The 111,899-nt window shown below is 62.5% G+C and carries 108 protein-coding genes (1 of these 108 running past the window's edge); 61 read left to right on the top strand and 47 right to left on the bottom strand.

The window, feature by feature from the left end:
* The 4 genes from Q9295_RS08960 to Q9295_RS08945 all read right to left on the bottom strand — a co-directional run.
* A protein-coding gene (locus Q9295_RS08960; protein WP_306680200.1) for an esterase-like activity of phytase family protein crosses the window boundary here: on the bottom strand, positions 1-30 show its 5' end (the start). The gene continues 861 nt to the left of window position 1, outside the view; the window shows 30 of its 891 coding nt (coding positions 1-30); the start codon lies at positions 28-30; its stop codon lies off the left edge, out of view.
* Between the two features lie 14 nt (positions 31-44).
* Positions 45-950 carry a penicillin-insensitive murein endopeptidase gene (gene mepA / locus Q9295_RS08955; protein ID WP_373457447.1) on the bottom strand — a complete coding sequence of 302 codons (906 nt, stop codon included), beginning with the start codon at positions 948-950 and terminating at the stop codon, positions 45-47.
* On the bottom strand, positions 950-2,320 hold the full coding sequence (locus Q9295_RS08950) for an MFS transporter (protein ID WP_306680198.1): 1,371 nt from the start codon (positions 2,318-2,320) through the stop codon (positions 950-952). The genes mepA and Q9295_RS08950 overlap by 1 nt, the downstream gene beginning before the upstream one ends.
* 153 nt (positions 2,321-2,473) lie before the next feature.
* A complete protein-coding gene (locus tag Q9295_RS08945) occupies positions 2,474-3,007 on the bottom strand; it encodes an acyl-CoA thioesterase (protein WP_306680197.1) in 534 nt (177 codons plus the stop codon).
* A gap of 153 nt (positions 3,008-3,160) precedes the next feature.
* On the opposite strand from Q9295_RS08945, the gene Q9295_RS08940 reads away from it, so the two are divergent.
* Genes Q9295_RS08940 through yaaA form a run of 3 tightly spaced genes read left to right on the top strand, consistent with a single transcriptional unit; the run spans position 3,161 to position 6,256 of the window.
* On the top strand, positions 3,161-3,439 hold the full coding sequence (locus tag Q9295_RS08940; RefSeq protein ID WP_306680196.1) for a YggT family protein: 279 nt from the start codon (positions 3,161-3,163) through the stop codon (positions 3,437-3,439).
* A gap of 3 nt (positions 3,440-3,442) precedes the next feature.
* Positions 3,443-5,482: a DNA helicase RecQ gene (gene recQ / locus Q9295_RS08935; RefSeq protein WP_306680195.1), complete on the top strand. Its 2,040-nt coding sequence runs from the start codon at positions 3,443-3,445 to the stop codon at positions 5,480-5,482.
* Positions 5,483-6,256 carry a peroxide stress protein YaaA gene (gene yaaA, locus Q9295_RS08930; RefSeq protein ID WP_306680194.1) on the top strand — a complete coding sequence of 258 codons (774 nt, stop codon included), beginning with the start codon at positions 5,483-5,485 and terminating at the stop codon, positions 6,254-6,256.
* 4 nt (positions 6,257-6,260) lie between these two features.
* Here the strand turns inward: yaaA and Q9295_RS08925 are convergent, their stop codons facing one another.
* Positions 6,261-8,810, bottom strand: coding sequence for a response regulator (locus Q9295_RS08925; RefSeq protein WP_306680193.1), 2,550 nt, complete (start codon positions 8,808-8,810; stop codon positions 6,261-6,263).
* Positions 8,811-8,992: 182 nt separating this feature from the next.
* On the opposite strand from Q9295_RS08925, the gene Q9295_RS08920 reads away from it, so the two are divergent.
* Both Q9295_RS08920 and pbpC read left to right on the top strand, forming a co-directional pair.
* Complete coding sequence (locus Q9295_RS08920; RefSeq protein ID WP_306680192.1) at positions 8,993-14,443, top strand: alpha-2-macroglobulin family protein; 5,451 nt, start codon at positions 8,993-8,995, stop codon at positions 14,441-14,443.
* A 1-nt stretch (position 14,444) separates the two neighbouring features.
* Positions 14,445-16,484: a penicillin-binding protein 1C gene (gene pbpC / locus Q9295_RS08915; RefSeq protein WP_306680191.1), complete on the top strand. Its 2,040-nt coding sequence runs from the start codon at positions 14,445-14,447 to the stop codon at positions 16,482-16,484.
* 74 nt (positions 16,485-16,558) lie between these two features.
* Here pbpC and Q9295_RS08910 read toward each other — a convergent pair whose 3' ends face one another.
* Genes Q9295_RS08910 through Q9295_RS08900 form a run of 3 tightly spaced genes read right to left on the bottom strand, consistent with a single transcriptional unit; the run spans position 16,559 to position 18,770 of the window.
* On the bottom strand, positions 16,559-17,728 hold the full coding sequence (locus Q9295_RS08910; RefSeq protein ID WP_306680190.1) for an acetyl-CoA C-acyltransferase family protein: 1,170 nt from the start codon (positions 17,726-17,728) through the stop codon (positions 16,559-16,561).
* Positions 17,725-18,348: a maleylacetoacetate isomerase gene (gene maiA, locus Q9295_RS08905; protein WP_306680189.1), complete on the bottom strand. Its 624-nt coding sequence runs from the start codon at positions 18,346-18,348 to the stop codon at positions 17,725-17,727. Before maiA ends, Q9295_RS08910 begins: the two co-directional genes overlap by 4 nt.
* Positions 18,345-18,770, bottom strand: a complete 426-nt coding sequence (locus Q9295_RS08900) for a MarR family winged helix-turn-helix transcriptional regulator (protein ID WP_306680188.1) — start codon at positions 18,768-18,770, stop codon at positions 18,345-18,347. The genes maiA and Q9295_RS08900 overlap by 4 nt, the downstream gene beginning before the upstream one ends.
* Positions 18,771-18,884: 114 nt before the next feature.
* Here Q9295_RS08900 and Q9295_RS08895 point away from each other — a divergent pair, with 114 nt between their 5' ends.
* The 3 genes from Q9295_RS08895 (at position 18,885) to fahA (ending at position 22,795) form a co-directional block, all read left to right on the top strand.
* Complete coding sequence (locus Q9295_RS08895) at positions 18,885-19,991, top strand: MFS transporter (protein WP_306680187.1); 1,107 nt, start codon at positions 18,885-18,887, stop codon at positions 19,989-19,991.
* A 110-nt stretch (positions 19,992-20,101) separates the two neighbouring features.
* Positions 20,102-21,463: a homogentisate 1,2-dioxygenase gene (gene hmgA, locus Q9295_RS08890; protein WP_373457443.1), complete on the top strand. Its 1,362-nt coding sequence runs from the start codon at positions 20,102-20,104 to the stop codon at positions 21,461-21,463.
* Between the two features lie 72 nt (positions 21,464-21,535).
* The gene (gene fahA / locus Q9295_RS08885) at positions 21,536-22,795 is read left to right on the top strand and encodes a fumarylacetoacetase (RefSeq protein WP_306680186.1); all 1,260 of its coding nucleotides are present in this window, start codon (positions 21,536-21,538) and stop codon (positions 22,793-22,795) included.
* A gap of 14 nt (positions 22,796-22,809) precedes the next feature.
* Here the strand turns inward: fahA and Q9295_RS08880 are convergent, their stop codons facing one another.
* The gene (locus Q9295_RS08880; RefSeq protein WP_306680185.1) at positions 22,810-23,370 is read right to left on the bottom strand and encodes a DUF2585 domain-containing protein; all 561 of its coding nucleotides are present in this window, start codon (positions 23,368-23,370) and stop codon (positions 22,810-22,812) included.
* An 87-nt stretch (positions 23,371-23,457) separates the two neighbouring features.
* Between Q9295_RS08880 and Q9295_RS08875 the strand changes: the two genes are divergently transcribed.
* The 3 genes from Q9295_RS08875 to Q9295_RS08865 all read left to right on the top strand — a co-directional run bounded on the left by Q9295_RS08875 (position 23,458) and on the right by Q9295_RS08865 (position 26,239).
* Complete coding sequence (locus Q9295_RS08875) at positions 23,458-24,408, top strand: MBL fold metallo-hydrolase (protein WP_306680183.1); 951 nt, start codon at positions 23,458-23,460, stop codon at positions 24,406-24,408.
* 92 nt (positions 24,409-24,500) lie between these two features.
* The gene (locus tag Q9295_RS08870) at positions 24,501-26,048 is read left to right on the top strand and encodes an FAD-dependent monooxygenase (protein ID WP_306680182.1); all 1,548 of its coding nucleotides are present in this window, start codon (positions 24,501-24,503) and stop codon (positions 26,046-26,048) included.
* Entirely contained in the window at positions 26,045-26,239 is a 195-nt protein-coding gene (locus tag Q9295_RS08865) for a DUF2783 domain-containing protein (RefSeq protein WP_306680181.1), read from the top strand. Before Q9295_RS08870 ends, Q9295_RS08865 begins: the two co-directional genes overlap by 4 nt.
* A 46-nt stretch (positions 26,240-26,285) precedes the next feature.
* On the opposite strand, the gene Q9295_RS08860 is transcribed toward Q9295_RS08865, so the two are convergent.
* From Q9295_RS08860 to Q9295_RS08850, 3 genes are all read right to left on the bottom strand, one after another.
* Positions 26,286-27,056, bottom strand: a complete 771-nt coding sequence (locus Q9295_RS08860; RefSeq protein ID WP_306680180.1) for a metallophosphoesterase family protein — start codon at positions 27,054-27,056, stop codon at positions 26,286-26,288.
* 155 nt (positions 27,057-27,211) lie between these two features.
* Positions 27,212-28,807 (bottom strand): phosphoglycerate dehydrogenase, encoded by a 1,596-nt coding sequence (gene serA / locus Q9295_RS08855; RefSeq protein WP_306680179.1) that lies wholly within the window; start codon positions 28,805-28,807, stop codon positions 27,212-27,214.
* Positions 28,808-28,868: 61 nt separating this feature from the next.
* A complete protein-coding gene (locus Q9295_RS08850) occupies positions 28,869-30,020 on the bottom strand; it encodes a phosphoserine transaminase (RefSeq protein WP_306680178.1) in 1,152 nt (383 codons plus the stop codon).
* 195 nt (positions 30,021-30,215) lie between these two features.
* On the opposite strand from Q9295_RS08850, the gene serB reads away from it, so the two are divergent.
* Together serB and Q9295_RS08840 are read left to right on the top strand one after the other, a co-directional pair.
* Positions 30,216-31,091 (top strand): phosphoserine phosphatase SerB, encoded by an 876-nt coding sequence (serB, locus tag Q9295_RS08845; protein WP_306680177.1) that lies wholly within the window; start codon positions 30,216-30,218, stop codon positions 31,089-31,091.
* Between the two features lie 42 nt (positions 31,092-31,133).
* Entirely contained in the window at positions 31,134-31,895 is a 762-nt protein-coding gene (locus Q9295_RS08840; RefSeq protein ID WP_306680176.1) for a TSUP family transporter, read from the top strand.
* 98 nt (positions 31,896-31,993) lie between these two features.
* On the opposite strand, the gene zapE is transcribed toward Q9295_RS08840, so the two are convergent.
* Positions 31,994-33,085: a cell division protein ZapE gene (gene zapE, locus Q9295_RS08835; protein WP_306680175.1), complete on the bottom strand. Its 1,092-nt coding sequence runs from the start codon at positions 33,083-33,085 to the stop codon at positions 31,994-31,996.
* Positions 33,086-33,288: 203 nt separating this feature from the next.
* Here zapE and Q9295_RS08830 point away from each other — a divergent pair, with 203 nt between their 5' ends.
* Positions 33,289-35,211, top strand: coding sequence for a methyl-accepting chemotaxis protein (locus Q9295_RS08830; protein WP_306680174.1), 1,923 nt, complete (start codon positions 33,289-33,291; stop codon positions 35,209-35,211).
* Positions 35,212-35,402: 191 nt separating this feature from the next.
* On the opposite strand, the gene Q9295_RS08825 is transcribed toward Q9295_RS08830, so the two are convergent.
* Positions 35,403-36,437 (bottom strand): glycosyltransferase family 2 protein, encoded by a 1,035-nt coding sequence (locus tag Q9295_RS08825; protein WP_306680173.1) that lies wholly within the window; start codon positions 36,435-36,437, stop codon positions 35,403-35,405.
* A 195-nt stretch (positions 36,438-36,632) separates the two neighbouring features.
* Here Q9295_RS08825 and Q9295_RS08820 point away from each other — a divergent pair, with 195 nt between their 5' ends.
* The gene (locus tag Q9295_RS08820; protein ID WP_306680172.1) at positions 36,633-37,136 is read left to right on the top strand and encodes a flavin reductase family protein; all 504 of its coding nucleotides are present in this window, start codon (positions 36,633-36,635) and stop codon (positions 37,134-37,136) included.
* 5 nt (positions 37,137-37,141) lie between these two features.
* Here the strand turns inward: Q9295_RS08820 and Q9295_RS08815 are convergent, their stop codons facing one another.
* The 3 genes from Q9295_RS08815 to Q9295_RS08805 form a co-directional block, all read right to left on the bottom strand.
* The gene (locus Q9295_RS08815; RefSeq protein WP_306680171.1) at positions 37,142-38,356 is read right to left on the bottom strand and encodes a winged helix-turn-helix domain-containing protein; all 1,215 of its coding nucleotides are present in this window, start codon (positions 38,354-38,356) and stop codon (positions 37,142-37,144) included.
* A gap of 97 nt (positions 38,357-38,453) precedes the next feature.
* Entirely contained in the window at positions 38,454-39,668 is a 1,215-nt protein-coding gene (rlmN, locus tag Q9295_RS08810; protein ID WP_306680170.1) for a dual-specificity RNA methyltransferase RlmN, read from the bottom strand.
* 121 nt (positions 39,669-39,789) lie between these two features.
* On the bottom strand, positions 39,790-40,317 hold the full coding sequence (locus tag Q9295_RS08805; protein WP_306680169.1) for an invasion associated locus B family protein: 528 nt from the start codon (positions 40,315-40,317) through the stop codon (positions 39,790-39,792).
* Between the two features lie 174 nt (positions 40,318-40,491).
* On the opposite strand from Q9295_RS08805, the gene Q9295_RS08800 reads away from it, so the two are divergent.
* Complete coding sequence (locus Q9295_RS08800) at positions 40,492-41,496, top strand: asparaginase (protein ID WP_306680168.1); 1,005 nt, start codon at positions 40,492-40,494, stop codon at positions 41,494-41,496.
* Positions 41,497-41,567: 71 nt separating this feature from the next.
* Positions 41,568-41,906, top strand: coding sequence for a DUF2794 domain-containing protein (locus tag Q9295_RS08795; RefSeq protein WP_373457442.1), 339 nt, complete (start codon positions 41,568-41,570; stop codon positions 41,904-41,906).
* Positions 41,907-41,966: 60 nt separating this feature from the next.
* Here Q9295_RS08795 and Q9295_RS08790 read toward each other — a convergent pair whose 3' ends face one another.
* From Q9295_RS08790 to Q9295_RS08780, 3 genes are all read right to left on the bottom strand, one after another.
* Entirely contained in the window at positions 41,967-42,785 is an 819-nt protein-coding gene (locus Q9295_RS08790) for a C40 family peptidase (RefSeq protein WP_306680166.1), read from the bottom strand.
* Positions 42,786-44,180, bottom strand: a complete 1,395-nt coding sequence (locus Q9295_RS08785) for a leucyl aminopeptidase family protein (RefSeq protein WP_306680165.1) — start codon at positions 44,178-44,180, stop codon at positions 42,786-42,788.
* A 296-nt stretch (positions 44,181-44,476) separates the two neighbouring features.
* Positions 44,477-44,857 carry a hypothetical protein gene (locus tag Q9295_RS08780; RefSeq protein WP_306680164.1) on the bottom strand — a complete coding sequence of 127 codons (381 nt, stop codon included), beginning with the start codon at positions 44,855-44,857 and terminating at the stop codon, positions 44,477-44,479.
* Between the two features lie 152 nt (positions 44,858-45,009).
* On the opposite strand from Q9295_RS08780, the gene Q9295_RS08775 reads away from it, so the two are divergent.
* Positions 45,010-45,657 carry a carbonic anhydrase gene (locus tag Q9295_RS08775; protein WP_306680163.1) on the top strand — a complete coding sequence of 216 codons (648 nt, stop codon included), beginning with the start codon at positions 45,010-45,012 and terminating at the stop codon, positions 45,655-45,657.
* Between the two features lie 100 nt (positions 45,658-45,757).
* Here Q9295_RS08775 and mnmC2 read toward each other — a convergent pair whose 3' ends face one another.
* A complete protein-coding gene (gene mnmC2, locus Q9295_RS08770; RefSeq protein ID WP_306680162.1) occupies positions 45,758-46,438 on the bottom strand; it encodes a tRNA (5-methylaminomethyl-2-thiouridine)(34)-methyltransferase MnmC2 in 681 nt (226 codons plus the stop codon).
* A 44-nt stretch (positions 46,439-46,482) separates the two neighbouring features.
* Between mnmC2 and Q9295_RS08765 the strand changes: the two genes are divergently transcribed.
* The 7 genes from Q9295_RS08765 to Q9295_RS08735 all read left to right on the top strand — a co-directional run bounded on the left by Q9295_RS08765 (position 46,483) and on the right by Q9295_RS08735 (position 54,143).
* Entirely contained in the window at positions 46,483-47,532 is a 1,050-nt protein-coding gene (locus tag Q9295_RS08765) for an NAD(P)/FAD-dependent oxidoreductase (protein WP_306680161.1), read from the top strand.
* Positions 47,533-47,631: 99 nt separating this feature from the next.
* Positions 47,632-48,519, top strand: coding sequence for a 2-dehydro-3-deoxygalactonokinase (locus Q9295_RS08760; protein WP_306680160.1), 888 nt, complete (start codon positions 47,632-47,634; stop codon positions 48,517-48,519).
* Positions 48,520-48,818: 299 nt separating this feature from the next.
* Positions 48,819-50,069 (top strand): MFS transporter, encoded by a 1,251-nt coding sequence (locus Q9295_RS08755; protein ID WP_306680159.1) that lies wholly within the window; start codon positions 48,819-48,821, stop codon positions 50,067-50,069.
* A gap of 75 nt (positions 50,070-50,144) precedes the next feature.
* Positions 50,145-51,317 carry an MFS transporter gene (locus Q9295_RS08750; RefSeq protein ID WP_306680158.1) on the top strand — a complete coding sequence of 391 codons (1,173 nt, stop codon included), beginning with the start codon at positions 50,145-50,147 and terminating at the stop codon, positions 51,315-51,317.
* A 95-nt stretch (positions 51,318-51,412) separates the two neighbouring features.
* Positions 51,413-52,435 (top strand): aspartate-semialdehyde dehydrogenase, encoded by a 1,023-nt coding sequence (locus Q9295_RS08745; RefSeq protein WP_306680157.1) that lies wholly within the window; start codon positions 51,413-51,415, stop codon positions 52,433-52,435.
* A gap of 165 nt (positions 52,436-52,600) precedes the next feature.
* Positions 52,601-53,026, top strand: coding sequence for a MarR family winged helix-turn-helix transcriptional regulator (locus Q9295_RS08740; protein ID WP_306680156.1), 426 nt, complete (start codon positions 52,601-52,603; stop codon positions 53,024-53,026).
* A gap of 1 nt (position 53,027) precedes the next feature.
* A complete protein-coding gene (locus tag Q9295_RS08735; protein WP_306680155.1) occupies positions 53,028-54,143 on the top strand; it encodes an FUSC family protein in 1,116 nt (371 codons plus the stop codon).
* Positions 54,144-54,145: 2 nt separating this feature from the next.
* Here Q9295_RS08735 and Q9295_RS08730 read toward each other — a convergent pair whose 3' ends face one another.
* On the bottom strand, positions 54,146-54,781 hold the full coding sequence (locus Q9295_RS08730) for a LysE family translocator (protein ID WP_306680154.1): 636 nt from the start codon (positions 54,779-54,781) through the stop codon (positions 54,146-54,148).
* A 130-nt stretch (positions 54,782-54,911) separates the two neighbouring features.
* Here Q9295_RS08730 and Q9295_RS08725 point away from each other — a divergent pair, with 130 nt between their 5' ends.
* From Q9295_RS08725 to Q9295_RS08700, 6 genes are all read left to right on the top strand, one after another.
* Positions 54,912-55,790, top strand: a complete 879-nt coding sequence (locus Q9295_RS08725; RefSeq protein WP_306680153.1) for a DMT family transporter — start codon at positions 54,912-54,914, stop codon at positions 55,788-55,790.
* A 26-nt stretch (positions 55,791-55,816) separates the two neighbouring features.
* On the top strand, positions 55,817-56,722 hold the full coding sequence (locus Q9295_RS08720; protein ID WP_306680304.1) for a DMT family transporter: 906 nt from the start codon (positions 55,817-55,819) through the stop codon (positions 56,720-56,722).
* 82 nt (positions 56,723-56,804) lie between these two features.
* The gene (gpmI, locus tag Q9295_RS08715; RefSeq protein ID WP_306680152.1) at positions 56,805-58,328 is read left to right on the top strand and encodes a 2,3-bisphosphoglycerate-independent phosphoglycerate mutase; all 1,524 of its coding nucleotides are present in this window, start codon (positions 56,805-56,807) and stop codon (positions 58,326-58,328) included.
* A complete protein-coding gene (locus Q9295_RS08710; RefSeq protein ID WP_306680151.1) occupies positions 58,325-59,485 on the top strand; it encodes a murein hydrolase activator EnvC family protein in 1,161 nt (386 codons plus the stop codon). Before gpmI ends, Q9295_RS08710 begins: the two co-directional genes overlap by 4 nt.
* A 6-nt stretch (positions 59,486-59,491) precedes the next feature.
* Positions 59,492-60,844 (top strand): S41 family peptidase, encoded by a 1,353-nt coding sequence (locus tag Q9295_RS08705; RefSeq protein WP_306680150.1) that lies wholly within the window; start codon positions 59,492-59,494, stop codon positions 60,842-60,844.
* Positions 60,845-60,849: 5 nt separating this feature from the next.
* Complete coding sequence (locus tag Q9295_RS08700; RefSeq protein ID WP_306680303.1) at positions 60,850-61,347, top strand: RNA pyrophosphohydrolase; 498 nt, start codon at positions 60,850-60,852, stop codon at positions 61,345-61,347.
* Between the two features lie 137 nt (positions 61,348-61,484).
* Here the strand turns inward: Q9295_RS08700 and Q9295_RS08695 are convergent, their stop codons facing one another.
* From Q9295_RS08695 to Q9295_RS08685, 3 genes are all read right to left on the bottom strand, one after another.
* Positions 61,485-62,021, bottom strand: coding sequence for an NADPH-dependent FMN reductase (locus Q9295_RS08695; protein ID WP_306680149.1), 537 nt, complete (start codon positions 62,019-62,021; stop codon positions 61,485-61,487).
* A gap of 71 nt (positions 62,022-62,092) precedes the next feature.
* Positions 62,093-62,806, bottom strand: a complete 714-nt coding sequence (locus Q9295_RS08690) for an LrgB family protein (RefSeq protein ID WP_306680148.1) — start codon at positions 62,804-62,806, stop codon at positions 62,093-62,095.
* A complete protein-coding gene (locus Q9295_RS08685; RefSeq protein ID WP_306680147.1) occupies positions 62,799-63,146 on the bottom strand; it encodes a CidA/LrgA family protein in 348 nt (115 codons plus the stop codon). The genes Q9295_RS08690 and Q9295_RS08685 overlap by 8 nt, the downstream gene beginning before the upstream one ends.
* A 433-nt stretch (positions 63,147-63,579) precedes the next feature.
* Between Q9295_RS08685 and smc the strand changes: the two genes are divergently transcribed.
* On the top strand, positions 63,580-67,035 hold the full coding sequence (smc, locus tag Q9295_RS08680; protein WP_306680146.1) for a chromosome segregation protein SMC: 3,456 nt from the start codon (positions 63,580-63,582) through the stop codon (positions 67,033-67,035).
* Between the two features lie 361 nt (positions 67,036-67,396).
* Here smc and Q9295_RS08675 read toward each other — a convergent pair whose 3' ends face one another.
* Both Q9295_RS08675 and cbiB read right to left on the bottom strand, forming a co-directional pair.
* The gene (locus tag Q9295_RS08675; RefSeq protein WP_306680145.1) at positions 67,397-68,392 is read right to left on the bottom strand and encodes a glycosyltransferase family 2 protein; all 996 of its coding nucleotides are present in this window, start codon (positions 68,390-68,392) and stop codon (positions 67,397-67,399) included.
* A gap of 5 nt (positions 68,393-68,397) precedes the next feature.
* Positions 68,398-69,342: an adenosylcobinamide-phosphate synthase CbiB gene (gene cbiB, locus Q9295_RS08670; RefSeq protein ID WP_306680144.1), complete on the bottom strand. Its 945-nt coding sequence runs from the start codon at positions 69,340-69,342 to the stop codon at positions 68,398-68,400.
* A 191-nt stretch (positions 69,343-69,533) separates the two neighbouring features.
* On the opposite strand from cbiB, the gene Q9295_RS08665 reads away from it, so the two are divergent.
* Positions 69,534-69,887, top strand: a complete 354-nt coding sequence (locus Q9295_RS08665) for a hypothetical protein (RefSeq protein ID WP_306680143.1) — start codon at positions 69,534-69,536, stop codon at positions 69,885-69,887.
* 43 nt (positions 69,888-69,930) lie between these two features.
* Here Q9295_RS08665 and Q9295_RS08660 read toward each other — a convergent pair whose 3' ends face one another.
* Positions 69,931-70,467: a L,D-transpeptidase family protein gene (locus tag Q9295_RS08660; protein ID WP_306680142.1), complete on the bottom strand. Its 537-nt coding sequence runs from the start codon at positions 70,465-70,467 to the stop codon at positions 69,931-69,933.
* Between the two features lie 81 nt (positions 70,468-70,548).
* Positions 70,549-71,718: a MalY/PatB family protein gene (locus Q9295_RS08655; RefSeq protein ID WP_306680141.1), complete on the bottom strand. Its 1,170-nt coding sequence runs from the start codon at positions 71,716-71,718 to the stop codon at positions 70,549-70,551.
* 124 nt (positions 71,719-71,842) lie between these two features.
* On the opposite strand from Q9295_RS08655, the gene def (Q9295_RS08650) reads away from it, so the two are divergent.
* Positions 71,843-72,406 carry a peptide deformylase gene (gene def, locus Q9295_RS08650; RefSeq protein ID WP_306680140.1) on the top strand — a complete coding sequence of 188 codons (564 nt, stop codon included), beginning with the start codon at positions 71,843-71,845 and terminating at the stop codon, positions 72,404-72,406.
* 6 nt (positions 72,407-72,412) lie between these two features.
* On the opposite strand, the gene Q9295_RS08645 is transcribed toward def (Q9295_RS08650), so the two are convergent.
* On the bottom strand, positions 72,413-72,826 hold the full coding sequence (locus tag Q9295_RS08645) for a phospholipase D-like domain-containing protein (protein ID WP_306680139.1): 414 nt from the start codon (positions 72,824-72,826) through the stop codon (positions 72,413-72,415).
* An 80-nt stretch (positions 72,827-72,906) separates the two neighbouring features.
* Here Q9295_RS08645 and def (Q9295_RS08640) point away from each other — a divergent pair, with 80 nt between their 5' ends.
* From def (Q9295_RS08640) to fmt, 3 genes are read left to right on the top strand one after another with little or no spacing between them, the layout of a single operon-like run.
* Complete coding sequence (def, locus tag Q9295_RS08640; RefSeq protein ID WP_306680138.1) at positions 72,907-73,419, top strand: peptide deformylase; 513 nt, start codon at positions 72,907-72,909, stop codon at positions 73,417-73,419.
* Positions 73,419-73,919, top strand: coding sequence for a peptide deformylase (gene def, locus Q9295_RS08635; protein WP_306680137.1), 501 nt, complete (start codon positions 73,419-73,421; stop codon positions 73,917-73,919). Before def (Q9295_RS08640) ends, def (Q9295_RS08635) begins: the two co-directional genes overlap by 1 nt.
* 24 nt (positions 73,920-73,943) lie before the next feature.
* Entirely contained in the window at positions 73,944-74,837 is an 894-nt protein-coding gene (gene fmt / locus Q9295_RS08630; RefSeq protein WP_306680136.1) for a methionyl-tRNA formyltransferase, read from the top strand.
* A gap of 4 nt (positions 74,838-74,841) precedes the next feature.
* Here the strand turns inward: fmt and Q9295_RS08625 are convergent, their stop codons facing one another.
* From Q9295_RS08625 to Q9295_RS08600, 6 genes are all read right to left on the bottom strand, one after another.
* The gene (locus Q9295_RS08625) at positions 74,842-75,492 is read right to left on the bottom strand and encodes a trimeric intracellular cation channel family protein (protein ID WP_306680135.1); all 651 of its coding nucleotides are present in this window, start codon (positions 75,490-75,492) and stop codon (positions 74,842-74,844) included.
* On the bottom strand, positions 75,489-75,953 hold the full coding sequence (gene rnhA / locus Q9295_RS08620) for a ribonuclease HI (RefSeq protein WP_306680134.1): 465 nt from the start codon (positions 75,951-75,953) through the stop codon (positions 75,489-75,491). The genes Q9295_RS08625 and rnhA overlap by 4 nt, the downstream gene beginning before the upstream one ends.
* A 72-nt stretch (positions 75,954-76,025) precedes the next feature.
* A complete protein-coding gene (locus Q9295_RS08615) occupies positions 76,026-76,514 on the bottom strand; it encodes a hypothetical protein (protein ID WP_306680133.1) in 489 nt (162 codons plus the stop codon).
* Positions 76,514-77,473, bottom strand: coding sequence for a 4-hydroxy-3-methylbut-2-enyl diphosphate reductase (gene ispH, locus Q9295_RS08610; protein WP_306680132.1), 960 nt, complete (start codon positions 77,471-77,473; stop codon positions 76,514-76,516). The genes Q9295_RS08615 and ispH overlap by 1 nt, the downstream gene beginning before the upstream one ends.
* A 70-nt stretch (positions 77,474-77,543) precedes the next feature.
* Positions 77,544-77,966 carry a YqaA family protein gene (locus Q9295_RS08605; protein WP_306680131.1) on the bottom strand — a complete coding sequence of 141 codons (423 nt, stop codon included), beginning with the start codon at positions 77,964-77,966 and terminating at the stop codon, positions 77,544-77,546.
* A 70-nt stretch (positions 77,967-78,036) separates the two neighbouring features.
* A complete protein-coding gene (locus tag Q9295_RS08600) occupies positions 78,037-78,609 on the bottom strand; it encodes a LabA-like NYN domain-containing protein (protein WP_306680130.1) in 573 nt (190 codons plus the stop codon).
* Between the two features lie 150 nt (positions 78,610-78,759).
* Between Q9295_RS08600 and folK the strand changes: the two genes are divergently transcribed.
* The 13 genes from folK to Q9295_RS08535 all read left to right on the top strand — a co-directional run bounded on the left by folK (position 78,760) and on the right by Q9295_RS08535 (position 89,609).
* Entirely contained in the window at positions 78,760-79,329 is a 570-nt protein-coding gene (gene folK / locus Q9295_RS08595; protein WP_306680129.1) for a 2-amino-4-hydroxy-6-hydroxymethyldihydropteridine diphosphokinase, read from the top strand.
* Between the two features lie 130 nt (positions 79,330-79,459).
* The gene (rpoZ, locus tag Q9295_RS08590; protein ID WP_306680128.1) at positions 79,460-79,813 is read left to right on the top strand and encodes a DNA-directed RNA polymerase subunit omega; all 354 of its coding nucleotides are present in this window, start codon (positions 79,460-79,462) and stop codon (positions 79,811-79,813) included.
* Positions 79,814-79,854: 41 nt separating this feature from the next.
* Positions 79,855-81,972, top strand: coding sequence for a RelA/SpoT family protein (locus tag Q9295_RS08585; RefSeq protein ID WP_306680127.1), 2,118 nt, complete (start codon positions 79,855-79,857; stop codon positions 81,970-81,972).
* 32 nt (positions 81,973-82,004) lie between these two features.
* Positions 82,005-82,751 (top strand): DUF2062 domain-containing protein, encoded by a 747-nt coding sequence (locus tag Q9295_RS08580; RefSeq protein WP_306680126.1) that lies wholly within the window; start codon positions 82,005-82,007, stop codon positions 82,749-82,751.
* A 54-nt stretch (positions 82,752-82,805) separates the two neighbouring features.
* The gene (locus tag Q9295_RS08575) at positions 82,806-83,573 is read left to right on the top strand and encodes a pyridoxine 5'-phosphate synthase (RefSeq protein WP_306680302.1); all 768 of its coding nucleotides are present in this window, start codon (positions 82,806-82,808) and stop codon (positions 83,571-83,573) included.
* On the top strand, positions 83,570-84,013 hold the full coding sequence (acpS, locus tag Q9295_RS08570; RefSeq protein WP_306680125.1) for a holo-ACP synthase: 444 nt from the start codon (positions 83,570-83,572) through the stop codon (positions 84,011-84,013). Before Q9295_RS08575 ends, acpS begins: the two co-directional genes overlap by 4 nt.
* Before the next feature lie 51 nt (positions 84,014-84,064).
* Positions 84,065-84,853, top strand: a complete 789-nt coding sequence (lepB, locus tag Q9295_RS08565) for a signal peptidase I (protein ID WP_306680124.1) — start codon at positions 84,065-84,067, stop codon at positions 84,851-84,853.
* Positions 84,853-85,545 carry a ribonuclease III gene (gene rnc / locus Q9295_RS08560; RefSeq protein WP_306680123.1) on the top strand — a complete coding sequence of 231 codons (693 nt, stop codon included), beginning with the start codon at positions 84,853-84,855 and terminating at the stop codon, positions 85,543-85,545. Before lepB ends, rnc begins: the two co-directional genes overlap by 1 nt.
* Before the next feature lie 155 nt (positions 85,546-85,700).
* Positions 85,701-86,618 carry a GTPase Era gene (gene era / locus Q9295_RS08555; RefSeq protein WP_306680122.1) on the top strand — a complete coding sequence of 306 codons (918 nt, stop codon included), beginning with the start codon at positions 85,701-85,703 and terminating at the stop codon, positions 86,616-86,618.
* Positions 86,619-86,622: 4 nt separating this feature from the next.
* Positions 86,623-86,961, top strand: coding sequence for a DUF1491 family protein (locus Q9295_RS08550; RefSeq protein WP_306680121.1), 339 nt, complete (start codon positions 86,623-86,625; stop codon positions 86,959-86,961).
* A 110-nt stretch (positions 86,962-87,071) separates the two neighbouring features.
* Entirely contained in the window at positions 87,072-87,422 is a 351-nt protein-coding gene (locus tag Q9295_RS08545; RefSeq protein ID WP_306680120.1) for a hypothetical protein, read from the top strand.
* Between the two features lie 143 nt (positions 87,423-87,565).
* A complete protein-coding gene (gene recO / locus Q9295_RS08540; protein WP_306680119.1) occupies positions 87,566-88,291 on the top strand; it encodes a DNA repair protein RecO in 726 nt (241 codons plus the stop codon).
* Between the two features lie 70 nt (positions 88,292-88,361).
* The gene (locus Q9295_RS08535) at positions 88,362-89,609 is read left to right on the top strand and encodes an MFS transporter (RefSeq protein ID WP_306680118.1); all 1,248 of its coding nucleotides are present in this window, start codon (positions 88,362-88,364) and stop codon (positions 89,607-89,609) included.
* Between the two features lie 38 nt (positions 89,610-89,647).
* Here Q9295_RS08535 and Q9295_RS08530 read toward each other — a convergent pair whose 3' ends face one another.
* Positions 89,648-91,312, bottom strand: a complete 1,665-nt coding sequence (locus Q9295_RS08530; protein ID WP_306680117.1) for an acyl-CoA dehydrogenase family protein — start codon at positions 91,310-91,312, stop codon at positions 89,648-89,650.
* Positions 91,313-91,455: 143 nt separating this feature from the next.
* The gene (locus Q9295_RS08525) at positions 91,456-92,028 is read right to left on the bottom strand and encodes a DUF3859 domain-containing protein (RefSeq protein WP_306680116.1); all 573 of its coding nucleotides are present in this window, start codon (positions 92,026-92,028) and stop codon (positions 91,456-91,458) included.
* A 60-nt stretch (positions 92,029-92,088) separates the two neighbouring features.
* On the opposite strand from Q9295_RS08525, the gene Q9295_RS08520 reads away from it, so the two are divergent.
* Positions 92,089-92,856 carry a sulfite exporter TauE/SafE family protein gene (locus Q9295_RS08520; protein WP_306680115.1) on the top strand — a complete coding sequence of 256 codons (768 nt, stop codon included), beginning with the start codon at positions 92,089-92,091 and terminating at the stop codon, positions 92,854-92,856.
* A gap of 174 nt (positions 92,857-93,030) precedes the next feature.
* Here Q9295_RS08520 and Q9295_RS08515 read toward each other — a convergent pair whose 3' ends face one another.
* Positions 93,031-94,629 carry a phosphoenolpyruvate carboxykinase gene (locus Q9295_RS08515; RefSeq protein WP_306680114.1) on the bottom strand — a complete coding sequence of 533 codons (1,599 nt, stop codon included), beginning with the start codon at positions 94,627-94,629 and terminating at the stop codon, positions 93,031-93,033.
* A 347-nt stretch (positions 94,630-94,976) separates the two neighbouring features.
* Between Q9295_RS08515 and Q9295_RS08510 the strand changes: the two genes are divergently transcribed.
* Genes Q9295_RS08510 through Q9295_RS08480 form a run of 7 tightly spaced genes read left to right on the top strand, consistent with a single transcriptional unit; the run spans position 94,977 to position 100,433 of the window.
* Positions 94,977-95,678, top strand: a complete 702-nt coding sequence (locus Q9295_RS08510; RefSeq protein WP_306680113.1) for a response regulator transcription factor — start codon at positions 94,977-94,979, stop codon at positions 95,676-95,678.
* 36 nt (positions 95,679-95,714) lie between these two features.
* On the top strand, positions 95,715-97,412 hold the full coding sequence (locus tag Q9295_RS08505) for a sensor histidine kinase (RefSeq protein WP_306680112.1): 1,698 nt from the start codon (positions 95,715-95,717) through the stop codon (positions 97,410-97,412).
* Complete coding sequence (locus Q9295_RS08500) at positions 97,409-97,858, top strand: HPr kinase/phosphorylase (RefSeq protein ID WP_306680111.1); 450 nt, start codon at positions 97,409-97,411, stop codon at positions 97,856-97,858. The genes Q9295_RS08505 and Q9295_RS08500 overlap by 4 nt, the downstream gene beginning before the upstream one ends.
* A gap of 47 nt (positions 97,859-97,905) precedes the next feature.
* On the top strand, positions 97,906-98,826 hold the full coding sequence (gene rapZ, locus Q9295_RS08495) for an RNase adapter RapZ (RefSeq protein WP_306680301.1): 921 nt from the start codon (positions 97,906-97,908) through the stop codon (positions 98,824-98,826).
* Positions 98,823-99,218 (top strand): PTS sugar transporter subunit IIA, encoded by a 396-nt coding sequence (locus tag Q9295_RS08490; RefSeq protein ID WP_306680110.1) that lies wholly within the window; start codon positions 98,823-98,825, stop codon positions 99,216-99,218. The genes rapZ and Q9295_RS08490 overlap by 4 nt, the downstream gene beginning before the upstream one ends.
* A gap of 8 nt (positions 99,219-99,226) precedes the next feature.
* Positions 99,227-99,496: an HPr family phosphocarrier protein gene (locus tag Q9295_RS08485; RefSeq protein WP_306680109.1), complete on the top strand. Its 270-nt coding sequence runs from the start codon at positions 99,227-99,229 to the stop codon at positions 99,494-99,496.
* Between the two features lie 52 nt (positions 99,497-99,548).
* Positions 99,549-100,433, top strand: coding sequence for a lysophospholipid acyltransferase family protein (locus Q9295_RS08480; RefSeq protein ID WP_306680108.1), 885 nt, complete (start codon positions 99,549-99,551; stop codon positions 100,431-100,433).
* A gap of 131 nt (positions 100,434-100,564) precedes the next feature.
* Here the strand turns inward: Q9295_RS08480 and Q9295_RS08475 are convergent, their stop codons facing one another.
* Complete coding sequence (locus Q9295_RS08475; protein WP_306680107.1) at positions 100,565-101,440, bottom strand: 3-hydroxybutyryl-CoA dehydrogenase; 876 nt, start codon at positions 101,438-101,440, stop codon at positions 100,565-100,567.
* Between the two features lie 171 nt (positions 101,441-101,611).
* On the opposite strand from Q9295_RS08475, the gene Q9295_RS08470 reads away from it, so the two are divergent.
* Complete coding sequence (locus Q9295_RS08470; RefSeq protein WP_306680106.1) at positions 101,612-102,430, top strand: DUF6473 family protein; 819 nt, start codon at positions 101,612-101,614, stop codon at positions 102,428-102,430.
* Positions 102,431-102,504: 74 nt separating this feature from the next.
* Here the strand turns inward: Q9295_RS08470 and Q9295_RS08465 are convergent, their stop codons facing one another.
* The 6 genes from Q9295_RS08465 to Q9295_RS08440 all read right to left on the bottom strand — a co-directional run bounded on the left by Q9295_RS08465 (position 102,505) and on the right by Q9295_RS08440 (position 106,879).
* The gene (locus Q9295_RS08465; RefSeq protein WP_306680105.1) at positions 102,505-103,419 is read right to left on the bottom strand and encodes an electron transfer flavoprotein subunit alpha/FixB family protein; all 915 of its coding nucleotides are present in this window, start codon (positions 103,417-103,419) and stop codon (positions 102,505-102,507) included.
* Positions 103,419-104,180, bottom strand: coding sequence for an electron transfer flavoprotein subunit beta/FixA family protein (locus Q9295_RS08460; RefSeq protein ID WP_306680104.1), 762 nt, complete (start codon positions 104,178-104,180; stop codon positions 103,419-103,421). The genes Q9295_RS08465 and Q9295_RS08460 overlap by 1 nt, the downstream gene beginning before the upstream one ends.
* Before the next feature lie 252 nt (positions 104,181-104,432).
* Positions 104,433-105,005 (bottom strand): cob(I)yrinic acid a,c-diamide adenosyltransferase, encoded by a 573-nt coding sequence (locus Q9295_RS08455; protein WP_306680103.1) that lies wholly within the window; start codon positions 105,003-105,005, stop codon positions 104,433-104,435.
* 3 nt (positions 105,006-105,008) lie between these two features.
* Positions 105,009-105,212: a twin transmembrane helix small protein gene (locus Q9295_RS08450; RefSeq protein ID WP_306680102.1), complete on the bottom strand. Its 204-nt coding sequence runs from the start codon at positions 105,210-105,212 to the stop codon at positions 105,009-105,011.
* 99 nt (positions 105,213-105,311) lie between these two features.
* Positions 105,312-106,139 (bottom strand): SDR family NAD(P)-dependent oxidoreductase, encoded by an 828-nt coding sequence (locus tag Q9295_RS08445; protein WP_306680101.1) that lies wholly within the window; start codon positions 106,137-106,139, stop codon positions 105,312-105,314.
* A 101-nt stretch (positions 106,140-106,240) separates the two neighbouring features.
* Positions 106,241-106,879, bottom strand: coding sequence for an SH3 domain-containing protein (locus tag Q9295_RS08440; RefSeq protein WP_306680100.1), 639 nt, complete (start codon positions 106,877-106,879; stop codon positions 106,241-106,243).
* A 142-nt stretch (positions 106,880-107,021) separates the two neighbouring features.
* On the opposite strand from Q9295_RS08440, the gene Q9295_RS08435 reads away from it, so the two are divergent.
* On the top strand, positions 107,022-109,325 hold the full coding sequence (locus Q9295_RS08435; RefSeq protein ID WP_306680099.1) for a DNA topoisomerase IV subunit A: 2,304 nt from the start codon (positions 107,022-107,024) through the stop codon (positions 109,323-109,325).
* A 197-nt stretch (positions 109,326-109,522) separates the two neighbouring features.
* Here Q9295_RS08435 and Q9295_RS08430 read toward each other — a convergent pair whose 3' ends face one another.
* The gene (locus tag Q9295_RS08430; protein ID WP_306680098.1) at positions 109,523-110,911 is read right to left on the bottom strand and encodes a cytochrome P450; all 1,389 of its coding nucleotides are present in this window, start codon (positions 110,909-110,911) and stop codon (positions 109,523-109,525) included.
* Positions 110,912-111,076: 165 nt separating this feature from the next.
* Here Q9295_RS08430 and Q9295_RS08425 point away from each other — a divergent pair, with 165 nt between their 5' ends.
* Positions 111,077-111,748 (top strand): hypothetical protein, encoded by a 672-nt coding sequence (locus Q9295_RS08425; protein WP_306680097.1) that lies wholly within the window; start codon positions 111,077-111,079, stop codon positions 111,746-111,748.
* Positions 111,749-111,899: the final 151 nt, after the last annotated feature.

Genomic DNA, 111,899 nt, shown 5'->3' with positions numbered 1-111,899 from the left:
CAAAGCACTGCCCTGATAGCCAAAAGCCATCAGGGCGCCAGCGATCAATCCGAGGCGAGAACGTCGCGACATTGCTTGGGCAAATCCGCCATCGTGTATTCGCGCGGGCGCTTCTTGCGCGGTGCGGCCTCTTCGTCCTTCGGCTTCGGCGCGGCTTTCGGCGGGTTCAGGTAATCCGTCACCCACCAAGTCAGCGTGTCATCACAGCCATTGCCGCCGTTCGACAGCTCGGCCACCGTCGGCGTCTGCGTCTCGCAATGCCGCGCGCCCTTGGGGCATTTCAGCCGCACATGGAAATGCGTGTCATGCCCCGCCACCGGGCGCAGCTTTTGCAGCCATTTCTTATCGCCGCGTTTCGCCGTCTTGCAGATCTCGATCTTGATCGAGGCCGCAACGAAAATCCGGTCCACCCGCGGGTCACTTGCCGCCGCTTTCAACAGCGCGCGCGCCGTCGGCCCCCAAGCATCGGTCACCGTCCGCTGATTGGCCGAGCGCATCGGGATTGAGGAGATATTCTCGCGCTCTTGCACGCTTAGGTTCAATCGCTTCGGCGCCAGCCACCAGATATCGGCATCGAGCCCGATCTGATGCGAGGCATGGCCCGAGGTCATCGGCCCGCCGCGCGGCTGGCTGATATCGCCGATATAAAGCCCCTTGCCCCAGCCCAAAGCCGCCGCTTGCGCCGAAAGGTCGACCAGATACTGCACCATGACCGGATGGCCAAAGTTACGCTCACGCGAGAGCCGCATCGCTTGCCATGTCGGCCCGGTCTGCGGCAACTCCACCAACCCCGCCGCGCAACCGCGCGAATAAGAGCCGATCGGCATTGGCTTTTGCGCCGAAGGCGTGGCTTTCGCGCCGAAAAGCTGATTGGCCAAGGGGTCCGCCGCGCCTTGCGTGGGCAGCAAAAGGGTGGCCCCGATCAGGGCCGCACTAAGGATTTTAGGGATCATCGCGACTGCTCACCTTTGGGATTGACCCAAATTAGCAGGATCAAGCCAATGAGGAACAGGGCAATCAGCGGCGAAATACCGATGCGCTGCGATCCGCTGATCGCCGTCACCAGCGCGATCAGCACAGGCGCGACAAAGCTCGACACCTTGCCCGAGAGCGCGAAAAGGCCAAAGGCTTCGGTGGCGCGTTCGGGCGTGGTGTGGCGCACCATCATCGTCCGGCTCGAGGCCTGCAAAGAGCCCCCCGCCGCCCCGATCAGCGCCCCGCAGACAAACAGAATTTGGTCCGAGGCCGAGCCCGCCGGGTCCAAAGCAAAGCCCCAGATTTGCTCACGCGTCATTCCGACGATCAGCAGGCAAATCGCGATCAGCACCACGATGCTCAGCGCAATCACCGGCTTAGGCCCATAGCGCCGGTCCGCCTTGCCGCCCAGCCACGAGGCGAACACCGCCGATGCCGCCCCCACCAGACCAAAGATGCCAATCTGGCCAATGCTCCAGCCCAGCACGCCTTTGGCATAGACCCCGCCAAAGGCATAAAGCGCGTTCAACGCATCGCGGTACAAAAGCGACGATCCCAGATAGGCCACCAAGCTGTTGCGATAGCGCAATGAGGCCAGCATCTCTTTCACTTGGCCAACGGCCTTTTTGACACTGATTCCAGCGGCTTGGGTCTTCGGCTCTTTCACCCACAGAAAGAACGGCACCATGAAAACCATATACCAGATCGCGGTGAAGGGCCCCACGACCCGCGTGCCAATCTGCGTCTCGGCATCCTCGCCCAAGAGCGGGTTCAGCCCCAGATAGGTCAGCCCGTTCTCCGGGTTCGGCACGAAGAGCCCCAGCATGACCACCAAGGCCGCCAGCCCGCCCAGATAGCCAAAAGCAAAGCCCGAGCCCGAGATCGCGCCCAAATCCTCATGATCCGACAGGCTTGGCATCAAGGCATTGGTGAAGATCGTGGCAAATTCCATGCCGATAAAGCCAAGGCCAAAGCAGATCACCGCCCAGTAAAGCACGCCGATATCGCCGCCCGGTGCCACCCACCACAACGCCCAAGCCCCCAGCACATAAAGCGCCGAGAAGATCCAGATCCAGACCATCCGCCGCCCGGTGCTGTCCGCCATCGCCCCCAAAATCGGCGCAAGAATGGCAATGACGACCGAGCTGCCCGCAATCCCCCAGCCCCAGAAGCTTTGCGCCGCAGCGGCGGCGGCATCGGGATCAAGGCCTTGGCCGAAATAGTAACCCATTGCGATTTCGGTGAAATACGGCCCGAACACAAAGGTCAGCAGCAGGGTGTTATAGGGCTGGCTGGCCCAATCAAAGAAATACCAGCCCCAGATCCGTTTGCGCGGCGAAATCATCTTGGTCCCCATCCCATTCGCGGGCAGTGAACCCGCAAACCATCGGCCACGCAAGCAGCCTAGAATAGGGCTGCCGTGGCAATCTGGCTGTCTCGGTGACAGGTCTTGCGCGCCGGGACCAGCCCTTTGGCGCGAAAATCTTGAAGGCTTGGGTTAGTTTTCTGGCGGCCAAGGCCGCTCGGCATCGGCGGCAATCCAAGCCTGCACCCATTGGGGCAGGGCGGGGCTCTCCGCCTCTAGCCCCAAAGCCAGCGCCATCTCGGCAGGCGGCACGATGCCGCGCTGGCCTTGGGTGATCGCCGATCTCAGCAAGGCTTGCGAGGTGCATTCGCCCCGCACCCACATGCTTTGGTCCATATAAACAAAGCGATGGTCCCAACCCACCAGCTTTGTCCGCATCTCGATCCGGTCGAAAAGCTTCACCCTTTTGCGATACCGCACCGAGGCCCCGGCCACCGCCATGCCCCAGCCCTTGGCCCGTGCAATCTTATGCAGGCCCGAGCGCGCCGCCATCGGAATGCGCCCCAGATCATACAAAGTCAGCGTCCGGCCATTGTTCAACTCGCGCCACGGATCAATATCCTGCGGCCAGCACAGATGGTGGCTGACATGCACGTCAAACGGATGCATCGGCGCGGCCCGCCGCGTCTTCAGCATTTCCTTAATCATGCGCAGATAGGGATACATTGAAGGCGCCTCCTGTCCCTTGCCGCCTTGGCGTAAGGGCAAGCAGAAGGCAAGTGTGACCCGGCGTTGTCATGGGGTGCGGCCGCCAATGCCCTTGTGGCCCGCCTCAGGGATGTTCTACAAGATCTGGCGTCTTGTCGTAAGGAAACACCAATGATTGCGCTTCGCGAAACGTTGCTTTTGATCCTCAACATCGCGCAATGGATCATCTTGATCCATATCATCATGTCTTGGCTGATCAATTTTCAGGTGCTCAACCTGCGCCAGCCCTTGGTCGCACAGGTCTGGGGCGGGCTGAACCAGCTGCTTGAGCCTTTGTATTCGCGCATCCGCAACATGCTGCCCGCCGCTGGCGGCATCGATTTTGCCCCGCTGATCGTCATCATCGCGATCTTCTTTTTGCAAAGGCTGGTTGCCACCGGCGGGCTCTGACCCGTGAACCAAGCGATTGAGATTCTGCGCCGGGTCTTTGGCTTTCCCGGCTTTCGACCCGGTCAGGAAGAGATTGTCGCGGCGGTCCTTGGCGGCCGCAATACGCTGGCGATCATGCCAACGGGTGGCGGGAAATCCCTTTGTTATCAACTTCCTGCGCTTTGCCGCGATGGGGTGACCGTGGTCATCTCGCCGCTGATCGCTTTGATGCGCGATCAGGTCCGCGCTTTGCGCGAGGCGGGGGTTGAGGCCGGTGCGCTGACCTCTGGCAATACGGACGAAGAGACCGAAGCCGTCTTTGCCGCGCTGGATGAGGGCCGTCTCAAGCTTCTTTATATGGCGCCCGAGCGTCTCGCCTCGATGGGCACTTTGCCGCTGTTGCGCCGCATCGGCGTGCGGATGATCGCCGTGGATGAGGCGCATTGCGTCAGCCAATGGGGCCATGATTTCCGCCCCGATTACCTGCGCATCGGCGATCTGCGCCGCAGCCTCAATGTGCCGCTCGCCGCCTTCACCGCCACCGCCGACGAAGAAACCCGCGCCGAAATCGTCACCCGTCTTTTCGACGGCCAAGCGCCCGAAACCTTCCTGCGCGGCTTTGATCGGCCGAATATCCACCTTGCTTTCGCCGCCAAAGACTCGCCGCGTGAGCAGATCCTGCGCTTTGCCGCCGCCCGCAAAGGCCAATCCGGCATCGTCTATTGCGGCACCCGCGCCAAGACCGAGGCGCTGTGCACCGCCCTCAAAGCCGCGGGCCACCCCTCGCTTTACTACCACGGCGGCATGGATCCCGACGAACGCCGCATGGTCGAGACCCGCTTTCAGCGCGACGACGGGCTGATCGTCACCGCCACCGTCGCCTTCGGCATGGGCATCGACAAGCCCGATATCCGCTGGGTCGCCCATGCCGACCTGCCGAAATCCATCGAATCCTATTACCAAGAGATCGGCCGCGGTGGCCGCGACGGGTTGCCCGCCGAAACCCTCACCCTCTACGGCGCCGACGATATCCGCTATCGCCGCAGCCAGATCGACGAGGGCCTTGCCCCGATTGAGCGCAAGCAGGCCGACCACGGCCGCTTGAACGCGCTTTTGGGTCTGGCCGAGGCGATCGGCTGCCGCCGCCAAGTGCTCTTGACCTATTTCGGTGAGGCGAGCGCCCCTTGCGGCAATTGCGACCTTTGCAACACCCCGCCGCAGCTGTTCGACGCCACCGCCCCGGTCCGCAAAGCGCTCTCCGCCGTGTTGCGCACCGGCGAGACCTATGGCGCGGGCCATCTGATCGACATCCTCACCGGCTCGATGACCCCCAAAGTGACCGAGCGGCGGCATGACCTGCTGCCCACCTTTGGCGTTGGCAAAGAGCTGAACAAGACCGAATGGGGCACCGTGTTCCGCCAGATGATGGGCCGCGACTTTCTGCGCCCCGATCCTGAACGCCACGGCGGCCTTGCGATGACCGAAGCCGCCCGCCCGGTCCTGCGCGGCGAAGAAAGCGTCACCTTCCGCAAAGAAGCCGCCCGCCTCAGCCCGCGGCTTCAGGTAAAAGTCCAAGTGGATGAAGAGGATGCACCGCTCCTCTCCGCCCTCAAAGCCAAGCGCCGCGCCTTGGCCGAGGCGGCCTCCGTGCCCGCCTATGTCATCTTCGCCGACCGCACTTTGATCGAGATGGCCGAGAAACGCCCGCAAACGCTGGACCAAATGGCCGAGATCACCGGGGTCGGGGCGAAGAAGCTTGAAAGCTTCGGCCTGGCCTTCCTATCGGTCATCGCCGGTGCGACCGAAGCCCCGCATCCTGCCCGTATGGCGCTTGCGGGCCGCCCCGCTGGAGCCGTCTTCGACCGGCTGGCCGAGACCCAGCTGCGCTTGCAGCGCGGCGAGGATGGCACCGGCAAGCCCTTGTCTTGCAACAACTCTACCTTACGCCAAATCGCCGAACGCCGCCCCCGCTCGCTCCCCGAGCTTGAGGCGGTGCAAGGCATGGGCGCCCAGAAGGCCGAGCGTTTTGGCGCGGCTTTTCTGGCGATCCTTCAGGAGAATTGAATGCTTTGCGTGCTCTCTCCAGCCAAGAAGCTGGACGAAAAACCGAAAAACCTTGCGGCCGATGTGGCGCTTACCCAGCCGCAGTTCCTGACGGAAACCGCCGCCCTTGTGCAGCGCGCGCGTGAACTGACGGTGCAGGATCTGCGCAAGCTGATGCATCTCTCCGAGCCTTTGGCGGTGCTCAACCGCGACCGTTTCGCCGCCTATCAAGACAGCCCCGAAGCGCCGCTGCCCGCTTTGCATGCCTTTGCCGGTGACACCTATGTCGGCCTTGATGCGGCCAGTATGTCCGAGGATTCCCGTCATTGGGCCAAGGGGCATTTGCGCATCCTTTCAGGGCTTTACGGGCTCTTGCGGCCTTGGGACGCGATCCAAGCGCATCGGTTAGAGATGGGCACCAAGCTCTCCAACCCGCGTGGGCCCGATCTTTACGCCTTCTGGGGCGACCGCGTGGCCGAGGCGCTGAATGCCCAAGCCGAAGCCGTGGGCACCGATATTTTGGTCAATTGCGCTTCGACCGAATATTTCACCACCGCCAAGCGTAAGGCGCTGAATTTGCGCGTCATTACCCCGGTCTTCTTGGAAGAGCGCGGCAATGAGGCCAAGGTCATCTCCTTCTGGGCCAAAAAAGCCCGCGGCTCGATGGCGCGCTACCTTTGCGACCACCACCTCACCGACCCGCAAGATCTGCGTGACTTTGGCATCGGCGGCTATGGCTACCGCCCAGACCTGTCCGAAGGCGACCGCATGGTCTTCAGCCGCGCCGAACCCTAAAAGCTCACGCCGCATCCTCGCCCAAACCGGCGATGCTTTCGACCTCCGCTGGGCAAAATTCGGCCAAAGCCCCGGTGATCGCCGCTTTGCGCAAGGGTTTGGTCAGGTAGCGATCAATCCCGGCGGCCAAAATCTCCGCGCCATCGCCCTCCATCGCATGGGCGGTCAGCGCCACGATCGGCACATGCGCCCGCCCGGCCTCCTCGGCCCGGATGGCGCGGGCGGCGTCGCGCCCGTCCATTTGCGGCATCGAGATATCCATGAAGATCAGATCCGGCCGAAACTCCCGCCAGATCTCCACCGCTTCCAAACCATTGTTGGCAAAGCGTAAATCGATATCGATCGTCTTCACCATCTTCTGGAACACCAGCTGATTGGTCTTATTATCCTCGGCCGCCAAGACCCGCATCCGCCGTTGCAGCACCGGGGCCGCAACCGGCAAAGCCGGCTCGGCATCCAGCACAACCCCGCCAGAAGAAAGCTCTGCCAAGCGCCGGAAGAGATCTGCCCGCAACACCGGCTTTTGCAAAAACGCCGTGATCTCCGCCGCAGCCTCCTGCCCCCGCGCTGCACTTGGATTGGAGGACAGCATCACCATCGGCAGGCCATGCCCCGCCGCCCGCACTGCTTTCGCCAAGTCCATCCCGTCCATCTCGGGCATCATATGGTCCAAGATCAGCACATCATAAGCCGCATCCTCGGCCAGCGCCGCCAAAGCCTCCGCGCCCGAGCGGCAAAGCCGCACGGCCATGCCGCAGGTCACCAACTGCCGCTCTAAAATCGTGCGATTGATGAATTGATCGTCCACCACCAAGGCCCGGCGCAGGTTGATCGGCTGACGCGCCGGCACCGCGCCTTCGGCCAAGGGCAAAGTCACCCGAAACCCAAAGCATGAGCCTTTTCCCGGCTCACTATCCACCCAAACCGCGCCCTCCATCCGCTCGATCAAACGGTGCGTGATCGCCAGCCCGAGGCCGGTTCCCTCATAACGGCGGTTGCCTTCGTTCTCGACCTGATTGAATTCGCCGAAAATATGGTCGAGCTGCCCCGGATCAATGCCAATCCCGGTGTCCTCCACCGTGACATGCAGCTGCTGGCGGCCGTCTTCGACCTCCATCCCCACCACCCGCGTCAGCACATGGCCGTGGTCGGTGAACTTCACCGCATTGCCGATCAGATTGGTCAAAACCTGCCGCAGTCTGACCGGATCGCCCACATAGCGCGTCGGCAAAAACATATCGAAATCGATCATCATATCAATGCCTTTGGCCCGCGCGCGGGGCTGCAAAAGCATCGTCACCTCGTGGATTGTGTGTTCCAGATCAAAGGGTTCTGGATGGATCGCCATCCGCTCGGCTTCCAGTTTCGAATAATCCAAAATGTCATTGATGATGACCAAAAGCGCTTCACCCGAAGACCGGATCGTCTCGGCAAAAAGTCTTTGCTCCTCGCTTAAACTGGTGTCGCACAGCAGCTCTGCCATCCCCACCACGCCATTCATCGGCGTGCGGATCTCATGGCTCATATTGGCCAAGAAGGCCGATTTCGCCCGGTTTGCCGCCTCGGCCTGCAGCCGCGCTGCATCCAAAGCCCGCTGCTGTTCGCGGATCTGGGTGATGTCGATGCGCAAACCCACGCGGCCGCCATCGGGCGTCACATGGTCCGATTCCAAGATCCACCGGCCCGAGGCCAATTGGCTTTCGCTGCTTTCTTTAGCCTCACGGAATTGCCGCAACCGCCGCGCCAGCCAACCATCTTCATGGCCTACCGCTTCGGGGATCTGGCCCTTTTCCAGCCCGTGGCGCAGCAAGCTTTCAAAGCTGGTGCCGGGCTCGATCACATCGGCCGATTCGGGGAAAAGGTCGCGGTAGCGTTGGTTGCAGGTCAAAAGCCGTTCCTCCCTGTCAAAAAGCACAAAAGCATCCGGTAGCGCCTCAATCGCGGCCCAGATCCGCATCTGTTCGGTGATGTCGAGGATCAGGCAGACCATGTCGCCATCTCGCGCGCGGCGGTCGATCAGCTTGATCCAGCGGCCCGTCGACAGCCGCACCGTCTCGGGCGAGAGCCGCTCGGCGCTGATCCGATCACACAAGCGTGTGATCCAATCCTCTGCCGCCTCGCCTTGGCCGTCGACCATCCCGGTCTCGGCGGCAAAGCGGATCATCTGGTCATAGGGCGTGCCGGGGCCAAGGCCGGGAAAGAACGCCAAGAACGCGTCATTGGCCATCACCAGCCGCAGGCCCGCATCAAAGACCGCAAAGCCATCGCGGATGGTGTTGATGGAAACGCGCAGCCGCTGTTCGGCCATCACCGCCGCGGTATGCGCGCGGTCAAGTTCTTGCAGATACCGGCTGTTTTGGCCCTTCAAAAGCTCGGCTTCTGACCGCACCGAATGCACCACCTGCCGCTGCTCGACGATTTGGTCCGAGAGGGCGCGGGCATGCAAAGCCAGCTTTTCATTGGCAGCATAAAGCTCACGCGTGCGCTGCTCCAGCAGACGCTCGGCCGCCAGCCGGGCGCGCCGTTCCTGAGCAAGTTTCTCCATCAGGTCCATAGGGCCCCGCGCCGTCTTCTGGCCGCTCACCGGGGGCCCAAGCCGCAGGGGCCGGGTCCGGTATTTAGGACTACCTTCGCGCAGCAAAGTGAACCAAGACTTAACGCTGACTGGCGCAGCGCCCTTGCTGGATGAGGGGACGCGTGCCAAGCTTCGCCCATAGTTCAGCAGGGGTTACTTTTATGCGCAGCTTTGCCAAGGCCGTTGTGGCCACCGTTTTCTTGGCGCTTCCCACCGCAAGCCTCGCACAAGAGCTGATCCCTGAACGACGCGCCGCGATCTCGGTCGACACCGATCTGCCCGGCGGCGATATCTCTTCGCTCTTTGACACCACGCAAGACGCCTGTGAGCGCGCCTGCATCACCAACACCCGCTGCGAGGCCTATACGTTCAACACCCGCAACGGCAGCTGCTTCTTGAAGCAAGGCGCCGGGGAGGCGGAGAGTTTCGCCGGTGCCGTCTCGGGCCATATCATGGTGGCAGATCCGGCGCTGGTGGCCAATGCCCCCACCCGCCGCGCCGAGCTGAACTTCCTCAGCGATTGGGAGTTTGAGACTGCGACCGAAATGGCGCAATCGCTTGGTCGCCACCATTCCTCAGGCCCGTGGAGCGCCGAAGAGCACCTTGCCTCGGCGGCTGAAAACGAAGCCTCGGGCAATTGGGCAATGGCCACGGCCTTCACCGGGGCCGCGCTTGCGGTGGCAGACAGCGCTGATCTTTGGCTTGAATATTCCCGCCGCGCATTGGCCGCAGGCAAGATCGCAGGCTCGGACCAGTCGTGGTATCAAAGCCGCGCGTTTCCCGCCGCCGTCAACGCCTACCTGCGTGCAGGCGCGCCCGCTCAGCGCCACACCATCCTCGTCTCGATGGCCTTGGCCTTCGAGGCCCAGGGCCGTGGCAGCGATATGGTCAAAGCCCTGCGCCTTGCGCAATCGCTGCAAAGCCGCGCCGATACCGAGGCGCTTTTGGACGAAGCCATTGGCAAATATGGCTTCCGGGTCTCGGACAGCAATGTGCAATCCGACCTCGCCCGCCCGCGGATCTGCGCGACCTTCACCGATGATCTGGTGCCTTCGGGCGTCGATTACGCCAATTTCGTCAAGCTTCCTGCCGCAGGGCTCTTCGTCGAAAGCGATGGCTACCGCAACCTTTGCGTCGTGGGCGTTGAACATGGCGCGCGCTACACCGTCACCTTCCGCGAAGGCCTGCCCGCCAAAGACGGCCAAAGCCTTGCCAAATCCATCGATGTCACGCTTTACGTCCGCGACCGCAGCCCCGGCGTCAGCTTCCCCGGTCGTGGCTATGTCCTGCCCAAAACCACCGAAGCCGCACTTCCCGTCCTGTCGGTCAACACCGAAAAACTGGACCTGACGCTCTTCCGCGTCACCGACCGCAACATTCTGCGGGCGATCCAGAACGACTATTTCGGCACGCCGATCCCGGAATGGAGCAGCGAGAGCTTCACCAATGACATCGGCGAAGAGATCTGGCACGGCAGCGCCAAAGTCGGGCAAGAGGTCAACAAAGACGTGACCACCCGCCTGCCTTTGGCCGAGCCTTTGCAAGGTCAACCCGCCGGCATCTACGCCCTGCGCGCCGAAGTTCCGGGCGTCGATCCCTATACCACCCCGGCCAGCTGGCAATGGTTCGTGGTCTCGGACCTCGGCATCACCTCGATGTCGGGCGTTGACGGGCTGCATGTCTTCATCCGCAGCCTTGGCACGGCGCAAGCCAAACCCGGCACGCAGGTGGAGCTGTTGAACCGCGCCAATACCATCTTGGCCACCACCACCGCTGATGAGCAAGGCTATGCCAGGTTCGAGCCCGGCCTTTTGCGCGGCACCGGCTCGGCCGCGCCCGCGCTGGTCGTCGTGCGGGATGGTGACGCCGACCTTGGTTTCCTGTCGCTGACCGATCCTGAGTTTGACCTCTCTGATCGCGGCGTCGAAGGGCGCGAACCCGCGCCCCCGGTCGATGTCTTCCTCACCACCGATCGCGGCGCTTACCGCGTGGGTGAGACGGTCTTCGCCACCGCTTTGGCCCGCGACTCTCTGGCCGATGCCGTCGAAGGCCTGCCGCTCACCGCCATTCTGATGCGTCCCGATGGTGTGGAATACTCCCGCCAACTCGTTGAAGACAAAGGCGCAGGCGGCCATGTCTTTGCTTTGCCCATCGCCGGTGCCGCCCCGCGCGGGGTCTGGACGCTCAAGGTCTTTGCCGATCTCGAAGCCGCCGCCTTGACGCAAAAGACCTTCCTTGTGGAAGACTTCCTGCCCGAGCGGATCGACTTCACCCTTGCCTTGGGCGACACGCCGCTCAGCCTCTCCGGCCCGCGCGCCACGCTGGACATTGATGCGCGCTACCTCTTCGGCGCGCCGGGTGCCGATCTGGCGATCGAGGGGGAAACCCTCCTGCGCCAAGCCTTGGGCCTCAAAGCCTATCCGGGCTACCAATTCGGTCGCCATGACGATGCTTTCGCCGCCCGGATGGAGCCTTTGTTTGCCGAAAACACCGATGCCGAAGGCAAGGCCAGCGTCGAAGTGACCCTGCCCGAACTCTCCGATCCCGGCCGTCCGCTTGAGGCCCGCATCGCCGTCCGTGTCGCCGAAGGCTCAGGCCGCCCGGTCGAACGCCGCCTGACGGTCGAGCTTGCCCCCTCTGCCGCGATGATCGGCATCAAGCCGCTCTTTGAAGACGTCGCCCCCGAAGGCACCGATGCCCGCTTCTCAGTGATCGGCATTGGCAAGGACAGCCAGCCCGCGCCCATGCAGGTGCAGTGGAAACTGAACCGCGTGCAGACCGATTACCAATGGTTCCAAAGCTATGGCGATTGGAACTGGGAACGGGTCACCTACCGCACCTTGGAAGCCGAAGGCGAAGCCCAGCTCGGCCAAGATCCGCTGGAAATCTCTGCCCCCGTCAAATGGGGCGAATATGAGCTGGTCGTGACCCGCGCCGATGGCGAGATTGCAGCCTCTTCGGTCCGGTTCTGGGCCGGTTGGTATGCACCCGCCGAGGTGACCTCGACCCCCGACACGCTTGAGCTGTCCTTGGACAAAGAGGCCTATACGCCGGGTGAGACCGCGCAGCTGCGCGTGGTGCCGCGCGCGGCCGGTACGGCACTGGTCACGGTGCTCTCCAACCGCCTGATCGCCATGCAAACCGTTGAAGTGAAAGAAGGCGAGAACCTGATTTCCCTGCCGGTGACCGAAGAATGGGGGGCAGGGGCTTACGTCACCGTCTCGGCCCTGCGCCCGATGGATGAAGCCGCCGGGCGCAACCCGGCGCGGGCCTTGGGTCTCTCTTATGCCGCCGTTGACCCCGGCGCGAAGGCGCTGAAAACCACGATCGAGATGGCCGCAGAATCCGCCCCGCGCGCGCCTTTAGAGGTCGCGGTCAAGGTCGAAGGCGTGGCTGCGGGCGAGACGGCCTATGTCACGCTGGCGGCGGTCGATGTTGGCATCCTCAATCTCACCGGCTTCCAAGCCCCTGATCCCAAAGGCCATTACTTCGGCCAGCGCAAATTGGGCATCGGCATCCATGACGTCTATGGCCGCCTGATCGACGGTCTCAACGGCGCCACTGGCGAGGTCCGCTCGGGCGGTGACGCGGGCGCGCAAGCCGCGCTCAACGCCCCACCCCCGACAGAAGAGCTGGTTGCCTATTTCACCGGCCCGCTGACCGTGGGCGCCGATGGCTATGCCCGCACCAGCTTTGATCTGCCCGCCTTCAACGGCAGCGTCAAAGTCATGGCCGTGGCATGGAGCAAATCCGGCATCGGTCAAGCGGATCAAGAGGTTCTGGTGCGCGACCCGGTCGTCGTCACCGCCAGCCTGCCGCGGTTCCTGTCGCCCGGCGATGAAAGCCGCCTCTTGCTTGAGGTGGTCCATGCCACCGGCCCCTCGGGACGGATGAGCCTTGATATCATCGGCAATGGCGTCACGCTTGGCGCGGTGCCTTCGGGCTTTGAGCTGGGCGATCTGGCCAAGCAAGTCTTTGAAATCCCCGTCAAAGCCGAAGGCGTCGGCCTCCAGACCATCGACGTCAACCTGACCACGCCCGATGGCAAAACCCTTAAAAAGACCCTCAACCTGCCCGTGCAGGTCAACGACCCCGAGATCGCCAAAGTCTCGCGGCTGGAGCTGAAGAAGGGCCAAAGCTTCACCTTCGATCAAGCGGTCTTCGCCGATATGATCCCCGGTTCGGGCAAATCGGTGATGGCCATCGGCCCCTTGGCCCGGCTCAACGCCCCCGGCCTTCTCGCCGCCCTCGACCGCTACCCCTACGGCTGCACCGAGCAGATCACCTCCCGCGCGCTGCCGCTTCTCTACTTTGACGAACTCGCGCAGGTGATGGACCTCAAAGGCGCCGACAACATCCAAAAGCGCATTGATGAAGCCGTGGTCGAGATCCTCTCTAACCAAGGCTCCGAAGGCGGCTTTGGCCTTTGGTCGGCAGGTTCGGGCGATATGTGGCTCGACGCCTATGTCACCGACTTCCTCAGCCGCGCCAAAGCCCAAGGCTATATGGTGCCTGAGCTTGCGCTGAAAAACGCCCTCAGCAATCTGCGCAACCAAGTGAATTACGCGCCCGATTTCGACGACAATTCCAACGGCGGCGGCACGGCGCTGGCCTATGCGCTGATGGTGCTCGCCCGTGAAGGCGCGGCCGCCATTGGCGATCTGCGCTACTATGCCGATGTCAAAGCCGACAGCTTCGCCACCCCCTTGGCGCAAGCCCAGCTTGGCGCGGCACTGGCCTCTTACGGCGACCAACCCCGCGCCGATGCGATGTTCCGCAAGGCCGGAGCCAAAATGGCCGAAACCGCGCGCCAAGCCGAAGGCCAAGTCTGGCGCGCCGATTACGGCACCCACTACCGCGATGCCGCCGCGCTGCTGACCCTCGCCGTCGAATCCGGCTCTACCGCCGTCGATGTCGAAGCTTTGGCCGACCAAATCGCCAGCACCAGCGTCAACCGCTCGACGCAAGAGGCGACTTGGGCGCTGATGGCCGCCAATGCGCTGATCGACCGGCCCGACAGCACCGGCATCCAGATCGATGGCGCCCCCGCCACCGGCCCCTTGGTCAAAGTCCTGACCGATGGCCAAGCCCCGGTTCAGATCACCAACGAAGGCCCCGACACCACGATCACCCTCACCACCTACGGCGTCCCGGCCGAGCCGGAACCCGCAGGCGGCAATGGCTATGCGATCACCCGCAGCCATTTCACCCTGACGGGTGAGCCGGTGACGCTGGATCAAGTCACCGCCGGTGACCGTCTGGTGACCGTGATCGAGGTCACACCTTTCGAACGCTCCGAAGGGCGCCTCATCATCGCCGATCCGCTGCCCGCCGGGTTTGAGATCGACAACCCCAACCTGATCAGCGCCGGGGCGACGGCCAATCTCGACTGGCTCGACGCGCTTTCCGAGGTGACGCATAGCGAGTTCCGCCAAGACCGCTTCATCACCGCGCTCGATTGGACTTCGGCCAGCAGCTTCCGGCTCGCCTATGTGGTCCGCGCCGTCAGCCCGGGCACCTTCCACCACCCCGCGGCCTCGGTCGAGGATATGTATCGCCCCGATTACCGCGCCCGCACCGATGCAGGCTCGGTGACGATCACCGCAAAGTAAGATGCGGGCGCGTTGGTTCATCACGGCAGCGGCGGGCCTCTGGCTCGCCGCTTTCGCACGCGATGAATTCGACGCTTGGGTCGATGCGACCGAGATCCCCAAACTCACCCTGCAAACCAGCACCGAAGTCGTCGATCGCAGTGGCCAGCTTTTGCGCAGCTACACCGTAGCCGATGGTCGCTGGCGGCTTGCCGTCGCGCTCGAAGACGTCGATCCGCGCTATATCGAGATGCTGCTGACCTACGAAGACCGCCGCTTTCGCAGCCATCCCGGCGTCGATTGGCGCGGCGTGGCGCGCGCCGGTTGGCAGGCGCTGACCAATGGCCGCATCGTCTCGGGCGGCTCCACCCTGACCATGCAAGTCGCCCGGCTTTTGGAAGAGGGCACCACCGGCGAATTCGGCGGCAAGCTGCGGCAAATGCGGCTGGCTTTGGCCCTAGAGCGCCAGCTTTCAAAAGACGAAATCCTCAGCCTCTACCTGCATCTCGCCCCCTTCGGCGGCAATCTTGAAGGCATCCGCGCGGCCTCGCTCTCTTACTTCGGCAAAGAGCCCGCGCGCCTGACCCCCGCCGAATCCGCGCTGCTGATCGCCATTCCGCAAAGCCCGGAAACCCGCCGCCCCGACCGCGCCGCCGACCGGGCCGAGGCGGCGCGCAACCGCGTCCTTGACCGCGCCGTCACCTATGCGCTGATCGACCAAGATGAGGCCACTGCCGCATTGCGCGAACCCGTCCCGGGCCTGCGCAAAGCCTTTCCGGCCCTCGCCCCGCATCTCGCGGACCGCGCTCGCAGCGACGAGCCGTTGAAACTCCGCCACCAACTCACCCTCGACATCACCCTGCAACGCCAGCTTGAGGCCCTCGCGCGTGAGGCCCTCGCCGGCAAAGGTGACCGGCTGCAAATCGCCATCCTCGTCGCCGATCACCGCTCGGGCGAGATCCTCGCCTCGGTCGGCTCCGCCCGCTTTACCGAAGACCGCCGCCAAGGCTTTGTCGATATGACCACGGCTTTGCGCAGCCCCGGCTCTACCCTCAAACCTTTGGTCTATGCTTTGGCCTTTGATGAAGGCCTCGCCCACCCTGAGACGATGATCGAAGACCGCGCCACTGTCTTCGGCAGCTACGCCCCGCAAAACTTCGACAAGGTCTTTCGCGGCACCATCCGCCTGCGCGAGGCGTTGCAGCTCTCCCTCAACATCCCCGTTGTCCTTCTGACCGATGCCTTCGGCCCCGCGCGTCTGCTCTCCGCCATGGGGCAGGCGGGGATGCGCTACCAACTCCCCGGTGGCCAGCCCGGCCTTGCGGTCTCGCTCGGCGGCGTTGGGGTCTCGTTGCAAGATATGGTCCAGCTCTATGCCGCCTTGGCGCGGGGCGGCGTGGCTTTGCCCCTGACATGGCGCGCCAGCGGTGAGCGGGCGGAGGGCCAGCGCCTCGTCAGCGCCGTGGCCGCTTGGCAGGTCTCTGATATCCTCGCCGGTCTTGCGCCCCCGCCCGGTGCGCCGCGCAATCGGCTCGCCTATAAGACCGGCACCTCTTATGGGCACCGCGACGCTTGGGCGATTGGCTATGACGGGCGGCATGTGATCGGCGTCTGGATGGGCCGCCCCGATGGCACGCCGGTGCCGGGGGCCTTCGGGGCCGACACCGCCGCCCCGGTGCTCTTCCAAGCCTTCAACCGGCTGAAGCCCAAGCTTGACCCGCAGCCCCCGGCCCCCGCCGCCACGCTGCTGGTCTCCAACGCCCAACTGCCACAGCCCTTGCAGCGCTTCCGCTCGCGCAACGCCGCCTTCGCGGTCGCGGCCGATGCACCCGCCGTCGCCTTCCCCCCCGATGGGGCCGAGGTCGAGCTTTTGCCCGCTGGCCTCATGGTCCGCGTGCGCGGCGGCACAGCGCCTTTCACATGGCTGGTGGACGGCCAGCCGCTCGAGGTCGCCACCCGCGACCGCGAAAGCCTTCTCAGCCTCCCCGGCGCGGGTTTTGTCACCCTCTCCGTGATCGATGCCGAGGGCCGATCCGCCCGCGCAAGGGTCCGTTTGTGGTGATGCGGACAGCCCGACCAAAGCCATACCTCAGCCATACGTAAACCATACGCATGCCAGACGTGGTTTTGGCTCGTTCAGACCCGCTCAATCGCCAGAGCAATACCCTGACCGCCGCCGATGCACATGGTGATGAGCGCGGTCTTACCCCCGGTCCGCTCCAGCTCATGAAGCGCCTTCACGGTGATGATCGCCCCCGTCGCGCCCACCGGATGCCCCAAAGCAATCGCGCCGCCATTGGGGTTCACCCGCGCCGGATCAAGGTCCAAAGCCCGGCTCACCGCAATCGCCTGCGCGGCAAAAGCTTCATTGGATTCAACGACATCAAAGCTTTGGGGCGAGACGCCCAGCTTGGCGCAAAGCTGCTTTACCGCCGGGATCGGCCCCAGCCCCATGACCTTCGGGTCCACCCCCGCCACCGCCCAGCCCATGATCCGCGCCCGTGGCTTCAAGCCCTTGGCCGCAGCCTCCCGCGCCAAAACCAAAGCCCCGGCGCCATCATTCAACCCCGAGGCATTGCCCGCGGTCACCGTCCCCCCCTTCTGAAACGCCGGCCGCAACCCCGCCAAAGCCTCCAAAGTCGTCGCCTTAGGATGCTCATCTTGCGCAAGTTCAAAGCTGCCCTTGCGGCCGGAAATCTCAATCGGAACAATCTCTTGGGTGAAGTGTCCGGCCTCAATCGCACGCGCCGCTCGGGCTTGGGATTCCAGCGCAAAAGCGTCTTGATCCTCGCGCGTGATGCCGCCCTCAGCCGCGACATTCTCCGCCGTGATCCCCATATGGCCGGTGCCAAAAGGGCAGGTCAAAGCGCCGGTCATCATATCGATGACCTTCGTATCCCCCATCTTCTGCCCCCAGCGCGCCGCCGGCACCGCATAGGGCGAGCGGCTCATGCATTCCGCCCCGCCGGTCAGCGCGATCTCGGCGTCGCCCAGCATAAGTGCCTGACAAGACGAGACAATCGCCTGCGCGCCCGAGCCGCAAAGCCGGTTGACGTTCATCGCCGGAACCGTCTCCGGCACCCCCGCCTGCATCGCCGCGACCCGCGCCAGATACATATCGCGCGGCTCGGTGTTGATCACATGGCCGAAGACCACCGTGCCAATCTGCGCAGGCTCCACCCCCGCGCGCGCGATGGCGGCTTTCGAGACCTGCGTGGCAATCTCAGCCGGAGGCATTGCCGCCAAAGATCCACCAAATGTGCCAATGGCCGCGCGGGTTGCAGACAAGATATAGACGTCGGTCATGGCTTCACCTGATCAGGATGGGCCGCCTGAACGGCCGGGATTTCCTGCAGCCTAGCCATAATCCCCGCGATTGTCGGCCATGACGCCACGTCCAACCCCACCCTTTGCGCATTATAAACCTGCGGGATCAGACAGATATCGGCGATCGAGACCTGATCGCCATGGCAAAAGCGCCCGGTCTGAGGCCCCTGCAACATCCGCTCTAAAGCGGTCAGACCTGCGCCGATATAGTGGCGCTGCCAATCATCGGCACTAAATCTGCCCTCGGTCAACTCCGCCACATGGTTGCGGACGGACAGGTTGCAAATGGGCGCAATCTCCATCGCCACCGCATAGGCCAAGGCCCGCACCCGCGCTTTGGCTACAGCCCCTTCCGGCAAAAGCGCTCCATGCGTCTCATGCAGATATTCCATGATCGCCAGCGATTGCGTCAGGCTGACCCCGTCGATTTCTAACGTTGGAACAAGACCTTGCGGATTGCGCGCCAGATTTTCCGCGCCCCTTTGCTCGCCTGTCACCAGATTGACGGGCACCGCCTCATAGCCAATCCCCAGAAGGTTCAGCGCGATCCGCACCCGGTAGGCCGCCGAGGACCGCCAGTAGTCGTAAAGCCGCGTCATTCTTCCTCCAAAAGCCGGGTGAGCGCCGCCCGGAACGCCGCCGCATCCCCCCCAAGCCGCGCCAAAACCTCTGCCTGATAGGCATCCGCGATCGGCACGATCCGCGCCATCAGCGCCTGACCTTCCGCCGTTAAACGCATATCCAACAAGCGCTTATCCTCGGCATGGGCGCGCTTTTCGATCAGCCCGGCTTCCTCCAGCCGCGCCGCCGCCCGGCTGACCTTGGACTTGTCCATATCAACGCGCGCATGGATCTCGCGCACCGAGACCGCATCGCCCCCCGCCAGATGCGCCAGCACCCGCCATTCCGGGATCGAAAGCCCAAACTCCTGCCGGTATCTCTCGGCAAAACCTCGCGAAATCCGCGCCGAGGCGACGGAGAGTTGATAGGGCAAGAAGGCAGAAAGATCGAACGGCGGCATAAAACTGAACCCCTCAAGGTCTTTTCATTGCTGCCGCAATCCACCGCGCGCTGCAAGCGTTGACAGTTCGCGCGGTGCAGGCGAGTGGTGCGGCGATTGGCAGGAGTGACAGAATTGCGTATCGGTTTGGGCTCGCCCTTGGGGGTGCTGCTGACGGGCTTGGCAAGCTTTACAATGATGGGTTTTGCGCAAGGGTTAATCGGCCCCGCGCTGCCTGAACTGACCCGTAACTTCTCGCTGCCTGAAGGTGCGGCCGGGCTTCTGGTCTCGGCGCAATGGGGCGGCAGTGCAATTGGCGTCGCCGCAATCTATTTCTGGTCGCATCGCATCACCCCAAGGCTTGCGCTGGCGATCTTGGCGGTCGGAGGGGCAGGGCTGACCTTGCAACCCTCATGGGTGCTGATGCTGATCTCGGCCTTGGTGTTCGGCACCGGCTACGGCATGGCGACGGCGGTCTTTAACCCACGGGTGTTGCAAGCCTTTCAGACCCGCGGCGCTTCGATGGTGGGCCTTCTCAATGCCGCCTATGCCGCCGGTGCGATCCTGTCGCCGCTGGCCTTCGTGGCCTTGGGCAATTCCTCGATGCTGGCCTTTGGCACCGCCGCTGCGGCCTATCTGGTGATCTGGCTCTTCGCGGCCGAGCCCACCCGCGAAGCCATTGTGCAAAGCCCGTCGAAAGCCCGGACCGGCTTCAAACCGCATTACCCGCTTTTGGTCTTCGCCGCCCTTGGCATCGGGCTTGAGGCGACGCTCGCAGGCCTTGGCCCCACCGCTTTGATCCGCGCCGGAGCGAGCGAGGCGCAGGCCGCACAGCTTCTGTCGGGCTTCTTCTTCACCTTCCTTGCCGCGCGGCTTGGCCTTGGGCTGGTGGCGGATCGCATTGGCTCTTTCACGCTTTATGTGGCGGCGATGGCGCTGACTGTGCTCGCCTCCGGTGCGGCGGTCATGGGGCAAGAGGGGGTGGCCTTCGTGGCCATGGGCGCTTCGGCGGGGATGTTCTTCCCGGCGATCTTCGTCACCGGCGCGCGCAAAATGGGCGATGACCCGCGCGTCACCCCGGTGATCCTTGGCTCGGCTCTGGTCGGCGGCATCGGTATGCCCTTGCTGGTCTCATGGCTGGGCGCAGGGCTTGGCGAGATGGGCTTTTTCTGGCTGGTGCTTGCGATCTCTGCGCCCGCCGCACTGGCTGCGGCGCTCAGCCTGCGATCGATGGCCCGTTAAGCGCGCATCGCCGTCACAAAGCTTGACATCGTTGCAAATGCAACGATAACTCTTTCCCTAAAGGGAAGGCGCGCTTTCCCCATGCATTCATCTCCTTGGGGAGGGCAGCGATGAACCAGCAGACACAGATTTCCGGCATGATCCGGGCGGCTGACACCACCGGCACCACCGCCGGCTATATGCCCGGTTTCGGGAATGATTTTGAGACCGAGGCCCTGCCGGGCGCGCTGCCGCAGGGCATGAACAGCCCGCAAAAATGCAATTACGGGCTTTATGGTGAGCAGCTCTCCGGCACCGCCTTCACCGCCCCCAGCCATCAGAACGAACGCACTTGGTGCTACCGCATCCGGCCGAGCGTGAAGCACACGCATCGCTTCCAAAAGATCGACCTGCCGTTGTGGAAATCCGCCCCTTGCATTGACCCTGACATCATCTCGCTTGGCCAATATCGCTGGGATCCCTTGGCGCATACGGGCGAGGCGCTGACTTGGCTCACCGGCATGCGGACGATGGTGACGGCGGGGGATGTGAACACCCAGACCGGCATGGCCAGCCATGTCTATCTGGTCACTGAATCGATGCAGAACGCATATTTCTTCAGCGCTGACGGTGAGTTGCTGGTGGTGCCGCAAGAGGGCCGTCTGCGCTTTTGCACCGAGCTTGGCATCATCGATGTCGAGCCGCAGGAGATCGCCATCTTGCCGCGCGGCCTTGTCTACCGGGTCGAGGTGCTGGAAGGCCCCTGCCGCGGGTTTGTCTGCGAGAATTACGGTCAGAAGTTCCAGCTGCCGGGCCGCGGCCCGATCGGCGCCAATTGCATGGCCAACCGCCGCGATTTCAAAACCCCGGTGGCGGCCTTTGAGGACCGCGAAGTGCCCTCGACCGTCACGGTGAAATGGTGCGGCCAGTTCCATGAGACGAAGATCGGCCACAGCCCCTTGGACGTGGTGGCATGGCACGGCAATTACGCGCCCTGCAAATATGATCTGAAGACTTATTGCCCGGTCGGCTCGATCCTCTTCGATCACCCCGATCCGTCGATTTTCACCGTGCTGACAGCACCTTCCGGGATCGAGGGCACGGCGAATATCGACTTCGTCCTTTTCCGCGACCGCTGGATGGTGGCCGAAAACACCTTCCGCCCGCCGTGGTACCATAAGAACGTCATGTCCGAGCTGATGGGCAATATCTATGGCGTCTATGATGCCAAGCCCAAGGGCTTTGTCCCCGGCGGGATGAGCCTGCACAATTGCATGCTGCCGCATGGCCCGGACAAAAACGCCTTTGAGGGGGCCTCGAATTCTGAACTGGGGCCGGAGAAGTTGAAGGAGACCATGTCCTTCATGTTCGAAACCCGCTTCCCGCAGCACCTGACGCCCTTTGCCGCGCAGGCCGGGCATTTGCAGGAAGATTACATCGACTGCTGGGGCAGTCTTGAGAAGAAGTTCGACGGCACGCCGGGCGTGAAGTGAAGCAGGCTGGGGGGGCTTCGCGCCCCCCCAGACCCCCCCGCGGGATATTTTTAGACAGAAAATGAGTGTGAGATGTCGTTGATCCGGTCTTGGGTGGAGAGTGCCAATCTGGCGGAGGCGGAGTTTCCGCTCAACAACCTGCCTTGCGGGGTGTTCTCGGCGGAGGGTGAAGAGCCGCGTTGTGGCGTGGCGATTGGCAGCTTCGTTTTGGATGTCACGGGGCTGGAAGAAGCCGGGCTGTTGGTTCTGGAAGGCGGGCCGCTTCTGGATGTGCCGTTCTGGAATGAGGTGATGGAGGCAGGGCCGGAGGTCTGGGCCGCTCTGCGCGCGCAACTGACCGCACTTTTGGCCGAAGGCGCTGATGCCCGGGACGCGGTGGAAGAGCATCTCTTCCCGCTGGCGCAGGTCACCCTGCACATGCCCTTCTTGGTTGCTGAATATACCGATTTCTACGCCGGTCGCCACCATGCCACCAATGTCGGCACCATGTTCCGGGGCGCGGAAAATGCTTTGCCGCCCAATTGGTTGCACATCCCGATTGGCTATAATGGCCGGGCTTCCTCGGTCGTGGTTTCGGGCACGGATGTCCGCCGTCCTTGGGGGCAGCTGAAAGGTCCGAACGACGCCGCCCCCCGCTTTGCCCCCTGCGCGCGGTTTGATCTTGAGTTGGAACTGGGCGCGGTGGTGGGCCGGGCGTCCGAAGGCATGGTCTCGGTCGCCGAGGCCGATGCGATGATCTTTGGCTATGTGCTTTTGAACGATTGGTCGGCGCGGGATATCCAAGCTTGGGAATACCAGCCGCTTGGCCCCTTCCAAGCCAAGGCCACCGCCACCACGATCAGCCCTTGGATCGTGATGCGCGCCGCTTTGGAGCCGTTCCGCACCGCAACCCCGCCCCGCGAACTGCCGCTTTTGCCGCATCTGCAAGAGCCGGGGCCGATGCTTTACGACATCGCTTTGGAGGTGGGTCTGACCCCCGAAGCTGGCTCCGAGACCGTCATCGCCCGCACCAATTACCGCGAGATGTATTACTCGGCCGCCCAGCAATTGGCGCATCACACCACATCGGGCTGCCCGATGAATGTTGGTGATCTTCTGGGTTCTGGCACGATCTCGGGCCCGGAAAAATCCAGCCGTGGCAGCCTTTTGGAACTGTCATGGGGCGGCAAAGAGCCGATTGAGATCACCGGCGGGCAGCGGTCCTTCTTGGAAGATGGCGATACGCTGACCTTGCGCGGTCATGCCCAAGGCCAAGGCTATCGCATCGGCTTTGGCGCCTGCGCGGGCAAGGTGGTCCCGGCGCATCAAAACCCCAGCGGGGCAGGGCGTTGAGCCCTGCTTTCCCCTCAGCGTCCGGCGGATTGCCAATCCGCCACCGCCTCGATGGGGAAGGCCAGCATCAGCACGTTCAGTGCCAGACCGTCGCGGATCAGCCAGATCGTCATCACTTCGAAAGCGATCGCCAGCGCCACGGTCACCCGCACCGGCAGCTTGGCCGCAAGGTAGAAGCCAAGGATCATCGCCAGAATATCGGCCACCACATTCACCACGGAATCCCCGTAGTAATCGAGGCTGATCGTCACGCTGCGATAACGCTCGATGATCGCATCGGAATTCTCGATGATCTCCCATGCCGCCTCAAGCAAGGTGGCAATGACCAGTCGCCAGCCAAAGCTGAGCCTATGGGCGAAGAAGGACAAAAGCCCAAAGAAAATAAAGCCATGGATGATATGGCTGGGGGTATACCAGTCAGAGATATGCTGGCTGTTTTCCGAGCTGATCACCGTGCCATGCCAAAGTTTGACATAACCACATTTGCAAATCGGCTCGCGCCCGATCCACAAAAGATAGGCGGCGGTCAGCAGGATGATACCGGCGGTGATAAGATAGGGGGTGCGTCTGGTCATAGGCGCATTGGGAGCACGCGGATTGCGGCCTGACAAGGGTGAAACCGGCGCAAGACGGGTATGGAATAGCAAAGGGCGGAAGAGAACATGGCCAAAGAATTCGCATCGGCAGGCGATCTGAGCGAGAAGAAGACCAGTTTCACCGAAGTGGGGCCGGGGCTTTACGCCTTCACCGCCGAGGGGGATCCGAACACCGGCGTGATCATCGGTGACGAAGGCGTCATGGTGGTCGAGGCGCAGGCCACCCCGCGTCTGGCGCGCAAAGTGATCGAGCATATCCGTTCTGTCACCGACAAGCCGATCACCCATCTGGTGCTGACGCATTACCATGCGGTGCGGGTGCTGGGCGCCTCGGCTTACGGTGCGCGCGAGATCATCATGTCGGATGCGGCGCGCGCGATGGTGGTGGAGCGGGGGCAAGAGGATTGGGACAGCGAATTTGGCCGCTTCCCGCGGCTCTTTCAGGGCCATGAAGAGATTCCCGGCCTGACTTGGCCCACGACGACGTTTTCCGATGCGATGACGGTCTATCTTGGCAATCGCCGGGTCGACATCATGCATCTGGGCCGCGCCCATACCGCTGGCGATGCGGTGGTCTGGCTGCCCGATGCCGAGGTGATGTTCACCGGCGATATCGTGGAATATCACTCGGCTTGCTATTGCGGCGATGGTCATTTCGCCGATTGGGGCCAGACTTTGGAGAATATCGCCGCCTTCGATCCGGTGGCGATTGCGCCCGGTCGGGGCGATGCTTTGGTCGGCCGCGAGATGGTGGCCAAGGCGATCGCCGCCACGGCGGATTTCGTCGAAAGCACCTATCGCCCGGTGGCGAAAGTGGCGGCGCGCGGCGGATCTTTGAAAGAGGCATGGGACGCTTGCCGCGCGGTTTGTGATCCGAAATTCAAAGACTTCGCCATCTACGAGCATTGCCTGCCCTTCAACGTGGCCCGCGCCTATGACGAGGCGCGCGGGTTGGATACGCCCCGCATCTGGACCGCCGAGCGCGACCGCCAGATGTGGGAGGCTTTGCAAGGCTAAGGGCGCACCTCGGGCCGGCGGCGGGGGACCAGTCCCCCGCACCCCCTGGAGTATTTACGTCAAGATGAAGGGCTGCATCCTGGGGAGGGGACATGCCTTACGATTATAGACCATTTGACTATGTGCCGCCAGCTGGCTTGCGCGAGGCAGAGCCTCGGCATCCGGTGGTGATCGTTGGGGCAGGCCCCGTGGGCCTTGCGATGGCGATTGAGCTGGCCAATCACGGGGTGCGGGCGGTGGTGGTCGATGACAACAATGTCGTCTCGGTCGGGAGCCGGGCGATTTGTTGGTCAAAGCGCTCGCTGGAGATTTTGGACCGTTTGGGCGTGGGTCAGCCTTGCGTTGAGAAGGGCGTGATCTGGCAGGTCGGGCGCACCTATCACCGTGAGGCCGAGGTGTTTAACTTCGACCTTCTGCCCGAGGACGGTCATAAGATGCCCGCCTTCGTGAACCTTCAGCAATATTGGGTTGAGGCGTTTTTGGTCGCGCGGGCGGTGGAACTGGGCGTCGATCTGCGCTGGAAGAACCGGGTGACCGGGGTGGTGCAGGGGGCGGATCATGTTGCGTTGAGCATTGAGACGCCGGATGGGACTTATGCTTTGCAGGCCGATTATGTCGTGGCTTGTGACGGCGCGCGCTCGCCCTTGCGGGGGATGCTGGGGCTGGAATTTGAGGGCGAGCTTTTTGAAGAGCGCTTCTTGATTGCCGATATCGAGATGGAGGCGGATTTCCCTTCCGAGCGGCGGTTTTGGTTTGAGCCGGGCTTTCATGCCGGCCAATCGGCTTTGCTGCACAAACAGCCCGACAATATCTATCGCATTGATTTGCAACTGGGATGGGACACGGACCCCGAGGTGGAGCGGCAGCCCGAGCGCATCTTACCGCGGATTGAGCGGGTGGTGGGGCATCGCGATTTCAGCCTCGATTGGACCTCGATCTACACCTTCCAATGCCGCCGCATGCGCAGCTTCGTGCAAGATCGGGTGATCTTTGCTGGCGATTCCGCGCATGTCGTCTCGCCCTTCGGGGCGCGCGGCGGCAATTCTGGCTTGCAAGATGTCGATGCTTTGGGCTGGCGTTTGGCGGCCGTGCTGCGGGGCGAGGCCCCGGCGGCGGCGCTGATGGCTTACGACTGCGAGCGGGTGCATGGTGCGGATGAGAATCTGATGAACTCCTCCCGCTCGACCCGGTTCATGTCGCCGGGGGCAGGTGTGGAACGGCTCTTCCGCGATGCGGTGTTGCATCTGGCGGGGCGGGCGGATTTTGCCCGGCCGATGGTGAATTCGGGCCGGCTCTCGAAGCCCTGCACCTATCCGCTGGAAGCCCCCGATCATCCGGCTTTGCCGCAAGCCGCGCGGCCGGGTTCGGTGGCCCCCGATGCGCCGCAAGGCGACGGCTGGCTGATCGATGCTTTGGGCGGGCGCTTCGTGCTGGTGGCCTTTGGCGAGGCACCCGAACTGCCCGGCCTTCCGGTGCTGCGCCCGCAGCCCAATGCGGCCGTCATCAAGCGCTGGTTGGGCAGTGAGGTGACGGCACTCTATCTGGTGCGACCCGATCAGGTGATCGCGGCGCGCTGGGTCTCGGCCAGTGCCGAGGAGGTGGCCGCAGCCCTATTGGCCGCGCAGGAGGGCCGGACATGAGCGCTTTGATCACCAGACCCAATATCGCCGATCCGGATGGGTTTTATGCAAGGCTTTTGGCCACGCATAAGGGGTTGAGCGAGGGCCAGAGCCATGCGTTGAACGCCCGGCTGGTGCTGATCTTGGCCAATCATATTGGCGAAGCGGCGGCCTTAGAGGCCGCGATGGTGCTGGCGCGCGACGGGGCCTGACGGCCCCGCTGCTTGGCGTTCGCGACTGGGCCTCAGCGACTGAGCCTTACCGGCTGGGCGGCATGTATTTCAGGAAGGGCGCGGGGACGTCGCGGCGCAGGGGCTTGCGGCCCTCGGGCGTCAGCTGCCACACTTCGCGCCCTTCGATCACGATGGCGGTCAGCGGCCCACCATAGGCGGCGGCGCTGTCGATATTGACGCGGTTGCCGTAATGGGTGGCGGCCTCAAGCGCGGTATGGCCATGGATCACCAAAGGCCCGAAGCTTTCGTCATATTCAAGGAAGACGCCGCGGATCCAAAGAAGATCATCTTCGATCTGGTCTTGCAGCTGGGTCTCGGGGCGGATGCCAGCATGGGCAAAGACCACCTCACCCAAGGGGTAGATGCTGGGCAGGTTTTCGATGAAATCCCGATGCGCTTGCGGCACCGCTGCCACGGCCTCGGCATGGACCGCGTCAATCGGGCGGTCGCCGGGGGCGTGGAGCCCGTAAGATTCCAACGTTTCCGCCCCGCCGATTTTCGGGTGCAGCCAGCTGAGATCCGCGCGCAGGCCGGGTTCCAATTCGGCCGGATCGCGCAGGAAGCGCCAGAACATCCGGTCGTGATTGCCTTTGAGCACGGTCCAGTCTTGGCCCGCCGCGATGCCCTGCATCAGGTAGTCAATGACGCCGCGGCTGTCGGGGCCGCGGTCGACAAGATCGCCGACATGCACCACGGGGGCGGCACCATGCTGGGCCATATCCGCCGCGATCAGCGCATGGACCTCTTTCAAGAGATCCAGATGGCCATGGATATCACCGACAGCATAGGCGCGCATGAGGCTGTTCCTTTAAACGGCAAAAGCCGGGGGATCGTCCCCCAAAATGCAAAAAAGGCCGGGGGACTTCACGTCCCCCGGACCCCCTGTGGAGTATTTCTGTCAAGGCGAAGGTGCAAGAGCTTGGCTTTTAACACCTTCAGATATTGCGCGCTTTAGGCGCCAACAAAATGCAGCGGTTTCACCTGCTGGAAGAGGCCGGTCGATTCCAGCGTTTCCACCACTTTCGGGTCGATCTGCTGGTCGAGGTAGAGAAGCGCAATCGCCTCTTGTCCCACGCCCGAACGGCCAAGGGTGAAGTTCGCGATGTTGACGCTGTTCTTGCCCATGGTCATGCCGAGAAGGCCAATGATGCCGGGCACGTCTTCATTGGTGGTGTAGAGCATATGCTCGCCCACTTCGGCGTCGATATTGATGCCCTTGATCTGGATGAAGCGCGGCTTGCCATCCGAGAAGCAGGTGCCCGCGACCGAGCGTTCACGCTTGTCGGTGACCATGGTGACTTTGACATAGGCGTCAAAGGCGCCGGATTTGTCTTGCCGGGTGGTCGAGATCTGGATGCCCTTGTCTTTCGCCACAACCGGGGCCGAGACGAGGTTCACATCCGGGTTTTGTGCTTTCAACACGCCTGCGATCACCGATTGGTTCAAGGCGGCGACATTCATCTCCGAGACTTTGCCGTCATAGAGGATGTTGATCGCCTTGATCGGCTCATCGGTCATTTGGCCGATGAAGGCGCCGAGATGGCCCGCCAGTTTCACCCAAGGACCCATGACCGTGGCTTCTTCCGCCGTGACATTGGGCATGTTGAGCGCGTTGGAGACGGCACCCGTCAAGAGGTAGTCCGACATTTGCTCGGCCACTTGCAGGGCCACGTTTTCCTGCGCTTCGGTGGTCGAGGCGCCAAGGTGCGGCGTGACCACAACATTGGGGTGGTTGAAGAGCACGTTTTCGGTGGCGGGCTCGACCTCGAACACGTCCAAGGCAGCACCTGCCACATGGCCAGCGTCAAGCGCGTCTTTCAGCGCGGCCTCATCGATCAATCCGCCACGGGCGCAGTTGATGATCCGCACGCCTTTCTTGGTTTTCGCAAGGTTCTCGCGGCCAAGGATGTTGCGGGTCTTATCGGTCAGCGGCACATGCAGCGTGATGAAATCGGCGCGGGCCAAGAGCTCGTCGAGTTCCACCTTGGTCACGCCCAATTGCTTGGCGCGCTCTTCCGACAGGAAGGGGTCGAAGGCCACGACCTTCATCTTCAGGCCAACCGCGCGGTCGCAAACGATGCCGCCGATATTGCCAGCGCCGATCACACCAAGGGTCTTGTTGAACAGCTCAACCCCCATGAACTTCGACTTTTCCCATTTGCCAGCATGGGTCGAGGCGGAAGCCTCGGGCAATTGGCGCGCAATGGCGAACATCATCGCAATGGCATGTTCGGCGGTGGTGACCGAGTTGCCGAAGGGCGTGTTCATCACGATCACGCCGTTTTTCGACGCCGCCGGGATATCGACGTTATCCACACCAATCCCGGCGCGGCCCACCACTTTCAGATTGGTGGCATTTTCCAAAAGCTTGGCGGTGACTTTGGTGGCCGAGCGGATCGCAAGGCCGTCATATTGGCTGATGATTTCCGCCAGCTTCTCTTTGTCTTTGCCAAGCTTCGGCATATAATCGACCTCGACCCCACGGTCGCGGAAGATTTGAACGGCGGTTTCGGAGAGTTCGTCGGAGACGAGAACGCGCGGTGCCATCTTTGGGCTCCTGTCTATCTGGATAAGGGGAAGGGGCGGGGATGCACCCCGCCGCGCAAGATCAGGCGGTCAGGGCCGCGATTTCGGCCTCAAAGGCCCATTCGATCCAAGGCATAAGCGCTGCCACATCGGCGGTTTCCACCGTGGCGCCGCACCAGATCCGCAGGCCCGCAGGCGCATCGCGGTAAGCGCCAAGGTCCAGACCCGCACCGGCTTTTTCCAACCGCTTGGCGACGTTCTTGGCGAAAGCCGCACCGTCGGTGATACGCGGATCGGTGAACTTCAGGCAAACCGAGGTGGTCGAGGCGATCTCTGCCGTCTCAGCCAGATTTTCGATCCAAGGCCGTGCGGCGCAGAAATCCCAAACCACTTTCGCATTGGCCTCGCAGCGCGCGATCAGCCCCTGCAAGCCGCCAACGGATTTCGCCCATTTCAGCGCAACGAGGTAGTCTTCATTGGCCAGCATCGAGGGCGTGTTGATGGTCTCACCCGCAAAAATCCCTTCGATCAGCTTGCCCTTCGCGGTCAGCCGGAAGATCTTCGGCAGCGGCCAAGCCGGCACATAGCTCTCCAGCCGCTCGACAGCGCGGGGCGACAGGATCAGCATCCCATGCGCGCCTTCGCCGCCCAGCACCTTCTGCCAAGAGAAGGTCACCACATCCAATTTGTCGTAAGGCAGATCCATCGCGAAAGCGGCCGAGGTGGCGTCGCAGATGGTCAGGCCAGCACGATCCGCCGGGATCGCATCGCCATTCGGCAGACGGCAGCCGCTGGTGGTGCCGTTCCAAGTGAAAACGACATCCTTGTCGAAATCGACTTCCGCAAAATCAACGATCTGGCCGTAAGGCGCCTTGCGCACCACAGCGTCCAGTTTCAGCTGTTTCACCACATCGGTGACCCAGCCTTCGCCAAACGACTCCCATGCCAGCATCTCCACCGGACGGGCGCCCAAAAGCGACCACAAAGCCATCTCAACCGCGCCGGTATCCGAGGCCGGCACAATGCCGATCCGATAGTCAGCCGGAACGTTCAGAATCTCGCGGGTGAGGTCGATCGCCTCTTTCAGCTTGGCCTTGCCAACAGCGGCACGGTGCGAGCGCCCCAAGGGCGCATCAGCCAGCATATCCAACGAATATTGGGGAATTTTCGCGCAAGGGCCCGAAGAAAAACGCGGGTTCGCCGGCAGCGCGGCCGGGGTCTTCAACTCTGTCATGGTAGCCTTCCAGCTAAAAGCCCTTCGTTGGGGAAGGGTGTCCCACGGATGGGCTTAAAGCTGCCCCCGCTCTGGCACAAGCGAAAAAACCGGGGTATTGCGGCGGTTCATGCGGTGAAAGCGACGCGTTTCAGCCCCTCGCGTTCACGATCGGAAACTGCCGGCGCGTCAGCCCGGCAAAAGACAGGCCCGCCGATGTTCACAGTCTCGCTGCTCACCAACCCCGAAACGCCGGTTCTCAGCCGTGAATTGGTCGAGTCCTTGCGCAATGCTTGGGGCGGTGGTGATGCTTTGTGGCTGGATCCCGGCGTGGCGGCGGAATTTCCCGTGGAAAGCCAGCCCGATAACCTCTGGCAAGTTTGGGAAGACCTGCAAACCCTTGGCATCGACCTTGCTCTGCAAAAGACCGATGGCCGCCGCAAAAGCCTGCTGATCGCCGATATGGATTCGACGATGATCCAGCAGGAATGCATCGACGAGTTGGCCGATGAGGCCGGCGTCGGCGCCCATGTCGCAGGCATCACCGCCCGCGCGATGAATGGCGAGCTCGACTTCGACGCCGCTCTGCGCGAACGCGTCGGCCTTCTGAAAGGCCTGCCCGAGTCCGTGATCGCCTCGGTCCTGCGCGACCGCATCACCCTGATGCCCGGCGGCCCGGTGCTTCTGGCCACGATGAAGGCAAGCGGCGCCTATGCCGCCTTGGTTTCGGGCGGCTTCACCGCCTTCACCTCGGCCATCGCGGGTAAGCTGGGCTTTGACGAGAACCGCGCCAATACCTTGATCGCAAAGGACGGTCTGCTGACCGGAGAGGTCGGCACCCCGATCCTTGGCAAAGAGGCCAAGCTTGAGGCGCTGCAAGAGATCACCGCCCGCCTCGGCTTCACCCCCGCCGAGGCAATTGCCGTCGGCGACGGCGCCAATGACCTGCCCATGCTCCTCGCCGCAGGCACCGGCGTCGCGCTCCACGCCAAGCCCAAAGTCCAAGCCGAATGCCAAATCCGCATCAACCACGGCGACCTGACTGCGCTGCTTTATCTGCAAGGCTACGCTAGGGAAGAATTCGTCTCCTAACCACCCTTGCCGAAAGCCCGGTGGCGCGCGACAAACCTTTTCATGTTTGAAATCGCCACCGAGCTTGCCGCCCTTTTGATCCTTGCCGCCGTGCTGGCGGGCTTTGTCGATGCCATTGCGGGCGGCGGGGGCCTCATCACCGTGCCCGCCCTTCTTCTCGCCGGCGCCAGCCCGGTTGAGGCTTTGGCCACCAACAAACTGCAAGGCACCTTTGGCGCCGCCACCGCCACCCTGACTTACGCGCGCGCGGGCCATGTGCGCCTGCGCGAGCAGGCCCTCATGGCGGTGATCTCGGGCCTTGGCGGGGCGGCGGGCGCGCTTGCCGCCCATCTCATCCCAGCCGAGGTTTTGCGCCTCATCATGCCCGCCATCCTGATCGGCGTCGCCGCCTTCTTTGCCTTGCGCAAAGGCCTCACCGACGAGGACCGCGCGCAGCGTATGCGTCCCGCCGTCTTCAGCTTCACCGCCGTGCCGCTGATCGCCGCTTACGACGGGCTCTTCGGTCCCGGCACCGGCAGCTTCTTCATGATCGCTTTCGTGGTGCTGGCGGGCTACGGCGTCTTGAAGGCCACCGCCCATACCAAGCTACTCAACTTCGCCTCCAACCTCGGCGCGCTGGCGGTCTTTGCCTTCTCGGGCGCGACATGGTGGATCATCGGTTTCGCCATGGCCTTGGGCCAAGTGCTGGGCGCGGCGATCGGCGCGAAAGTGGCGATGGTCGTCGGCGCAAAAGTCATCCGGCCGCTCTTGGTCCTGACCTCAACCGCCATGGCTTTGCGGCTTCTTTGGCAGGCTTGGGGCTGATCGGCGGGCTGATCGGCGGGCTGAACCCGCCTGCCATACGCAAGCCATACCTCAGCCATACGTAAACCAGCCGAAATCCATACCCCGTTTGCGGCGCTTTAGACCTCGCGATCCGCGCCCCAAGCCGCGTCCTGCATCTCCCGCAACCGGCTCGCCGTGCGTTCGAACTCAAACGAGCCGGTGCCTTCGATATAAAGCCGCTCCGGCGCATCCGCGGCCGAGCAAATGAGCTTCACCTTGGCCTCATATAAAGCATCGATCAAAGTCACGAAGCGCTTGGCTTCATTGTAATTTGTCGCCGAAAGCTGCGGGATATCTTCCAAGATCAGCACCCGAACCGCCTGCGCAATCGCCAGAAAATCCGCCGCTCCCAAGGGCTTGGCGCAAAGCTCCCAAAAGCTGGCCCGCGCGACGCCATTGGCAAAGCGCGGCAGCTCTACCTGCCGACCATTTACCGGCAAAATCAAAGGCTTACCCTCGGCCGCGCCAGTCAGATCGCTCCAGATCGCATTGATCTCTCCCCGCGCCGCGCCTGCGGGGTGGAAGTAAACCTGCGCGCCCGTGAGGCGTTGCTGGCGGTAATCGGTCGGGCTTTTCAGCTCAATCACCTTCAGCTTGTCGTTCAACATGGCGATGAACGGCAGAAAAACCTCACGATTCAGGCCATTTAGGTAAAGGTGTTCCGGCAGCCGGTTCGAAGTGGTGACGATCACCACCCCCGCCGCGAAGAGCTTTTCAAAAAGCCGCCCCACGATCATCGCGTCGGTAATGTCGGTGATCTGCATCTCATCAAAGGCCAAAAGCCTGATATCTTTAAGCAATTTCTCGGCCACCGGGGCCAAAGCGTCTTCGACACCCTGCTTGCGCGCCTCATGCATCCCATGATGCACTTCTTGCATGAAAGCGTGGAAATGGACCCGACGTTTCTTTGTGATTTCAGTGGCTTCGGTGAAAAGATCCATCACCATGGACTTGCCGCGCCCAACCCCACCCCAAAGATATAGCCCTTTCGGAGGCATTTGCGGACGCGCAAAAAGCCCGGCAAAAAGCCCCACCTTGCGCTCGGCATTCTGCTCCAGCCAAGCCCGCAACGTCTCCAACTCCGGCAAAACCGCCAGCTGAGCCGGATCCGGCCGCAGCGCCCCCTCGGCCACGCGGGCCTCATAAATCTCGGTCAATGTCTGTCGCATACGTTTGTATACTTTGGCGCTTGCACCGGGGAAAGGGCCTGCTTCGGCAAGGTACTCACACGGATTCGGGCCGCTTTCGTGGGTGATGCTCGAGTGATTCGGTTCGCAAAAGTGCTTTGAAACCATAAGGAAAGCCAACTTATCCTGCGCCTTGGCGCAAAATAACGAATTCTAAAACTATCAGGCGCAGGGTCTTTGTCATCATGTCAGATGCCGAGGAACCGATGCACCGCTATCTTCCAAAAAGTCTGTCCGCAAAACTTACCCTGACAAGCCTGATGGTCTTCGTGGTCGTCTGCGGTGTCGGGATGTTCATGGCCGATAGGGTTATGAAAGAGACAATTATCTCGCAAGAGCATGACGCCATGCTTACTGCGGCCCGCGTCTCAGCCACGACGACCGCGGCCCGCTATCCTGATCTGAATTTCACGATCGATACCGAAGGCAATGTGATCAACGCTGTCTGGGATCAAATCCCTGATTTCACAGAACATTCGGTGGTTGATCGGGTCACTGCCCAGACCGGGGCCTTCTTCTCGATCCTGCGCTGGGATCCGGTCCGCAATGACTTCTTCCGGCTCAGCACAAGCATTCGCGACCAAAATGGCCAGCGCTTTGCCGGTTCCCCGCTAGGGTTAGATCACCCCGCGCGGGCACCGATCATGGCGGGCCAACCCTATACCGGCTTTGCCGAGCTTTTCGGTGAATCCTATGTGGTAAACCTCCGCCCTGTGCTCAACAGCAGTGGTGAAGTAGTTGGAATTCTTTGTAATTTTGTGCCTGAGGCGGCGTTTCTTCATCTTGCCGAAGGGGGCACGATGATCGGCCTTTCGCTGGCTTTGGTCTCGGTCGTTGGCGTATTTTTGCTGGCGATGGTCAATCGATTCATGTTGAAACCCTTGGGCGCGTTGCAGCAGGCCATGGACCGCATTCGCTCGGGCGATTTGGAGCAACCTGTTCCAGCCGTCGGGCGTCAGGATGAAATCGGTGGCTTTGCGCGCGGTATAGACGCCTGGCGCGGCTCTGTGCGCGAAACTCTTGAGATGGCCGAGCATGACCGCGAGCGAGAGGCTGAGCAAAGCCGTGTCGTCAATGATCTGACCCAAGGCCTTGGTCGCCTTGCGGCCTTGGATCTGACGGCAATGATTGAAAGCCCTGCCGCAGATCCATTCCCTGAGCGTTATCAAGAGCTTCGCGAAAACTTCAATTCTGTCGTCAAGACATTGGCTGAGACGCTTGAGATGATCCGTCGTACCGCTCATTCCATTGACAGCGGCGCGACCGAATTTAACTCGATCGCGCAGGATATGTCGAACCGCACCGAAACCCAGGCCGCAACGCTGGAAGAGACCGCCGCGGCCTTGGATGAGATGACGGCCTCCGTTCAATCCACTGCCAGCAATGCCGCTGATGCCGACCGCGCCATGGCTGAAAGCGGCCGACAAGCGCAAGACGGTGGGCAGGTGGTGCGCCGTGCGATCTCGGCGATGGAGGCGATCGAACAATCCTCGCGTCAAATCACCCGGATCACCGATGTGATCGACGATATCGCTTTCCAAACCAACCTCTTGGCACTGAACGCCGGGGTCGAGGCGGCGCGGGCAGGTGATGCTGGTAAGGGCTTTGCGGTCGTCGCCTCAGAAGTCCGGTCGCTGGCACAGCGCGCTTCGGAATCGGCCAAAGAGATCAAACGGTTGATCTCGCAATCGACCGAGCAGGTCGAAAATGGCTCTTCCTTGGTGCATGCCACCGGCCAAGCGCTGGATGAGATGATCACCCGGATTGGCAATGTCACGACGCTGATCGCCGATATCGCCAATTCGGCGCGTGAGCAGTCGCTTGGCCTTTCCGAGATCAATACAGGCGTGAAACAATTGGATGAGGTAACCCAACGAAATGCCGCGGTTGTTGTGCAATCCACCACCTCGGCCGAGGCTTTGCACAATGATGCTTTGCGGTTGAGTGAAGGTTTGGCGCAGTTCCGGCTTGGTCCTGCCGAGGTCGTACAGATCGCAGCGCGTCAAGCCGCAGACCACGCACTGCCTTCGGTTGCCATAGCATCTTCACCTTCGTCGGTACGGCGTAACGGTACCGATGGGGCTTTGGCGCAGTGGGAAGATTTCTAGCCGCCAAATCTATACACGCCGGAAGGCGGCGGGAATGAGCCTTGCCGCCTTTCTGAATAGGTCACATGCTCCTCTGACTAAGGGAAATAGGTCCTGCCTACTCGAAACTGCCGGACTGGGAGGTGATGGTCAAAAAAAACCCTCGTGGAAGGCGGCAGTAGCATCCCCCAAGGACCCCCAATGGAATGGGCTTATCCTTTGATCTCGCTAAACAATCCATAAAGCCGCAAGGCAAGTTCACGCGGGAGCGGCGCGGTTTGAGCGGCATGGATGCAGTGGCACAAAAGCTGATAACCCTCGGGGGTGCGGGCTGAAATGGCGGCGCGTTTGCGGTGCCAATCGCAGGCGGCAAGGTGCAAGGGGTCAACCCCAGGCAAGGCACGCAAGTTGGCGATTTCTTGCGCCAGCGCTTCTTGCCAGAAAGCCATCGCACGATTTTCAACCGTGTTAAAATTTCGTTCAACCCAATAGGCCAGATCGATGGCTTTGGTTTTGCGATTGGCCAAGCCGCGCTCAACTTTCACCAAGAAGCTCTCAACCGAACGTAACGAATAATGGTGCAACTCTATCACTGCGCGGCCGGGCGTCAGACCGGGCAGAGAAATCGCCTCATCTGACGAGGTAAAGCTTTCGGGCAGCGCTTGGCTGGCACCATCGGCCCACATGGGTTTCGGGCCCGAGGCTTTGCATTTGGGACGATGCACGCCGGGTTTTTGAAAAGCGGCAGGGCGGTAGAGCGTCTTAAAGCTGCGGCTGGCGATTGGGTGATACAAAGGGTCAGGGGCCGAGCGCAGAAATTGCCCCGTTACCGGACTATCCACATAGCCGATGATGCCATTTGCCCCGAAAAGCCGCCAAGGCAGTGCGATCGCATCGGTCCCATCAGGCATCGCGGCCAGCGCATCGCTGATGCAATGACCGCCGGCATGGATCATTGGAAATTCGTCGATGTCGCTGAACAGCAGCCAATCCGCTCCGTGGGTCAGCCGCTCTTTGGCCAGATGTTGCAGCGCCTGCCATTGCACACTTTTGCCGCCCGTCGCCGGATTGGGGTGGTGCTGCAGCAAGCCCAATTCATGCAGTCGGTCTAAAAGCAGATCTGACCCATCCTCGCAATCGTTTGAAAAAACGATGAAATCCGTGAAGCCAATAAGACGGTGATAGGCCAACCATTCCAACAAGAACGGGCCTTCATTGCGCTGGCAGGTGGCGGAGAGAAGTTTCATTTTACCAGTCAGATCGCCTTTAGGGGCGGCAAGATGTAGCGGATGAGCCAGCCTAGCCGTTGGCACGGCGCGCGTAAATGCCGGCCCTGTGCGCCGTTGCAGCGGGAGGTTACGGTCTACGAACCATCTGCCCCGTGGCAATTGCGACCAATTTGACCTATCTCGCAAGCCTAGGTCTTAGCGAAAGAGTGCAGCATGACAACCGCCCCCAACGACATTCCAGCCGCCGAATTCCGGCAAGCGATGCGCGCCTTCGTGGGCACCTGCAGCGTGCTGACAGTGGGCGACGGGGAGGAGGCCTCGGGCTTGGTCGTGACCTCGGCCATTTCGCTGTCAGCAGAACCGCCGCTGTTGCTGGCTTGCGTCAACCGCAGTTCCTCGAGCCATCCGCTGTTCGCAAAATACGGCCGGTTTGGCTGGTCCTCCTTGGGCGCAGCGCACCAAGCCGTGGCCGAGCGCTTTTCAGGCTTCGGCGGCGTCAAAGGCGCAGCGCGCTATGAGGGCGCGGAATGGGAAACCGCTGTCACCGGGGCGCAGCTTTTGGTCGGCGCGCCGACGGCCTTTGACTGCACGGTCGAGGAGATGATCGACCGCGCCACCCATACGATCCTGATCGGTCGGGTGCAGGCGATCCGCACCACGCCGGGCCAAGGCGCTTTGGTTTATTGGAACGGCAATTACCGCCAGATGGCCGAGTAAGCCGGTTAGCGATGCGGGTCCGGCACCGGCGCCCGTTGCCAGCCTTCGGCAAATTCCACTGTGTCGCAGCCTGAGAACCGGGCCAAGCGCTGCAACTCGGCGGTGAGGCGCGCGATACGGCCCGCGCTAAGGGTCTGGCCCGGCTCGGGCCAATAGCCCGCCACCCGTAAGACTTTGCGATCTCGGAAGGATTTAGCATCGATCCGACCGATGATTTGCGCGCCTTCCAGCACGGGAAAGACGTAGTAGCCAAAGGTGCGCAGGGCTTCGGGGACGAAAATCTCGATCCGGTAGCGAAAGCCGAAGAGATGCTCAGCCCTTTTGCGGTCGCGCAGCGCCGGGTCGAAGGGGGACAGGATGCGCAGCCGTGCGGGCGGCTCGGGCGGCACTTCGTCCAAGGTTGCGGGCCAAAGCACCACCTTGCGACGGCGCTGGTCGGCGCCTTCGACCTCGGCCTCAAGCAATTCGCCGCGGGCCAGACCCTCTCGGACCCAAGCGCGCGCCGCATCGGGCGGGATCGCGGCCCAATAGGCGGCAAGCTCGCCGCTGGTGGCAAAGCTCAACCGGTCTAAAGCCGTGCGGCAGGCCCAATCCACGGTTTCTTCCGCAGTTGGTGTATGGGCGAGGGCGGCTTCGGGGATCACCCGTTCGGTCAAATCATAGACTTTGCGGAAATTCTCGCGGTGGCTGACCGAGATGTCGCCAGAGCGCCAAAGGTATTCCAGCGCGGCTTTCGAGGGGTGCCAGTCCCACCAGCCACCCTTTGACCGCGCCTCGTCTTTGCCGACATCGGCGCTGCTGACCGGGCCGCCGTCAGAGATCCGCTTCAGAACCTCATCAAATTTCTGATGGAAATCAGGTTTTTGCCAGCTGCTCCAGCGTGCGACCAAAGTCGCACGGTCGCGGGCGAAGCGGTGTTTCCAATGACCGTAGCTTTCCATCGGCAGAAGCGAGGCATCATGTGTGACATGCTCCCAAAGCGCCCGCCCGCGGTGCAGCCCGTCCAAGGCTTGCGGCGTAAAGCTATTGCGGCGCGAGAACAGGATCATGTTATGCGCCCGCTCAATCACTGAGATGCTGTCGAGCTGCACAAAGCCGATCCGGTCGATCAGCCCCGCTAAAGCGGCACCCGAGGCCGGACCCGAAGGCGGCTCAGCCAAAGCGTGGCGGGCCAAAAACAGGCGCCGGGCGCGGGCATTGGGGATCAGCGGCAGGGTCATCCGGTCACTGAAACGAAAAGGGAACGGCAGGTCAAGTGACCTCCGTTCCCGATTGGTTTGGCGCAAGCCGCCGCAGCTCTAGCAGGCGGGAAGGGCCTTAACCCGCAATCCCGGCTTCCGCCGCAATTTCAGCGCGGCTCTTGCGGGCACGCTCGGTCGCGGATTTCAGCTGGCCACAGGCGGCCATGATATCCTCGCCGCGCGGGGTGCGGATGGGGCTGGCGTAACCGGCTTTGTAGATGATGTCGGCAAAAGCCTCGATCCGCTCCCAGCTCGAACGCTGATAAGGGCTGCCCGGCCATTCGTTGAAGGGGATCAGGTTGATCTTGGCCGGGATGCCCGAGATCAGCTTGACCAAGCGGCGCGCATCGGCGTCGCTGTCATTCACCCCGTCCAGCATCACATATTCAAAGGTGATGCGTTCCGAGTTCGACAGCTTGGGGTATTCCCGCAACGTGTCGAGCAAGGCTTTGATGTTCCAGCGTTTGTTGATCGGCACCAGCTTGTCGCGCACCTCATCGGTGGTGGCGTGGAAGCTGACGGCCAACTGGCAGCCGATTTCCTCGGCGCAGCGGGCGATTTCCGGCACCACACCGCTGGTCGACAAGGTGATCCGGCGGCGGCCGAGCGCGATGCCCTCACCGTCCATCACCACGCGCATCGCATCGCGCACGTTGTCGAAGTTGTACAAAGGCTCGCCCATGCCCATCAGCACGATGTTCGAGACCAGCCGGCCACCTTCAGCGCCTTGGCCGGGCTCGGGCCATTCGTCCAGATCGTCGCGTGCCAACATGACTTGGCCAACGATCTCGCCCGCGGTCAGGTTGCGCACCAGCTTTTGCGTGCCGGTGTGGCAGAAGGAGCAGGTCAAGGTGCAGCCCACCTGAGACGAGACGCAAAGCGTGCCGCGGCCCTCTTCGGGGATATAGACGACCTCAACCTCATGGCCGCCGGCGATGCGCACCAGATATTTGCGGGTGCCATCGGCCGAGACTTGGCGGTTCACCACTTCGGGCACCGCAATCTCGAACTTCTCGGCCAAAAGCGCGCGGTAATCCTTGGCAAGGTTGGTCATCACGGCGAAATCGCGCACGCCCCAGCCGTAGATCCATTGCCAGATCTGGCCCAATCGCATCTTGGCCTGCTTCTCGGGCGTGCCAGCTTCGATCAAAGCGGCGCGCAGCTGGTCGCGGGTCAGGCCAACGATGTTCACCTTGTCGGCTTGCGGCAATTTGCGCGGAATCGTCATCACATCTTGCGTGATGGGGGCAGCGGCTTCGACCGCCAGCTTGGGTGCGGAAATCTCGTTCATGGCAGATCTTTCTAGATGGAGCCTTGTCACAGGCGATCTGGGAATGCCGGGGATATAAGCGATTCCCCGGAAATAGGAAAGCGCCCCGCGAAGGGGGCGCTTGAGGCCGGTCTAAACCCGATTATTGGCAGCGCTTCTCCGCATCTGCCATCGCTGCAGTAAAGCCGCGCAGCGAGAAAGTGTCTTTGGTATTCGTGCCTTTGCCCGAACGCGCTTGCACAATGGCATTGTCGCCAGCTTTCAGCGCTGCGATCAGCTTGGCATCGTCGCCCGGCCCCGGCCAAGCCCATTCGCCATCGGTGAAGAGCTTATAGGTGTTGCCCTTAATGGTGACATCCACGGTCGAGCCGCTGGCGAAAGGATAGCCGCCGGCAAAGCTGACCTGACCCGGCGTGCCGGGGCGGAAGGTCACAAACAGCATGATATCGCCGCGCCGCACCGAGACGGGCTTGCCGTCCTTGGTGTTCACGGTCTCTTTCGGCTTCGATACGCCCCAGCATTCTTTGGGGTTTTCATCGGCGAAAACGCTCCAATCGGTCATGGTGGCGACGCGATTGGTCGACTCCTGCGCTTGGGCTGTCGTGGCCAAACCAGCGATGGTTCCGGCGAGTGTGATGGCGCCGAGCGCGCGGGAAAGGTGGACCTTCATCTCTCTGACGCAGCCTCCAAGCTGTCTTTTTGCCTCTGCTCGCCCCAAACCTTGGCTTTTGGCCTTTTTTGTCTGGCAGGGACGCACTGTTCTCGATAGCCCAGCTTTACTCAATTACACCATTGCGCGAAAGCCCTATGGGCAGAAAATCGCAGATCTGTGACGGAGGCGGAGATGGCTGATGTGAATCAAGGGGCGGTGCCAGTGGCCGAGCTGTGGCGCGGAGGGGTCCTTGAGGGGGTTCATCTGGGCCATGCGGTGATCTGCGACGCCAATGGCGTGGTCGAAGCTTGGGGCAATCCGCAGGCGGTGATCTTCCCGCGTTCGTCATGTAAGATGGTGCAGGCGCTGCCTTTGTTGGAAAGTGGTGCGGCGGCGGCGCGGGGGCTGACACAGGCGCATTTGGCTTTGTCTTGTGCCAGCCACCAAGGGGCGGCTTTGCATGTCGAGATGGCCGGGCGCTGGATCAAGGATCTGGGGCTTGGCGAGGAGGATCTGCGCTGCGGCGCGCATGATCCGGCGGACCGCGATGAGCGTGATCGGCTGATTTGCGCCCATGAAGTGCCGTGCCAGCTGCACAACAACTGCTCGGGCAAGCATTCGGGCTTTCTGACGGTGACTCAGCATTTGAAGGCCGGGCCGGAGTATGTTGAGTTGGACCACCCGTTGCAGCGCGCGATCCTTGCAGCCACCGAAGAGGTCGCAGGGGAAAGCGTTGCGGGCGCAGGCATCGACGGTTGCTCGGCCCCGAATTTCGCGGTGTCTTTGGAAGGGCTTGCACGCTCGATGGCGCTGTTTGCCGTGGCGCGTGAGGGGTATGGCGCGCGGCAAGATGCGATGTTCCAACTGACCCGCGCGATGGCGGCCTACCCTGAGCTGGTGGCGGGAGAGGGGCGCGCCTGCACCGAGCTGATGCGGGCAATGGGCGGTAAGGTCGCGATCAAGACCGGGGCCGAGGCGGTTTTCGTGGCAATCATCCCCGAAAAAGGTCTCGGGATCGCGCTGAAAATCGTCGACGGCGGCACGCGGGCTTCGGAGGCTGCGATTGCGCATCTTTTGGTGCGGGCGGGGGTTCTGGAGGCGGGCCATCCGGCGACGCTGAAGCGCTTGAACCCGGTGCAAAAAAACTGGCGCGGGATTGAGACCGGCCAGTTGCGGATTGCTGCAGGCTTCGCCTGAGGCACGGTTTTGCCTAAAGCGGGGCGGCGCTTGAATTGTCGCCCCTAACTCGGCAAGCTTCAGGGATGACTATGGAAGCCCTCCCGACCTCTTCGACCGCCGAGCAACCCGAGAAGGTCACCTTTGACCGACGCGAGCTCTCGGCCATTTTGCGGGTCTACGGCTTCTTCGTCGCCGCTGGCGAATGGCGTGATTATGCGATGAGCTTTGGCCGCGAAGCCGCGGTCTTCGCCATTTTCCGTCGTAGCGCCGAAGTGCCGCTTTACAGGGTGGAAAAGCGCCCCAAGCTGCGCGCCAAGCAGGGGATCTACGCCGTCATTGGTTCAGAGGGCCAAGTTCTGCGGCGTGGGCATGAGCTGGAAGCGGTGCTGAAGGTCTTGGAGCGCAAGCTGATCAGGCCGGTGGACTAGCAGCTGAGGGGCGGGGGCCAGCCCCCGCACCCCCGGAGTATTTTCATCAAGATGAAAAGGTTAGCGGGGGCGGCGGCGGGCGACGAGACTGCCTTCGCCTTGCGCCTCGATCCGGGTGAGGGCGTCTTGCAGGCCCTCATAAGCCACCGACATCGTGCCGCCATTGGCGTGGATGATCTGGTCGGGGCTGGTCATCAAGGCGACATGGCCCTTCCAAAAGATCAGATCGCCGCGTTGCAGGGGGTGGTCTTCGGGGATCTCAACGCCGACCTTCTGTTGCAGATCGCTGTCACCGGGGCAGGGGATGCCGGCGGCAAGGAGCGCGGCTTGGGCAAGGCCCGAGCAATCGATGCCAGCGGCGGTATTGCCGCCCCAGAAATAGGGCGTGTGCAGGAACATCTCGGCCACGGCGACGGGATCTGGGGCGTGGTGGTTTAGCGGAGCCAGATGGTTAAGGGGGATAAAGCCTTGTTGGGTTTGCGCCCATTTGCCCTCGACCCCGGTGATTTCGACCCGCGCGCCGAGATAGAGCGGGATCAGCGCAGGGGCTTTGGCGCTGGCGGTGGGGTAGAGATGGGTTGCGGGGCTGGCGACCTTGTGGGTCGCGGTAAGGCTGGGGCCCACCGCCGCCTCGGCCAGCCAGCCGCAATAGCCGTCCTTTGCCGCCATGACATAGGCATGGCCGTCTTGCCGGTCGATCAGGGTCAGCGCCTCGCCATAGACCACCTGCCGGTCCAGCGCGCCGCCGGGTTTGGCCAAGAGATTGGCCAAGGGGGCGGCGACGCTGGCGGCCTCACCTTCCGTGAGTTGCGCATCGATCTGGCCCTTGAGCGAGATATGCGCGATGCGGCCAGAAAAGGGCGTGGTGCGGCGGTCCATTTAAAGCTCCAGAATGGCGGGCAGCGCGCCGAGGAGGGCGCGGGCGCCTTGACCGGCGCCGCCTTTGGGGCGGGCGGGGGCATCGGCCGGGCAATGGCCGTAGATGTCGAAATGCATGTAGCGCGGGTGGTCGGCGAAGCGGCGCAGGAAAAGCGCGGCGGTGATCGAGCCTGCGAAACCGAAGGAGGGGGAGTTATCAAGGTCGGCAATGCCGGGCTCGATCACCGGGTCATAGGCTTCATGGAAAGGCATGCGCCAGATCGGGTCGAAGCCGGCTTTGGCTCCAGCTTCGACGGCTTGTGCCATGCTCTCGTCATCGGTGTAATAGGGGGCGAGATCGGGGCCGACGGCGACGCGGGCCGCGCCCGTCAGTGTGGCCATCGAGATCAGCACATCGCAGCCGCCTTCGGAGGCCAAGGTCAGCGCATCGGCCAGAACCAAGCGACCTTCGGCATCGGTGTTGTTGACCTCAACCGTCAGGCCTTTGCGGCTGGTGAGAATATCCTTTGGCATCAAAGCATTGCCGGAGATGACATTTTCCACAGCTGGGATCAGAACCCGCAATTGCAAGGGCAGGTTCAGCGTCATGATCATCTGGGCAAGCCCGAGGACCGTCGCCGCCCCGCCCATGTCCTTTTTCATCAAAAGCATGCCGGCGGAGGGTTTGATATCCAGCCCGCCGGTGTCAAAGCAGACGCCTTTCCCGACAAGGGTGAGGCGCGGCCCTGTGTTGCCCCAATGGAGATCGATCAGGCGCGGCGCGCGGGGGCTGGCACGACCGACAGCATGGATCATTGGCAGGTTTTGCGTGAGCAGTGCCTCGCCGGTGGTGACCTCGATCCGGGCGCCATGGGCTGCGGCAAGGCTGCGGGCGGCGGCTTCGAGCTCGGCCGGGCCCATATCTTGCGCGGGGGTGTTGATGAGGTCGCGGGTCAGCATCTCGCCAGCGGCCATTGCGGCGATGCGGGCGGCATCGACGCCGATCGGGGCTTTGATGCGGGCGGGGGCCTTGGCAGCTTTGCCGGGGCGATAGCGGTCGAAGCGATAGGCGAAGAGGAGGGCGGCAAGGGCGGCCTCATCAGCCTCGGCCGGGGACAGCGGGCCTTCAAGGTGCCAATCGCCCTCGGGCAAAGCGGCGAAGGCTCGGGCCAGACCAAAGCGCGTGCGGCGGCGGGCTTTTTCGGTGCCAAGGCCTGCGACTGCGCCTGCGATGCCGTCTTCGCCGGGCAAGAGCACCAATTCACCCAACCCCGCCTCAAACCCTGCAGCGCGCAGCCAACCGGCATGCGGGCTGGAGGCGAGGAAATCGGCAAGCCCCTCGGGCTTCAGGATGTGCAGGGGTTTAGAGGTGGCGTCGGCGGCGGCAAAGCTGGGCGCAGGGCGGGCGGAGGTCATGGGGCTATCCGGGCTGGTTACGACGGGGTGATTTGGCAGCGCGCGCGCCGCTTTCGCGGCTGAGCCTAGCGCAGCGCAGCGCGTGACGCCATTGGCCTGCTGAGGGCCTCTGCGTTGAAGCGCCGATGCTGAAGCGAAGGGCGGTGTGGCAGCCGGCATCGGTGACGCCGGGCCGCTTTTTGGCGAGGGGCTTGCGGCAGAGACGCGGCATCGGGCGCGCCGTTCAGGGGGTTAGCCATGCCGTGAAAGCCGCGCAAAGCGTGCGTCGCAGCGCTTGGTCAGCGTGCCGCGCAGGGCTAGCCTGAGATGTCGGCAAAGCCTTTGTCATTGGCCAATGAGCGTTCGGCCACGCGCAAGAGCCGCGCCCAGACGGCGGCAAAGGCGGTGCTGTCGCAGCGATCAAGGCACAGCCGTGCATCTTCGGCCACGGTGGAGAGGCTGAGCATGCCCATATTTTCGGCCATGCGTTGCAGCCGTTTGAGTTGTCGCGACAGATCCGCCAGTTCCTGCAACCGCACCTGCGCCGCGATCCCCGCCATTGCCAGTGCTAATTCGCCCAAGGCGCGCGTCACCATCTGTTCGGCCGCGCAAGTGCCAAGGTTGCGATAGATGGCGGCAATCGCCTCACCATCTTGGCGCACCCGCTCTCGCAGCGGCAAAGCCGTTACGTTGTCCATGATTATCCCACACTGATCGTCCTACACCCAAGGTAAGGATCGGCGGGGAATGTTGAGGCTTTCTTACGCAGGTCGCGGCGTCGTGCATTTTTGCCTCTCGAATTTTCTGCAAATGCATACTAGTGAGCGGGGCAGCCCGAGACGGAGCGCTCATGGAACATACCCGCCCCCTTCCAACCTATCTGATCCAGCGTTTTCATGGCTGGCGTGCGACGACCTATCAGGACAACCGCGCCTGGTATCGGCGTTTGGCCGAAAGCGGCCAGCATCCGCGCGCGATGGTGATCTCTTGCTGTGACAGCCGGGTGCATGTCACCTCGATTTTCGGAGCGGATGAGGGCGAGTTCTTCATCCATCGCAATGTGGCCAATCTGGTGCCGCCTTATAACCCGGATGGTGAGTATCACGGCACCTCGGCGGCAGTGGAATATGCGGTGACCTCGCTGGGGGTGGCGCATATTGTGGTGCTGGGGCATTCCAATTGTGGCGGCGTGAAGGGCTGCCATGATATGTGCACGGGCCATGCGCCGCAGCTGGAGGAAAAGACCAGCTTTGTCGGGCGCTGGATGGATATTTTGCGGCCGGGCTATGAGAAGGTCTCCGGCTTGCCGGAAGATGAGATCCTGCCTGCATTGGAAAAGCAGGCGGTGCTGACCAGCCTTGAGAATCTGATGAGCTTTCCCTTTGTTGCCGCGGCGGTTGAGGGCGAGCGTTTGACGCTGCACGGGCTTTGGACCGATACCGGTGAAGGCGGGTTGGAGCATTACGATCCCTCCCGCGGCGGGTTCGTCGCGGTCTGATCTTCGGGCCGATCGCCTTTGGCCGGCGGCCGGGGGTTTTGCACCCCCGGACCCCCGCAGAGTATTTCGGTCAAGATGAAATGGATAAGGCGGGCGGGTTTTAGGCCGTGCGCTGGCCGATGCTCATATGGCGTTTGTGGGCATAGCCGGGGATGCGGGTCACGGTGAACCCGGCCTCCTGCAGGCTGCGACGGACATGGCCGGCGGCGGTATAGGTCGCAAAGCTGCCTGCGGGGGCGGTGTGGAGGCCGACCTGCTGCATCAGCTCGGCCGACCATAGCTCGGGGTTTTTAGCGGGGGAAAAGCCGTCGAGGAACCAAGCGTCGGCTTTTTCGCTCCAATTCGGCAGAGCCTCGCGGGCATCGCCTGCGATCAGCGTGACCTCGATATCGGCGAGGGTGAATTGGCAAGGGCCGGGGCGGTAGGCGGCGCGGAGGTCTGCGGCGAGGCTGGCGATCTCGGGGAAGGCCTCATGCGCGCGGGCCATGTCCGAAACGGGCATCGGATAGGCCTCAAATGTCGTGAAGCGCAGCCTGCCGGGGCGGTTGGTCTTTTGCCACATCAGCGCAAGGGCGAGCAGGTTCAGCCCGGTGCCGAAGCCAAGCTCGGCAATGTGGAAGCCGTCTGTGAGCCGCTCGGGCAGATTGTTGCCGGTGAGGAAGACGTGGCGCGTCTCTTCAAGCCCGCCGGCCAGCGAGAAATAGGGGTCGTCGAAGCGGCGCGAGACCGGGATGGCGCCTTCGCGCCAGTCGAGATCGGGGGATTGCGGGTCATGGGGCATGGGGCGTAGTCCTTCCGGGAACTGAATGGGATAGGCGGCGGTGGATGGCAAGGGGTGAGAGCGCTGTGGAGCTGACCGTGCGCGGGGCCGGGGTCTTTGGCCTTTCGGTGGCCTATGCCTGCGCGCGGCGCGGGGCGCGGGTGCGGTTGATCGCGGCCGAGGGTTTGGGAACTGGCGCCTCGGCGGGTCTGGTCGGGGCCTTGGCGCCGCATGTGCCGGAGGCTTGGAACCCGTTGAAGCAATTCCAGTTGGAGAGCCTTTTGCTGGCGGCAGGCTGGTGGCGTGAGGTTGCGGCTTCGGGCGGCGTGGATCCCTTATATGCCCGATCGGGCCGGGTGCAGCCTCTGGCCGATGAGGCCGGCGTGGCCTTGGCGCGAGAGCGGATTGCCGGGGCTTTGGCGCATTGGCAGGGGGCGGCGGAATGGTCGGTCGAGCCCGCCTCGGGCGGTGAATGGGAGCCTGTTTCGCCCTCGGGCTGGGTGTTGCGTGACAGTTTGGCGGCGCGGATTTCGCCACGGGCGGCGGGGCGGTCTTTGGTGGCGGCTTTGCGGGCCTTGGGGGCCGAGGTGATTGAGGGCGAGGCGGAGGAGCGCGGTTTGGTGGTTCATGCCACCGGCTGGCGCGGCATGGCGGCGTTTTCGGACTGGTTCGGGCGGCGTTTGGGCAATGGCGTGAAGGGCCAAGCGGCGGCCTTCCGGTTGGAGGCGCGCGAGATGCCGCAGGTCTATGCGGGTGGCTTGCATGTGGTGCCGCATGGCGATGGCACGGTGGCGATTGGTTCGACCAGCGAGACGGCTTGGGAGGTCGATGGCCCGGATGCTCAGCTTGACGCGTTGATCGCCCGCGCGCGGGAGGTGATGCCGGCGCTGGCGCAGGCCGAGGTTATCGAGCGCTGGGCGGGCATACGGCCAAGGGCCGCAAGCCGGCAGTTGGTCTTGGGCGCTTGGCCGGGGCGGCCGGGGCATTTCATCGCCAATGGCGGCTTTAAGATCGGCTTTGGCATGGCGCCGAAAGCGGCTGAGGTGATGGCGGATCTCCTTTTGGAGGGCCGCGATCTGGTGCCTGAGCGGTTTCGGCCGGAGGGGTTATTGTGAGGCTTTGTTCATGGTCTTTGCGATCTTTGGCTGCTGTTGGAGCCTCTGGCGGGGATATTTTCGTTCTGAAAGAGGATGTTGCGCGGTGAGGGTTTGGTGATGGGGAAAGCTGAAAGCCCAGCACGCTGGATTGCAGCAGAGTTGAACGGTTCGGCTTTGACCTTGCAGGTGATCGGGCTGCAAGGTGAGGTTTTGGGTGAGGCCTCAGAGCGACATGTTGTGTCATCTGCGTCGCTTGAGGCGGCTTTGCTGCGCCTCGCGGAGTCTTGGCTCGGGACAGCTACAGTGCCGGTTTTGCTGGCAGGGGCGCCGGGGCAATGGTGGGAGCAAGAGTTGCGCGCGGTGCCGTGCACGCCTTTGCCTGCCTCTGGTCTGGCGCGGTTGACGGCGAGCGATCCGCGGCTGGCAATCTATCCGGTGCCGGGGCTGCGGCAGGCGCGGCCGGTGGATCTGATGCAAGGCGATGAGACCCGGATCGCCGGGGCTTTGGCGCTTTGGCCGCAGTTTGATGGGGTGATCTGTCTGCCAGGAGCCGAGACGCGCTGGGCGCATGTCAGCGCGGGAGAGGTTGTCAGCTTCCAGACCTCGATCAGCGGGGCGTTGATGGGATGGGTGACCGGCGATCCCGCTTATCGCGGCAGCTTTGCACGTCATGCTGAGGGCGATGGCTTTGAGATCGCCGTCTCTGAAACTCTGTCGCGGCCCGAGCGGGTGGCGGCGCGGCTATACTCGCTGCATGCCGAGGCGGTTTTGGGGGCGCCTTCGGCTGCGGCAGGGGCGCGGCTCAAGGGGTATATCTTGGGAATGGAGCTGGCGGGAGCGCGGCCCTACTGGTTGGGACAAGAGGTGGTATTGATCGGCGATGCGGCGCTTTGCGGCGATTATGCCCGCGCCTTGGCCCTGCAAGGCGTGCAGACGCGGGTGCTGGAGGCGAAAGCCTGCAGCTTGGCTGGACTTTCAACGCTCGTGCCGCAGATCCTGCGCTAAGGGGAGCGGTCCGCCATCACTAAGAGCGCGAGGCGTTTGGATGTAGGGAGCCGGTTTTCTATGCGATATGGCGCGCCGCTTTGCACCGCGCGGCTTGTTCATATGCACTCTGTTCCCAGCCAAACCCCGCCACATCGCAGGCGCAACTGGGGCCGGGGTGCTCAGCCGGGGCGGGCGCTGAGGATTGTCTGCATCACAATTCAGCATTTGACCATTCCGGCCCTGCAAGGCAGGGTCCGGCCACGCGCCGGCGGCGGGACTTTCTGCCCATCGTTGCTGTGACGCGGCAGGAGACTCCCATGCAGACCAAGGCCCAATCCGCGGCCCCGCTTTTCACCCCGGTCCTGATTGCAGGCTCGCTTGTCTTGATGCTGAGCTTTGCGATCCGGGCCAGTTTTGGTGTGTTCCAGATCCCAATTGCCGAGGACTTCAACTGGGCAAGGGCCGAGTTCAGTCTGGCGATTGCGATCCAGAACTTGGCTTGGGGGATTGGCCAGCCGCTCTTTGGCATGGTGGCCGAGCGTTTTGGCGACCGCAAAGCCATTATCGCCGGGGCTTTGCTTTATGCGGGCGGCTTGGTGCTTTCGTCCTATGCGATCACGCCGGGCCAGTTGCAGCTTTTTGAGATGATGGTGGGCTTTGGCATCGCGGGGACCGGCTTTGGGGTGATCTTGGCCATCGTGGGCCGCGCCTCGTCGCCTGAAAACCGCTCGATGGCTTTGGGAATTGCCACGGCGGCAGGCTCGGCGGGCCAAGTGATCGGCGCGCCCTTTGCCGAGTTCTTGCTGCACCATATGGTTTGGCAATCGGTCTTTGTGGTTTTCGCGGGCGTGATCCTGCTGACGCTTTTTGCCTTGCCCTTCATCCGCTCGCCGAAACTGGCAACGAAGGAAGAGCTGCAAGAGAGCATGGGAGAGGTCTTGCTGCGGGCGATCAAAGATCCGTCCTACACCATGATTTTCCTTGGCTTTTTCTCTTGCGGCTATCAGCTGGCCTTTATCACCGCGCATTTCCCGGCCTTCGTGACCGAGCTTTGCGGCCCGATTGATCCGGCAGGCATGCTCAGCATGATCGGCATCACCACCACCTCGGGGCTTGGGGCGGTGTCGATCGCGGTCATCGGGCTTTTCAACATCATCGGCACGCTGACGGCGGGCTATCTGGGCAACCGCTATTCGAAGAAATACCTGCTTTTTGCGGTCTATACAGGCCGCACTTTGGCAGCGGCGATCTTCATCCTGATGCCGATCACGCCGACTTCTGTCTTGGTCTTCTCGGCCGTCATGGGCTCACTGTGGCTGGCCACCGTGCCGCTGACCTCGGGGTTGGTCGCGCATCTTTACGGCATCCGCTACATGGGCACGCTTTACGGCTTCGTTTTCCTGTCGCACCAGATCGGTGGCTTCTTGGGCGTCTGGCTGGGCGGCAAAATGTATGACCTGAACGGCGATTACACTTTGGTCTGGTGGATTGGTGTGGGCGTTGGCGCTTTCTCGGCGCTGGTTCACCTGCCGATCCGCGAGCGGCGGGTGCAGGCACAACCGGCGTGACAAACCGCGCGGTTTTCCACCCCTTGCAGGCGGCTCTGCCGCTTGCGACAAAGTCTTATTGATCGGAGGCCTGATATGCGCGTCGGTATCGCCACGCTGATTTTCAGCTATGTCCTCAGCCAGTTTTACCGGGCGTTCTTGGCGGTTCTGACCCCGATCCTTGAGCTGGAACTGGGGGCGTCGAAGCAAGATCTGGCGGCGGCCTCGGGCTGGTGGTTCATCGCTTTTGCCGCGCTGCAACTGCCGGTGGGCACGGCGTTTGACAAATTCGGGCCCCGGCGCACAACGGCGGCCTGTCTGGCATTGGCTGCCATTGGGGCGGCGACCTTTGCCACCGCGACAGGGCCTTTGCAGATCAAGATCGCAATGGCGCTGATTGGCGCGGGCTGTGCGCCGATCCTGATGGCCAGCTATTTCATCTTTGCCCGCCAATTCTCGCCCGCGCTTTTTGGCACTTTGGCCGGGATCACTGTTGGCATCGGCTCGATGGGAGACATCCTTGGCTCACTGCCCCTCGCCATGCTGGCAGAGGCCTTTGGCTGGCGCTCGGCGATCTGGGGGATGGCGGCGGTGACGGCGGTGGTGGCGCTGTGCACGCTGATCTTGGTGCAAGACCCCGAGCGGTTGGAGACCAAGGGCGCAGGCTCGGTCTGGTCGGTGCTGGCGATGCCGCAGCTTTGGCCGGTGCTGGCGATGATGCTGGTCTGCTACGCCGCCCCTTCGGCGTTGCGGGGGCTTTGGCTTGGCCCCTATTTCCACGATGTCTGGGGCTTTGATCGGGTCGAGGTTGGCTGGGCCGGCATGGCGATGGGGCTTGGCCTTGTCGTTGGCAGCTTGGTGATCGGGCCAATCGGGCGCGCCTTGGGCACGATCAAATGGGTAGTCTTCGGCTCGAACCTGATCCTTGTGCTGGCCGTTACCGCGCTTTGGCTGCGGATCTTTGACGGGGCCACGGCGCAACTGGTGCTGTTCGTCGCAGCAGGGGTCTTTGGCTCGACCTTCCCGATGGTCACCGCCCATGCGCGCGGCTTCATCCCGCCAGCGGTGATGGGCAGAGGTGTCACCTTGGTGAACCTTTGCGGCATCCTGCCCGTTGGCATTGCCCAGCAGGTCACCGGGCGGCTCCATGCCGGTCTTGAAGGCGCTGCCGATCCCGCCACGCCTTTTACGGCCGTTTTTGGCTATTTTGCCCTGACCACAGCCGTGGGTCTGGCGATCTATCTGATCTCGACCGAGCGAAAAGCTTGAACCGAAATCCTAGCCATATGAATCCCCTTTCCCCGTAACAGCCTTTGGGCTAACAGGCCTCGTCCCCGCGGTGGGGACGGATTAGGAGATCCCCGATGGGCTATAAGGTCGTCGTCGTGGGTGCCACGGGTAACGTGGGCCGCGAAATGCTGAACATCCTCGCCGAGCGCGAGTTCCCGGTTGATGAGATTGCGGTGCTGGCATCGCGCAAATCTCTCGGCACTGAAGTCAGCTTTGGCGATAAGACTCTTAAGACTAAGGATCTTGCCACTTTCGATTTCGCGGGCTGGGACATGGCTTTGTTTGCCGTGGGCTCGGAAGCGACGAAAGAATATGCTCCGAAGGCGGCTGCTGCGGGTTGCATCGTGATCGATAACTCCTCGCTCTACCGCTACGATCCGGACGTGCCGCTGATCGTGCCGGAAGTCAACGCCGATGCGATCATGGGCTATTCCAAGAAAAACATCATCGCCAACCCCAACTGCTCGACCGCGCAGATGGTTGTGGCGCTGAAGCCTTTGCATGACCGCGCCAAAATCAAGCGCGTTGTGGTTGCCACCTACCAGTCGGTTTCCGGCGCGGGCAAAGAGGGCATGGATGAGCTTTGGGAGCAAACCAAGGCCGTCTATAACCCGGTGGTTGACGTGCCCCCGGCGAAGTTCTCCAAGCAGATCGCTTTCAACGTGATCCCGCATATCGACGTTTTCCTCGACTCTGGTGAGACCAAGGAAGAGTGGAAGATGGTCGCCGAGACCAAGAAGATCCTTGATCCCAAAATCAAGGTCACCGCGACCTGCGTGCGGGTTCCGGTCTTCGTTGGTCACTCGGAAGCGCTGAACATCGAGTTTGAAGAGCCGCTGGATTGGCAAGAAGCGCAAGACATCCTGCGCGAAGCTCCGGGCATCATGCTGATCGATAAGCGCGAAGCCGGTGGCTATGTGACGCCGATCGAATGCGTTGGCGAATATGCCACCTATATCAGCCGCGTCCGTGAGGATTCGACGGTTGAGCATGGCCTGTCGCTCTGGTGCGTCTCGGACAACCTGCGCAAAGGTGCGGCACTGAACGCGGTGCAAATCGCCGAAGTGCTGGGCCAGCGGGTGCTGAAAAAAGGCTAAGCCTCTCAAGGCTTGAAACAGGGGGCGCGTCTCGCAAGGGACGCGCCCTTTTCGTTTCTGCGGTGCGGGCTTGAAGATCTTGGCTTGCATATATAGATTGAATTGCAAATCAATCTATGTGGTCCGGCCTCGATGGTTCCTCCTGATCCACGCAAGCGCTTTGGCTTGCGCTTTTCTCTTTTGGCGCGGCGCTGGCGGCAGGCCGTGGATGCGCATCTGACCCGCGCGGGCTTAACTGATGCCACTTGGGCGCCATTGGTGCACCTGCGCGAGGCGGGGGTGGCGATCACCCAAAAAGACCTTGCCGCGCGACTGGGGATTGATGGCTCAAGCCTTGTGCGGGTGCTCGACATCCTGCAAGCGCGCGGTCTGATCGAGCGGCGGGCTGATCCATCGGATGGCCGCGCGCGGCTCATCCATCTGACTGAGCAAGGCGAGGCTCGGCTTGATGAAATCCTCGCCGAACTGCACGGGTTTGAGGCGGTGCTCTTGCAAGACGTCGGCGATGCGGATCTGGCAGCGATGCTGGGGGCAATGGACCGGATCGACGCGGTGCTGCAAGAGCAAGCACAACCCAGCGAGGCGATGTAGAATGAGCCGCCCAACCCGTCCTCAGCGCCGGTTGCGGCGGCGTGATGCCATGCGCTTTTTGGCCCATCCCCGGCGGCTGCGCGGCAGCTTGCGCCTCAGCCCGCAACCTTGGCTGCGCAATTCCGCTTTGGTTGCCTTGCAGATGGCGTTCATTGTGGCCATCGCCTTGCCCTTGGTGCTGATCTCGCCTTGGCCGGGGATGGTTGGCTATGCCTCTCTGGGCGCTTTGGTGGGCCTTTTTGGCCGCTTTGCCGAGAGGGGGCGCCGGGTCTGGGTGCTGCTGATGGCTGGGCTGATCCAATGCGGCGGGATCTTGGTGATGTCGCTGGTCAGTTGGTCCGGTGCGCCGATGGTGGCGCAATTGGCCGCGCTTGCGCTGCTTGCAGGGCTTTTGCATGTGCTCTCCGTCCGGCTGCGACTTGGCCCTCCGGGCGGCATCATTTTGACCTTCGCAGCGGCTGCGGCTTTGTCCCCTCCGGCGGATCTTTGGGCGATCACCGAGCGGCTGGCGGCGGCAGGGGCGGTGGCTTTGTTCGCGCTGGTGCTTTGCACTGCGACTGAAGCTTGGCGGTTGGTCCGGCCGGTGGCCGAGGGCTATCCCGGCGATCATCCGCCCCCGGGCTATGATCTGCGCGCCGCGACGCTACGGATCATCATTGCAGCCTATCTTGCCGCTTTGATCTGTCTTGGGCTTGGCGCGAACTATCCCGTCTGGGCCTCACTTGGCGCGATGGCGGTGCTGCAAGGCGCGCAACTGCATGTGTCAACGAGCCGGGCCTTCCAGCGGGTGTTTGGCACGATCTTCGGGGCTGGGATCGCTTGGGTGGTGCTGACGATCGATCCGCATATTGGGTTCTATGTTCTGATGCTGGTGCTTTTGCAGTTTGGCACCGAGCTGGTCATCGGCAGCAATTATGCTTTGGCGCAAGTCTTCGTCACTCCGATGGCGCTGTTGATGACCCATCTGGCTGCACCGGACCGCAGTTCGGCCGAGATTGCACCCGAGCGTGTGATGGACACGATCGTTGGCGCTTTCGTCGGCCTTGCCGTTGGTTTGGTCTTCTCAACCTTGGAAGACCGTAAAATGCTGGCGCGGCAGCACCGTCGCGGGCTGTAAGCTTAGGCGCCGCGCGCCAGCGACATCGCGGCTTGGCCCAAGATCAAAAGCCCGGTGCCGCCGATGATCCCGGCGGCAGAGCGGTTGAGGCGGCGCAAAGCCTTGGGGCGCTTCAGCAGGCTGCGGGCGCTCGCGGCCAGCACAGCATAGGGCGTCAATGTGATGAAAAGCACCACCACCGTCACCACGGCCATCAATGCCCATTGCCCCAATCCCACGCGGTTTAGATCAAGCACGGTGGGCAGCAAAGCGAGATAGAAAATGATGGTCTTTGGGTTTCCCAAAGTCAGCGAAAACCCCGAGGTGAAGGCCGCGAGATCGCTTTGCCGACGCGCCGTGGCACTCTCAATCAGCCCGCTCTGGCTTTGCCAAAGTCGGTAGGCGAGATAGAGCAAATATAGCCCGCCCAAGACCTTTACCACGGTGAAGATACCCGAAAAGGCCAAGGCAATCGCCGAAAGTCCGGCCACAGCGACGGTCAGATAAAAGACATCGCCAAGACACAGCCCGCCCAGCAAAAACATCGCCGAGCGCAGGCCATTGCCCATCGATTGGCCGACCACAGCGGCCACGCCGGGGCCGGGAATAGCCGCCGCGAGCCCAAGGGCCAAAGCATAGGCCAGCAATGATGCAAACATGGCCAGATCCTCTTTCAGCGGCGCAGTGTTACGCTTTGCATGCCGCCATCGTCACAAATCTGCAACCGGGTAGGACCGCATTTTGGATACCCTTCCGCCGTCCCCTGCGACATGCTAACGCAGGGCCATTATGAACGCCTCCCTCGCCGCCTCGAAAAACCCGCGCCTTGGCATTTTGCTGATGGTGCTTACCGTTGCGATCTTTGCCATTCAGGACGGCTTCAGCCGCTCGCTTGCCGAAGCCTATAACACCCCGATGGTGGTGATGATCCGCTACTGGGTCTTTGCCTCATTCGTGATTTTCATGGCCACGCGCCGCCCCGAAGGCTTCCGCGCCGCCGTAAGCTCAAAGCAACTGCCAGCGCATTTCCTGCGCGGCGTGCTGTTGGTGGTCGAGATTTGCTTCATGATGCTGGCCTATACGATGATCGGCCTGATCGAGACCCATGCCATCTTCGCGATCTGTCCTTTGATGGTCGTGGCGCTTTCTGGCCCGATCTTGGGCGAGCGGATGAGCTGGCAACGCTGGGCGGCGGTGGCGGCGGGGCTTTTGGGCATGCTGGTCATCTTGCGGCCGGGGGCGGGGGTCTTTTCATGGGCCTCGCTTTTGCCCTTTGGTGCCGCGCTGCTTTTCGCGCTTTATTCGGTGCTGAGCCGGCTGACCACGCGGTCCGAGCCGACCTTCCCCTCGCTCTTCTGGCCGGCCGTTTTGGGCGCGGTGCTGATGACCTTTGTCGGCATGCCCAGCCTTGAGCCGGTCTCGCCGCAATATATCCTGCCGCTTGCGCTTTACTGCGGGATGTCGATCCTGTCGCATTGGCTTCTCTTGAAGACCTACGAGCAGATCCAAGCCGCGCAGGTGCAGCCCTATGCCTATCTGCAGATCGTTTTTGCTTCGGTGATTGGCATGCTCTTCTTCGGTGAAGTCTTGGCTCTGCCCATCGTGATCGGTGCAGGTATCATTGTTATGGCGGGCCTCTTTGCCCTATCGCAGGAGCGTCGGACGTGAGCGAGCACACCCCCGCCCAGGCCAATATGCGCAACACAAGGCTGGGCATCTGGCTGATGATCCTCACCAGCGTGGTCTTTGCCGCCCAAGATGGCATCTCGCGCCACCTGGCGGAAAGCTACAACATCTGGATGATCGTCGCGATCCGCTTCTGGGCCTTCTCGGCGGTGGTGATCTTGCTGGCTTTGCGCGCGCCGGGCGGCATCCGCCTTGCTTCGCATTCGGTATTTCCTTGGGTGCAACTGGCGCGCGGGCTGATCCTGATCACCGAGATCTGTGTGATGATCTTGGCTTTCGTCAAACTTGGACTGATCGAAAGCCATGCGGTCTTCACCATCTCGCCCTTGCTGGTGGCGGCGCTTTCCGGCCCGATCTTGGGCGAAAAGGTCGGCTGGCGGCGGTGGGTCGCGATTGGCGTTGGATTCATCGGCGTGTTGATCATCCTGAACCCTGGCTCGGGCGTGCTTTCGATCTGGGCTTTGGTGCCTTTGGCCGCAGCTTTCCTTTACGCGATCTACAACCTGCTGACGCGCTATGTGGCCAAGGGCGATAGCGCAGGCGTCAGCTTTTTCTGGACCGGCGTTGTCTGCGCCGTGGCGATCACGCCCTTTGGCCTGACCCATTGGGAGCCGATGACCGGCCCCGATATGGCGCTGATGGCGGTGCTGTGCTGCACGGCCTTTATCGGCCATTACATGCTGATCCGCGCCTATGCTTTGGCTGAGGCCTCGGCGATCCAACCTTTCGCCTATTTCCAGCTGGTGGTGATCGCCTTTATCGGTCTTCTGGTCTTTGGCGAGGAACTGCGGATCAATGTGGTGATCGGGGCTGTCATCGTAGTGGCGGCGGGGGTCTTCTCGCTCTGGCGGCAAAGGGTGCGCGAGAAAGAGGCGCAGCGCCAAGCAGCACTTGCGGAAACCCCGCAGCCCTAAGTGGAAGCGCCTCTGAGTGAGGTTGCCGTGGCAGGGCGGCGCGCGTAGAACCAAAGCCGCAATGTTGCGAAAGAGGGTGCGCATGTCTGTTCCGAAGCCGGTCGTCCTATGTATTCTTGACGGCTGGGGAATTGGGCCCAACCCCGCGACATCTGCCCCGGCGCAGGCTGATCTGCCGTGCTTCAACCGGCTGTGGGAGAGCTGCCCGCATGAGACCCTGACCACCTTTGGCCCCGATGCCGGTCTGCCGACCGGGCAGATGGGCAACTCAGAAGTGGGCCACACCAATATCGGCGCGGGCCGGGTGGTGGCGATGGATCTCGGTCAGATTGATCTGGCGATTGAGACCGGCAGCTTTGCCACCATGCCCGCTTTGCGCGCATTTATCGCAGCGCTTCGGGCCAGCAAGGGTGTGGCGCATCTGGCCGGGCTGATCTCGCCCGGTGGCGTGCATGCCCACCAATCCCATATGATCGAAGCCGCCCGGATCATCGCTGCCGAGGGTATTCCGGTGGCGATCCATGCGATCACCGATGGCCGCGATGTCGCGCCCGTTTCCGCCGCCGCCTATCTGGCCGAGGTTGAGGCGGCTTTGCCCGCCGGTGCCGCTATCGTCACCGTCACCGGGCGCTATTTCGCCATGGACCGCGACAACCGCTGGGAGCGGGTGGCGCAGGCTTATGAGGCGATGGTCTATGGCCGTGGCCAAGCGCAAGCGGCCTTCCCGCAGACCGCGCTTACCCAAAGCTATGCTGAGGATAAGACCGATGAATTCATCCCCGCCACGGTGATCGGCGATTACGCGGGTATGCGCGATGGCGATGGGCTTTTCTTCCTCAACTTCCGTGCCGACCGGGCGCGGGAATTGCTGGCAGCGATCGGCGATCCGGCGTTTGAGGCCTTTGCCCCCGGCCCGCGCCCGCAATTGGTGGCCCGGCTTGGCATGGTCGATTATTCCGTCGCCCATAACGCCTATATGACGACGATCTTCCCCAAGGCCGATATCGTCAACACGCTTGGTGAATGGGTCTCGAAACAAGGCCTCCGGCAGTTCCGGCTGGCCGAGACCGAGAAATATCCTCATGTCACCTTCTTCCTCAACGGCGGGCGCGAGGCGCCTTTTCCCGGCGAGGACCGCCATATGCCGCTTTCGCCGAAAGTGGCGACCTATGATCTACAGCCCGAGATGTCCTCGGCCGCCGTGACCGAGCATTTCGTGAAGGCCATTGGTGAGGGCTATGATCTGATCGTGGTGAACTACGCCAACCCCGATATGGTCGGCCATACCGGCAGCCTGCCCGCCGCGATCCAAGCGGTCGAGGCGGTGGATCGGGGCCTGACCCAAGTGGTGGCAGCGCTTGAACAGGCGGGCGGCACCATGCTGATCTGCGCCGATCACGGCAATTGCGAAGTGATGGTCGATCCCGTGACCGGCGGGCCGCATACCGCCCATACGCTGAACCCGGTGCCGGTGATCTTGGTGGGGGGGCCTGAGGGGGCCCAGCTCAGGGCAGGGGGACGGCTCTCTGATCTTGCGCCGACCTTGCTGGCGCTGATGGGCCTGCCGCAACCGCCCGAGATGACCGGGAGCAGCTTGCTGTCATGAGGCTCCGCGCCACCCTCTTTGCGGCTTTGCTTGGCGCCAGCCTGACGGCTGCGCCGGCCTCTGTCCGCGCCGACGCTGTGGCTGAGCAGGCCCAGGCGGCCTCGGCGGCTTTGGCCGAGGCGGTGCAGGCGCTGGAGATGGCCACCAAAGCGCGCGACCGGGTGGCGGCGCTGACGTCGACCATCCGCGCCTATGAGCTGGGCCTTGCGGCCTTGCGTGAGGCTTTGCGGCAGGCCGAGCTGCGTGCGACCACTTTGACGCTTAGCTTCAACGCCAAGCGCGACCAGATCGGCCAGCTTCTGGGCGTGCTTGCGCGGATGGAGGCCGATCCCGGCCCGCTCTTGCTGCTGCATCCGCATGGACCCGTCGGCACTGCGCGTTCGGGCATGATCCTCGCCGAAGTCACACCGGCCTTGCAGGCCGAGGCCGAGCTTTTGAAGGTGGAACTCGCCGAATTGCGCCAGCTGCGTGATCTGCAAACCGCCGCTGGCAAGACCTTGGCGGATGGCTTGCGTGTCGCGCAAGAGGCGCGGGCGGCGCTGAGCCAAGCCATCTCGGACCGCACCGAGCTGCCCAAACGCTTCACCGAAGATCCCGAGGTGCTGAAGAACCTGCTGGATTCGGCCGATACGCTTGAGGCTTTTGCCGGGGGCCTCAGCTCGACCGAGGATCCCGACCGCAAGTCTGGTTTTGGGCTTGTGGCCGAGGGGCGCTTGCCGCTTCCGGTCTTCGGTGCGCTCTTGCGCCGCCCGAATGAGGCCGATGCCGCCGGCGTGCGCCGCCCCGGCATGACCCTTGCCGCAAGGCCACGGGCTTTGGTCACAGCGCCCTGGCCCTCGACCATCCGCTACCTTGGCCCGCTTTTGGACTACGGAAACGTGATCGTTCTTGAGCCGGGTGACGGCTATCTTCTCATTCTCGCCGGGCTCGACTCTGTCTATGGCGAGGTGGGGGAAGTGGTCGCAACCGGTGCGCCGCTGGGCCTGATGGGCGGCGGCACGGCGGTGGATGACGGTGAGAGCTCGGAATTCACCTTGGGCATTCAGGATGGCTCTGGCGCACAAGGGACGGAAACGCTTTACTTGGAACTCAGACAAGGCGCAGAGCCGGTGGACCCGATGCCGTGGTTCGCAGCCACCGCCGCGACAGGAGACTGACGAAAGATGAAAAAGCTGATCCTCGCCGCGACGGCTGGAACGCTTGCTGGCGCGCTTTTCACCACGCAGGTGGCTGGTCCCCTGATCGCGGAAAACGCCGCCCATGAGAGCAGCGTTTACGAACAGCTTGATCTTTTCGGCGATATCTTCGAGCGGATCCGTGGCCAATATGTGGAACCCGTCGAGACCGAGAAGCTGATCGAGGCAGCGATCAACGGTATGCTGACCTCGCTTGATCCGCATTCTGCCTATCTTTCGGCCAAAGACTTCGAAGATATGCAGGTGCAGACCAAGGGCGAGTTTGGTGGCCTTGGCATCGAGGTCACGCAAGAAGAAGGCTTCGTGAAAGTCATCTCGCCGATGGATGATACCCCGGCGGCGGATGCGGGCATTTTGGCCGGCGATTATATCACCCATGTCAATGGCGAGGCCATTATGGGCCTGACCTTGGACGAGTCGGTGGATCTGATGCGTGGCCCGATTGGGTCCGAGATCATCATCACCGTGGTGCGCAAGGGCACGGCGGAACCCTTTGATGTTTCGATCATTCGCGACACGATCAAGCTGACGGCCGTGAAGGGCCGCGTTGTGGGCAAGGCCGCTGTGCTGCGCATCACCACCTTCAATGACCAAACCACCTCGGGCCTGAAGACCGAGCTGGACAAGGCCATTGAAGAGCTGGGGGGCATCGACAATCTCGAAGGCGTCGTGCTTGATCTGCGCAACAACCCGGGTGGCTTGCTGAATGAGGCGATCTCGGTCTCGGACGCTTTCCTTGAGACCGGTGAGATCGTCTCGACCCGTGGCCGCAACCAACAAGATGATGAGCGGTTCAACGCGATGGCTGGCGATCTGGTCAATGGCAAGCCGATCGTCGTCTTGATTAATGGCGGCTCGGCTTCGGCTTCCGAGATCGTCGCGGGCGCGTTGCAAGACCACCGTCGGGCGATTGTGGTGGGCACCAAGAGCTTCGGAAAAGGCTCGGTCCAGCAGCTGGTGCCGCTGAAAGGCGACGGCGCGATGCGGTTGACGACGGCGCGTTACTACACGCCTTCGGGCCGCTCGATCCAAGCTTTGGGGGTCTCGCCCGACATCGTGGTGCAGCAACCGATCAAATCGATCGACCCCGAAGCGGTTGAGGCGGAAGACAAAGCCAAAGAAGTGCGTCGCTTGACCACCGAGGCCGATCTGCGCGGCGCGATCAGCAATGACTCGATGACCGAGGATGAGAAGAAATTGTATCAAGAAGAGCAGGCTATGGCTGAAGAAGCCGCAAAGCTGCGCGATGAGGATTACCAATTGGCCTATGCTGTCGACATTCTGAAAGGTCTGACCACGATCGCTCAGGCGGCGCCGTGATCCTGATGTCGGAGAAGAACGAGCGTAAAGGCCCAGCGGGGCTGCCTTATCGTCCTTGCGTGGGCGTGATGCTGGTAAATGACGACGGGCTGATCTTTGCGGGCCAACGCAAAGACAGCGCGGTTGCGGCTTGGCAAATGCCACAAGGCGGCATCGATGCGGGCGAAAAGCCCCGCGAAGCCGCTTACCGCGAGCTTTGGGAAGAGACGGGTGTCAGCCGCGATCTGGTGGATTACATCGGCAAAACACATGGTTGGATCACCTATGACCTGCCGGCGGAACTGCTTGGCCGGGTTTGGGGCGGTAAATTCGGCGGCCAGCGGCAAAAATGGTTCTTGCTGCGCTACCGAGGCAGCGACGATCAGATCCGCATTGATACCGAACATCCCGAGTTTGAATCTTGGCGTTGGATCGATGCGGATGCTTTGCTTGAAAGCATCGTGCCCTTCAAACGTGCGGTCTATGACAGCGTGATCCGCAGCTTCCGCGCCTATCTGGCGTAAGTCAAATGAGCGCCTTACGGCGCAAGTTTTTGTCTCGCCTCTGCGCGCTCCGCGCAACCGGCTCGGCCTCCGGCGGGGATATTTAGAGTTCTGAAAGAGGGTAAGCTCTTTCAGAACTTAATTATTTTCGGGGCGCGTTAAGCTTCAGCGGCGCGACGCAGTTGGCCCATCAGATCATCCAGCGCTTTTTGGTAGCGGGCGTCCTTCAGGCGGCCTGTCTCGTCAAAAGCATTGCCGCTATCGGCGACAAGAACCTCGGGGCCGGTAAGGAGATGGGGCTGAAAGGGCGTCACCATCAGCCGCAGCGCGAATTGCGACCGATCCCCGCCGCCACGGCCGCCGGCGGCGGCGATGAGGGCTAGGGGTTTGTTTTTCCAAGGATTGCCTTTGAGGCGGCTGACCCAATCGAGCGCGTTCTTCACCACGCCGGGGGGCGCTTTGTTATATTCGGGGCAGGCGATGACGACCGCATCGGCCTTCTCGATCTGGTCGGCGAGGCGCTGGACGCCCTCGGGGATGCCGCTTTCCGCTTCGAGATCGCCGTCATAAAGCGGCAGGCGCAGGTCGGCCTCGGTATGGGTCGCCTCACCAAAAGAGAGCCGTGCTTGGGCCAGCAAAAGCCGGTTGGTGGAGCCCGCGCGCAGCGCGCCGGGGATGCCGAGAAGCGTTACCATTAATCACTCCAATGAAGGTTTCGCCCCTATGCTGCGCGCCGACAGGCGGGGCGTCAACTGGCTATTTTCCCTTAGAAAAAACCCAAAACCCAAGGCGCCAGAAGGGCGGTGAGGATGGCATTCAGCGCCATGCCGAGGCCGGCGAAAGCCCCCGCGACCGGGTTCACTTGGAAGGCGCGGGCGGTGCCGATGCCGTGGCTGGCGGTGCCGGTGGCGAAGCCGCGGGCGCGCCAGTCTTTGAGGCGCAGAAGGTTGAGGAGGGGGGTGGCGATGACGGCGCCGGTGATGCCGGTGAGGATGACAAGAACCGCCGTCAGGGTGGGCGAGCCGCCGAGCGAGTCGGAGATACCGATGGCGACCGGGGCGGTGACAGATTTTGGTGCGAGCGTCGCCAAGAGCGCGTGATCCGCACCGAAGGCCTTAGCGATGGCGAGGGCGGATGCCATCGCGGCCAAGGAGCCTGCGAGGAGGGCGGCGATCACCGGAAGGAGCGCGCGTTGAAGCCGGTGGATGTTCAGCGCCAGCGGCACGGCCAAAGCCACCGTGGCGGGGCCAAGGAGAAAGTGCACAAATTGCGCGCCGGCGAAATAGGTCGCGTAGGGCGTGCCGGTGAGCCACAGAAGGCTGCCGAGCAAGATCACTGCGATCAGCACCGGGTTGACGATCGGTGCGCGATTGGCGGCGCGGAAGCAGGCGTCTCCGACGGCATAAGCGGCAAGTGTGGTCGTCAGCCAAATGAGAGGCTCGCGGCTGAGGTAGCTCCAAATGTCAGCGAAATCAGTCATCTGTCGCCTCCGATCCGGTTAGCTTGGCAACGGCAGTGAAGGTCAGTGCGCCCACCGCAATGGCCACGGCGGTGGAGACGACGATGGCCAGAGCCAGCCCCGGACCCATCGCGCCAAGGGCCGTAAGGTGGCCGATCACGCCGACGCCTGCGGGGACGAAAAGGAGCGAGAGATGCGAGAGGAGGCCTTCGCATAAGGGGCGCATCAGGGCTAAGAAACGTGGGGAGAGCACAAGGCAAAGCGTCATCGCCACCATGCCGATCACCGGGCCGGGGACCGGCAAAGCCAGTGAGCGCGATAGGCCCTCACCGGCCAGTTGGAAGGCTAAGAGTAGGGTCATCGCAAGGATCATGGCAGGCCTTTGTGCTGAACCGGGGGCGGCGTTTGGGACATGATGCACCGGTTCAGAGCTTTGGGCAAAGGTGAAGCCTTGGGGGATTTCCCTTTGCGGCTGTTACGGCGGTTCAGGACTGCGTTTGCTGCGTTAAGGGGCTGAGATCGCTGCAAAATCCTAAGTATGGGTTTGGTCTGTTTTTGGTATGGGTTATGTATGGTTTTGGTAGGGCTGTAAGCGCCGCTTTGGTTTGAGGGGGTCCGTTAAGCTTTGCGCGGCAGGATTTACCGTTTGCTTAGCCGGATTTAACGCGGCGTTCGCGCCCTATTTCCCAAGATGTTGTGGATAACCCAAGCGTGACCCGCCATGCCTTGCGGGGGGTGATTGACTCTGCAGGGTAAAAGCCGACGATGGCGGGGAATGTGTGAATGAGGGGCCATTGCGGTTCACCAAGCTGAGATTGAATGGGTTCAAGTCTTTCGTGGACCCCACGGATCTGGTGATCCATGACGGGCTGACGGGTGTCGTCGGCCCGAATGGCTGTGGCAAATCCAACCTTCTGGAAGCGCTCCGCTGGGTGATGGGCGAGAACCGCCCCACGGCGATGCGCGGCGGCGGCATGGAAGATGTGATCTTCAACGGGGCCGCCACCCGGACCGCGCGCAACTTTGCCGAGGTCTCCTTGGTCTTGGACAACCAAGATCGGCTGGCCCCGGCGGGCTTCAACGATCAAGACCAGATCGAGGTGATCCGGCGGATCACGCGCGACGCAGGCTCGGCCTATAAGGCCAATGGCAAGGATGTGCGGGCGCGCGATGTGCAGATGCTGTTCGCCGATGCCTCGACCGGCGCACATAGTCCGGCCTTGGTGCGTCAGGGGCAGATCTCGGAGCTGATCAACGCCAAGCCGAAAGCGCGGCGTCGGGTGCTGGAAGAGGCGGCCGGGATCTCGGGCCTTTATGCGCGGCGGCATGAGGCGGAGCTGAAGCTGGCGGGGACCGAGCAGAATTTGCTGCGGGTCGATGATGTGCTGGAGCAGTTGGCGCAGCAGCTGTCGGTTTTGACGCGGCAGGCGCGGCAGGCGGCGCGCTATCGCGAGATTGGCGAAGAGCTGCGGCTGGCGGAAGGCATGCTGCTTTACCGGCGCTGGCGTGAGGCGGATGAGGCGCGCGGCGTGGCCGAGGCCGCTTTGCGCGAGCGGCTGATGCTGGCGGCGCGGGCCGAGGCTGCGGCGCGCAATGCGGCGTCTTTGCGCGATGCGGCGGAGGCGGCTTTGCCTGCCAAGCGCGAGGAAGAGGCGATTGCGGCGGCGGTTCTGCAACGGCTGATCTTGCAGCGCGATGCTTTGGGCGATGAGGCGGCGCGGGCGGCGCAGAAGATTGCGCAGCTGACGGCGCGGATTGCGCAATTGGGCGCGGATATCGAGCGCGAATCCGGTTTGAACCGCGATGCGGGCGAGGTGATTGATCGCCTCGACTGGGAGATCGAGCAGATTTCCCGCGCGCATGAAGGGCATGAGGAGCGGCTTGAGGAGGCGGCGGAGGCCTCGCGGGAAGCGGGCGTCTTGCTGTCGGATCGGGAAACTTGGCTGAGCGAGGCGACCGAGGATGCGGCGCGTTTGGCGGCGCGGCACCAATCGGCGGCGCGGATGGTTTCCGACACGCGAGTGACCTTGGACCGGGCCGAGGCGGAGGCCGAGCGGGCGCGCGAGGCGGTTGCGGCGGCGGAAGAGGCTTTGGCTGCGGCGGTTGAGGGCTTCGATGCGGCGGGCGAGGCGCGTGAGGTTGCGGCCGAGCTGGTCGAGCAGACCGAGGAGGCTTTGCTGTCCGCCGAAGAGGCGCGGGCCGAGGCGCAATTGCGCGAATCGGAAGCGCGGGCGGTGCGGTCCTCGGCGGAAGGCGAGGCTTCGGCCTTGCGGGCCGAGGTGCAGGCCTTGGCGCGGCTGGTGGACCGGGAGGCACAGGCCGGGCATCAGATCTTGGACCGTTTGGTGGTGGAGCCGGGGTTCGAGAAAGCTTTGGGCGCGGCTTTGTCGGATGATCTGCGCAGCCCGGAAGTGGCGGCCGGAGAACGCTCAGGCTGGGGGTTGTTGGAGCCTTACCTGAACCCGCAGGCTTTGCCCGCAGGTGTCACGCCTTTGGCCGCGCATGTGGAAGCGCCTGACGTTTTGGCGCGGCGGTTGTCGCAGATTGGTCTGGTGGCCCGGGAGGATGGGTTCCGGCTGCAAGATGCTTTGTTGCCGGGGCAGCGTTTGGTCAGCCTTGAGGGCGATCTGTGGCGTTGGGACGGGTTTAGGGCGGGGGCCGAGGATGCGCCCTCGGCGGCAGCTTTGCGGTTGCAGCAGTTGAACCGGTTGGTGCAGCTGAAGCGGGATTTGGAGGAGGTGACGGCCACCGCCTCGGGGGCGGCGCAGGCGCACGAGGCCTTGCAGGCGCGGTTGCAGGATCTGGCGCGGGCCGATCAGATGGCCCGCGAAGCGCGGCGTTCGGCGGATCAGCGTTTGGCCGAGGCGGATCGGGCCTCGGCCCGGGCGGAGGCGGATCGCAGCATTGCGGGCGGCAAGCTGGAGGCGGCGAAGCTGGCGGTTTCTCGCTATGAGGATGAGGCTTTGGCATCCGGTTTGCGGCTGCGCGAGGCGGAGTTGGCGGCGGCGGATCTGCCGGATCTGGAAGCGGCGCGGGATAAGGTTGAGGCGTCGAAAGTGGCGGTTGAGGCCGCGCGGATTGCGATGCTGACCAAGCGGTCGGCCCATGATGAGGTGCGCCGCGAGGGCGAGGCGCGGGTGCGGCGTCGGCAAGAGGCGATGAAAGAGCTTTCGGGCTGGAAGCATCGGTTGGAGACCGCCGAGAAACGCTCGGCCGAGTTGAGTGAGCGGCGCGCGGAGGCGGAAGAGGAACTGGAAGAGGCCCGCGAGGCCCCCGAAGAGATCGCGGCGCGGCGCGAGGATTTGGTCGAAGCGATCGACGAGGCCGAGGCGCGTCGTTCGGCGGCGGCGGAGGCTTTGGCCGAAAGCGAGGCCACTTTGCGCGAGGCTGCCTTGGCCGAACGCGAGGCGGAACGCATGGCAGGCGAGGCGCGCGAGGACAAAGCGCGGGCCGAAGCGCGGGTCGATGCGGCGCGTGAGGCGGTGGCGATGGCGGCGGGCCGGATTGCCGAAGAGGGCGACCTTACCCCGCAGGAATTACTGGCATCTTTGAAGGTGGACCCGGATAAAATGCCCGGTGCCGAGGCGCTGGATACCGATGTGCAGCGGCTGAAACGCCAGCGTGAGGCTTTGGGCGCGGTGAACCTGCGCGCCGAAGAAGATGCGAAGGCGGTGGACAGCGAATATACCGCGCTGGCGACCGAAAAGGGCGACCTTGAAGAGGCGGTCAAGAAGCTGCGCGCCGGGATTGCCGGGCTGAACAAGGAAGGCCGTGAGCGGCTTTTGACCGCTTTTGAGCAGGTGAACGCCAACTTTAGCGCTTTGTTCACGCATCTTTTTGGCGGCGGCGAAGCGCGGCTTGTTCTGGTCGAATCGGATGACCCGCTTGAGGCGGGTTTGGAGATCATGTGCCAGCCTCCGGGCAAGCGCTTGGCGACGCTGTCGCTGCTCTCTGGCGGCGAGCAAACGCTCACCGCCTTGGCGCTGATCTTCGGCGTCTTTTTGGCCAATCCCGCGCCGATTTGCGTGCTGGATGAGGTGGATGCGCCTTTGGACGATGCCAATGTGACGCGGTTTTGCGACATGATGGATGAGATGACACGCCGCACCGAGACGCGCTTCCTCTGCATCACGCACCATGCGGTGACCATGGCGCGGATGGACCGACTTTTCGGCGTGACCATGGCCGAGCAGGGCGTCAGTCAGCTGGTCTCGGTTGACTTGAAACGCGCGGCGGCGATGGTGGCGTGATTTGGTTTGGGCCGGCGCCTCCCGGGGGCGCGGATGCGGAACCGTCAGAGGTGCGGCTATTCTTGCGGATCTCGGGCGCTAAAAATCTAAGTCTTTGCGGTGAGTTAGCGCCTTTGACACGGGCGGCTGCAACGCGCGCCGGGTGAGGGCCTGTAGAGCGGCGTCTGGGGCGCTTAAAGGCTTTGTTAAGCCGAATCGGGTGACAAAGGTCGGGAGAGCTCTCGACCGGGTGTCGCAATGTTTGGCTTTTTACTTATCAGTGTAATGGCGGGGCTGATTTGGACGGTTGTCCAACCCAATAGCCATGCTTTTTGCGTGTTTCCCCGGGGTCCAGTTAAGGCGCGGACCAGAGGCTACACCCTCACTTTGGGTCCGCGTCAAAACCTGGCAATGCGGCGACGGCGGCGCGCAGGTTCAGGCGTCCCTCAATCAACCGGCCCTCCTCGGCCAACAGCGCCGCCAACTCTGGCGTCAGACGCTGGGTGTGGTCGTAAAAACTGACAATGCCCTCGGGGCTTGCTGCCTGCAGATGGGCCTGCAGCTCTGGGTGATATTGATAAGCGCCCCGAGTCAGCCGGAAGGGCAGGGCAGCCAGCCATGCGGCACGGTCTTGCGCATGAAAGTGTAAAAGCTGCAGTCGGCGGTCAAAGGGCGGGGCCGCTAACCTCTCGCCTTTGAAAAAGGCCGAGTGGAGGCGGAGTTGAAGGCCCGCAACCCCGGTGCGGAAGAAGCTTTTGCCATTGCTATGCGACAGATGCGCCTGCGGCAGGATCTGGGCGTAGGGGCCAAGCACGGGCCCGCGCAGATGGGCATGGCGGGGCTTTAGCGCACCGCGAAACTGGCGGGCGGTGAAAATGTCATCGGGCAGGCTGGGCTCGTGCATCGCCTCGAAGGGCTCGACCCGCAGGGTGGCCTGTTCGGGCGGCAGCGAGGCGAGGATATCGCTGATGGTCTCACTCTCGGGGCGGGCGCGGTGCAGAAATTCGTCCACGTCAATATGGGCGAGCCAGGCGAGGTGACAGTCCCGGTAAGCGGCACGGGCATTCTTGGCCTGCCGGTTCTGGTGCCGATCAGGGCGGCCTTTGAGATGCTGCCAATGCGCCTCATCGCAAGGGGTGGCGGTAACCAGCGGCAGATTTGCAAAACGGGGGAGGGCAGGATCTTTTGGGTCGTCGAAGTAAAGCCAGATCTGCGCGGCGCCTAAGTTCAGATGATAGGCGACGAAGGCGGCAATTTGCTCGGCGGGGGCCTTGACGGTGGAGACCACGCCCCAAGTCCCGGCCTCGCTTGGCTTTTGCTTCGCGGCTGCGCGACGCGAGGCGGCGTTGGCGCTGGGTTTGGCTTGGGGGGCGGTCACACTTGTCATCCTCCGCCGGGGCCAAGGCCGGTGGTCAGACCAAGGATTGCAGTGATGAGCAGGCTGAGCGCGAGCATGCCAGCCCAAGCGCGCCAGAGGGCGCGGCAGGCGGCCTCGATATCGGCGGGACCGGGGTCGCGGCGGCCCTCGGGCCAGACCCAAGGGAAGTCGGTCATGCGGCCGTTGTAGCTGCGCGGACCGGCGAGGGAGACGTTCAGCACCGGGGCCAGCACCGACTCGGGCCAGCCGGCATTGGGGCTGCGGTGTTTGGGGGCGTCGCGCAGCACGGGCCTTGGGTCATGCCAACCGGAGGTGAGCGCGATGAGAACGGCTGTCAGTCGGGCCGGAATCAGGTTCAGAAGGTCATCCCAGCGCGCCGAGGCCCAACCGAAATCGCGGTGGCGCGGCGTCATATGGCCAACCATGCTGTCGGCGGTGTTGGCGAATTTGTAGATCATCAGGCCCGGAAGTCCGCCGATGAGATACCAAAAGGCCGGGGCGATCACCCCGTCTGAGAGGTTCTCGGCGGCGGATTCGATGGCGCCGCGCGCGACCTGAGGCTCTTGCATCACGGCGGTGTCACGACCGACGATCATGGCGACGGCGGCCTTGCCCTCTTCCAAGCTGCGGCGCAGCGCTTTTGCAACGGCGCCAACGTGATCGACCAGACTGCGCTGGGCGAGGAGAATGGCCACGGTGATCACCTCGAGCACGCCATAATCGGGGATCAGGTGGATCACATAGCCAAGAAGGCCGGCGAAGATGGCGAGGCCAATGGTCATCACGATGCCGGCGGCTTTTGCGGCGGGCGCGCGGTTGAAGCGGCGGTCGAGCCTGCCGATCAGCCGTCCCATCAGCACGGCGGGATGCGGCAAGCGGCGCCAGAGCCAATCCGGCTCTCCGAGCCAGGCGTCAAGAATCAGGGCGAGGGCGAGAATCGGAGCTGTCATGGCAGGAAGTGGTGCGCGGCCCCTTGCCGCGACGCAAGCGCCATCTGCGTATCGCGGCACAGAAGCCCCCGGCCTTTGATGCGGCAAAACGGTCACTCTGGCTTCACATTCCTGAAACTTCTCAGAGGCATAAGGAACGGGCCTTGATTTTGGCACGTTTTGTCGAAGGATGGGGTCAGGAGGGAGAGGTCATGCTTGAGTTTCTGCCGATTGAGGTGCGCGAGGGGCTGGATGCGGCCCGCAAGCGCGAGCAACGCAAACGCTCGCGACTGCATGTGCAGCTGGGCGACGCGGTCTTTCCTGTGCTGCGGCTTTGGCAAAATGGCTTTGCCTTGGATGGCGGCCTTGCGCCCGGCAAGCTGCGCGGGCTGGTCGATGTTTACGACGGGCCGCGCCATGTGCTGCAATGCCTGATCATCGCCTCGACCGCCGAGAATGGCGAATTGATCTGCGATTTCAAGCGCGCAACACCGGTGAGCAGCACGGCTCCGGTGGATTTTTGGCGCGGCGAGAGCCCGCCTGCGGGGTATCTGACGAAATCCTGAAAAGGGTTTTCATTCCAGTATTGATGCGACCGCAAATCCGCCTTTAGGGGCGGATTTCGACTTTGGTGCCGATGGGGATATGATCCCAAATCTCGCGCATCTGGGCATTGGTGATCGCGATACAGCCGGCGGTCCAATCGCCGGGGACGGTGAAGGGCTCTCGCACGGCATTGGGTTGGCCGTGGATCATAATGTCGCCGCCGGGGGAGTAGCCACCTTTGCGGGCGCGGGCGATGTCATCCTTTTGCGGGTAGTCGAGGCCCAAAGAGAGGTGGAAGGCTGAGCGGTCGTTGCGGCGGTTGATGGTGAACAGCCCCTCGGGCGTGCGGCCATCGCCTTCGCGGGTTTTGTCACCTTCGGGGGCAAAGCCAAGCGCCATTGGCCAGACCCGCACGGCGATACCGTCTTGGTAAAGCGTGATGCGGCGGGCGGATTTCTCGACCAAGATCCGCTCGATCGGGCCGGTGAGCGGGGCCTCGATCAGATCTGGTGGGCGGCTGGCCTGCAAGTAGAGCAGGGCCGCAGCCGCCAGCAGGGCCAGAAGGCAAAGTGCGGAGAAAAGGCGGGCGAGGTGGCGCATGGGAATGTGCTAGCCAATCGCGCGCGGGGCCGGAAGTCCGGTCCCGCAGAAGTGATAGGGGGCAGCGCTGAGGTCGCGGATTTATTGCAGATCGGCGAAGACGCGTTGCAGGCGGCTGACGGCCTCGACGATATGGGCGCGGGGCGCAGCGATGTTGAAACGCAGGAATTGCTCGCCCCCCGAGCCAAAGGCGCTGCCATGGTTGGTGGCGATCTTGGCCTCTTTCTCGACCCTTGCGATGAATTCTGCAGGCGTCATGCCGGTGCCGGAGAAATCGACCCAAGCGAGATAGGTCGCCTCCAACGGCATGGATTTCAGCCCCGGGATGGCCGCGATGCCTTCGTCGAAGATCCGGCGGTTCTCGGTGAGGTAGTCCATCAGCGCATCAAGCCAAGCCGCGCCCTCGGGGCTATAGGCGGCAGTGACCATATGCAGGCCAAAGGAGTTGGCCGAGATGCCAAGAGCATTCATCCGATCGGCAAAGCGTTTGCGCAAGGCGGGGTCGGCGATGATCACATTGCCGGTATGCGAGCCTGCGATGTTAAAGGTCTTGGTGGCGGCGGTCATCATCACCAGCCGGTCCTCGATCCCGTCGATCTTGGCCATGACATGGTGCTTTTGGCCCGCGAACAGCAGGTCATGGTGGATCTCATCCGAGACAAGGATGAGGTCATGGCGGCGGCAGAAGTCAGCCACGGCTTGCAATTCGTCCAGCGTCCAGACGCGACCGCCGGGATTGTGCGGCGAGCAGAGGATCAGCATCTTTTCGCGCCCGGTCATCTGGGCGTCCCAAGCGGCGAAATCCATCTCATAGCGGCCATCGCGCAGGGCGAGCGGGCATTCCACCACCTGACGCCCGGCGGCGGCGATGGTGCGGGCGAAGGCGTGGTAAACCGGGGTCATCAGCACCACGCCGTCTCCGGGCACGGTGAAGGCATCGATGCAAAGGCCGGTGCCATTCACAAGGCCATGCGTTGAGAAGATGTGGCTGGGGTCCACCGTCCAGCCGTGGCGGTTTTCCATCCACCAGCAAATTGCCGCGAGATATTTCGATTCGTCACCGAAATAGCCGTAGATGCCATGCGCGGTCATCTTCTCCAGCGCTTCTTGCACGGCAGGCGGGGGCGCGAATTCCATATCGGCGACCCACATGGCCAGCCCCTCTTGCGGCGCGAGGCCGTAAAGGGTCTCCATCATATCCCATTTGACGCAATGGGATCCGAAGCGGTTCACGGCGGTATCAAAGCTCATCTGGTGGGGTATTCCGGGTGGTTGTTCCTGATGTGCAGTCATAATTGGAATAAAGTACTATTTCAATTGTGATGCTTGGTAATTTGTTCTGCTATTGCTGCTGAGGTTGGAATTTTGACCCAAGATGCGCCTCCTCTTGCGCCTTGGCGGGTCGATCCCTTACATCCAGCCTATGATCCGCCCCATCCTGATCCATCCTGATCCCCGTCTCAAGAAGGCTTGCGAGCCTGTTGTCGAAATCACCCCAGAGATCAGCGCGCTGGCCGCTGATATGCTGGAAACCATGTATGATGCGCCCGGTATTGGTCTGGCGGCGCCTCAGGTTGGGGTGACGAAGCAGGTTCTGGTGATGGATTGCGCCAAGGAAACGGCACCGGAGCCGATGGTCTTGATCAACCCCGAGATCACTTGGGCCTCGGAAGATCTCTCGGCTTATGAAGAGGGCTGTCTTTCGATCCCGCAGCAATATGCCGAGGTGCAGCGCCCGTCGATGGTGAAGGTGCGCTGGATGGATCTTGATGGCGTCACGCAAGAGAAGACCTTTGAGGGGCTTTGGGCCACCTGCGTGCAGCATGAGATGGACCACCTGAACGGCAAGCTTTTCATTGATTATCTGGGGCCGTTGAAGCGGCAGATGATCACGCGGAAGATGGAAAAGCTGAAGCGCGAGCGGGCGCGGTTGGGCTGAGCGCGATCAGCCGATCGGATCGGCGCTGCCGCCCATTTTGCGCAGGCGTTTGATCAAGGGGGCGATCTTGGCGCCTTCGCTGTCGCAGGTGCCGGCTTGATCCAATGCGGCGAAAGCGGGGCTGTAGTAATTGTCGTTGAAGCTGCGGTTGTCGATGTTCAGCGCGGCGGCCACCCGGTCGGCGGTGCCGGTGATCAGCGCCCATTCATCATCGCTGAGCGCATGGCCGGGGCAGTTCGTCGAGGTGATATTGGCCATAACCAAGGCATGCAGAAACTCGGGGCTGGCGGCGGCGGCGATCTGGGCGGCGTCGGGCAGTTGCGCGGTTGCGCCGCGATCGGCGAAGGCGGGCAGCGACAGACTTGTCAGGCAGAGCGACAGGCCAAGAGCACGGGCAAAAACATGGCGGGAAGAGCACATAGAGGACCTCGGGCCGGCGCTGGCGTGACTTCGGCGCAAGATAGCGGTAATCGGCCCTGAATGCACGAAAGGAATTTCGCATGGTGCTGCCGATCCTGACCTATCCCGATGCGCGGCTTGGCACGGTTTGTGCGCCTGCGGTGCTGGATGATGCTTTGCGGGATCTGGCGGCGGCGATGCTGGAGACGATGTATGCCGCACCGGGGCGCGGTTTGGCGGCACCTCAGGTCGGGGCGATGCTGCGGCTTTTCGTGATGGATGTGACGTGGAAAGAGGGCGCGCGCGCGCCCGTCGTCATGGTGAACCCGGAGGTTCTGTGGCGCTCGGACGAGCAGGCTGAGGGGCCGGAAGGGTGTCTGTCGATTCCCGGTCCGACGACGATGATCACGCGCGCGCAATCGGTGCGGATGCGCTGGGTGGATCTGGACGGTGCCGTGCAGGAAGAGACCTTGACCGGCATGGCGGCGATCTGTGCGCAGCATGAATATGACCATTTGGATGGGGTTTTGACCTTGGATCATCTGGACGAGGCGGCGCGGGCTTTGGCTTTGTCAGAGCTGGAATTGCCAAAGAACAATGTGGAGATTTCGTAATGACTGCCCGAACCTGTCTGCGCTGGCCGCAGCAAATCTTGCGCCAGCCTGCGGCGGATGTGAGCGAGATCACCGATGAGATCCGCGCGATCTGGGCCGATATGGTCGATACGATGGAGGCGATGCCGGGTTACGGCCTTGCCGCGGTGCAGATTGGTGTGCCGTTGCGGCTGGCGGTGGTCGATTGCTCGGAAAAGCGCGGCCAAGCGGTGCTGATGGCGAACCCGGAGGTTCTGCATGCCAGCGTGAAGTTGCGCGAGCATGAAGAAGCCTCGCCCAATCTGCCGGGCACTTCGGCGGTGATTGCGCGGCCGCGTGCGGTGACGGTGCGGTTCATGAATGCCGAAGGGGCTGTGGAAGAGCGGGATTTCGTGGATCTTTGGGCCACGAGTGTGCAGCACCAGATCGACCATCTGGCGGGCAAGATGTATTTCGACCGGCTGAGCCGGTTGAAGCGCGAGATGTTCTTGAAGCGGGCGAAGAAGGAAGGGCTGCTGTAAGGCGGCCCGGCGGGGAGTGATGCGATGCGTGTGATCTTCATGGGGACGCCCGAGTTTTCGGTGCCGGTCTTGCAGGCTTTGGCGGCAGAGCATGAGGTGGTCTGCGCCTATTCCCAGCCGCCTCGTCCGGCAGGGCGTGGCAAGGCGGATCGCAAATCCCCAGTGCAAGTGGCGGCGGAGGCTTTGGGCCTGCCGGTGCGCCATCCGGTCTCGGTGAAGACGCCCGAGGCTTTGGCGGAATTTGCCGCTTTGCAGGCGGATGTGGCGGTGGTGGTGGCTTACGGGCTGATCTTGCCACAGGCTGTGCTCGATGCGCCTCGGTTGGGGTGTCTCAACATCCACGCGAGCCTGTTGCCGCGTTGGCGCGGGGCCGCGCCGATCCATCGCGCGATCATGGCGGGCGATGCCGAGACCGGCGTTTGCATCATGCAGATGGAGGCAGGGCTCGACACCGGGCCGGTGCTGCTGCGTGAGGCTTTGGCGATTGGTGCGGAAGAGACCACGGCGCAGTTGCATGATCGGCTCTCGGCTATGGGGGCGGAGCTGATCGTGAAGGCCTTGGGCGCGCTGCCTTTGCCGGCAGAGGCACAGCCAGAAGAAGGCGTGACCTACGCCGCCAAGATCGACAAATCCGAGGCGCGGGTGCGGTTCGACCGGCCAGCGGCTGAGGTGGATCGGTTGATCCGAGGGCTGTCGCCTTTCCCCGGCGCTTGGATCGATGTGGCGGGCGAGCGGGTGAAACTGTTGCGCTCGCGGCTGGCGGCGGGAGAGGGCGCGCCGGGGCAGGTGCTGGCGGGCTTTACCATCGCTTGCGCGGAAGGGGCCGTGGAAGTGCTGGAGGCGCAGCGTGAGGGCAAGCGACCGATGCCCGCGTCGGATGTGCTGCGCGGGCTGAGCCTGCCAGAGATCTTGAGCTAAACGCTCACGGCCCGCGCTTGGGGTTTTCCGGGCGCGGCGGGGCGGCTTTGTAGATGGGTAGGCTCCAGCCAAATGCCATGCTGCCGGCGCGCAAGATCAGCGTGACGGCGGCGCAGATTGCCAAAGCGGACAGTCCTTCGATCCCGGCGCAAGTGGCCAAGACAAAGGCGGCAGCCCCGGCAAAGGCGCAGGTGACGTAAAGCTCACCCTGTTTCAGCACCAAGGGCACCTCATTGCAGACCACATCGCGCAAGAGCCCGCCCAAGCAGCCGGTGATCGTGCCCATCACAAGGATGACCGGCCAGCTCTGGTCCATGCCTGCGGCGGCGGCGACCCCGGCGGGGACGGCCACGGCAAGCGCGAAAGCGTCAATCCAAAGGAGCGCGCGGTAGCGGCTTTCAAGCCGGTGCGCGGTGAGGAAAACGGTCACTGCGGCGGTCGCGGCCACGGCAAGGTTGATCGGGTCGGCGACCCAAAAGACCGTGCGATCCATGATCACATCGCGCGTCGTGCCGCCGCCCACGGCGGTGAGGCAGGCGATGAAGATGAAGCCCACGATGTCAAGCTGGCTGCGCGAGGCGACCAAAGCGCCGGTCACGGCGAAAACCGCCACTGCCGCATAGTCCAAGATATGCAGCAGGGTTTCGGGCGTCATGGGGTGGGGGCTTTCTTGAAAGGCGCCATGCCGGCGCGGGCCAAAGCATCGGCGCGCTCGTTTTCAACATGGCCCGCATGGCCTTTGATCCAGCGCCATTCGACATGGTGGCCCGCTTGCGCGGCATCGAGGCGCTGCCACAGCTCGGCGTTTTTGACCGGCTTTTTGTCGGCGGTTTTCCAGCCGTTGCGCTTCCAGCCATGGATCCATGAGGTGACGCCGTTTTTCACATAGGCGCTGTCGGTGACGACCGTGATGACCGATGACCGGGTGAGGCTTTCCAGCGCCGAGATCGCGGCCAAAAGCTCCATCCGGTTGTTGGTGGTGTCCGGCTCGCCGCCTTTGAGCTCGCGTTCCTTGATGACCTTGCCGTCTTCACGGGCGATCAGCAAAGCGCCCCAGCCTCCGGGGCCGGGATTGCCGGAGCAAGCTCCATCGGTATAGGCGAAAAGGTCGGGCATGGGCATCCTTGCGGTCAGGCTGATCGGATAGGCCGGGGCGCGCGGTGGTGCAAGGGGAAGCTCGGGTCAGGCTTAGTCGCGGGTGAGCTTGGCGGCGAGATCGGCGGGGATCGCGGCTTTGATGGCGTTGAGCACCGCTTGGACGCGGGGGGCGTCGGCGGCGGCGGGTTGGGCGGGCAGCGTGATTGCGGTGCCGTCCAGAAGGATGCGCGCGGTGGTGGCGGGGCCGCCGATCACCGGGGTCTCACTTTCACGCGCGGGGGATTTCAGCAGGTTCGCGGCAAGGATCGCGTCGCGTAAAGCGGTCAGGCTTTCGGGCGTGGCTTGGCCCTTGGCACTTTCGCAGGCCGCGCCTTCGGTCTCGTAACCTTCGCAGGTTTTCAGAGTGACAAGGCCTTCGGTCGTGATGGTGACTGCGTTGCTCCACGCATATTGCGGGGGCAGGGGGCCGGAGGAGAGGTGCAGCTCAACCTGCAATTCGGGGCTTTTGGCCGCAGCGGGCATGGCCACGGCAGAGCCGAAGGCGAGCGACAATCCAATCATGCGGCGGCGGCTGAGCATCAGGCAGTTTCCTGTCGTAAAATGCGGGGGACTTTGAATTCGATGTTCTCGACCGCGGTTTCAACCATTTCCAGTGTCAGGTTGTAGCGGGCGCGGAAGGCGTCGATCACTTCGTTGACCAGCACTTCGGGGGCCGAGGCACCGGCGGTGATGCCGATGGCATGGGCGCCCTCCAAGGCGCGCCAGTCGATGTCGGTGGCGCGTTGCACCAGCATGGAATAGCCGCAGCCCGCGGCCGAGCCGACCTCGACCAAGCGTTTGGAGTTGGAGCTGTTGGGCGCGCCGATCACCAGCAAAGCGGCGATCTTCGGGGCCATGGCTTTCACGGCCGCTTGGCGGTTGGTGGTGGCGTAGCAGATGTCATCATGCGCGGGCAGGATGATCGCGGGGAAGCGGGCCTTGAGCGCGGCCGAGATCGCGGCGGTGTCATCGACGGAAAGCGTGGTCTGGGTGATCAGCGCCAGCTTTTGCGGATCGCGGACCTGCAGGGTCTCCACGTCCTCCAACGTCTCCACCAGCAGCACTTCGCCGGGGGGGAGCTGGCCCATGGTGCCGACGGTTTCGGGGTGGCCTTCATGGCCGATGTAGATCAGCTGAGTGCCGGCCTCGGAATAGCGGGCGGCTTCGTTATGCACCTTGGTGACAAGCGGGCAGGTCGCATCCACGGCGATCATCTGGCGGCTGCCCGCCTCGGCCGGGACGGATTTCGGCACGCCATGGGCCGAAAAGACCACGGGGCGATCGTCGGGGCATTCGGAGAGTTCTTCGACGAAGACGGCCCCTTTGGCGCGCAGCTCATCCACCACATAGCGGTTGTGAACGATCTCATGGCGGACATAGACCGGCGCGCCCCATTTCTCGAGCGCCATCTCGACGATCTTGATCGCCCGATCAACCCCCGCGCAGAAGCCACGCGGGGCGGCAAGGTAAAGGGTGAGGGGCGGGAGGGGCGTGGTCATGGCGGGAAGCGGTCCTTGCGGCTTAGGGCTCAGAGGTAGGGCGAAAAGCCCGGCGCGTCCAGAGCGGGGACTAGAAGAGCGTGGCGACGGCACCGGCCAACACGGCGTAACGGGCGGTTTTGGCAAGGGCCGTCAATGCGAGGAATTTCCACAAGGGCACCCGCATCAGCCCGGCCAGAGCGACCAAAGCATCGCCGCCGGGCGCCCATGAGAGCAGCAGCGTCCAAAGCCCCCAACGCTGCCACCAGCCTTGCGCCTTGGCCAAGGCGTCGGGCGGCAGGGGGAACCATTTATGATGCCGGAAATGCTCGGCGTAGCGGCCCAAGGCGTAGGTCACGCCAGAGCCCAGCGTATTGCCGATCGAGGCGATGACGACCAGCGTGAGGGGATCCCAGCCCCCCGTCAGCATCGCCAGAAACACCGGCTCGGAGGGCAGGGGCAGGGGCGTGGCGGCAAGGAAGGCCGCAAGGAAAAGGCCGGCGAGTGCTGTCACTGCCGGCCCTTAACCTTTGGAGATGCGGTTTGGCCCGGAGCGACAGGCCAAGCCCGCATCATAACGCTGCTCACTTCGGCAGTTCCACCTCGTCTTCGCCCATTGGGCGAATGTCGCGGGGCGGGCGGCCGATCACGTCACGCAGCTCATCAAGCTCGATGAAGTTATCGGCTTGGCGGCGCAATTCGTCAGCGATCATTGGCGGTTGCGAGCGGATGGTCGAGACCACCGAGACGCGCACGCCTTGGCGTTGCAGGCTTTCGATCAACGGGCGGAAGTCGCCGTCGCCCGAGAAGATCACCACGTGATCGACGCGGCTGGCCAGCTCCATCGCATCGACCGTCAGCTCGATGTCCATGTTGCCTTTGACCTTCCGGCGGCCTTGGCTGTCGGTGTATTCTTTGGCTGGCTTCGTGCGCATGGTGAAGCCGTTGTAGTGCAGCCAGTCGACCAAGGGACGGATCGGGGAGTATTCTTCGTTCTCAAGCAAAGCCGTATAGTAGAAGGCGCGCAACATCCGGCCGCGCCGCATGAATTCCATGCGCAGCAGCTTATAGTCGATGTCGAACCCAAGGGCCTTTGCGGCGGCGTAGAGATTGGAACCGTCGATGAACAGCGCGAGCCGTTCGTCTTTGTAAAACATCGTAACTTTCCCCTTGACTAAACTGCTCCAACAAACGGATTTCCGTGAGCGCAAAATTATGATTACTAGAAACCCGCCGGGGAACGTGCCGTGATACCCCTGTGAAAAAGGAACGGCAAGACAACTCTAAGTCAGGTTGGGCCCCTCGGCATGTTCTCAGATCAAGTGTTGATCGCGCTCGGCGCAAATCTGCCTTTCGATGGAGTGAATCCGGCAGATACGATTGCACTATGCCTAAGAGCTTTGGAAGCGAATAATCTACCTGTGGTTGCATTTGGTGGATTGTGGCAGACGCCGTGCTTTCCCGCAGGTGCCGGGCCTGATTATATAAACGCCGCGGCGGTGCTGCAGCCTGTGGGCTATAATGACCTGACCGAGGTTTTGGCGGCTCTGCATGCGGTTGAGGCGCAGTTCGGCCGCGAGCGGGTGTCGCGCTGGGCGGGGCGGACGCTGGATATCGACCTTTTGGCGGCAGGTGATTCGGTTTTGCCGGACGCGAAAGGGCATCAGCGCTGGCGTGAGCTCCCGCTTGAGGCACAAAAACGTGAGGTGCCAGACGAGCTGATCTTGCCGCATCCGCGCTTGCAAGATCGCGCTTTCGTGCTGGTCCCCTTGGCTGAAGTGGCCCCCGATTGGGTGCATCCGACCTTGGGGCTGAGTGTGGCGCAGATGTTGGCCGCTTTGCCGCAGGAAGAGCGTGATGCGGTGGTGCCGCTTTAACGCGGCGGAAACCTCTGGCTTTGCGCAGGCCTGCCGCCAAGCCTCGCCGCTGCTGCGGCCATATCGCGCTTGTCAATCCCGCGCTGAAGGCTTAGATAGACGCTTCCCCGCCCAGGTACAGAGGTGACCCATGGCCCGCGTGACGGTCGAAGATTGCGTTGACAAAGTTCCGAACCGCTTCGAGCTGGTTCTGCTTTCGTCCCATCGTGCGCGTGAGATCCAATCCGGGTCTCCGATCACCGTTGAGCGCGACAACGACAAAAACCCCGTTGTTGCTCTGCGTGAGATCGCTGACGAAACTCAGCTGGCCGATGTGCTGCGCGAGCGGATGATCGAATCCTATCAGACCCAGATCGAGGTCGATGAGCCGGAAGAAGATCAGATGGCTTTGTTGATGACCGGCGAGATCGATCGTCCGGTGGTTGACGATATGTCGGAAGAAAAGCTCCTCCGCGCGCTGATGGAAGCTCAGGGCGAGAACTGAGGCAGCAAAGGCGGGTGTGTTAGCCTGCGGGTAGGGTAGCGATGATCGACGTTGAAGACCTCATCGCCCTTGTCCGCAATTACAACCCGCGCTGTAACGCCGATCTGATCCGCCGGGCCTATGCCTATGGCATGAAGATGCATGAAGGGCAGTTCCGCAAAAGCGGGGAGCCCTATTTCAGCCATCCGGTCGCTGTCGCTGCCATTTTGACCGAGCAGCGGCTGGATGATGCCACGATCGTCACAGCGCTTTTGCATGACACGATCGAAGACACCCGTTCCACCTATAGCGAGATCAACGAGCTGTTCGGCTCGGATGTGGCTGAACTGGTCGACGGTGTTACCAAGCTGACCAATTTGCAGCTGTCGAGTGCGGGCAGCCAGCAGGCCGAGAATTTCCGCAAGCTCTTCATGGCGATGTCCAAGGATCTGCGGGTGATCTTGGTGAAGCTGGGCGACCGGCTGCACAATATGCGCACCATCCGCAGCATGAAGGTGGAAAAGCAGGCCCAAAAGGCCCGCGAGACGATGGAGATCTTTGCACCTCTGGCGGGCCGGATGGGTATGCAGTGGATGCGCGAAGAGCTTGAGGATCTCTCGTTCAAGGTTCTGAACCCCGAGGCGCGCAACTCGATCCTGCGGCGCTACCTGACCTTGCAGCGCGAATCCGGCGATGTGGTGCATAAGATCACCGGCGATATCCGGCATGAGCTGGAGCGCGCCTCGATCGAGGCGGATGTCTATGGTCGCGCCAAAAAGCCCTATTCGATCTGGCGCAAGATGCAGGAGAAGGATCTGGCCTTCTCGCGTCTGTCGGACATTTACGGGTTCCGGGTGATCTGCGGCTCGGTTGCGGATTGCTACCGGATTTTGGGCGTGATCCACCAACGCTGGCGCGCGGTGCCGGGGCGGTTCAAGGATTACATCAGCCAGCCGAAGTCGAACGGCTATCGTTCGATCCACACCACGGTCTCGGGCCGGGATGGCAAACGGGTCGAGGTGCAGATCCGCACCCGTGAGATGCATGAGGTGGCCGAGGCCGGGGTCGCGGCGCATTGGTCTTACCGGGAAGGCGTGCGTTCGAAGAACCCGTTCTCGGTCGATCCGGCGAAGTGGATTGCCAATCTGACCGAGCGGCTGGACGAGGAAGATCACGAGGAATTCCTCGAGAACGTCAAGCTCGAGATGTATTCCGATCAGGTGTTCTGCTTCTCGCCCAAGGGCGATGTGATCCAGCTGCCGCGCGGCGCGACGCCTTTGGATTTCGCCTATGCGATCCATACGCGGATCGGCAACTCGACCGTTTCGGCCAAGATCGACGGCATCCGGGTGCCGTTGTGGACCCGGCTGAAGAACGGCCAATCGGTTGAGATCATCACGGCGGAAGGCCAGCGCCCGCAGGCGAGCTGGATCGATGTGGTGGCGACGGGCCGGGCGAAAGCGGCGATCCGGCGGTCTTTGCGCGCGGAAGATCGCGGGCGCTTTGTGAAGCTGGGCCATGAGCTGGCGCGGGCGGCCTTTGACCATGTTGGCAAGAAATCCTCGGACAAGGCGTTGCGCACTGCGGCCAAGATGATGGGTCTGGCCGATGAGGAAGACCTGTTGGCGCGCCTTGGCTCGGCCGAGGTGGCGGCGCGCAAAGTGGTGGAGCTGCTTTATCCTGAGCTGTCGATGGCGCAGGCCGAAGAGGTGGACGTGCAGCGCCCGGTGGTGGGCTTGGCCCCTGACCAGTCGCTGAAGCGCGCGCCTTGCTGCCAGCCTTTGCCGGGTGAGCGGATCGTCGGCATCACCTATCGCGGCAAGGGCGTGGTGGCCCATGCGATCGACTGCCCCGGCTTGGCGGAATTTGAGAGCCAGACCGAGCGCTGGGTCGATCTGCATTGGAAGAGCGGGCGACATGCCGCCGTCCACTCGGTCACCTGTGATATAACAATTTCAAATGACGCTGGCGTGTTGGGCCGGATTTGCACATTGATTGGCGAGCAGAAGGCCAATATCTCGGACCTGAGGTTCACAGATCGCAAACCGGATTTTTACCGGCTTATCGTTGACGTGGACCTGCGCGATGTTGAACATCTGCACAAAGTCATGACCGCGCTTGAAGCCGAGACGGATGTGGCGCAGATCAGTCGTCATCGCGATCTGTCGCGCAAGCCCTGACATCAAGGCTTGTCGGGGAAGGCCAGACCATCTTGGTCTGGAGAGGAAGGAAGCTGGGTTTGGTTTTTAAGCGAAGGGATCCGTTGGCTTGGGGCCCGTGGCTGCGCGAGCAAGTCTATCCTAAGTCGGGGATCAAGCGGGCGACTCGCTATGTGATCCATCGGATGCGCCGTTTGCCTGACCAGCCGCATCGCGTGGCGCGTGGCGTCTTTGCGGGGTCGTTGATCGGGTTTCTGCCGTTGCCGGGGCTGCAGTTCGTCGCGGCTTGGCTGGCGGCGCGGGTGGTGAACGGCAACCTTCTGGCCGCGCTTTTGGCCACCTTCAACACCAACCCTTTGACCACGCCCTTCTTCGCCGTGCTGGCGATGACCCTTGGCCATTGGATCATGGGGATCGAGGCACCGCTGACGGCTGAATATATCGGCCGGGCCTTTGCCGATGCTGGCTCGGACCTTTGGTATAACTTCATGGCGCTCTTTGGCCCCGAGAAGGCCAGCTGGACCGGGCTGATAAAGTTCTGGCACGAGATTTATGTGCCCTATTTCATTGGCGCTTTGGGGCCGGGGATCCTGATTTCGGCGATTGGCTATTACATCACCATCCCGTTGGTCTCGGCCTATCAAAAGGCGCGCGCCGCCAAGGCCAGCGAGCGGCATGAGCGCCGCAGCCGGTTGAAAGAGGCGGTGGCCAAGGCCGCGCATCGGTTGACGCATAAGGCTGATGGCAGCGATCAGCTCTCAGACCGAACAGGGGATGACGATTCGCACCCTGCGCCGTAAGTTGCGGCGCGGTTTGGTGAGGACCGGCGAATATCTAAGGTGAGACGGATGAACATGGCGGGTGCAGCAGCGGCGAGACGGCTTCGGTTGGGGATCAACATCGACCATGTGGCCACGGTGCGAAACGCTCGAGGCTCGGCTTGGCCCGATCCTTTGCGCGCGGCTTTGCTGGCCGAGGCGGCGGGGGCTGACGGTATCACCGCGCATCTGCGTGAAGATCGCCGTCACATCCGTGATGCCGATATGGATGCGCTGGCCGCTGGGATCGGCATTCCGTTGAACTTTGAATGCGCCGCCACCGATGAGATGCAGGCGATCCTTTTGCGGCTGAAGCCGCATGCCGCCTGTCTGGTCCCGGAGCGGCGCGAAGAGCGCACCACCGAGGGCGGTTTGGATGTCGCGGGCGATGAGGCACGGCTGAAGGCCTATATCGCGCCGTTGCGCGATATAGGCACGCGGGTTTCCATGTTCATTGGCCATAGCCCTGAGCAAATCCAAGCCTCGGCCCGGATTGGCGCGGCGGTGGTGGAGTTGCACACCGGGCATTACTCGGACCTGCATGCCGAGGGCCGCTTGGCCGAGGCTGAGGTCGAGCTTGACGCTTTGCGCAAAGGTGCGACTTTGGCGCATAGTCTGGGCCTTGAGGTGCATGCTGGCCATGGGTTGACCTATGCCAATGTCACCGAGATCGCCGCCATCCCCGAACTGGTTGAGCTGAACATCGGCCATTTCCTGATCGGCGAGGCGATCTTCTTGGGTCTTGGCCCGGCGATCGAAGAGATGCGCCGCCGGATGGATGACGCGCGGGGCCTGCTCTCTTGATCCTCGGCATCGGCTCTGATCTGGCCAATATTGAGCGGATCGCAGCCACGCTCGAGCGGTTTGGCGACCGCTTCCGCAACCGTGTCTTCACCGAGCATGAGCAAGCCAAGGCCAACTCCCGCCGGGAAGTGGCGGCGACTTATGCCAAGCGTTGGGCGGCAAAAGAGGCTTGCTCTAAGGCGCTTGGCACCGGGCTGCGGATGGGGATTTCCTGGAAAGACATGGCCGTCACCAATCTGCGCACCGGCCAGCCGGTGATGTATGTCACGGGTTGGGCGGCTGAGCGTTTGGCCCAGATGACCCCTGCGGGCCATGAGGCGGTGATCCATGTGACGCTGACCGATGACCACCCTTGGGCGCAGGCCTTTGTGGTGATCGAGGCGCGACCGATTGCACCATCGCAAAGCGTGGCCCCGACGGCGCAAAGCGCCGCGACTTGACACCTTTCCACCGCCGCGCAAGAAGCGACCAGCAGATGAATGAGGCAGCAGATGGCTAAGGCGAAATCCGAAGAGGGCATTATGGAGCTGGTGAAAACCGTGTTCTGGGCCCTGATCATCGCAGGCGTCTTCCGCACCCTGTTCTTCCAGCCGTTCTGGATCCCCTCCTCTTCGATGAAGGAGACGCTTCTGGTCGGCGACTTCCTGATGGTCAATAAAATGGCCTATGGATATTCGAAATATTCCTGCCCCTTCTCGATGTGCCCGATCACCGGGCGGATCTTCGGCTCGGATCCTGAGCGCGGCGATGTTGCGGTCTTCCGCCATCCGCTGAAGGGCGATGATCTCATCAAGCGGGTGATCGGCCTGCCGGGCGATACGGTTCAGGTCAAAAGCGGCGTGCTTTATCTGAACGGTGAGATGGTGCCGCAAGAGCCGGCTGGCATCTTTGAAGAGGTGATGGAGCCGCAAGGCCCGATGGGCTACCGCCCGAAATGTGAAAACGGCATCGTGGGGGATGGCGGCATCTGCCAAAAGTCGCGCTTCATCGAGACGCTGCCGGGCGGTCGCCAGCACACCGTGCTGAACATCGTCAACGCTGCGGGCATGCCCGACAACACCGGCGTCTATACCGTACCCGAGGGCCATTACTTCGTGATGGGCGACAACCGCGACGATTCCGCCGACAGCCGCTATTCGCGCAACACCGGCGATGTCGGCTTTGTTCCGGCGGAAAACTTGATTGGTCGGGCGGACCGGATCATCTTCTCCTCGGCTGGGAAGCGGATCCTTTACTTCTGGACCTGGCGCTCGGACCGGTTCTTCGTTCCGGTTCAGTGATGCGGCTTTCAGCAGATCTTTTGGCGTTCCAAACCCGCATCGGGCATGAGTTTCGCAAGCCTGACCTGTTGCTGCGGGCCGTGACCCATGCCTCGATCGGCTCGGCGACCCGGCCTGATAACCAAAGGCAAGAGTTCTTGGGGGATCGGGTTTTGGGCCTTGCGATGGCCGAGGCTTTGCTGGCTGCGGATCCTTCGGCCAATGAGGGCCAGCTGGCGCCGCGCTTTAACGCTTTGGTGCGCAAGGAAACCTGCGCCGAGGTGGCGCGGCAAGTGGGTCTTGGCGATGTCTTGAAGCTGGGCCGGTCTGAGATGCTGACCGGCGGGCGGCGCAAAGAGGCTTTGCTGGGCGATGCGATGGAGGCGGTGATTGCCGCTGTGCATCAAGATGCCGGGTTTGAGGTCGCGCGCGCCATGGTGCTGCGGCTTTGGGGCGACCGGGTGGGCCGGGTTGAGGCTGACGCACGCGATGCCAAAACCGCCTTGCAAGAATGGGCGCAAGCGCGCGCCATGCCGCCGCCGACCTACCGCGAGACCGGCCGCAAAGGCCCCGATCACCAACCGATCTTCACCGTGCAAGTGGTGCTGGCCAGCGGCGAGAACGCCGAAGCCAGTGCTGGCTCCAAACGCATCGCCGAGCAAACCGCCGCGCGCGATTTGCTGCAACGGCTGGAGGGCGGGGCGGGTTCCTGAGATCACGCTGACGGCACGGGGCGCACGGCTATCGCCACCTTCCGCAGCCCGCGCCGTGGCGTCTTTTGCGCAAGTGCTGCACGGGGGCGGATGCCAACTGGCATCTTCGCGGCAAAAGCCTTATGAGCAGGGGCTAAATTGACAAGGTTTGCCTCATGACCCCTGACACCCGCGCCGGTTTCGTCGCTTTGATCGGAGAGCCCAATGCGGGCAAGTCCACGCTGCTGAACCGGATGGTCGGCGCGAAGGTCTCGATCGTCACCCATAAGGTGCAGACGACGCGGGCGCGGATCCGTGGGGTCTGCATGTCGGGGCAAAGCCAGATCGTCTTTGTCGACACGCCCGGTATCTTCCGGCCGCGCCGCCGCTTGGACCGCTCGATGGTCAAGGCGGCTTGGGGCGGGGCGGCGGATGCCGATATCGTGGTCCTTCTGATCGAAGCGCATCGCGGCCTGACCGAAGGCGCTGAGGCGATCATCGAGCGGATCCGCGATGAGCTGCCGCAAGATAAGCCGGTGGCTTTGGCGATCAACAAGATCGACCGGGTGAAGGCCGAGGTTCTCTTGGCTTTGGCCGAGAAGATGAATGAGGCTTTCCCCTTCACCAAGACCTTCATGATTAGCGCTGAGCGCGGCCATGGGGTTGAGGATTTGAAGGAATGGCTGGCCGCGCAGCTGCCGGTGAACCCGTGGTATTATCCCGAAGATCAGTTGGCCGATCAGCCGATGCGGATGATCGCGGCCGAGATGACCCGCGAAAAGCTGACGCTGCGCTTGCATGAAGAGCTGCCCTATCAGCTGACCGTCGAGACCGAGAAATGGGAAGAGCGCCCGGATGGCTCGGTCCGGATCGATCAGGTCGTTTATGTGATGCGCGACGGCCATAAGGGCATTCTGCTCGGCAAGGGCGGCGAGACGATCAAGGCGATTGGCGCGGCAGCTCGGGTCGAGATCACCGAGTTCTTGGGCCGTCCGGTGCATCTCTTCTTGCAGGTCAAAGTGCGGCCAAACTGGCTGGATGAGGCCGAGCGCTATGACGAGATGGGCCTGAACTTCAAAGACGGCGACAGCTGAGCCGATGGCCGAGCCGCGCCTTGCCTCGGGACTTTGGGTCTCGGCCTATTTGGCGCGGCTGCGGCTGGCGGCGATCCCGGTCTATTTGGCGCGGCGCGGGGATGAGACCTCGGGCGCGGTGATGGTGAAGCTGGCGACGATGGACGGCCAAGCACGGGCCTATGTCCGGCGCTGGGATTTCGCGACGGATACGCGGCAATGGGCGGTGCTGGTTGAGGGCGAAGAGCGCGAGGTCGACGCACTTTTGGCGCGTGAGGCCGAGCGGGACCGTGATCTGTGGCTGATCGAGGTTGAGGATCGGCTGGGCCGGGTGTTGCTCGATGAGGAGGGGTTGAGCGGCTAGGCCGCTGGCCGCTCAAGGCCGAGCGTGGGGAACGGATTGGCGGCTGGGCCGTTGGATCTGGCCCCTGTGTTGATCCTTTTTGGGGCAGTGCCGAGATCGGAGCCCCGCCCATGTCCTTGCCCGCGCCTTTATCCCCTCTTCCAAGGTCTGCGGGCACCGTTGAAAAAGCGCGGCGGCGGCTTGACCGGCAATTCCAACTTTTCGCCCGCTGGGTGCCCCAGCTTGCGGGGCTGTTGCAGTTCTTACAGTCCAAACGCGCCCGGCTGATCCGCATCCCCTTGGCGCTTTTGTTCATCCTCTTCGGCTTTGTCGGCTTTTTGCCGATCGTGGGCTTTTGGATGCTGCCTTTGGGGCTGTTCCTTCTGGCACTGGATGTGCCGGCTTTGCAGCCCTTGGTCGCGGCGGGCTTTATCCGTGGTCGGCGCTGGTGGTCTTTGCAGCGGCGCAAATGGCGGCGGTAGCGGCTTGGGCTGCGGTGGAGCCTTTGGTGGGGAATTGATGCTCTGAAAGAGGGGCCATCATTGGCTTATAAAGCCGCAGGGGCTGCGGCGATTGCCTTGGCGTCGGAACTTTGGGAGAAACGCAAGGGCAGGGGGGGCGCGGCATGGAATGGCGGGACGAAGGGGCGGTGCTGTCGATGCGCCCGCATGGCGAAAGTGCCGCGATTATTGAGGTTTTTACCCGCGAACATGGGCGACATGCCGGGGTGGTGCGCGGTGGCACCTCGCGTCGGATGGCGCCGCATGTGCAGCCCGGCACGCAGGTCGCGGTCGTGTGGACCGCGCGGCTGGCCGAGCATATCGGCGCTTATACGCTGGAGCCGATCCGCAGCCGCGCGCATGTGCTGGGCGACCGTTTGGCCTTGGCGGGCCTGTCGTCGATCTGCGCGCTCTTGAGCCTTGCTCTGCCCGAGCGTGATCCGCATGAGGCTTTGTGGCAGCGCTCGACCGCGATGCTGGACCGGCTGGGTGCTGCGGGGTGGTTGCGCGACTATCTGGCTTGGGAGATGCAACTCTTGGAAGCGATGGGCTTTGGCCTTGATCTGAGCAGCTGTGCGGTGACCGGGGGGACGGGCGATTTGGTCTATGTCAGCCCCAAGACCGGCCGCGCGGTCAGCCGGGCGGGCGCGGGCGAATGGGCCGAACGGCTGTTGCCTTTGCCCGAAGGCATGGTGAGCGGTGCGGCGATGACTGCAGAGGCGATCCGGCAGGGGCTTAAGATCACCGGGCATTTTCTGGATCGCGCATTGAGTGGCGAAGCGATGCAGCATAGCCTGCCCGAGGCGCGGGGGCGGTTGATTGATCTTCTGAACCGCGACGCCGTGGCTTAGGGGCGACCTGCGATGTCGGTGGCGTGACAGCGCACCGCTCAGCCATGGGCGCTAATGCGGCATCATGGCCATGCGATACCTTCCCCTTGATCTAAAACATACGCCGACGCCGAAGATCGAACATCTGGCGCTGTTGGCAGGGCTTGAGGCGGCGGTGCGAGGCGTGATGGTCTCGGTCTGGCCGATCTATCTTTATCATATGCTTGGCTCGGCACAGGAGGTCTCGGTCGCCTATCTGATCGCGGGGATCATCTCATTGGTCACCGGGCTGATGGTGCCGTGGCTGACGGCTTTCGTGCCGCGGCGCTGGATGTACACCTTGGGCTGTTCGATGTTCCTTTTGGGGGCGGCCTTTGCGATGCTGGGCAGCACCACCGGGGCTTATCTGGCGATCGTGGTGACGACGATGGGGACGGCGACGAACTTCGTCTGCTTCAACGCCTATGTCTTGGACTATGTGGCGCGCGAGAATCTGGGGCGCAGCCAGTCGGTGCAGATGGCCTATGCGGCGGCACCTTGGGCTTTGGGGCCTTTCCTTGGGCCGGTGATCTATACCGCCTTTGGTGATGGGGTGTTTCTGGTCTCGGCCGGCTTTGCGGTGGCGCTTTTGGCGACCTTTTGGGTGCTGCGCTTGGGCAATGGCAAGCAGATTGCCAAGGCGCGCGGGCCTGCGATCAATCCTTTGGGCTTCCTGACCCGCTTTGTCACCCAGCCGCGGCTGATTGCGGGCTGGTTCTTTGCGGTGATGCGGTCTTGCGGCTGGTGGGTCTATTGCGTCTATCTGCCGATCTTCTGCATCGAGGCAGGTTTGGGCGATAAGGTTGGTAGCTCGGCGCTTGGGATCTCGAACACAGTGCTGTTCTTCTCGCCGATGATCAACCGTTGGGCGCGGCAGAAGGGGGTGCGGCGCTCGGTGCGGCTGGCCTTCTTGGCTTGCGGTGTGATGATGTTGGGCGGCGCGCTTTTTGCGGTTTTGCCTTGGGTGACGGTGGTTTTGCTCTTTGGCGCTTCGGTCTTCTTGGTCACTTTGGATGTGGTCGGGGGCCTTCCCTTCTTGATGAGCGTGAAGCCCTCGGAGCGCACTGAGATGTCGGCGGTCTATTCCAGCTTCCGCGATGTGTCGGGGATATTGACGCCAGGTGTGGCGTGGCTGGTGCTTTTGGTGCTGCCGCTGCCGGGGATTTTTGCGGCTTCGGGCTTGGGGCTCTTTGCCGCTTGGGCCGTGGCGGGGCGGCTGCATTCGCGGCTGGGCGCGGACCGGCCTTCGCATGGCGGGCAGACGGCGGAGGAGCGGGCCGCCCTTGATCGGGCGGCCTAAGAGCGATCAGTCGAGCAAGCGGTCAGTCGAGCAAGCGGTCAGTCGAGCAAGCGACGGGCGATAACCTGGGCTTGGATCTCGGCCGCACCTTCAAAGATGTTGAGGATCCGCGCGTCACAAAGGATCCGGCTGATCCGGTATTCCAGCGCAAAGCCATTGCCACCGTGGATTTGCAGCGCGTTATCCGCTGCCGCCCAAGCCACCCGCGCGCCCAAAAGCTTGGCCATGCCAGCCTCAAGATCGCAGCGCTTGTCATGGTCTTTCTGCCAAGCCGAGAAATAGGTCAGCTGGCGGGCGATCATGATTTCCACCGCCATCATCGCCAGTTTGCTGGCGATGCGGGGAAAGGCGATCAAGGATTTGCCGAATTGCTTGCGGTCGAGCGCATACTGCAAGCCGGTCTCCAGCGCCGCTTGCGCCACGCCGATCGCGCGCGCCCCGGTTTGGATGCGGGCGGATTCGAAGGTCTGCATCAGCTGTTTGAAGCCTTGACCGGGCACGCCGCCCAGAAGGTTCTCGGCCTTGACCTTGAAGCCGTCAAAGCCCAGCTCATATTCCTTCATGCCGCGATAGCCCAAGACTTCGATCTCGCCGCCGGTCATGCCGGGAGTGGGGAAGGGCTCGGCCTCGGTGCCGGGGGTTTTCTCGGCGAGGAACATCGACAGGCCCCGGTAGTCACTGGTCTCGGGATCGGTGCGGGCCAGCAGCGTCATCACATGGGTGCGGGCGGCATGGGTGATCCAGGTCTTGTTGCCGGTGATCTCCCAGCCGTCCTCGGTCTGCACCGCGCGGGTGCGCAAAGAGCCAAGGTCCGAGCCGGTGTTGGGTTCGGTGAAGACCGCGGTGGGCAGGATCTCGCCCGAGGCGAGCTTCGGCAGCCAATGCGCCTTTTGCGCCTCGGTCCCGCCGGCAAGGATCAGCTCGGCGGCGATTTCGGGTCGGGTGCCAAGGGAGCCGACGCCAATATAGCCGCGCGAGAGTTCTTCCGAGACCACAACCATCGAGGCTTTGGACAGGCCGAGCCCGCCGAATTCTTCGGGAATGGTGAGGCCAAAGACGCCCATTTCCGAGAGCTCTTCGATGATTTCCATCGGGATGAGCTGGTCTTTCAGATGCCAGTCATGCGCGAAGGGGATGACCTTTTCATCCGCATAGCGGCGGAATTGGTCGCGGATCATCTCGAGCTCGGCCTCAAGCCCGGTGGCGCCAAAGGTGGCGCGGGCTTGGTTGTCGCACATGAGGGCGACGAGCCGGGCGCGGGCGGCGGCGGAATTGCCCTTGGCAATCAGGGTCTTGGCGGCGGCATCGGGCTGCCAGTCCAGGCCGAGATCGCTGAGCCGCGCGACCTCCAGCTGCGACATCGGAATGCCGCCTTGGATCTGGGCGAGGTATTCGCCGAAGCCGATTTGCAGGATCAGCGCCTCGATCTCGCCAAAGCGGTCGTCGCTGTGCAGCCGGTCGGCCCAAGCGTTCAATTGTTGCAAAGCAAGGACATAAGTCGCAAGCCACGAGAGCGCATGGGCGGCGTATTGATCGGCCTCAAGCGCCTTGGCCGAGACCTTGCCGTTTTCGGTCACCCGGCCGCGCAGATCCTCTTTCGCCGCGGCAAGCAGGGTTTCAAGCTGCGGCAAAGCACCGGCGGTCAGCGCCCGCAGATCGGGCAAAAGGGGCGAGGCGGGCAGCGGCGAACCGTCATGCGGCATCAGAAAAACTCCGAGATTCTGCGTCTGCGAAGGGATACGGCCTTCGCAGGCGCAGCGCAATAAGATTTCGCCAGTAGGTTACGTTAGGATTTATTCTGTCGCTGCGGATTTCGCTCTGTCGGGCGGCAAGCTCCTTGCAGCGGTCAGGACATCAGATTGCAATCAGAGGTGACGCCGGGCAAAGCCTCGGGCGGGAGCACTTCAAATTCCACGCTATAGAGCTGTTGATCGCCGTCCCAAGCCTCCATCCGCCACAGGCCCATGATGATCTCTTCAGGGTAATCAAAGGCAAAGCCCCGCATCTGCGGGGTATCGGCGAGGGTCGAGTCATACCAGATCTCTGCCTTGGTGGCGCCGGGCTTCCAAGTCTCGATCCGCATGTCGAGGATGGGGCGATCCAACTCAACCACCACCCCGAAAGAGGTGCCGAGACGCCCGGGAATCTCTTGCTGGCGGTACACCATCACCGGCACGCCGGGGAGGGTGTCGATGAAGCCCAAAGAGGTCTCAGGCGCGGCTTGGGTGCCGATGGAGTCGGTCTGGCAATAGATGCCGTGATCGATCAGCCGTACGCCGGGGGCAAGCAGCGGCGGCGCGGGATCGGCCAGCGCTGGCAAAGGGATCGCGATGAAAGCCAAGGACAAAAGGCGCTGCAAAAGGGGATCCTCACCGAACCGATTGGGAGCGAGCAAAGCGCGGGCCGGGGGCAGGGTCAACCAGCGGGCTTTCACTTTTCGCGGCGCGCTGCCAGAAGGGAGGGGGCGGGAGGGATGCGCATGGACTTGGTGATGGCGGGGCTGGAGCCGCAGGCCTTCTGGGCGGCAATGGCGGTGACTTTGTTTGCCGGTTTTGTGAAAGGCGCGGTGGGCTTTGCGATGCCGCTGATCATGGTTTCGGCCTTCTCGGCGTTTCTGCCAGCCGAGGTGGCGCTGGCCGGGCTGATCTTGCCGACCTTGATCACCAACATGTCGCAGGCTTTCCGGCAGGGCCATGCGGCGGCCATTGGCTCTGCGCGGCAGTATTGGCGCTTTCTGGCCGGGACGGTGGCCTTCATCCTGCTCTCGGCGCAGCTCTTCGAGCATATCCCGCGGATGGCCTATCTCTTGCTCTTGGGCGTGCCGGTGACGGCCTTTGCCGCATTGCAACTCTCCGGCCTGCCTTTGGCTTTGCCTTTGCGCCACCGCAAAGGGGCCGAGTGGGGGCTCGGCGTGATTGGCGGGCTTTACGGCGGGGTGTCGGGGATCTGGGGACCGCCGCTCTTGGTTTATCTTCTGTCGATCGGGGCGCCCAAGGTCGAGGCGGTGCGGGTGCAAGGCGTGGTCTTCTTGATCGGCGCAGCAGCGCTTTTGATGGCCCATCTGGGCACCGGCATTGCCAGTCCCGAACGGTTGGCCTTCTCGGCAGCATTGGTGGTGCCGGCGATGCTGGGGATGCAGTTTGGCTACAAGATCCAAGACCGGCTGGATCAGGCTTTGTTCCGACGCTGGACCCAAGCGCTTTTGGTGCTGACCGGCCTGAACCTCGTCCGGCAGGCGCTCTTCTAAGGGCAAGGCTGGGGGCGCTTCGCCCCCCAGACCCCCCGAGGATATTTAGAGACAGAAAATGAGATCAGAGAGGTCTTCCATTTTCTGTCCTTAAATATCCCCGCCGGAGGCAAGAGAAAGGCCCGGAGGGTCAATCCCTCCGGGCCTTTCTGACTTCCGTCATCGGCCAAGCCTTCAGCCGATGGCGGCGGCTTTGACGTCTTCATCGATGAAGGGCAGGTATTGGCCGAAGTTCTTGGTGAACATATCGATCAACTTGCGGGCTTGGGCGTCATAAGCGGCTTGGTCTTCCCAAGTCTCGCGCGGGTTCAGAAGTTGCGCGTCAACGCCGGGCAGCGCGACCGGGACTTCGAAGCCGAAGTTCGGATCTTTGCGGAACTCAACCCCGTCGAGCGAGCCATCGAGCGCCGCCGAGAGCAGCGCGCGGGTGGCTTTGATCGGCATGCGCTTGCCGGTGCCGTAAGCGCCGCCGGTCCAGCCGGTGTTGACGAGCCAGCAGGATGCGCCTTGCTCAAGGATCTTCTCTTGCAAGAGTTTGCCGTAAACTTCAGGCCGGCGCGGCATGAAGGGGGCACCGAAGCAGGTCGAGAAGGTCGGCTGCGGCTCGGTGATGCCACGCTCGGTCCCGGCGGCTTTCGAGGTGAAGCCCGACAGGAAGTGATACATCGCCTGCGCGGGCGACAGTCGCGCGATCGGCGGCAGGACACCAAAGGCGTCGCAGGTCAGCATCACCACATGTTTCGGGTGACCGCCAAGCCCGGTGTCAGACGCGTTGGAGATCGCATCCAAAGGATAGGCGCAGCGGGTGTTTTCGGTCAGCGAGCGGTTAGCGAAGTCCAACTCAAGCGTGTCGGCGTCATAGACCATATTCTCCACCACAGTGCCGAAGCGGTGGGTGGTGGCATAGATCTCGGGCTCGGCCTCGGGCGAGAGGTCGATGGTCTTGGCGTAGCAGCCGCCTTCGAAGTTGAAGATGCCGCGCTCGGACCAGCCATGCTCGTCATCGCCGATCAAGGTGCGGTCGGGGGCGGCGGAAAGTGTGGTCTTGCCGGTGCCCGAGAGGCCGAAGAAGACGGCAGCATCTTCCGGCTTGCCGATGGCGTGGTTGGCCGAGCAATGCATCGCCATCACGCCCTTTTCGGGCAGAAGGTAGTTCAGGATGGTGAAGACGGACTTCTTATTCTCGCCCGCATAAGCGGTATTGCCGATCAGCACGGTCTTTTCGTCAAAGTTCAGCGCAATGACGGTATCGGTGCGGCAGCCGTGCTTCGCCGGGTCGGCCTTGAAGGACGGCACGTTGATGATCGTCCATTCCGGCTCAAAGCTTTGCAACTCTTCCGCCGAGGGGCGGCGCAGCAGATGGCGGATGAAGAGGCCATGCCATGCGAGCTCGGTCACCATGCGCACGTCAACGCGGTGCGTCGCATCGGCACCGGCGTAAAGGTCTTGCACGAAAAGCTCACGGCCTTTGACATGCTCGAGCATATCGGCTTTCAACTGGGCAAAGGCTTCCGGCGCCATCGGCGCGTTATTTTCCCACCAGATGGTGTTTTCCACCGAAGCGGTGCGGACGACGAATTTGTCTTTCGGCGAGCGGCCGGTGAACTGACCGGTTTGGCACAGCAGCGCACCACCGCGGCCGAGGGTGCCTTCTTTGCGCTGCAGGGCCTGCTCGACCAAAGCAGGTTCAATCAAGTTGTAATAGACGGAGCCGACGCCGCTGATACCTTGGGTTTCCAACGTTCGGTTGGGGTTCACGCGTCCGATGATCATCCTGCAAGCTCCCGATGCCGCGCATTTCGCGGGGCGTTTTCGTCAAGGTGAGAAAGCGCCCGGGCCAGTGGGCGCAAAGAGCAGTCGGGCTGACCGCTCCCGTAGGCCCCTATAACATGTGGAAATCCCAGCGGAACAGCAGGCAATCATGCAGTTAGCGCAACCAGTTTTGGTTTAGCGCAACCAAATGCAAAGCGATGGCGCTGGTGAGACAAATTAGTCATTGGTTGGGGAATTTCGTGTCCGATAGTGAACGCAGGGCGGCACTGATTCGCTTTATGTGTTGCTTCGCCTGCGCGAAATGCGGAGAATAAGGCAAAAATATAACCAGAGCAGGAAAAAGAGAAATGTCGAGGATCGCCCTTGTGGACGACGACAGGAACATCCTGACGTCTGTCTCGATGACCCTTGAAGCCGAGGGTTTCGAGGTGGAAACCTATAACGACGGCCAATCCGCGCTTGAGGCGTTTAGCCGCAGGCTGCCCGATATGGCCGTGTTGGACATTAAGATGCCCCGGATGGACGGGATGGATCTGCTGCAGCGTCTGCGGCAGAAAACCTCGATGCCGGTGATTTTCCTGACCTCGAAAGATGATGAAATCGATGAGGTTCTGGGTCTGCGCATGGGCGCGGATGACTATGTCAAAAAGCCCTTCAGTCAGCGTCTCTTGGTCGAGCGGATTCGCGCCCTCTTGCGCCGGCAAGAGGCGATCAGCACCGGCGATGCGCCGGTCAGCGAAGAAAACAAGATCATGGAGCGTGGCAGCCTGCGGATGGACCCGCTGCGCCACTCGGTGGCTTGGAAGGGCAAGGATGTCTCGCTGACAGTGACCGAGTTCCTGCTTTTGCAGGCCTTGGCGCAGCGCCCGGGTTTCGTGAAAAGCCGCGATCAGTTGATGGACGTGGCCTATGACGATCAGGTCTATGTCGATGACCGTACGATCGACAGCCATATCAAGCGGTTGCGCAAGAAGATGCGCATGGTCGACGATGATTTCGCTGCGATCGAAACGCTGTACGGCATCGGTTATCGTTACAACGAAGAGTGACGACCGCGTGGGTAAAGTGACGGCCGGGTGGACCGAATGACGGCAGCGCCGCGAACGATGGTTGAGGAGACCCGCCCCAGAAGAACCGGTGAGGTGCTTCTGGGGGAAGATTGGGTATCGCCCGACACCATGGCTGATGGGCTGCGGCAAACGCGGCTGCGCTCGGGGTTGGTTTCGCTGAACCGCAGCCCGCTGGCGCGTAAGATCATCATCTTCAACCTGATGGCGCTGGTGATCTTGGTCGCTGGGGTGCTGTTTTTGAACCCGTTCCGCGATTCGCTGGTGTTGCAGCGTGAGGCGGGCTTGGTGCGCGAGGCCGAGCTGATCGCCGATCTGCTTGAAGCCCAGCAACTGCCCGCTGTTGCAGCGGAATTCTCATACGATCAGGCCTTGCAGAATGTGAAAATGCCGGTGGGCATTGCAGTGCATGTCTTTGATCCCGCTGGAACTTTGCTTGCCAGCCGCACCGGGCCTGAGGTGACAGATTCGAACATGCCGGGGGGCGTGCGCTCGACCGTCATCACCGATTTTCTGAATGCGGTTTGGACCTCGGTCTCGGGCGTTATGTCGTTTGGCACGACTGATTTCGAAGAGTTGGACCCGATTGATCTGGCGCGGCAGGTGTTGCAGCCGGCAGCGCAGGGCGCGACCGGGCTGCACACGGGCCATGCGCAGGACGGCAGCACGGTTTTTGCCGTGGGCACGCCGATTATGCTTGGCGGTCAGGTGCAGGCGGTGGTTGCTTTGACCTCGGCCGCGGGCGAGCTGGACAGGCTGGTGCGTTATGAGCGTGAGCAGATCCTGCAGATGTTTGTCGTGGCGCTGATGGTGTCGATTGGGTTGAGCTTGGTCTTGGCCTCGACCATCGCCAACCCCTTGGCAGATTTGGCCACGGCGGCAGAGATCGGCCGTGACCGTGATGCGCGTAAGGTCAATCCTGGCCGGGTGCGAATCCCCGATCTGGCGGCGCGGCCCGATGAGATTGGCCGGCTTTCGGTCGCCATGCGGGGCATGGTGGCGGCGCTGTACGACCGCATTGATGCCAATGAACAATTCGCGGCTGACGTGGCGCATGAAATCAAGAACCCGCTGGCCTCATTGCGCTCGGCCGTGGGCAGCCTGCGCCTGGTGAAGAAAGAAGAGCACCGCGAGAAGCTCTTGGATGTGATCGAGCATGACGTGCGGCGGCTTGACCGTCTGGTCAGCGACATCTCCAATGCCTCGCGGCTGGATTCTGAGCTGGTCAAAGAGGAGGAGGAAGAGTTCAACCTGTTGAAAACCCTGTCCTCCTTGAGCAGCCATTTGGGCCAGCAGGCCGCAGAACGCGGGGTCGATTTCATCACCGATCTGCCGGCTGAGCCGATCCTGATCCGTGGTCTTGAAGCGCGGCTCGCGCAGGTTTTTGTCAATTTGATCACCAATGCCACATCGTTCTGCGAAGAGGGTGATGCGGTGCGGGTTTGGGCGCGGCGGCGTGACAATCGGGTGTTGGTCGTGGTGGAAGACACCGGTCCCGGCATCCCAGAGCAGGCGCTGACCAAGGTCTTCAAACGCTTCTACTCGGACCGCCCGGCCAGCCATTTTGGCAATAACTCGGGCCTTGGTTTGTCGATCTCGAAACAGATCGTCGAGGCGCATGGCGGGGTGATCTGGGCCGAGAATATCCGTCCCACTGCCGCCGATCTCGAAAGTGAGCCTTTGGGCGCGCGCTTCGTGGTGGGCTTGCCGATTTGACCGAAAAGGCCGCGCAGGGCATAGGCGGGCGCAAGATTCTGCATGCGACTTCGGTCGCGGTTTCGGGGCGGGGGCTTTTGATCACCGGCTCTTCGGGGGCAGGTAAATCCGCCTTGGCTTTGCAGCTGATCGCGCTTGGCGCGCTGCTGATCTCGGACGATCAAACAGAGCTTACCGTCACAACAGCAGGGCTTATGGCCCGCTGCCCTTCGCCAGCAATCGAGGGGCTGATTGAGGCGCGCGGCATCGGCCTTTTGCGCGCCCCCAGCGCCGAAACCGCCGTGCTGGCCTTGGTGGTCGATATGGGGCAAGATGAGACGGAAAGGCTGCCACCCTGCCGCAGCGTTACTATCCTGGGTCAAGCGCTGCCGCTTGTGCTGCGCGCCCGGCATGACCATTTTCCTGCCGCCTTGATGGTCTATCTTCAGGGCGGCAGGCAGCACTGATCGCCCGATACTTTGATGATGAAGCCGAAGCTGTGACCTTAACGCCGATGGATCTTGCCCCCAACGACCCGCCCCCAGAGCACCGCTTGGTGCTGGTCACTGGCCCCTCGGGTGCCGGGCGCTCGACCGCTATCAATGTGCTTGAGGATCTGGGCTTTGAGGGCATCGACAACATCCCGCTCAGTCTGGTGCCGCGGCTGTTGGACGGCCCGCCCTTGGGCCGCCCGATGGCCTTGGGGCTTGATGCGCGCAACCGCGATTTCAACGCCACCGCTTTGATCGAGCTGATCGACAGCCTGACGCGAAATCCGCGGGTGGCTTTGGAGGTGATCTATCTGGATTGCGCGCCGGGTGAGCTGATCCGTCGCTTCTCGGACACCCGCCGGCGCCACCCTTTGGCGGCTGACGAATCGCCTGCCGAGGGCATTGCGCGCGAGATCGACCTGCTGGCGCCGATCCGGGTGCGGGCCGATCACCTGATCGACACCAGTGAGTTAAGCCCGCATGATCTAAAGGCCGAGCTTACGCGTTGGTTTGAACCCGGCACCAGTGGGCGGCTTTCGGTGCTGATTCAAAGCTTCAGCTATAAGCGCGGCGTGCCACGCGGCGTGGATATGATCTTTGACTGCCGGTTTCTGGCCAACCCGCATTGGCAACCGGCCCTGCGCAGCTTGGATGGCCGCGACCCAGAGGTTGCGCGCTATGTCCAAGGCGATGTGCGATTCGCTGAATTCTTCGCAAAGCTTCGGGATCTACTGTTGCTGTTGCTGCCGGCGCATTTGCAAGAGGGCAAGGCGCATCTCTCAATTGGCTTTGGATGCACCGGCGGGCAACACCGCTCGGTCGCAGTTGCGGAATTGATGGGGGCGGCTCTTGCGCAAGCCGGCTGGCCGGTGTCAAAACGTCACCGAGAATTGGAACGCAAGGGGGCCGAAAACCCTCCAGCTGACAAGGTATATGGGGCTTGATCGGTATCGTCATTGTCGCCCACGGGGGTCTGGCGCGAGAGTATCTCTCGGCGGTGGAGCATGTGGTCGGAAAGCAGGATGGGATGCGGGCCATTGCCATCGAGGATGATCACGATCGTGCGGCCAAACAGGCCGAGATCATGGCCGCTGCGCAATCGGTCGATGAGGGCATGGGCGTGGTCGTGGTGACCGATATGTTCGGGGGCAGCCCTTCGAACCTGTCGCTGCCGGCCTGTGCGGCCTCGGGGCGGCGGATTCTTTATGGCGCGAACCTTCCGATGTTGATTAAGCTGGCCAAATCGCGCGACCTGCCGGTGCCCGAAGCGGTGGCGGCGGCCTTGGATGCGGGGCGGAAATATATCAACAGCCTCGACCTTGGCGGCGGGGCCTGAGAGGCCTGATGACGAGCCGAGTTTTACGCATTATCAATGAGAAGGGCCTGCATGCGCGGGCCAGTGCGAAATTCGTCGAAGTGGTCGAGGCCCATGAGGCGCGGGCCAATGTGGCCAAGGATGGCATGGAAGTCTCGGGTGATTCGATCATGGGGCTTTTGATGCTCGCCGCCTCGCGCGGGACCACGATCGAGGTGTCGACCAGCGGCGCAGAAGCGGAGAAACTCGCCGATGCATTAGAGGCGCTTGTTGCGGCCCGCTTCGGAGAAGACTATTGACCGCCAGAAGGCGCGGCACATTGCCGGCCATGACCGCAGGGACTATCGCCCCGTGACCGATCAGAGCCAGACCTCAGCCGAGGCGACCGGATTGCCCGCAGGGCGTGCTGACCGACCTTATGATATGCGCCGGCTGTCCTATGCTGGCACATTCCGCAATCCGTTGAAGTCAGGCTCGATCCGGGCCATCGAATGGCTGACGGCCAAGGTGCAGCTGCTGCGCCTGATCCGCAGCTTCGAGAAATCCGGCGCCCCCTTTGGTGCGCCCTTCTGGCCCAAGGCGATCCGCCACATGGGCATTCGCATCGACACGCCGCCCGAAGAGATCGCCCGCATCCCGGCCACCGGGCCGGTGGTGGTGGTGGCCAACCACCCTTCGGGGCTGGTCGATGGCATGGTGATGGCCGAGATGGTTTGCCGGGTGCGCTCGGATTTCAAAATCCTGACCCGGAGCCTTTTGACAGGCATCCCCGAGGTCGAGGAATTCATGATTCCCGTTCCCTTCCCGCATGAGGATAACGCCCGCGAACTGGGCCTTCAGATGCGCGATGAGACGATGAAGCACCTCAAGGCCGGCGGGGTGATCATCATCTTCCCAGCGGGCAAAGTCGCGATGAGCCCGGGCTGGTTCGACAATGCGGTGGAAGCCGAATGGAACGTCTTTACCCATAAGATGGTGCGCTCGTCTGGCGCGACGATCGTGCCGATCTTCTTCCCCGGCCAAAACAGCCGCGCCTTCCTGATCGCCAACAAGCTCTCCGACACGCTGCGCCAAGGGCTCTTGCTCTATGAGATCAAACGTGCGCTCTTCAAACCGCAGCGGCCGGTGATCGGCGAGCCGATCCCGGCGGAGGAGCTGAAGAAATGGGAAGGCAACCCGCGCGGCTTCTTGGCTTGGCTGCGCGAGCACACTCTTTCTCTGGGTAAGAGCCTGTAAAAGAAAGCCCGCTCGCGCGGGCTTTTGCCTCCGGCGGGAGTATTTAAGTCAAGATGAAACACTTAAGCTTTTCATCTTGATCGAAATACTCCGGGGGAGACCCCGAAGGGGGCGGGGGCAGAGCCCCCTTCTTAGCGGGTGGGGACCGGCGTCTCGCCGCGGTAATCGTAAAAGCCGCGTTGGGTTTTGCGGCCAAGCCAACCAGCCTCGACATATTTGGTCAAAAGCGGGCAGGGGCGGTATTTGGTATCGGCCAGCCCGTCATGCAGCACGTTCATGATTGCAAGGCAGGTGTCGAGACCGATGAAATCCGCCAGTTCCAGCGGGCCCATCGGGTGGTTGGCGCCGAGTTTCAGCGATTCGTCGATGGATTTGACCGAGCCGACGCCTTCGTAAAGCGTGTAGACCGCCTCGTTGATCATTGGCATCAAGATGCGGTTGACGATGAAGGCCGGGAAATCCTCGGCGCTGGCGGCGGTTTTGCCCAAGCGGCGCACCACCTCATGCAAGGCCTCCCAGGTCTCTTGATCGGTGGCGATGCCGCGGATCAGCTCGACCAATTGCATCACCGGAACCGGGTTCATGAAGTGGAAGCCCATGAACTTTTCCGGCCGGTCGGTGCGGCTGGCAAGGCGCGTGATCGAGATCGAAGAGGTGTTCGAGGTCAGGATCGTCTCAGGCTTCAGATGCGGCAGAAGATCGTCGAAGATCTTCTGTTTCACCGCTTCACGCTCGGTCGCGGCTTCAATCACAAGATCGGTCGGGCCAAGATCTGCAAGCTGCAGCGTGGTGCGGATGCGCGCCATTGCGGCGGCTTTATCCTCGGCGGTGATCTTGCCGCGGCTGGCTTGCCGTTCAAGGTTCTTCTCGATCGTGGCGAGTGCCTTTTGCAGGCTTTCCTCGCTGATGTCGTTCAAAAGAACATCATATCCCGCCAAAGCGAAAACATGTGCAATGCCATTGCCCATTTGACCGGCGCCAACGATGCCAACTGTGCGAATGTCCATGCGAACCCCCTGAATTTCAGCCCGGACCTTACGAAAGCCGACCGGTCAGGGCAAGGGCAGGTGCCGCGTGGGAATTTGCATCGAATGCGGCTTAAATGAAAAGCTTAGCACTTTGGCAAGGCTTGGCTGGCAGACTGGCTCTTGGGTGTGACGAAACTTTGGGTGGTCGTGATGGCATATATGCAACCTGGTGACAGGTCGCTGGACTATTTCCCTTGTCACTATGGGGCCTCGCGTTTGACGTTCCGGGGGCCGCGGCGGGATTTGACCGGGGAATATTTGGCGATGTTGGGCGGGGCTGAGACCTATGGTCGGCTGGTGCCGCTGCCCTTTGCGGCGCTTTTGGAAAAGGAGTTGGGCCTGCCAGCGGCCAATCTGGCCTGTCCCAATGCAGGCCCCGATCTTTATCTCGGCGATCGCGCTGCCTTGGAGGTGGCGGCAGGGGCGCGGCTCGCCGTGGTGCAATTGACTGGCGGGCATAATATCTCGAACCGGTTTTACCGGGTGCATGGGCGGCGCAATGATCGCTTCATTGCCGCCACGCCCGTGCTGCGCGCGCTTTACCGTGATGTCGATTTCACCGAGATCCACTTTACACGGCATCTTCTCTCAGTGCTGGCGGCCAAGTGTGATGAGCGGTTTGATTTGGTGCTGCAAGAGCTGAAAACGCAATGGGTGCAGCGCATGATCGAGGTGTTGGAGCAGCTGCCCTACCGTAGGCTTCTTCTCTGGCTGGCCGATCATCCTCCGGCAGAGGCGGGGGCGCGTTGGGCGGGTGGTGCGGGCACGCTCATCGATCGTGAGATGATCGCGGCGCTGCAGCCCTATGCCAATGGCTATGCCGAATTGGTGATCGCCCCACCGCCGTCGCTGGATGGTCAGTTGATAAGCCTACTGGCGTGTGAGGGGCGCGGGCTGGGCCTGCCGGATGCGACTTGCCACAGGCAGGTGGCCGAGCTGCTGCTGCCCAAGGTGGCGGCGCTTTTGTAAGCTCTGATTTAAGCACAGGACCCATGCAAAAGGGCGCCCGTTGCGGGGCGCCCTTCTGGTTCTATAGCCGAAGCTTAGAGCTTCGACGTCAGCTCGGGCACGGCCTCGAAGAGGTCGGCGACCAGACCGTAATCGGCGATTTGGAAGATCGGGGCTTCCTCGTCTTTGTTGATCGCGACGATGACTTTGGAGTCTTTCATGCCGGCCAAGTGCTGGATCGCGCCCGAAATACCGCAAGCGATATAGAGGTTCGGTGCCACGACCTTGCCGGTCTGACCCACTTGCCAATCGTTCGGAGCAAAGCCCGAGTCGACAGCGGCGCGCGAGGCGCCAACAGCGGCGTTCAGCTTGTCAGCCAAAGCTTCGATGATGTCGAAGGATTCTTTCGAACCCACGCCACGGCCGCCGGAGACGACGATCTTGGCCGAGGTCAGTTCCGGACGATCCGAAGCCGCGACCTTGTCTTCCACCCAAGCGGAAAGGTCGGCGGTCGGGCCCGAGACGGCCTCAACAGCGGCGGAACCGCCATTGCCAACGGCGTTGAAGGTTGCGGTACGGATCGAGAAGACCTTTTTCGCATCCGAAGATTTGACGGTCTGGATCGCGTTGCCAGCATAGATCGGGCGCTCGAACGTGTCGGCGTCGATCACGGCGGTCACATCCGAGATCACCATCACGTCGAGAAGGGCTGCCACGCGGGGCATGACGTTCTTGACGTAAGCGGTCGCGGCACCACCGATGTGGCTGTAGTTGCCAGCCAGCGAGACGATCAGCGCGGCCAGCGACTCGGCCATGCCGTGGTCATAAGCTGCGTCGGCAGCTTTCAGAACCTTGGACACGCCTTCCAGCTTGGCAGCTTCAACCGCAGCGGCTTCACCAGCCACCAGCAGGTGAACTTCGCCCAAGGACTTCACCGCATCGACGGCTTTCGCCACGGCGTCGGTGGCCAATTGGCCGTCATTCACGTCGGCAAGAAGAAGAACGGCCATTAGATCACCCCCGCTTCGTCTTTGAGTTTGGCAATCAGCTCGTCCACCGATGCCACGCGCACGCCAGCCTTGCGGCCTGCGGGCTCAGTCGTTTTGATCACGGTCAGGCGCGGCGAGATGTCGACGCCGTAGTCAGCCGGGGTCTTGGTGGCCAAAGGCTTCGCCTTGGCTTTCATGATGTTCGGCAGCGAGGCATAGCGCGGCTCGTTGAGGCGCAGGTCCACGGTGACGATCGTCGGCATTTTCACCGAGATGGTTTGCAGACCGCCGTCGACTTCGCGGGTGATCTTGGCATTGTCGCCTTCGATCGCCAGTTCGGAGGCGAAGGTGGCTTGGCTCCAGCCGAGCAGAGCCGAAAGCATCTGGCCGGTGGCGTTCATGTCATTGTCGATGGCTTGTTTGCCAGCGAGGACCAGGCCGGGGGCCTCTTCCTTCACAACGGCAGCCAGCAGCTTGGCGACAGCCAGCGGCTCGATGTCGGTGTGCACATCATCGGTGGCTTCGATGAGGATCGCGCGGTCTGCGCCCATCGCCAAAGCGTTGCGCAGGGTCTCTTGAGCCTGCTTCACCCCGATCGACACCACGACGACTTCGGTCGCAACGCCTTTTTCTTTCAGACGGATCGCCTCTTCGACGGCAATCTCGTCGAAGGGGTTCATCGACATCTTTACGTTCGCAAGATCGACACCCGTGCCGTCCGCTTTGACGCGAACCTTCACGTTGTAGTCGATCACCCGTTTGACAGGTACAAGAACCTTCATGCGGCAATCTCCAGAATTGGGGCAAAGCCCCGACCAAGCTCTCCGGGCCGGGTGTTACCGTAAGGAAGCTGCGGAAAACAGAGCAAATGCGACAGGAAGTGGCGGATCGACGCCGCGTATAGATCGGTGCGGTCGATCAGTGGGCGGTTTGGTGCTGAAAATGGCCAAATTTTCTGAGGTTTTGAGCATAGAAATGCAAAAAGGCTTGGGGTGCGCGCGCACTCCAAGCCTTTTGCGATTATTGCCGGTGTTTTAGCGGGTCAGGCCCGGCACCCAAAGCACGTCATCCTTGCCGTCATCATTGGCGATGCGCCCGGCGACGAAGAACCAATCTGACAAGCGGTTCAAATATTTGACAGCCTCGGGGTTCACATCTTCTTGGGCGGCAAGTTCGACGACCAAGCGCTCGGCCCGGCGGCAGACGGTGCGGCAAAGGTGCAGTTGCGCGGCCAAAGCGGTGCCACCGGGCAGGATGAAGCTGCGCAGGGGCGTGAGCTTGGCGTTCATCGCATCGATCTCGGCCTCGAGCCGGTCGACTTGAGAGGCGACCATACGCAAAGGCGTATAGGGCAGCTCGGCGTCTTTCTCGCGGTCAGGGGTGCAGAGGTCCGCGCCAAGATCGAAGAGGTCGTTCGAGATCCGGGCCAAAGCCGCATCCATCTCGCCACTGGCATGTTGGCGAGCCAGACCCACGGTGGCATTGGTCTCATCGCAAGTGCCGTATGCCGAGACGCGGTCACTGTATTTCGGCACGCGCGCCCCATTGCCCAAGGCGGTTTCGCCCTTATCGCCGGTGCGGGTGTAGATTTTCGACAGAACGACCATGATTTATCCCCGCGATTCCAGCCAAGCCATGCCGATCACCACCAGCACCGCGATGAACTGCGCGGCAAGCCGCCAGCGCATGATTTTGTTCGAGTTCTGGCGCGCATATTCGCCGCCTTTGGCATAGCTGAAAAAGCCCCAGAGCAGGATGCCCAGCACCACCAAGGCGCCGACAAGCGCGAGGATCGAGATTGGATCGTTGAACATAGCGGGCCCCTCTGAAACTGCGGCAGTTTGCCTGCACAGGGGTTTAGGCCATAGGGCGGGTAATGCGAAGTCACATTCTCCGGGGCGCGGCGATCTTGCTTAGCCCTTTTTGACCACCCAATCCAAGGCGCGGGTCGGCAAAAGCCGGCGCAGGGTGCCCGAAAGATGCGTCGGCACGGTGACGTAATAGCGGGCGCGGGGGCGCTTGCTTTCGCAGGCATGGGCCAAGGCCTTGGTCACGGCCGAGGGCGGCAGCTCAAAGCGGTCGGGCTTGGTCTTCTCGCCATAAAGCCGGCCCAGAAGGCTGCGGTATTCTTCAACCCGCGCCGAGGTTTTCCAAGCGATATGCTTTTCAAAATGCGGGATTGAATTGGCGCGGATCCGGCTGGTGATCGGGCCGGGCTCGATCAGGACGACCTCGATCCCAGTGCCTTGCATTTCAAGCCGCAGCACATCGGTCAGGCCTTCAAGCGCGAATTTGGTGGCCACATAAGCGCCGCGCCATTTGATGCCGACAAGGCCCAAGACCGAAGAGCAGTTGATGATTCGGCCATGGCCCTGCGCCCGCATCATCGGGATCAGCCGGTTTGTAAGGTCTTGATAGCCAAAGAGATTGACCTCGAAGATCGCGCGGAAAGCATCGCGCGGGATGTCTTCGACCGCGCCGGGGCAGGCGAAGGCACCGTTGTTGTAAAGCACATCCAGCCGGCCGCCGGTGCGGGTTTTCACCTCTTCGACGGCGGCGATGATGCTGGCCTCATCGGCGTAATCGAGCGGGAAGCTTTCCAAGCCTTCGGCGCGCAAACGCTCGCAATCGGCCTCTTGCCGGCAGGTGGCCAAGACCCGCCAGCCGCGCGCCTTCATGCCGCGCGCCGCATCAAGGCCGATGCCCGAAGAGCAGCCGGTGATCAGGATTGTTTTCGCCATTTGCCCGCCCATCGTCCCATTGCCTATGCGCTTTGCCGCAGGGCTAGGGTTTTGGCGCGGCTAGGTCAAACGAAGATCGTAGGGCAGCGGGTCCTGCGGTCTTAAGGAGCGGTCGGCGACAGGAAGCGCATAGCGACATAGCCGGCAAGGCCATCGCCCTCGATCTGCACTTTGGCCCATTCCGAGCCTTCGGCGAAGCTGACCATCACGGCCTCACCCATCACCAGCTTGTCAATGACCGAGCTGTCGGTGTTGGGGCCTTCACGCACATTCACCATCTCGGCGGTGACATACCACACATCACCCGAGGGCGGCAGGCTGGTCTCAGGCGCGCCGGTATTGGCGAAGGGATCTTCGGTCGGCTGTTCAATTGGTGCAGCGGCGGGCGTCATCCGGGTCGTGGGCAGGGTCGAGAGCGAGAAGACCGGCTCAGGCGCGGGCGTCAGCGGGGTTGCCGCTGGGGCAGGGGCAGCAGGATCCGCCGCCGCCAAAGGCGCATCATAGCTGCCAATCGCGGGCGCATCGGCGATTTCTACCGCCGGGCCAAGATCAGGCGCGCTTGGAGGCTGTTCAGCCGCTTCGACGACAGGCACGGAGGTGGCGAGGGGTTCGAGAATGACAATCTGTTCCCCGGAGGCAACGGCTTGGGCCAAGCCGGGGCGCAACTGCCCACGATCAGCCCCCGCAATCAACAAGGTCAAAAACAAACCAACAGCCAAAAGCACGATCAGGCGAAACATGATATCTACCAAGCAGCAAAAACGTTAAAAACAGCCTAACATAAAAAGCGCCCTAGGGTCAGGGGCAAAAAGCCAAGACCCTTCCCCCCTATGGGCAAGGATGACGCTGGACCGCGGCGCTTCGCCGGACTACACAACATCCATGTCCGATGATGATGATACCGACAAAACCTATGGTCAAACCGTAGCAGAGCCGCTGTCGCGCGCCATTGGCGAGCGCTATTTGACCTATGCTCTGTCCACCATCATGCACCGCGCTTTGCCGGATGCGCGCGATGGGTTGAAGCCTGTGCACCGCCGAATCCTTTGGGCGATGCGGCGTTTGCGCCTGACGCCGACGGGGGGATTCCTGAAGTCGGCCAAGATCGCCGGTGACACGATGGGGGATTTCCACCCGCATGGTGACCTTGCGATTTACGACGCGATGGCGCGGCTCGCGCAGGATTTCAACATGCGCTACCCGCTCGTGGACGGGCAGGGCAACTTCGGCAATATCGACGGCGATAACCCCGCCGCGAGCCGCTATACCGAGGCGCGGATCACCGCGCTGACCGAGGCTTTGCTGGAAGGCATTGACGAAACCGCCGTCGATTTCCGCCCCAATTACGACGGGCGTCTGGAAGAGCCGGTGGTGCTGCCGGCGGCCTATCCCAACCTTTTGGCCAATGGTTCCAGTGGGATCGCGGTTGGCATGGCGACCAATATCCCGCCGCATAACCTTGACGAGCTGATCCAAGGCTGCCAGCTTTTGCTGAAGAACCCCGAGGCCTCGATCGCGGATCTGGTCTCGGTGATCCCCGGTCCGGACTTCCCGACCGGCGGCGTGCTGGTGGAGCCGAAAGAGACCATCCTGCAATCTTATGAGACCGGGCGCGGCGCTTTCCGCACCCGTGCGAAATGGGAGCTGGAGGATCTGGGCCGCGGCACTTGGCAGATCGTGGTCACCGAGATCCCGTTCCAGGTCGCGAAATCCAAGCTGATCGAAAAGCTGGCCGAGCTGATCCAGCTGAAAAAAGTGCCGCTCTTGGCCGATGTCCGCGACGAATCGGCCGAGGATGTCCGCATCGTGCTGGAACCTCGGGCCCGCAACGTGGACCCCGAGGTGCTGATGGGCACGCTCTTCCGCAACTCGGACCTCGAGACGCGATTCAGCATGAATATGAACGTGTTGATCGACGGCCGGGTGCCGAAGGTCTGCTCGTTGAAAGAGGTTCTGCGCGCCTTCCTTGACCACCGTCGTCAGGTGCTGCGCCGCCGCTCGGAGCACCGGGTCGAGAAGATCGACCACCGGCTTGAGGTGCTTGAAGGCTTCATCATCGCCTATCTCAACCTCGACCGGGTGATCGATATCATCCGCTACGATGATGAGCCGAAAGCGGCTTTGATGCGCGAGACCTGGGGGCGCAGCTTCCCGCGCGCATTGTCGGAAAAGGATTATGTCAGCCCCGCGCCGGGTGAGGGCGAGCTGACCGAGGTGCAGGCCGAGGCGATCCTCAACATGCGTCTGCGCAGCTTGCGCCGGCTTGAGGAAATCGAGCTGCGCCAAGAGCGTGACGCATTGATGGAAGAGCGCGCCGGGCTGGCGGACCTTCTGGCAAGCGATGTCTTGCAATGGGCGCGGATTGGCGAAGAGCTTGAAGACATTCGCAAAAAATACGGCAAAGGCACCGAGAATGGCCGCCGCCGCACCACCTTTGCCGAAGCAGGCGAAGTCGAAGACGTCCCCTATGAAGCGATGATCGAGCGGGAGCCGATCACCGTGATCTGCTCGAAAATGGGCTGGATCCGGGCGATGAAGGGCCATGTCGATCTGAGCGTCGAGCAAAAGTTCAAAGACGGCGACGGGCCGCGCTTTGCCTTCCATGCCGAGACCACGGATCGGCTTTTGCTCTTGGCGGAAAACGGCCGCTTCTACACGCTTCTGGGCGCCAATCTGCCCGGTGGTCGCGGCATGGGTGAGCCGGTCCGCCTGATGGTGGACCTGCCCAATGACACTGGCATCAACGATCTGATCCTCTTCAAGCCGGGGGCAAAATACCTGCTGGCTTCCAGTGCGGGCGATGGATTTATCGTGCCGGCAGAAGAGCTTCTGGCCCAGACCAAGGCGGGCAAACAGGTGCTGACGGTGAAGGATGGCGTGAAAACCGCCGTCTGCGTGCCGGTTGCGGGCGATTCGGTCGCAGTGGTGGGCGAAAACCGCAAGCTCCTCGTCTTCCCGCTGGCCGAACTGCCGGAAATGGCGCGCGGCAAAGGTGTGCGGTTGCAGAAGTACAAGGATGGTGGCCTCTCCGATGCCATCACCTTCACCCTGACCGAAGGCCTTTCGTGGAAGGATCCGGCTGGCCGCACAAGGCTGGAGACCGACCTCACCGAATGGCAGGGCGCAAGGGCTGCGGCGGGTAAAATGGCACCGCGAGGCTTCCCGCGCGACAACCGCTTCAACTGAGCCAAACGGGGCGTTAACCCCGCATAACAAAACGAAAAGCAGAGGTATGATCTACGTCTGCTTTTCGTCTGTTTTACGTATGGCTTTGGTCGGGCAAACCGACAGGGCAAAAGCCTTAACCTTTCCCCCTTCATCTTGACTTAAATACTCTCAGGGGGGGGCGGGGGCAGAATGCCCCCCGCCTGCCTTGGCCAAAATCACGCCCGATCGACGCGCAGACAGACCCCGCCTTCAGGCCGCAGGGTCAGGATCAACACCGGCTTTGGCGCGCGCCCCGGCAAAGCGGTAAAGCGAAACCGCGACAGTAAAGTCGCCAGCACGATCACCGCCTCTTGCAAGGCAAAGCTCATGCCGATGCAGATCCGCGGCCCGTCACCAAAGGGCAGGTATTGGAACCGCGGCACCGCACGGGGGGCCGCGAAGCGCGAAGGGTCAAAGCGGTTCGGATCGGGCCATAAAGCATGGTGGCGATGCAGCGCATAGATCGGCAGCAGGATCGTATCGCCCGGCTGCACCTCACGCCCCAAAAGCCTGTCCTTGGCGCGCGCCGTGCGCGACAGAAAGGCGGCGGGGGGGTAAAGCCGCAAGGTCTCATCCACGATTTGGCGGGTGAGCGGCAAGGCGCCGACATCCTGCGCCGTCGCGGTGCGGCCTTGCAGCACCGATTGCGCCTCGGCCCGGGCGGCCGCTTGTACGGCGGGATCGAAGGCACAAAGGTAAAGCGCCCAAGCCAGCGTCAAAGCCGTGGTCTCATGCCCGGCAACGATGAAGGTCAGCAGATTGTCGCGCAGTTCTTCATTGCTCATCTGCTGGCCGGTCTCGGGATCGGCGCCTTCCATCAGAAGATCCAGAAGGTCCGGCGGGTTTGAGGCCCCGCTCTGGCGGCGGGCCTTTATCGCCGCATCGGCCAGCTTCTTGGTGTCCCTGATACCGCCGCCGGTCAGCATCCGCCCCGGCCTTGGAAGCCAAGCTGGTGCGCCGATCACATCCAAAAGTGAGACGCGGGCGGTGCCGCCGATATAGCGCTCAATCGCGCGATGCACTTCGGTGCGGTCAAAGCCCGCGCCGCCGGAAAAGGTGACATCCGAGATCACCTCGAATGTTGCGGTGACCATTTCCTCAAAGAGATCAACGTTTTGACCTGTAGCCTGCCCCAGCCGGGCCGCGGCGGCTTCGGCGGCGGCACTCATCACCGGGGCAAGGGCCGAGACATTGCGATGGGTGAAAACCGGGGCTGCGGTGCGGCGCTGCCAGTGCCAATCGGCGCCTTCGGCGACGAACATCCCCTTGCCGATGGCGGGGCCAAGGACCAGCTTGGTGACCTCGGATTTGGGGTAATCCTCGAGCCGGTCGCGCAGGATATGGCGCAGCGCTCCGGGCTCCATCACCATATGCCAGCGCTTGCCGGTGCGGCCAGAAAGGATCGGGGCATGGGTGGCGATCTCGGGGATCAATTCCAGAAGATTGCGCCGCCCAGCGCGGAAACTGCCCCAGATGCCCAGCGGTGCGCGATGCAGCGGCACCTGCACTGGAAGCAGCTCGGTCGGCGGCATGTGGCGGCGGTGGGGCGCGGCTGTTCTTTCCATCTGCCAAAGATAGGACGCTTTGCAACAAATGCACCCCTGAGGTTGCCCCAAAGGCAAAGCTGGCTGGTCGGATCCCGCCGTTCATGCTGCGGCTTTGGTAAGCGCTGATTGCGCGGCGGCTTTGGCTTCGTTAAGCACGAAGAGAACTTGCACCGGAGGTGGCCGATGGCCCTGCTGCGCCCCGTTTTTGCCCTTGCTCTCATCGCCTCAGTGGCGGCTTGCGGTCAAAGTGATTTGGCCGAGCCACCAATGCCGCTGGGTGAGTTCGCGCTGGGGTTGAATATCGCGGTTGCAGATAATGTGCAGATGGTGCCGATCAGCCGACCGACCACGCCCGATGACTGGGAGGCGGTGATGATTAAGGCGGTCGACAACCGCTTTGGCCGCTATGAGGGCAGCAAACTTTACAACATTGGCATCTCGATTGACGCCTATGCTTTGGCGCCTCCGGGCATCCCGGTGGTGGCAGCGCCGAAGTCGATTTTGGTGGTGACGGCCAATATTTGGGACGATGCCGCGCAGAAGAAGCTGAACGAAGAAGGCAAGCAAATCACTGTTTTTGAAAGCCTTTCTGGCGAGACGGTGATTGGTACCGGCATCACGCGCACCAAAAAGCAGCAGATGGAAGCCTTGGCCTATAATGCGGTGCATAAGGTCGAAGAATGGTTGCTGGAGAACCCTCAATGGTTCGACATGACCGAAGAAGAGATGGCGGCTGCCAAGGCGGCCCGGCTGGCGGCGATGCGGGCGGCGGGCAAAGCTCCGGCCGGTTCCGAGGTCGCGGCCACGGCTGACGTCGGGGAAGGCGCGACGCGCGCAGCGCCATCTGCCAACTGAGGCTTGATTTTCCGCGCTTCAGCCTATAAATCGCCGCCCGAATGAACCGAGGGTCCGAGGTCCGGGCCCGCAGCAGCAAGGGCGCCCGACTATGGCAAAGGCAAAGTTTGAACGGAACAAACCGCACGTCAACATCGGCACGATTGGCCAC

The sequence above is a fragment of the Pseudogemmobacter lacusdianii genome, from assembly GCF_030848395.1.
Taxonomy (GTDB): domain Bacteria; phylum Pseudomonadota; class Alphaproteobacteria; order Rhodobacterales; family Rhodobacteraceae; genus Pseudogemmobacter; species Pseudogemmobacter lacusdianii.
The sequence above is the reverse complement of the archived record's forward strand: the minus strand, read 5'-3'. Positions and strand labels throughout refer to the sequence as shown.

Bases quoted from the DNA above. Each gene is read 5' to 3' on its own strand.
- Q9295_RS08950 (WP_306680198.1), bottom strand. From the start codon at position 2,320: ATGATTTCGCCGCGCAAACGGATCTGGGGCTGGTATTTCTTTGATTGG.
- Q9295_RS08945 (WP_306680197.1), bottom strand. From the start codon at position 3,007: ATGTATCCCTATCTGCGCATGATTAAGGAAATGCTGAAGACGCGGCGG.
- Q9295_RS08940 (WP_306680196.1), top strand. From the start codon at position 3,161: ATGATTGCGCTTCGCGAAACGTTGCTTTTGATCCTCAACATCGCGCAA.
- yaaA (WP_306680194.1), top strand. From the start codon at position 5,483: ATGCTTTGCGTGCTCTCTCCAGCCAAGAAGCTGGACGAAAAACCGAAA.
- Q9295_RS08925 (WP_306680193.1), bottom strand. From the start codon at position 8,810: ATGGACCTGATGGAGAAACTTGCTCAGGAACGGCGCGCCCGGCTGGCG.
- Q9295_RS08920 (WP_306680192.1), top strand. From the start codon at position 8,993: ATGCGCAGCTTTGCCAAGGCCGTTGTGGCCACCGTTTTCTTGGCGCTT.
- pbpC (WP_306680191.1), top strand. From the start codon at position 14,445: ATGCGGGCGCGTTGGTTCATCACGGCAGCGGCGGGCCTCTGGCTCGCC.
- Q9295_RS08910 (WP_306680190.1), bottom strand. From the start codon at position 17,728: ATGACCGACGTCTATATCTTGTCTGCAACCCGCGCGGCCATTGGCACA.
- maiA (WP_306680189.1), bottom strand. From the start codon at position 18,348: ATGACGCGGCTTTACGACTACTGGCGGTCCTCGGCGGCCTACCGGGTG.
- Q9295_RS08900 (WP_306680188.1), bottom strand. From the start codon at position 18,770: ATGCCGCCGTTCGATCTTTCTGCCTTCTTGCCCTATCAACTCTCCGTC.
- hmgA (WP_373457443.1), top strand. From the start codon at position 20,102: ATGAACCAGCAGACACAGATTTCCGGCATGATCCGGGCGGCTGACACC.
- fahA (WP_306680186.1), top strand. From the start codon at position 21,536: ATGTCGTTGATCCGGTCTTGGGTGGAGAGTGCCAATCTGGCGGAGGCG.
- Q9295_RS08880 (WP_306680185.1), bottom strand. From the start codon at position 23,370: ATGACCAGACGCACCCCCTATCTTATCACCGCCGGTATCATCCTGCTG.
- Q9295_RS08875 (WP_306680183.1), top strand. From the start codon at position 23,458: ATGGCCAAAGAATTCGCATCGGCAGGCGATCTGAGCGAGAAGAAGACC.
- Q9295_RS08870 (WP_306680182.1), top strand. From the start codon at position 24,501: ATGCCTTACGATTATAGACCATTTGACTATGTGCCGCCAGCTGGCTTG.
- Q9295_RS08865 (WP_306680181.1), top strand. From the start codon at position 26,045: ATGAGCGCTTTGATCACCAGACCCAATATCGCCGATCCGGATGGGTTT.
- Q9295_RS08860 (WP_306680180.1), bottom strand. From the start codon at position 27,056: ATGCGCGCCTATGCTGTCGGTGATATCCATGGCCATCTGGATCTCTTG.
- serA (WP_306680179.1), bottom strand. From the start codon at position 28,807: ATGGCACCGCGCGTTCTCGTCTCCGACGAACTCTCCGAAACCGCCGTT.
- Q9295_RS08850 (WP_306680178.1), bottom strand. From the start codon at position 30,020: ATGACAGAGTTGAAGACCCCGGCCGCGCTGCCGGCGAACCCGCGTTTT.
- serB (WP_306680177.1), top strand. From the start codon at position 30,216: ATGTTCACAGTCTCGCTGCTCACCAACCCCGAAACGCCGGTTCTCAGC.
- Q9295_RS08840 (WP_306680176.1), top strand. From the start codon at position 31,134: ATGTTTGAAATCGCCACCGAGCTTGCCGCCCTTTTGATCCTTGCCGCC.
- zapE (WP_306680175.1), bottom strand. From the start codon at position 33,085: ATGCGACAGACATTGACCGAGATTTATGAGGCCCGCGTGGCCGAGGGG.
- Q9295_RS08830 (WP_306680174.1), top strand. From the start codon at position 33,289: ATGTCAGATGCCGAGGAACCGATGCACCGCTATCTTCCAAAAAGTCTG.
- Q9295_RS08825 (WP_306680173.1), bottom strand. From the start codon at position 36,437: ATGAAACTTCTCTCCGCCACCTGCCAGCGCAATGAAGGCCCGTTCTTG.
- Q9295_RS08820 (WP_306680172.1), top strand. From the start codon at position 36,633: ATGACAACCGCCCCCAACGACATTCCAGCCGCCGAATTCCGGCAAGCG.
- Q9295_RS08815 (WP_306680171.1), bottom strand. From the start codon at position 38,356: ATGACCCTGCCGCTGATCCCCAATGCCCGCGCCCGGCGCCTGTTTTTG.
- rlmN (WP_306680170.1), bottom strand. From the start codon at position 39,668: ATGAACGAGATTTCCGCACCCAAGCTGGCGGTCGAAGCCGCTGCCCCC.
- Q9295_RS08805 (WP_306680169.1), bottom strand. From the start codon at position 40,317: ATGAAGGTCCACCTTTCCCGCGCGCTCGGCGCCATCACACTCGCCGGA.
- Q9295_RS08800 (WP_306680168.1), top strand. From the start codon at position 40,492: ATGGCTGATGTGAATCAAGGGGCGGTGCCAGTGGCCGAGCTGTGGCGC.
- Q9295_RS08795 (WP_373457442.1), top strand. From the start codon at position 41,568: ATGGAAGCCCTCCCGACCTCTTCGACCGCCGAGCAACCCGAGAAGGTC.
- Q9295_RS08790 (WP_306680166.1), bottom strand. From the start codon at position 42,785: ATGGACCGCCGCACCACGCCCTTTTCTGGCCGCATCGCGCATATCTCG.
- Q9295_RS08785 (WP_306680165.1), bottom strand. From the start codon at position 44,180: ATGACCTCCGCCCGCCCTGCGCCCAGCTTTGCCGCCGCCGACGCCACC.
- Q9295_RS08780 (WP_306680164.1), bottom strand. From the start codon at position 44,857: ATGGACAACGTAACGGCTTTGCCGCTGCGAGAGCGGGTGCGCCAAGAT.
- Q9295_RS08775 (WP_306680163.1), top strand. From the start codon at position 45,010: ATGGAACATACCCGCCCCCTTCCAACCTATCTGATCCAGCGTTTTCAT.
- mnmC2 (WP_306680162.1), bottom strand. From the start codon at position 46,438: ATGCCCCATGACCCGCAATCCCCCGATCTCGACTGGCGCGAAGGCGCC.
- Q9295_RS08765 (WP_306680161.1), top strand. From the start codon at position 46,483: ATGGCAAGGGGTGAGAGCGCTGTGGAGCTGACCGTGCGCGGGGCCGGG.
- Q9295_RS08760 (WP_306680160.1), top strand. From the start codon at position 47,632: ATGGGGAAAGCTGAAAGCCCAGCACGCTGGATTGCAGCAGAGTTGAAC.
- Q9295_RS08755 (WP_306680159.1), top strand. From the start codon at position 48,819: ATGCAGACCAAGGCCCAATCCGCGGCCCCGCTTTTCACCCCGGTCCTG.
- Q9295_RS08750 (WP_306680158.1), top strand. From the start codon at position 50,145: ATGCGCGTCGGTATCGCCACGCTGATTTTCAGCTATGTCCTCAGCCAG.
- Q9295_RS08745 (WP_306680157.1), top strand. From the start codon at position 51,413: ATGGGCTATAAGGTCGTCGTCGTGGGTGCCACGGGTAACGTGGGCCGC.
- Q9295_RS08735 (WP_306680155.1), top strand. From the start codon at position 53,028: ATGAGCCGCCCAACCCGTCCTCAGCGCCGGTTGCGGCGGCGTGATGCC.
- Q9295_RS08730 (WP_306680154.1), bottom strand. From the start codon at position 54,781: ATGTTTGCATCATTGCTGGCCTATGCTTTGGCCCTTGGGCTCGCGGCG.
- Q9295_RS08725 (WP_306680153.1), top strand. From the start codon at position 54,912: ATGAACGCCTCCCTCGCCGCCTCGAAAAACCCGCGCCTTGGCATTTTG.
- Q9295_RS08720 (WP_306680304.1), top strand. From the start codon at position 55,817: ATGCGCAACACAAGGCTGGGCATCTGGCTGATGATCCTCACCAGCGTG.
- gpmI (WP_306680152.1), top strand. From the start codon at position 56,805: ATGTCTGTTCCGAAGCCGGTCGTCCTATGTATTCTTGACGGCTGGGGA.
- Q9295_RS08710 (WP_306680151.1), top strand. From the start codon at position 58,325: ATGAGGCTCCGCGCCACCCTCTTTGCGGCTTTGCTTGGCGCCAGCCTG.
- Q9295_RS08705 (WP_306680150.1), top strand. From the start codon at position 59,492: ATGAAAAAGCTGATCCTCGCCGCGACGGCTGGAACGCTTGCTGGCGCG.
- Q9295_RS08700 (WP_306680303.1), top strand. From the start codon at position 60,850: ATGTCGGAGAAGAACGAGCGTAAAGGCCCAGCGGGGCTGCCTTATCGT.
- Q9295_RS08695 (WP_306680149.1), bottom strand. From the start codon at position 62,021: ATGGTAACGCTTCTCGGCATCCCCGGCGCGCTGCGCGCGGGCTCCACC.
- Q9295_RS08690 (WP_306680148.1), bottom strand. From the start codon at position 62,806: ATGACTGATTTCGCTGACATTTGGAGCTACCTCAGCCGCGAGCCTCTC.
- Q9295_RS08685 (WP_306680147.1), bottom strand. From the start codon at position 63,146: ATGACCCTACTCTTAGCCTTCCAACTGGCCGGTGAGGGCCTATCGCGC.
- cbiB (WP_306680144.1), bottom strand. From the start codon at position 69,342: ATGACAGCTCCGATTCTCGCCCTCGCCCTGATTCTTGACGCCTGGCTC.
- Q9295_RS08665 (WP_306680143.1), top strand. From the start codon at position 69,534: ATGCTTGAGTTTCTGCCGATTGAGGTGCGCGAGGGGCTGGATGCGGCC.
- Q9295_RS08660 (WP_306680142.1), bottom strand. From the start codon at position 70,467: ATGCGCCACCTCGCCCGCCTTTTCTCCGCACTTTGCCTTCTGGCCCTG.
- Q9295_RS08655 (WP_306680141.1), bottom strand. From the start codon at position 71,718: ATGAGCTTTGATACCGCCGTGAACCGCTTCGGATCCCATTGCGTCAAA.
- def (WP_306680140.1), top strand. From the start codon at position 71,843: ATGCGCCTCCTCTTGCGCCTTGGCGGGTCGATCCCTTACATCCAGCCT.
- Q9295_RS08645 (WP_306680139.1), bottom strand. From the start codon at position 72,826: ATGTGCTCTTCCCGCCATGTTTTTGCCCGTGCTCTTGGCCTGTCGCTC.
- def (WP_306680138.1), top strand. From the start codon at position 72,907: ATGGTGCTGCCGATCCTGACCTATCCCGATGCGCGGCTTGGCACGGTT.
- def (WP_306680137.1), top strand. From the start codon at position 73,419: ATGACTGCCCGAACCTGTCTGCGCTGGCCGCAGCAAATCTTGCGCCAG.
- fmt (WP_306680136.1), top strand. From the start codon at position 73,944: ATGCGTGTGATCTTCATGGGGACGCCCGAGTTTTCGGTGCCGGTCTTG.
- Q9295_RS08625 (WP_306680135.1), bottom strand. From the start codon at position 75,492: ATGACGCCCGAAACCCTGCTGCATATCTTGGACTATGCGGCAGTGGCG.
- rnhA (WP_306680134.1), bottom strand. From the start codon at position 75,953: ATGCCCGACCTTTTCGCCTATACCGATGGAGCTTGCTCCGGCAATCCC.
- Q9295_RS08615 (WP_306680133.1), bottom strand. From the start codon at position 76,514: ATGCTCAGCCGCCGCCGCATGATTGGATTGTCGCTCGCCTTCGGCTCT.
- ispH (WP_306680132.1), bottom strand. From the start codon at position 77,473: ATGACCACGCCCCTCCCGCCCCTCACCCTTTACCTTGCCGCCCCGCGT.
- Q9295_RS08600 (WP_306680130.1), bottom strand. From the start codon at position 78,609: ATGTTTTACAAAGACGAACGGCTCGCGCTGTTCATCGACGGTTCCAAT.
- folK (WP_306680129.1), top strand. From the start codon at position 78,760: ATGTTCTCAGATCAAGTGTTGATCGCGCTCGGCGCAAATCTGCCTTTC.
- rpoZ (WP_306680128.1), top strand. From the start codon at position 79,460: ATGGCCCGCGTGACGGTCGAAGATTGCGTTGACAAAGTTCCGAACCGC.
- Q9295_RS08585 (WP_306680127.1), top strand. From the start codon at position 79,855: ATGATCGACGTTGAAGACCTCATCGCCCTTGTCCGCAATTACAACCCG.
- Q9295_RS08575 (WP_306680302.1), top strand. From the start codon at position 82,806: ATGGCGGGTGCAGCAGCGGCGAGACGGCTTCGGTTGGGGATCAACATC.
- lepB (WP_306680124.1), top strand. From the start codon at position 84,065: ATGGCTAAGGCGAAATCCGAAGAGGGCATTATGGAGCTGGTGAAAACC.
- rnc (WP_306680123.1), top strand. From the start codon at position 84,853: ATGCGGCTTTCAGCAGATCTTTTGGCGTTCCAAACCCGCATCGGGCAT.
- era (WP_306680122.1), top strand. From the start codon at position 85,701: ATGACCCCTGACACCCGCGCCGGTTTCGTCGCTTTGATCGGAGAGCCC.
- Q9295_RS08550 (WP_306680121.1), top strand. From the start codon at position 86,623: ATGGCCGAGCCGCGCCTTGCCTCGGGACTTTGGGTCTCGGCCTATTTG.
- Q9295_RS08545 (WP_306680120.1), top strand. From the start codon at position 87,072: ATGTCCTTGCCCGCGCCTTTATCCCCTCTTCCAAGGTCTGCGGGCACC.
- recO (WP_306680119.1), top strand. From the start codon at position 87,566: ATGGAATGGCGGGACGAAGGGGCGGTGCTGTCGATGCGCCCGCATGGC.
- Q9295_RS08535 (WP_306680118.1), top strand. From the start codon at position 88,362: ATGCGATACCTTCCCCTTGATCTAAAACATACGCCGACGCCGAAGATC.
- Q9295_RS08530 (WP_306680117.1), bottom strand. From the start codon at position 91,312: ATGCCGCATGACGGTTCGCCGCTGCCCGCCTCGCCCCTTTTGCCCGAT.
- Q9295_RS08520 (WP_306680115.1), top strand. From the start codon at position 92,089: ATGGACTTGGTGATGGCGGGGCTGGAGCCGCAGGCCTTCTGGGCGGCA.
- Q9295_RS08515 (WP_306680114.1), bottom strand. From the start codon at position 94,629: ATGATCATCGGACGCGTGAACCCCAACCGAACGTTGGAAACCCAAGGT.
- Q9295_RS08510 (WP_306680113.1), top strand. From the start codon at position 94,977: ATGTCGAGGATCGCCCTTGTGGACGACGACAGGAACATCCTGACGTCT.
- Q9295_RS08505 (WP_306680112.1), top strand. From the start codon at position 95,715: ATGACGGCAGCGCCGCGAACGATGGTTGAGGAGACCCGCCCCAGAAGA.
- rapZ (WP_306680301.1), top strand. From the start codon at position 97,906: ATGGATCTTGCCCCCAACGACCCGCCCCCAGAGCACCGCTTGGTGCTG.
- Q9295_RS08485 (WP_306680109.1), top strand. From the start codon at position 99,227: ATGACGAGCCGAGTTTTACGCATTATCAATGAGAAGGGCCTGCATGCG.
- Q9295_RS08475 (WP_306680107.1), bottom strand. From the start codon at position 101,440: ATGGACATTCGCACAGTTGGCATCGTTGGCGCCGGTCAAATGGGCAAT.
- Q9295_RS08470 (WP_306680106.1), top strand. From the start codon at position 101,612: ATGGCATATATGCAACCTGGTGACAGGTCGCTGGACTATTTCCCTTGT.
- Q9295_RS08465 (WP_306680105.1), bottom strand. From the start codon at position 103,419: ATGGCCGTTCTTCTTCTTGCCGACGTGAATGACGGCCAATTGGCCACC.
- Q9295_RS08460 (WP_306680104.1), bottom strand. From the start codon at position 104,180: ATGAAGGTTCTTGTACCTGTCAAACGGGTGATCGACTACAACGTGAAG.
- Q9295_RS08455 (WP_306680103.1), bottom strand. From the start codon at position 105,005: ATGGTCGTTCTGTCGAAAATCTACACCCGCACCGGCGATAAGGGCGAA.
- Q9295_RS08450 (WP_306680102.1), bottom strand. From the start codon at position 105,212: ATGTTCAACGATCCAATCTCGATCCTCGCGCTTGTCGGCGCCTTGGTG.
- Q9295_RS08445 (WP_306680101.1), bottom strand. From the start codon at position 106,139: ATGGCGAAAACAATCCTGATCACCGGCTGCTCTTCGGGCATCGGCCTT.
- Q9295_RS08440 (WP_306680100.1), bottom strand. From the start codon at position 106,879: ATGTTTCGCCTGATCGTGCTTTTGGCTGTTGGTTTGTTTTTGACCTTG.
- Q9295_RS08435 (WP_306680099.1), top strand. From the start codon at position 107,022: ATGTCCGATGATGATGATACCGACAAAACCTATGGTCAAACCGTAGCA.
- Q9295_RS08430 (WP_306680098.1), bottom strand. From the start codon at position 110,911: ATGGAAAGAACAGCCGCGCCCCACCGCCGCCACATGCCGCCGACCGAG.
- Q9295_RS08425 (WP_306680097.1), top strand. From the start codon at position 111,077: ATGGCCCTGCTGCGCCCCGTTTTTGCCCTTGCTCTCATCGCCTCAGTG.